Origin of the sequence: Peribacillus muralis (genome assembly GCF_001439925.1) — a bacterium.
Lineage (GTDB): Bacteria > Bacillota > Bacilli > Bacillales > DSM-1321 > Peribacillus > Peribacillus muralis.
Map to the genome: position 1 here is coordinate 57,672 of NZ_LMBV01000005.1, position 115,343 is coordinate 173,014.

111 protein-coding genes, 4 pseudogenes, 2 riboswitches and 1 other annotated feature (2 of these 118 cut by a window edge) are annotated in these 115,343 nt (G+C 42.4%); of the genes and pseudogenes, 83 read left to right on the forward strand and 32 right to left on the reverse strand.

Annotation, left to right across the window (positions count from 1 at the left end):
- The 9 genes and pseudogenes from ASU00_RS08755 to ASU00_RS26785 form a co-directional block, all read left to right on the forward strand.
- Positions 1-331, forward strand: the 3' portion of a protein-coding gene (locus ASU00_RS08755; RefSeq protein WP_057913080.1) for a GNAT family N-acetyltransferase. It extends 122 nt beyond the left edge of the window; the window shows 331 of its 453 coding nt (coding positions 123-453); its start codon lies off the left edge, out of view; the stop codon is at positions 329-331.
- 28 nt (positions 332-359) lie between these two features.
- Positions 360-818, forward strand: a complete 459-nt coding sequence (locus ASU00_RS08760; RefSeq protein WP_057913081.1) for a VOC family protein — start codon at positions 360-362, stop codon at positions 816-818.
- A gap of 32 nt (positions 819-850) precedes the next feature.
- The gene (locus ASU00_RS08765) at positions 851-1,300 is read left to right on the forward strand and encodes an ASCH domain-containing protein (protein ID WP_057913285.1); all 450 of its coding nucleotides are present in this window, start codon (positions 851-853) and stop codon (positions 1,298-1,300) included.
- A gap of 19 nt (positions 1,301-1,319) precedes the next feature.
- Positions 1,320-1,433: pseudogene (locus ASU00_RS26655) on the forward strand (polynucleotide kinase); the annotation flags it as partial.
- 502 nt (positions 1,434-1,935) lie between these two features.
- Positions 1,936-4,971, forward strand: a complete 3,036-nt coding sequence (locus ASU00_RS08775; protein WP_057913083.1) for an efflux RND transporter permease subunit — start codon at positions 1,936-1,938, stop codon at positions 4,969-4,971.
- Between the two features lie 408 nt (positions 4,972-5,379).
- A complete protein-coding gene (locus ASU00_RS08780; RefSeq protein ID WP_161809715.1) occupies positions 5,380-6,729 on the forward strand; it encodes a spore germination protein in 1,350 nt (449 codons plus the stop codon).
- 38 nt (positions 6,730-6,767) lie between these two features.
- Entirely contained in the window at positions 6,768-7,838 is a 1,071-nt protein-coding gene (locus tag ASU00_RS08785) for a GerAB/ArcD/ProY family transporter (RefSeq protein ID WP_161809716.1), read from the forward strand.
- Entirely contained in the window at positions 7,838-8,923 is a 1,086-nt protein-coding gene (locus tag ASU00_RS08790) for a Ger(x)C family spore germination protein (RefSeq protein WP_152983715.1), read from the forward strand. Before ASU00_RS08785 ends, ASU00_RS08790 begins: the two co-directional genes overlap by 1 nt.
- A gap of 235 nt (positions 8,924-9,158) precedes the next feature.
- Complete coding sequence (locus tag ASU00_RS26785) at positions 9,159-13,298, forward strand: S8 family serine peptidase (protein WP_057913087.1); 4,140 nt, start codon at positions 9,159-9,161, stop codon at positions 13,296-13,298.
- 513 nt (positions 13,299-13,811) lie between these two features.
- On the opposite strand, the gene ASU00_RS08800 is transcribed toward ASU00_RS26785, so the two are convergent.
- Positions 13,812-15,008, reverse strand: coding sequence for a hypothetical protein (locus tag ASU00_RS08800; protein ID WP_152983716.1), 1,197 nt, complete (start codon positions 15,006-15,008; stop codon positions 13,812-13,814).
- Positions 15,009-15,171: 163 nt separating this feature from the next.
- Positions 15,172-16,278 (reverse strand): cell adhesion domain-containing protein, encoded by a 1,107-nt coding sequence (locus tag ASU00_RS08805; RefSeq protein WP_152983717.1) that lies wholly within the window; start codon positions 16,276-16,278, stop codon positions 15,172-15,174.
- Positions 16,279-16,703: 425 nt separating this feature from the next.
- Between ASU00_RS08805 and ASU00_RS08810 the strand changes: the two genes are divergently transcribed.
- The 5 genes from ASU00_RS08810 (at position 16,704) to ASU00_RS08820 (ending at position 18,824) form a co-directional block, all read left to right on the forward strand.
- Complete coding sequence (locus ASU00_RS08810; protein ID WP_057913090.1) at positions 16,704-17,189, forward strand: flavodoxin domain-containing protein; 486 nt, start codon at positions 16,704-16,706, stop codon at positions 17,187-17,189.
- 64 nt (positions 17,190-17,253) lie between these two features.
- Positions 17,254-17,361, forward strand: a complete 108-nt coding sequence (gene fbpA / locus ASU00_RS24430) for a Fur-regulated basic protein FbpA (RefSeq protein ID WP_269085315.1) — start codon at positions 17,254-17,256, stop codon at positions 17,359-17,361.
- Positions 17,354-17,503 (forward strand): FbpB family small basic protein, encoded by a 150-nt coding sequence (locus ASU00_RS24995; protein WP_152983718.1) that lies wholly within the window; start codon positions 17,354-17,356, stop codon positions 17,501-17,503. The genes fbpA and ASU00_RS24995 overlap by 8 nt, the downstream gene beginning before the upstream one ends.
- A 129-nt stretch (positions 17,504-17,632) precedes the next feature.
- Positions 17,633-18,103 carry a hypothetical protein gene (locus ASU00_RS08815; RefSeq protein WP_057913091.1) on the forward strand — a complete coding sequence of 157 codons (471 nt, stop codon included), beginning with the start codon at positions 17,633-17,635 and terminating at the stop codon, positions 18,101-18,103.
- A gap of 160 nt (positions 18,104-18,263) precedes the next feature.
- Positions 18,264-18,824 carry a peptidoglycan-binding domain-containing protein gene (locus tag ASU00_RS08820; protein WP_236712672.1) on the forward strand — a complete coding sequence of 187 codons (561 nt, stop codon included), beginning with the start codon at positions 18,264-18,266 and terminating at the stop codon, positions 18,822-18,824.
- A 280-nt stretch (positions 18,825-19,104) separates the two neighbouring features.
- Here ASU00_RS08820 and ASU00_RS08825 read toward each other — a convergent pair whose 3' ends face one another.
- Positions 19,105-19,542, reverse strand: coding sequence for a hypothetical protein (locus ASU00_RS08825; protein ID WP_057913092.1), 438 nt, complete (start codon positions 19,540-19,542; stop codon positions 19,105-19,107).
- A gap of 193 nt (positions 19,543-19,735) precedes the next feature.
- On the opposite strand from ASU00_RS08825, the gene ASU00_RS08830 reads away from it, so the two are divergent.
- Both ASU00_RS08830 and ASU00_RS08835 read left to right on the forward strand, forming a co-directional pair.
- Positions 19,736-21,166, forward strand: coding sequence for a phospholipase D-like domain-containing protein (locus ASU00_RS08830; protein WP_057913093.1), 1,431 nt, complete (start codon positions 19,736-19,738; stop codon positions 21,164-21,166).
- Between the two features lie 69 nt (positions 21,167-21,235).
- Positions 21,236-22,093 carry an MBL fold metallo-hydrolase gene (locus ASU00_RS08835; protein ID WP_057913094.1) on the forward strand — a complete coding sequence of 286 codons (858 nt, stop codon included), beginning with the start codon at positions 21,236-21,238 and terminating at the stop codon, positions 22,091-22,093.
- 53 nt (positions 22,094-22,146) lie between these two features.
- Here ASU00_RS08835 and ASU00_RS08840 read toward each other — a convergent pair whose 3' ends face one another.
- The 6 genes from ASU00_RS08840 to kynU all read right to left on the reverse strand — a co-directional run bounded on the left by ASU00_RS08840 (position 22,147) and on the right by kynU (position 27,885).
- The gene (locus ASU00_RS08840; RefSeq protein WP_057913095.1) at positions 22,147-22,779 is read right to left on the reverse strand and encodes a LysE family translocator; all 633 of its coding nucleotides are present in this window, start codon (positions 22,777-22,779) and stop codon (positions 22,147-22,149) included.
- Positions 22,780-23,148: 369 nt separating this feature from the next.
- Positions 23,149-23,394, reverse strand: a complete 246-nt coding sequence (locus ASU00_RS08845) for a DUF2164 domain-containing protein (protein WP_057913096.1) — start codon at positions 23,392-23,394, stop codon at positions 23,149-23,151.
- Between the two features lie 163 nt (positions 23,395-23,557).
- On the reverse strand, positions 23,558-24,184 hold the full coding sequence (kynB, locus tag ASU00_RS08850; protein WP_057913097.1) for an arylformamidase: 627 nt from the start codon (positions 24,182-24,184) through the stop codon (positions 23,558-23,560).
- Positions 24,185-24,208: 24 nt separating this feature from the next.
- Positions 24,209-25,063, reverse strand: coding sequence for a tryptophan 2,3-dioxygenase (gene kynA / locus ASU00_RS08855; RefSeq protein WP_057913098.1), 855 nt, complete (start codon positions 25,061-25,063; stop codon positions 24,209-24,211).
- Positions 25,064-25,110: 47 nt separating this feature from the next.
- Positions 25,111-26,532: an amino acid permease gene (locus tag ASU00_RS08860; RefSeq protein ID WP_057913099.1), complete on the reverse strand. Its 1,422-nt coding sequence runs from the start codon at positions 26,530-26,532 to the stop codon at positions 25,111-25,113.
- Positions 26,533-26,607: 75 nt separating this feature from the next.
- Positions 26,608-27,885 (reverse strand): kynureninase, encoded by a 1,278-nt coding sequence (gene kynU, locus ASU00_RS08865; protein WP_201786286.1) that lies wholly within the window; start codon positions 27,883-27,885, stop codon positions 26,608-26,610.
- A 176-nt stretch (positions 27,886-28,061) separates the two neighbouring features.
- Between kynU and ASU00_RS08870 the strand changes: the two genes are divergently transcribed.
- The 6 genes from ASU00_RS08870 (at position 28,062) to ASU00_RS08895 (ending at position 32,495) form a co-directional block, all read left to right on the forward strand.
- Complete coding sequence (locus ASU00_RS08870) at positions 28,062-28,676, forward strand: TetR/AcrR family transcriptional regulator (protein WP_057913101.1); 615 nt, start codon at positions 28,062-28,064, stop codon at positions 28,674-28,676.
- 252 nt (positions 28,677-28,928) lie between these two features.
- Positions 28,929-29,267: a lmo0954 family membrane protein gene (locus tag ASU00_RS08875; protein WP_057913102.1), complete on the forward strand. Its 339-nt coding sequence runs from the start codon at positions 28,929-28,931 to the stop codon at positions 29,265-29,267.
- Positions 29,268-29,283: 16 nt separating this feature from the next.
- Positions 29,284-29,919 carry a PspA/IM30 family protein gene (locus ASU00_RS08880; RefSeq protein WP_057913103.1) on the forward strand — a complete coding sequence of 212 codons (636 nt, stop codon included), beginning with the start codon at positions 29,284-29,286 and terminating at the stop codon, positions 29,917-29,919.
- Between the two features lie 155 nt (positions 29,920-30,074).
- A complete protein-coding gene (gene liaF / locus ASU00_RS08885) occupies positions 30,075-30,821 on the forward strand; it encodes a cell wall-active antibiotics response protein LiaF (protein WP_057913104.1) in 747 nt (248 codons plus the stop codon).
- The gene (locus tag ASU00_RS08890; RefSeq protein WP_057913105.1) at positions 30,818-31,861 is read left to right on the forward strand and encodes a sensor histidine kinase; all 1,044 of its coding nucleotides are present in this window, start codon (positions 30,818-30,820) and stop codon (positions 31,859-31,861) included. Before liaF ends, ASU00_RS08890 begins: the two co-directional genes overlap by 4 nt.
- Positions 31,854-32,495 (forward strand): response regulator transcription factor, encoded by a 642-nt coding sequence (locus tag ASU00_RS08895; RefSeq protein WP_057913106.1) that lies wholly within the window; start codon positions 31,854-31,856, stop codon positions 32,493-32,495. The genes ASU00_RS08890 and ASU00_RS08895 overlap by 8 nt, the downstream gene beginning before the upstream one ends.
- Before the next feature lie 48 nt (positions 32,496-32,543).
- On the opposite strand, the gene ASU00_RS08900 is transcribed toward ASU00_RS08895, so the two are convergent.
- A complete protein-coding gene (locus tag ASU00_RS08900; protein ID WP_057913107.1) occupies positions 32,544-33,704 on the reverse strand; it encodes an MFS transporter in 1,161 nt (386 codons plus the stop codon).
- 203 nt (positions 33,705-33,907) lie between these two features.
- Here ASU00_RS08900 and ASU00_RS08905 point away from each other — a divergent pair, with 203 nt between their 5' ends.
- Together ASU00_RS08905 and ASU00_RS08910 are read left to right on the forward strand one after the other, a co-directional pair.
- A complete protein-coding gene (locus ASU00_RS08905; RefSeq protein WP_057913108.1) occupies positions 33,908-34,144 on the forward strand; it encodes a hypothetical protein in 237 nt (78 codons plus the stop codon).
- A 43-nt stretch (positions 34,145-34,187) separates the two neighbouring features.
- Positions 34,188-34,892 (forward strand): cytochrome c biogenesis CcdA family protein, encoded by a 705-nt coding sequence (locus ASU00_RS08910; RefSeq protein WP_057913109.1) that lies wholly within the window; start codon positions 34,188-34,190, stop codon positions 34,890-34,892.
- 75 nt (positions 34,893-34,967) lie between these two features.
- On the opposite strand, the gene ASU00_RS08915 is transcribed toward ASU00_RS08910, so the two are convergent.
- Complete coding sequence (locus ASU00_RS08915) at positions 34,968-35,378, reverse strand: HTH domain-containing protein (RefSeq protein WP_057913110.1); 411 nt, start codon at positions 35,376-35,378, stop codon at positions 34,968-34,970.
- 660 nt (positions 35,379-36,038) lie between these two features.
- Positions 36,039-36,276 (forward strand) — a binding site (T-box leader).
- A gap of 59 nt (positions 36,277-36,335) precedes the next feature.
- On the opposite strand from ASU00_RS08915, the gene ASU00_RS08920 reads away from it, so the two are divergent.
- From ASU00_RS08920 to ASU00_RS08940, 5 genes are all read left to right on the forward strand, one after another.
- Positions 36,336-37,685, forward strand: a complete 1,350-nt coding sequence (locus ASU00_RS08920; RefSeq protein ID WP_057913111.1) for an amino acid permease — start codon at positions 36,336-36,338, stop codon at positions 37,683-37,685.
- A gap of 188 nt (positions 37,686-37,873) precedes the next feature.
- Positions 37,874-38,530 (forward strand): phosphatase PAP2 family protein, encoded by a 657-nt coding sequence (locus ASU00_RS08925; protein WP_057913112.1) that lies wholly within the window; start codon positions 37,874-37,876, stop codon positions 38,528-38,530.
- Between the two features lie 123 nt (positions 38,531-38,653).
- Complete coding sequence (locus ASU00_RS08930; protein WP_057913113.1) at positions 38,654-39,856, forward strand: hypothetical protein; 1,203 nt, start codon at positions 38,654-38,656, stop codon at positions 39,854-39,856.
- 704 nt (positions 39,857-40,560) lie between these two features.
- Complete coding sequence (locus tag ASU00_RS08935) at positions 40,561-40,899, forward strand: PadR family transcriptional regulator (RefSeq protein WP_057913114.1); 339 nt, start codon at positions 40,561-40,563, stop codon at positions 40,897-40,899.
- A complete protein-coding gene (locus tag ASU00_RS08940) occupies positions 40,892-41,653 on the forward strand; it encodes an HAAS domain-containing protein (protein WP_057913115.1) in 762 nt (253 codons plus the stop codon). The genes ASU00_RS08935 and ASU00_RS08940 overlap by 8 nt, the downstream gene beginning before the upstream one ends.
- Positions 41,654-41,705: 52 nt before the next feature.
- Here the strand turns inward: ASU00_RS08940 and ASU00_RS08945 are convergent, their stop codons facing one another.
- A complete protein-coding gene (locus ASU00_RS08945; RefSeq protein WP_057913116.1) occupies positions 41,706-43,094 on the reverse strand; it encodes an L-cystine transporter in 1,389 nt (462 codons plus the stop codon).
- A 241-nt stretch (positions 43,095-43,335) separates the two neighbouring features.
- On the opposite strand from ASU00_RS08945, the gene ASU00_RS08950 reads away from it, so the two are divergent.
- From ASU00_RS08950 to ASU00_RS08985, 8 genes and pseudogenes are all read left to right on the forward strand, one after another.
- Positions 43,336-43,692, forward strand: a complete 357-nt coding sequence (locus ASU00_RS08950) for a GNAT family N-acetyltransferase (protein ID WP_057913117.1) — start codon at positions 43,336-43,338, stop codon at positions 43,690-43,692.
- A gap of 218 nt (positions 43,693-43,910) precedes the next feature.
- A pseudogene (locus ASU00_RS08955) lies at positions 43,911-44,746 on the forward strand (AAC(3) family N-acetyltransferase).
- Positions 44,746-45,204, forward strand: coding sequence for a VOC family protein (locus ASU00_RS08960; protein ID WP_057913118.1), 459 nt, complete (start codon positions 44,746-44,748; stop codon positions 45,202-45,204). Before ASU00_RS08955 ends, ASU00_RS08960 begins: the two are co-directional and overlap by 1 nt.
- A 397-nt stretch (positions 45,205-45,601) precedes the next feature.
- A complete protein-coding gene (locus ASU00_RS08965; RefSeq protein WP_057913119.1) occupies positions 45,602-46,030 on the forward strand; it encodes a MarR family winged helix-turn-helix transcriptional regulator in 429 nt (142 codons plus the stop codon).
- Positions 46,031-46,099: 69 nt separating this feature from the next.
- Positions 46,100-46,498 (forward strand): DoxX family protein, encoded by a 399-nt coding sequence (locus ASU00_RS08970; protein WP_057913120.1) that lies wholly within the window; start codon positions 46,100-46,102, stop codon positions 46,496-46,498.
- Positions 46,499-46,588: 90 nt separating this feature from the next.
- Complete coding sequence (locus ASU00_RS08975) at positions 46,589-46,822, forward strand: DUF2798 domain-containing protein (protein ID WP_057913121.1); 234 nt, start codon at positions 46,589-46,591, stop codon at positions 46,820-46,822.
- A 251-nt stretch (positions 46,823-47,073) separates the two neighbouring features.
- Entirely contained in the window at positions 47,074-47,898 is an 825-nt protein-coding gene (locus tag ASU00_RS08980; RefSeq protein WP_057913122.1) for a pentapeptide repeat-containing protein, read from the forward strand.
- A gap of 162 nt (positions 47,899-48,060) precedes the next feature.
- On the forward strand, positions 48,061-48,798 hold the full coding sequence (locus ASU00_RS08985) for a MerR family transcriptional regulator (protein WP_057913123.1): 738 nt from the start codon (positions 48,061-48,063) through the stop codon (positions 48,796-48,798).
- Between the two features lie 79 nt (positions 48,799-48,877).
- Here the strand turns inward: ASU00_RS08985 and ASU00_RS08990 are convergent, their stop codons facing one another.
- The 3 genes from ASU00_RS08990 to ASU00_RS09000 all read right to left on the reverse strand — a co-directional run bounded on the left by ASU00_RS08990 (position 48,878) and on the right by ASU00_RS09000 (position 51,494).
- A complete protein-coding gene (locus tag ASU00_RS08990) occupies positions 48,878-50,089 on the reverse strand; it encodes an NAD(P)/FAD-dependent oxidoreductase (protein ID WP_057913124.1) in 1,212 nt (403 codons plus the stop codon).
- A 108-nt stretch (positions 50,090-50,197) separates the two neighbouring features.
- On the reverse strand, positions 50,198-50,698 hold the full coding sequence (locus ASU00_RS08995; protein ID WP_057913125.1) for an RrF2 family transcriptional regulator: 501 nt from the start codon (positions 50,696-50,698) through the stop codon (positions 50,198-50,200).
- A gap of 112 nt (positions 50,699-50,810) precedes the next feature.
- A complete protein-coding gene (locus tag ASU00_RS09000) occupies positions 50,811-51,494 on the reverse strand; it encodes a copper homeostasis protein CutC (protein ID WP_057913126.1) in 684 nt (227 codons plus the stop codon).
- Between the two features lie 192 nt (positions 51,495-51,686).
- Here ASU00_RS09000 and ASU00_RS09005 point away from each other — a divergent pair, with 192 nt between their 5' ends.
- From ASU00_RS09005 to ASU00_RS09015, 3 genes are all read left to right on the forward strand, one after another.
- The gene (locus ASU00_RS09005) at positions 51,687-51,953 is read left to right on the forward strand and encodes a transporter suffix domain-containing protein (protein WP_330219529.1); all 267 of its coding nucleotides are present in this window, start codon (positions 51,687-51,689) and stop codon (positions 51,951-51,953) included.
- A gap of 358 nt (positions 51,954-52,311) precedes the next feature.
- A complete protein-coding gene (locus ASU00_RS09010; RefSeq protein WP_082630218.1) occupies positions 52,312-52,773 on the forward strand; it encodes a DUF2690 domain-containing protein in 462 nt (153 codons plus the stop codon).
- A 68-nt stretch (positions 52,774-52,841) separates the two neighbouring features.
- Entirely contained in the window at positions 52,842-53,282 is a 441-nt protein-coding gene (locus ASU00_RS09015; protein WP_236712693.1) for a DUF2690 domain-containing protein, read from the forward strand.
- Between the two features lie 45 nt (positions 53,283-53,327).
- Here ASU00_RS09015 and ASU00_RS09020 read toward each other — a convergent pair whose 3' ends face one another.
- Positions 53,328-53,855, reverse strand: coding sequence for a methylated-DNA--[protein]-cysteine S-methyltransferase (locus tag ASU00_RS09020; protein WP_057913128.1), 528 nt, complete (start codon positions 53,853-53,855; stop codon positions 53,328-53,330).
- 130 nt (positions 53,856-53,985) lie between these two features.
- Here ASU00_RS09020 and ASU00_RS09025 point away from each other — a divergent pair, with 130 nt between their 5' ends.
- Positions 53,986-54,903 carry a DNA-3-methyladenine glycosylase family protein gene (locus ASU00_RS09025; protein ID WP_057913129.1) on the forward strand — a complete coding sequence of 306 codons (918 nt, stop codon included), beginning with the start codon at positions 53,986-53,988 and terminating at the stop codon, positions 54,901-54,903.
- A 583-nt stretch (positions 54,904-55,486) separates the two neighbouring features.
- Positions 55,487-55,861 (forward strand): transporter, encoded by a 375-nt coding sequence (locus tag ASU00_RS24435; protein WP_082630219.1) that lies wholly within the window; start codon positions 55,487-55,489, stop codon positions 55,859-55,861.
- Here the strand turns inward: ASU00_RS24435 and ASU00_RS09030 are convergent.
- On the reverse strand, positions 55,848-56,228 hold the full coding sequence (locus tag ASU00_RS09030; protein ID WP_057913130.1) for a hypothetical protein: 381 nt from the start codon (positions 56,226-56,228) through the stop codon (positions 55,848-55,850). The two genes, ASU00_RS24435 and ASU00_RS09030, sit on opposite strands and share 14 nt — an antisense overlap.
- 130 nt (positions 56,229-56,358) lie before the next feature.
- Here ASU00_RS09030 and ASU00_RS09035 point away from each other — a divergent pair, with 130 nt between their 5' ends.
- On the forward strand, positions 56,359-57,954 hold the full coding sequence (locus tag ASU00_RS09035) for an ATP-binding protein (RefSeq protein ID WP_057913131.1): 1,596 nt from the start codon (positions 56,359-56,361) through the stop codon (positions 57,952-57,954).
- The gene (locus ASU00_RS09040; protein ID WP_057913132.1) at positions 57,948-58,637 is read left to right on the forward strand and encodes a response regulator; all 690 of its coding nucleotides are present in this window, start codon (positions 57,948-57,950) and stop codon (positions 58,635-58,637) included. Before ASU00_RS09035 ends, ASU00_RS09040 begins: the two co-directional genes overlap by 7 nt.
- A 56-nt stretch (positions 58,638-58,693) precedes the next feature.
- Here ASU00_RS09040 and ASU00_RS09045 read toward each other — a convergent pair whose 3' ends face one another.
- The gene (locus ASU00_RS09045) at positions 58,694-59,185 is read right to left on the reverse strand and encodes a hypothetical protein (protein ID WP_057913133.1); all 492 of its coding nucleotides are present in this window, start codon (positions 59,183-59,185) and stop codon (positions 58,694-58,696) included.
- A 189-nt stretch (positions 59,186-59,374) separates the two neighbouring features.
- Here ASU00_RS09045 and ASU00_RS09050 point away from each other — a divergent pair, with 189 nt between their 5' ends.
- From ASU00_RS09050 to ASU00_RS09105, 12 genes are all read left to right on the forward strand, one after another.
- Complete coding sequence (locus ASU00_RS09050) at positions 59,375-60,667, forward strand: CitMHS family transporter (protein WP_057913134.1); 1,293 nt, start codon at positions 59,375-59,377, stop codon at positions 60,665-60,667.
- 200 nt (positions 60,668-60,867) lie between these two features.
- The gene (locus ASU00_RS09055) at positions 60,868-62,811 is read left to right on the forward strand and encodes a PTS mannitol transporter subunit IICBA (protein WP_057913135.1); all 1,944 of its coding nucleotides are present in this window, start codon (positions 60,868-60,870) and stop codon (positions 62,809-62,811) included.
- 86 nt (positions 62,812-62,897) lie between these two features.
- Positions 62,898-64,988 carry a BglG family transcription antiterminator gene (locus ASU00_RS09060; protein WP_057913136.1) on the forward strand — a complete coding sequence of 697 codons (2,091 nt, stop codon included), beginning with the start codon at positions 62,898-62,900 and terminating at the stop codon, positions 64,986-64,988.
- Positions 64,989-64,993: 5 nt separating this feature from the next.
- Positions 64,994-66,139, forward strand: coding sequence for a mannitol-1-phosphate 5-dehydrogenase (locus ASU00_RS09065; RefSeq protein WP_057913137.1), 1,146 nt, complete (start codon positions 64,994-64,996; stop codon positions 66,137-66,139).
- Between the two features lie 309 nt (positions 66,140-66,448).
- Positions 66,449-67,978 (forward strand): nickel ABC transporter substrate-binding protein, encoded by a 1,530-nt coding sequence (nikA, locus tag ASU00_RS09070; RefSeq protein WP_057913138.1) that lies wholly within the window; start codon positions 66,449-66,451, stop codon positions 67,976-67,978.
- Positions 67,979-68,932 (forward strand): nickel ABC transporter permease, encoded by a 954-nt coding sequence (nikB, locus tag ASU00_RS09075; RefSeq protein WP_057913139.1) that lies wholly within the window; start codon positions 67,979-67,981, stop codon positions 68,930-68,932.
- Positions 68,923-69,750 carry a nickel transporter permease gene (gene nikC, locus ASU00_RS09080; protein ID WP_057913140.1) on the forward strand — a complete coding sequence of 276 codons (828 nt, stop codon included), beginning with the start codon at positions 68,923-68,925 and terminating at the stop codon, positions 69,748-69,750. The genes nikB and nikC overlap by 10 nt, the downstream gene beginning before the upstream one ends.
- A complete protein-coding gene (locus tag ASU00_RS09085) occupies positions 69,747-70,544 on the forward strand; it encodes an ABC transporter ATP-binding protein (protein WP_057913141.1) in 798 nt (265 codons plus the stop codon). Before nikC ends, ASU00_RS09085 begins: the two co-directional genes overlap by 4 nt.
- Complete coding sequence (locus tag ASU00_RS09090) at positions 70,541-71,305, forward strand: ABC transporter ATP-binding protein (RefSeq protein ID WP_057913142.1); 765 nt, start codon at positions 70,541-70,543, stop codon at positions 71,303-71,305. The genes ASU00_RS09085 and ASU00_RS09090 overlap by 4 nt, the downstream gene beginning before the upstream one ends.
- A gap of 72 nt (positions 71,306-71,377) precedes the next feature.
- On the forward strand, positions 71,378-72,715 hold the full coding sequence (locus tag ASU00_RS09095; RefSeq protein ID WP_057913143.1) for an MATE family efflux transporter: 1,338 nt from the start codon (positions 71,378-71,380) through the stop codon (positions 72,713-72,715).
- Positions 72,693-73,511, forward strand: a complete 819-nt coding sequence (locus tag ASU00_RS09100; protein WP_236712675.1) for a nicotianamine synthase family protein — start codon at positions 72,693-72,695, stop codon at positions 73,509-73,511. Before ASU00_RS09095 ends, ASU00_RS09100 begins: the two co-directional genes overlap by 23 nt.
- A gap of 277 nt (positions 73,512-73,788) precedes the next feature.
- Positions 73,789-74,634 (forward strand): VOC family protein, encoded by an 846-nt coding sequence (locus tag ASU00_RS09105; RefSeq protein WP_057913144.1) that lies wholly within the window; start codon positions 73,789-73,791, stop codon positions 74,632-74,634.
- 325 nt (positions 74,635-74,959) lie between these two features.
- On the opposite strand, the gene ASU00_RS09110 is transcribed toward ASU00_RS09105, so the two are convergent.
- Entirely contained in the window at positions 74,960-76,372 is a 1,413-nt protein-coding gene (locus ASU00_RS09110; protein ID WP_057913145.1) for a sigma-54 interaction domain-containing protein, read from the reverse strand.
- A 365-nt stretch (positions 76,373-76,737) separates the two neighbouring features.
- On the opposite strand from ASU00_RS09110, the gene pruA reads away from it, so the two are divergent.
- The 14 genes from pruA to ASU00_RS25380 all read left to right on the forward strand — a co-directional run bounded on the left by pruA (position 76,738) and on the right by ASU00_RS25380 (position 93,405).
- Positions 76,738-78,285, forward strand: a complete 1,548-nt coding sequence (pruA, locus tag ASU00_RS09115) for an L-glutamate gamma-semialdehyde dehydrogenase (protein WP_057913146.1) — start codon at positions 76,738-76,740, stop codon at positions 78,283-78,285.
- A gap of 18 nt (positions 78,286-78,303) precedes the next feature.
- Complete coding sequence (locus ASU00_RS09120; protein ID WP_057913147.1) at positions 78,304-79,497, forward strand: ornithine--oxo-acid transaminase; 1,194 nt, start codon at positions 78,304-78,306, stop codon at positions 79,495-79,497.
- Between the two features lie 31 nt (positions 79,498-79,528).
- Complete coding sequence (locus ASU00_RS09125; protein ID WP_057913290.1) at positions 79,529-80,785, forward strand: Glu/Leu/Phe/Val family dehydrogenase; 1,257 nt, start codon at positions 79,529-79,531, stop codon at positions 80,783-80,785.
- Positions 80,786-80,822: 37 nt separating this feature from the next.
- A complete protein-coding gene (locus tag ASU00_RS09130) occupies positions 80,823-81,077 on the forward strand; it encodes a biotin/lipoyl attachment domain-containing protein (RefSeq protein WP_057913148.1) in 255 nt (84 codons plus the stop codon).
- Positions 81,078-81,872: 795 nt separating this feature from the next.
- Entirely contained in the window at positions 81,873-82,544 is a 672-nt protein-coding gene (locus ASU00_RS09135; protein WP_057913149.1) for a DUF975 family protein, read from the forward strand.
- Positions 82,545-82,737: 193 nt separating this feature from the next.
- Complete coding sequence (locus tag ASU00_RS09140) at positions 82,738-82,917, forward strand: hypothetical protein (RefSeq protein ID WP_057913150.1); 180 nt, start codon at positions 82,738-82,740, stop codon at positions 82,915-82,917.
- A gap of 605 nt (positions 82,918-83,522) precedes the next feature.
- Positions 83,523-84,182: a phosphatase PAP2 family protein gene (locus ASU00_RS09145; RefSeq protein ID WP_057913151.1), complete on the forward strand. Its 660-nt coding sequence runs from the start codon at positions 83,523-83,525 to the stop codon at positions 84,180-84,182.
- 56 nt (positions 84,183-84,238) lie between these two features.
- Positions 84,239-84,853 (forward strand): DedA family protein, encoded by a 615-nt coding sequence (locus tag ASU00_RS09150; RefSeq protein WP_057913152.1) that lies wholly within the window; start codon positions 84,239-84,241, stop codon positions 84,851-84,853.
- A 750-nt stretch (positions 84,854-85,603) separates the two neighbouring features.
- On the forward strand, positions 85,604-87,235 hold the full coding sequence (locus ASU00_RS09155) for a spore germination protein (protein WP_057913153.1): 1,632 nt from the start codon (positions 85,604-85,606) through the stop codon (positions 87,233-87,235).
- A complete protein-coding gene (locus ASU00_RS09160; RefSeq protein ID WP_057913291.1) occupies positions 87,225-88,448 on the forward strand; it encodes a Ger(x)C family spore germination protein in 1,224 nt (407 codons plus the stop codon). Before ASU00_RS09155 ends, ASU00_RS09160 begins: the two co-directional genes overlap by 11 nt.
- 21 nt (positions 88,449-88,469) lie before the next feature.
- Positions 88,470-89,615, forward strand: coding sequence for a GerAB/ArcD/ProY family transporter (locus tag ASU00_RS09165; protein ID WP_057913154.1), 1,146 nt, complete (start codon positions 88,470-88,472; stop codon positions 89,613-89,615).
- Complete coding sequence (locus ASU00_RS09170) at positions 89,612-89,845, forward strand: hypothetical protein (protein WP_057913155.1); 234 nt, start codon at positions 89,612-89,614, stop codon at positions 89,843-89,845. The genes ASU00_RS09165 and ASU00_RS09170 overlap by 4 nt, the downstream gene beginning before the upstream one ends.
- A 153-nt stretch (positions 89,846-89,998) precedes the next feature.
- Positions 89,999-93,220: a DEAD/DEAH box helicase gene (locus ASU00_RS09175; protein WP_057913156.1), complete on the forward strand. Its 3,222-nt coding sequence runs from the start codon at positions 89,999-90,001 to the stop codon at positions 93,218-93,220.
- Positions 93,221-93,243: 23 nt separating this feature from the next.
- The gene (locus ASU00_RS25380) at positions 93,244-93,405 is read left to right on the forward strand and encodes a hypothetical protein (protein WP_161809717.1); all 162 of its coding nucleotides are present in this window, start codon (positions 93,244-93,246) and stop codon (positions 93,403-93,405) included.
- A gap of 85 nt (positions 93,406-93,490) precedes the next feature.
- Here ASU00_RS25380 and ASU00_RS09180 read toward each other — a convergent pair whose 3' ends face one another.
- Positions 93,491-93,811, reverse strand: coding sequence for a hypothetical protein (locus tag ASU00_RS09180; RefSeq protein WP_057913157.1), 321 nt, complete (start codon positions 93,809-93,811; stop codon positions 93,491-93,493).
- A 104-nt stretch (positions 93,812-93,915) separates the two neighbouring features.
- On the opposite strand from ASU00_RS09180, the gene ASU00_RS09185 reads away from it, so the two are divergent.
- Positions 93,916-94,431 (forward strand): hypothetical protein, encoded by a 516-nt coding sequence (locus ASU00_RS09185; protein ID WP_057913158.1) that lies wholly within the window; start codon positions 93,916-93,918, stop codon positions 94,429-94,431.
- 226 nt (positions 94,432-94,657) lie between these two features.
- On the opposite strand, the gene ASU00_RS09190 is transcribed toward ASU00_RS09185, so the two are convergent.
- From ASU00_RS09190 to ASU00_RS09200, 3 genes are all read right to left on the reverse strand, one after another.
- Complete coding sequence (locus ASU00_RS09190) at positions 94,658-94,972, reverse strand: DMT family transporter (protein WP_057913159.1); 315 nt, start codon at positions 94,970-94,972, stop codon at positions 94,658-94,660.
- Entirely contained in the window at positions 94,972-95,313 is a 342-nt protein-coding gene (locus ASU00_RS09195; RefSeq protein WP_057913160.1) for a DMT family transporter, read from the reverse strand. Before ASU00_RS09195 ends, ASU00_RS09190 begins: the two co-directional genes overlap by 1 nt.
- 71 nt (positions 95,314-95,384) lie before the next feature.
- A riboswitch (guanidine-I (ykkC/yxkD leader) is annotated at positions 95,385-95,485 on the reverse strand.
- A gap of 94 nt (positions 95,486-95,579) precedes the next feature.
- Entirely contained in the window at positions 95,580-96,551 is a 972-nt protein-coding gene (locus ASU00_RS09200; RefSeq protein ID WP_057913161.1) for a DMT family transporter, read from the reverse strand.
- A 405-nt stretch (positions 96,552-96,956) separates the two neighbouring features.
- On the opposite strand from ASU00_RS09200, the gene ASU00_RS09205 reads away from it, so the two are divergent.
- A complete protein-coding gene (locus ASU00_RS09205) occupies positions 96,957-97,241 on the forward strand; it encodes an AbrB/MazE/SpoVT family DNA-binding domain-containing protein (RefSeq protein ID WP_057913162.1) in 285 nt (94 codons plus the stop codon).
- Between the two features lie 52 nt (positions 97,242-97,293).
- On the opposite strand, the gene ASU00_RS09210 is transcribed toward ASU00_RS09205, so the two are convergent.
- Positions 97,294-97,734, reverse strand: a complete 441-nt coding sequence (locus ASU00_RS09210) for a GNAT family N-acetyltransferase (protein ID WP_057913163.1) — start codon at positions 97,732-97,734, stop codon at positions 97,294-97,296.
- A gap of 297 nt (positions 97,735-98,031) precedes the next feature.
- Between ASU00_RS09210 and ASU00_RS09215 the strand changes: the two genes are divergently transcribed.
- The 8 genes and pseudogenes from ASU00_RS09215 to ASU00_RS09240 all read left to right on the forward strand — a co-directional run bounded on the left by ASU00_RS09215 (position 98,032) and on the right by ASU00_RS09240 (position 104,943).
- Positions 98,032-98,550, forward strand: a complete 519-nt coding sequence (locus ASU00_RS09215; RefSeq protein WP_082630220.1) for a YfiT family bacillithiol transferase — start codon at positions 98,032-98,034, stop codon at positions 98,548-98,550.
- A 34-nt stretch (positions 98,551-98,584) separates the two neighbouring features.
- A pseudogene (locus ASU00_RS09220) lies at positions 98,585-99,104 on the forward strand (GNAT family N-acetyltransferase).
- Positions 99,105-99,602, forward strand: coding sequence for an SRPBCC family protein (locus ASU00_RS09225; protein WP_057913165.1), 498 nt, complete (start codon positions 99,105-99,107; stop codon positions 99,600-99,602).
- Positions 99,603-99,829: 227 nt separating this feature from the next.
- Positions 99,830-99,967, forward strand: a complete 138-nt coding sequence (locus ASU00_RS25385; RefSeq protein ID WP_161809718.1) for a hypothetical protein — start codon at positions 99,830-99,832, stop codon at positions 99,965-99,967.
- A gap of 225 nt (positions 99,968-100,192) precedes the next feature.
- Complete coding sequence (locus ASU00_RS09230) at positions 100,193-102,274, forward strand: methyl-accepting chemotaxis protein (protein WP_057913166.1); 2,082 nt, start codon at positions 100,193-100,195, stop codon at positions 102,272-102,274.
- A 326-nt stretch (positions 102,275-102,600) separates the two neighbouring features.
- A pseudogene (locus tag ASU00_RS24440) lies at positions 102,601-102,827 on the forward strand (ArsB/NhaD family transporter); the annotation flags it as partial.
- A gap of 24 nt (positions 102,828-102,851) precedes the next feature.
- A complete protein-coding gene (locus ASU00_RS09235; protein WP_057913167.1) occupies positions 102,852-103,517 on the forward strand; it encodes a hypothetical protein in 666 nt (221 codons plus the stop codon).
- A 223-nt stretch (positions 103,518-103,740) separates the two neighbouring features.
- Entirely contained in the window at positions 103,741-104,943 is a 1,203-nt protein-coding gene (locus ASU00_RS09240) for a C40 family peptidase (protein WP_057913168.1), read from the forward strand.
- Between the two features lie 12 nt (positions 104,944-104,955).
- Here the strand turns inward: ASU00_RS09240 and ASU00_RS09245 are convergent, their stop codons facing one another.
- The 8 genes from ASU00_RS09245 to ASU00_RS09275 form a co-directional block, all read right to left on the reverse strand.
- The gene (locus ASU00_RS09245; protein ID WP_057913169.1) at positions 104,956-105,588 is read right to left on the reverse strand and encodes a poly-gamma-glutamate hydrolase family protein; all 633 of its coding nucleotides are present in this window, start codon (positions 105,586-105,588) and stop codon (positions 104,956-104,958) included.
- Between the two features lie 51 nt (positions 105,589-105,639).
- Positions 105,640-105,789, reverse strand: coding sequence for a CapE family protein (locus tag ASU00_RS25750; protein WP_169792907.1), 150 nt, complete (start codon positions 105,787-105,789; stop codon positions 105,640-105,642).
- A gap of 37 nt (positions 105,790-105,826) precedes the next feature.
- Entirely contained in the window at positions 105,827-107,410 is a 1,584-nt protein-coding gene (locus ASU00_RS09250) for a gamma-glutamyltransferase family protein (RefSeq protein WP_057913170.1), read from the reverse strand.
- Between the two features lie 72 nt (positions 107,411-107,482).
- Entirely contained in the window at positions 107,483-108,745 is a 1,263-nt protein-coding gene (locus ASU00_RS09255; protein WP_057913171.1) for a CapA family protein, read from the reverse strand.
- A 10-nt stretch (positions 108,746-108,755) separates the two neighbouring features.
- On the reverse strand, positions 108,756-109,205 hold the full coding sequence (gene pgsC / locus ASU00_RS09260; protein ID WP_057913172.1) for a poly-gamma-glutamate biosynthesis protein PgsC: 450 nt from the start codon (positions 109,203-109,205) through the stop codon (positions 108,756-108,758).
- 15 nt (positions 109,206-109,220) lie between these two features.
- A complete protein-coding gene (gene pgsB / locus ASU00_RS09265) occupies positions 109,221-110,402 on the reverse strand; it encodes a poly-gamma-glutamate synthase PgsB (RefSeq protein ID WP_057913173.1) in 1,182 nt (393 codons plus the stop codon).
- 682 nt (positions 110,403-111,084) lie between these two features.
- Positions 111,085-111,297 (reverse strand): hypothetical protein, encoded by a 213-nt coding sequence (locus ASU00_RS09270; protein WP_057913174.1) that lies wholly within the window; start codon positions 111,295-111,297, stop codon positions 111,085-111,087.
- 336 nt (positions 111,298-111,633) lie between these two features.
- Complete coding sequence (locus ASU00_RS09275) at positions 111,634-113,313, reverse strand: methyl-accepting chemotaxis protein (RefSeq protein WP_057913175.1); 1,680 nt, start codon at positions 113,311-113,313, stop codon at positions 111,634-111,636.
- A gap of 185 nt (positions 113,314-113,498) precedes the next feature.
- A riboswitch (PreQ1 riboswitch) is annotated at positions 113,499-113,541 on the forward strand.
- A gap of 54 nt (positions 113,542-113,595) precedes the next feature.
- On the opposite strand from ASU00_RS09275, the gene queC reads away from it, so the two are divergent.
- The 3 genes in view from queC to queE are tightly spaced (each overlapping or abutting the next) and all read left to right on the forward strand, a layout consistent with a single transcriptional unit that may run on beyond the window.
- The gene (gene queC, locus ASU00_RS09280; RefSeq protein ID WP_057913176.1) at positions 113,596-114,261 is read left to right on the forward strand and encodes a 7-cyano-7-deazaguanine synthase QueC; all 666 of its coding nucleotides are present in this window, start codon (positions 113,596-113,598) and stop codon (positions 114,259-114,261) included.
- The gene (queD, locus tag ASU00_RS09285; RefSeq protein ID WP_082630235.1) at positions 114,261-114,731 is read left to right on the forward strand and encodes a 6-carboxytetrahydropterin synthase QueD; all 471 of its coding nucleotides are present in this window, start codon (positions 114,261-114,263) and stop codon (positions 114,729-114,731) included. The genes queC and queD overlap by 1 nt, the downstream gene beginning before the upstream one ends.
- Positions 114,724-115,343 carry the 5' portion of a 7-carboxy-7-deazaguanine synthase QueE gene (queE, locus tag ASU00_RS09290; RefSeq protein ID WP_057913178.1) on the forward strand. 109 nt of this gene lie beyond the right edge of the window, so 620 of the gene's 729 nt are visible here — the first part of the coding sequence; its start codon is at positions 114,724-114,726; its stop codon lies beyond the right edge, outside the window. The genes queD and queE overlap by 8 nt, the downstream gene beginning before the upstream one ends.

Genomic DNA, 115,343 nt, shown 5'->3' on the forward strand with positions numbered 1-115,343 from the left:
AGCCTTTGAATCTATTGATTCTGATCGAAACAATGAACTGATCGTTGCCTGCCTCGATGGGCAAATCGTTGGGGTGCAACAGATCACCTTCACACCTTATCTTACGCATCAAGGAGGTTGGCGAGCTACGATCGAGGGGGTTCGGACAGCAGCTTCACAACGGGGTAAGGGCATTGGAAGCAAGTTGATTCAATATGCGATCGAGCGTGCGAAAGAGCGTGGTTGTCATCTCATTCAGCTGACGACTGATAAAACTCGCGAGGAATCGCTGCGCTTTTATGAGCATCTAGGGTTCAAGGCAACTCATGAAGGATTGAAAATGAAGCTTTAAGGCAATCGAAAACTAAAGGGGAAGTTCGATGATAAAAGGGTTATATGAAGCACATTTACCGGTTCGTAATTTGGCTCGTTCGATAGCATTTTACGAAGCACTTGGCTTGCAGCTGGATCACAGGGTGGAAGACCATATAGCTTTTCTATGGATCGAAAAGGATAAAAGCTGGATCGGTCTATGGGAAACGGAGAAAGTCGAGGTTGAGTATCATCCTTCATTGCGCCACATCGCTTTTCAAGTATCATTGGAAGATTTAAAGAGCTCTGTCGCGTGGCTGGAAGAAAAGGGATATAAGCCAAGGGAGGCTTTTGGATTTGAGCCGGTCGAGCCTTTTGTAATGCCTCACGGGGATTATGCACATGCAAAAATCCACTTCAATGACCCGGACGGCAATAGCTTGGAGTTTATTTGCAAACTGGAAAATCGACAAAAAATCATGACCCGAATGTATCTAAGTGAATGGGAACGAATGCAGGAAGGATAACTTCCATGCGAATCAAGGAGGAAGCTCATAAAATGAATCAGAAAGCGGAAGTATATTGGAATGAATTTTGGCAAGGGAAAGAAGAAGAAAAGCCCCAGGCAGTCAGTGCGTGGCAATTCGGCGCTGATTCCGATCAGTTGGCTCAGTTGGTGATCGATGGGAGGAAAACGGCGACGTGCTCAGCACATGTTTTTTACGAAGAAGAAAATGAACCAATGCCATCCGTTGGTGATTACAGCATTATTTTAAGCAGCGGGGATAGTCCTTTAGCAATCATACGAACAGTGAATGTCGAAGTATTGCCGATGAATGAAGTGAGTGAAGAATTTGCGATTTCAGAAGGCGAAGGCGATGGAACATATACATACTGGTGGAATGCACATGAACATTTTTTTAAAAAAGAACTGCACAAACTTGGCCACACCTTTAAAGAAGATATGCTCCTCGTTTGTGAAAGCTTTGAACTGATACATGTGAAGTGAATGTAACGGGGAATTTTCCCTCGGAATCGAGGGCATTCAGCGATATGTAAAGGGTGAATCGATCGAGCGGGTGCACGAATGTGTTCTGGGAACCTTGGCCATGGAGTCAGACCCTGTTGATCCTAGATTGTAATAGAAGAAAAGGGGGGTGCTGCGGCAGCCCTTTTTTGTTTTATATACAGAATAGTACAAAACATCGGCTGCATATAGTTTATAAAGGGCGTCCATTTATATGTTTTTCCTACGTGTAAATAAAGCTATTAAAATGGGGCTGGTTACTTGTATCGGAATAAAAATACCGCTCTGATCATGATTTTATGTGTACTGTTATTCTTGTTTCTTGTGGTGCTCATGTTTCGCCATATCAAGGTGTATTTCGTGTTTAGCTCGGGCATTGGCCCGTTATTGCTTATCGGGGTTATGGTCATGGCTATCGTGTTGCTTTTTTTCAGAGGATTTAAATAACCGAATTCTTTTCTTTGAGGCTGCTGTGCAGTCTTTTTTACGTGGGGAAAATAAGATTCACAAAAAAATATGAAAATCAATAAAAATTTAACATTTAGACTTTAGTAATATATGGTAATATTTTAAATGGGATTATTTTCTTATAAATTTTATTCAGGGGTGATTAATGCGTGGAGTTTTTTACGAAGTGGTCGTTTAAGAATAAGGCTGCCGTTTCATTGGTAACCATATTTATTTTGTTGATAGGAGTTGTCAGTTATTTTAAACTGCCGATGGAATTCCTGCCATCTGCTGATAATCCACAAGTTACGATTATCACGATGGGGCAGGGCACCGATTCGAAAACGATGGAAGTGCAAGTTACAGATCCGATTGAAAGAGCGATTACCGGGGTTAAAGGAAAGAGTTCCATATACTCCACCACTGGCGATGGATTTTCGAAAGTAGATCTATTCTTTGAATCGGGATCGGATATGAAACAGGCGAAACTTGATGTTCAAGAGGCTTTAGGCAGTGTAGCGTTGCCAGAAAGCATGACAAAGCCTACCGTTACCCAGTTAAATACATCAATGATTCCCATTTCATTCATAGCTGTGACGTTCAAGGATGGCTTGACAGCTGAAAACGTGGATTTCACGAAGAAGGAACTGGAGCCTCTATATAAAGACATTAAAGGAGTCTCGGATGTCCAGACATTTGGAATCTCACAATCTGTTGTTTCTGTCAAAGTCGATAATGAGCAATTGGCGAAAAAGAAAGTCTCGATTCAAGATATCATGAGCGTCCTAAACGGCCAGAATGCGGCCCTAGCCGTCGGTGAAAAAGTGATCGATGGGAAGGCAAGTAACATCAAGGTCATCGGGGATGTAACGAGTATTGATAAATTAAAAGCGCTGAAGGTCGCTGCAAATGTCAAACTTGGAGAGATAGCAAAAGTTGAGGAAGCGAAGGATGGTAACCTCATCAGCCGCTTTAACGGAAATGAAAGCATAGATATCAGCATTATGAAGGACAGTCAATCAAATGCGGTCACAATCAGTAAAGAGGTTGAAAAAGTAACCAAAAAAATAAACGAAAAGTATGCTGGCCAGACATCAACCATCTATCTATCGACAGCTGATATGGTCGAGACTTCCGTTCAGACGATGGTTAAGGAAGTGCTGCTTGGTGCACTATTTGCGACCATTGTCATCATGGTCTTTTTACGAAATGTACGATCTACATTCATCACGATTGTATCGATCCCGTTATCACTTGGTTTTACGTTATTTTTGCTGTCATTATCGGGAGTGACGCTGAATATTTTGACGCTAGGTGGCGTCGCTGTTGCGATCGGACGCTTGGTGGACGATAGTATCGTCGTAATTGAAAATATTTTCCGGAAATTGCAGCAGGAGAAGATGTCGGTCCAATTGGTGATGGATGCGACAAAAGAGGTAGGTGTGGCCATCACGGCTTCCACGCTTACGACGGTAGCCGTTTTCTTGCCGGTCGCTTTATTGAATGGTGGGCTTCAAGAATTTCTGCTGCCCTTCGCTTTAACCGTCACTTATTCTTTGCTGGCATCCTTACTTGTCGCATTGACGGTCGTTCCATTAATGAGTGCAGGATTGCTGAAACGGGCGAAGTTGCCAAAACATCGGCCAGCCAAGCGTTTTACGAAGCTTGTTACATGGTCACTAAACCATAAATGGGTTGTCTTGATTGTTGCGTTGCTGTTGTTTGTCGGTTCCATTGGTACATATTTTTCCATGCCAAAAGGAGCAATTGATAATTCTTCAGCTGACTATGTCTCCGTGTCATTAACGTATCCGAATGATAAGCCCTTCGATGAAGTAAAAGAGAAGGCGATAGAGCTCGAGAAAACGATTCAAGATATGAGTGAAACGGATAATATGTTTATGCAATTGGGCAACTCAGCCGAAACGGCTCAATATGGCGCTGTCACATCACCTACAGAAGCAACTTTCGGCATATTGGTGAAGGATAAAGCAAATATAGATAAAATCCTGAAAAAATTCGAAAAGGAACAAGAAAACTATCCTGATGCAAAGCTTGCGGCCACCGCCTCTTCATTTATGATGGGGGCATCAAAGACGAACATTACGATAGATGTGATCGGCAGTAATGTGGGAGATTTGGAAGAGACGGCCAAGGCGGTCAAAGGAAGTATCCAGGATATTAAAGGAATTGAAGATGTTACAACGAACCAGGACGAAAAGAAAACCATTTATTCGTTCAAGGTAGATCCAGCTAAAGGCAACACCGAACAAATCGGCCAGCAGCTTGGCATCATGCTCAATAGAACCCCAATCGGCAATATCACGCTTGAGGATAAGCAGACGCCAGTAGTCCTTGAACCGATCTTAGATCCGAAAAAACCAAATGATTTAAAAACTATTCCGATTATGGCAATGGGCGGGTTAGTTCCTGTATCAAAAGTGGCTTCTTTAAAGAGCGAAGAAAGTGCAACGACGCAATTCCATAAAGATGGAGAAACGTATCTTCAATTAACGGCAACGGTAGATCCGGCGAAACTCTCTGATGTTGCCAGCAAAATAAATGTAGAGATATTTGGAGACAAGGAAACCAAGGGCCTTAAGATTCCAAAAGATGTAGAGATTTATGTAGGAGGAGCCAGTGCTCAGCAGACGGATGATTTTTCCGATTTGTTCATGACGATGATGATATCGATTGGCATTGTCTTTCTGATCATGGTGATAACCTTTAAATCGATCAAAGCACCGATCGCGATTCTGTTTTCACTGCCGTTCGCCGCGATTGGCGCGGTGTTAGGCTTGGTCATCAGCCGGATTTCAGTCGATGTCACAGCGCTGTTAGGTGCACTCATGCTGATTGGCATTGTCGTGACTAACGCAATTGTGCTTCTAGATCGCGTCAAGCAAAATGAAGAAAAAATGATCATCCGAGATGCGATCATTGAAGCGACGGCCACAAGATTCCGTCCGATCATCATGACGGCTGTCGCAACCATTTGCGCCATGCTGCCTCTTTTATATAAAAAGGCGGAAACGGGCAGCTTGGTTTCACAAAGCTTAGCAATTGTCGTCATTGGCGGGCTAGCTGTCTCCACACTGCTCACACTCATCGTCATTCCATGTATATACGAATTACTATACTTTAAAAAATCCAAAAAACAGAGAAAGAAAAAGAATGCACCGGTTACCGAAAACATCGAGATGTAAGAGAATGAATGAAAAAGTTTGTAGAGAATGCACGTTTCTTTACAAGCTTTTTTTCTTTGCCTATAAAGGCGTAATTCTAGCTGTAATTCCTACATCTTCGCAATTCAGCCGTTTCTCCACGAAAAATCGTCCGTTCGGCGCAAAACCCCGTCCAGTGACGCGAAAATCGACCGTGTGGCGCAATAATCCGTCCGTGTGGGTCGATAATCAGACCATCCGCCACAATAATCCGTCCGAAGGGAATTGGTGGTTAATCTTACATGCGATTTGGTGAACGAAAACATTAGTTTTTCCTTTTAACCCTTCTAAAAAACAACGGCTTATTTGGGAAATCTCCATGAGCATTTGATATAAAGTCGTATCAAACGGATGGCGCATGGTTATCCTTATATGGAGGTGGCGATTGTGGTGAATACGAATCTTTTAATGAAGGCTTTTCAAGGAAATGATGACATTGTCCGAAAAGAAATCCATCTGACTGATAAATCAATAAGCCTATTCTATATGAATTCCCTGACAGAACAAAAAACATTAGAGGAATTGGTGATCCGACCGCTTCAGTTACATAATGGTGAAGAATGGAAGGGACTGCAGAACGTTCTTATTTCTGGAGAGTCAACTGATACTGTCAGTGATGCCGTTCAAGCGGTATTAGAAGGATTCACACTTATCTCTGATGATAAAGAATTGATTAAACTCAAGACGTTCAGTGTTTCCCAGCGCGGTATTGAAACTTCTTCTATCGAATCCTCTATCATGGGCCCGCAGGATGCTTTTACTGAATCGTTACAGACGAGTTTATCTTTAGTTAAAAGAAAAGTGAAGAACATTTCCTTAAAAACGATTATTGGTAATATCGGAGAAGAAACGCAAACACAGTATGCTGTTTTATATATGGACAATAAAGTCTCCCGTGACAATCTTGATTTTTTGCTGCGTGCTTTGGACCAGCTGAACACTCAAGGTATAACGACCGCTTCCTCTTTGCAACAAATGCTGGAAGAGGCACCTTGGTCGCCTTTTCCACAACTGCTCAACACGGTAAGAGTGGACACATCGATGAGTTCATTACTGGAAGGGAAGGTTGTCTTGCTTTTGGATGGGGCACCACAGGCTCTGATTGGTCCCATCCATTTCATGGAACTGATGAACTCTGCTGATGATGAATACAATCGGTCATTGACCGCTACATTAATTCGCAACTTAACACTTTTTGGTTTCTTTCTTACGCTTTTCATCACTTCTTCTTACGTTTCATTTTTAACGTTCCATCCGGAAATGCTCCCGCCGCAGCTATTTAGCTTGATCGCCACTTCAAGGGCAAAGGTGCCTCTCCCACCTGTGCTGGAAGTGCTGACTCTGGAAATCATTATTGAAGTGTTAAGGGAAGCTGCCGCACGTATGTCCATTAAAGTGGGACAAACCATTGGCGTAGTCGGTGGGATTGTGATCGGAACAGCTGCTGTGGAAGCTGGTTTGGTTAGCAATATCATTATTATTCTAGTCGCTGTTTCAACGCTTCTATCTTACTTGCCATCCAACGTCTTACTGCGGAATGGCTTTCAAGTGATTAAATATGCATTCATTCTTTTAGCTGGATTCCTCGGTCTGTTTGGACAAATGATTGCTTTTGCTTATTTATTATCACATCTAGTCAAATTAAAATCGTTGGGATCGCCGCTTCTTTCCACCGGTTTTAATAATAGTAAAGGCTATACGAACAAGGGCATACTGAGAATGCCAAAGCGGAATCTTTAAAAATAAACGTTTTAGAGCAAATAGGTGGAAAAATGGGAATGCAAAATCAAAAAAAACTAAATTCAGTTCATGTTATTTTCTTGATGATAAATACGGTTACAGGAGTCGGATTGATTACATTTCCACACGACGTAAGCCAAGTAGGTTATGGGATGTGGGTCATGCCGCTTGTTTATGGAATCGTCATACAACTGTTTTTTTTCTTGTTTTTCAAGCTGCTCAAATACTATCCCAATCATACCTTATTTCAAATCAATACATTATTATTGGGAAAAGTGGCAGGTAACGTCATCAATTTCATGATCTTTATCTATGCCATCCTTGTTATCTTCCGAGTGATCAAAACGTATGTTCATATACTGAGCCTACTGTCCTTGCCATCCAATCCAACATTTTGGATCGTAACGGCCCTTCTCTTTGTTACCTTTACGATTGTCAGTAAAGGAAATATCATTTCACTGGCTCAATATCATATTTTGTCTTTCTATATATCCATATGGATCATTCTTTTTCTGATTACCGGTTTTAATAAAGGAGATATTACTCATTTGCTGCCGCTTTTTAACTTCACGGCCCCGGATCTCATTGCAGCATTCCCTAAAGGGTACTTTTCTTTTGTTGGATTTGAATTCATCCTTTTCTTTTATCCGTTTATTAACAATCAGGAAAAAGCATTTAAACATAGTAGTATAGCTTTATGGGTTATGGTTTTAATATATTGCTTTGTAACGATTGCCACTATCGTCCATTACACGGATTGGGAGTTACAGCATACTAAATTTCCTATAATCAACTTCATGCAAGAGGTTAAATTTTCTTTTATTGTCCGAATCGATAATCTATTTATCAATATATGGCTACTTTTGGTCTTAGGCACGACTGCTACTTATATTTGGATTGCTAAGAACGCCTTAGATCAAATAACGAGGAATCAAAAACATGAAAAAACGAAAATACTTTCGGGTTTAGGTGTGGTTTTTATCCTTCTTTTCCTGCCAGGAGGTTCGGGTGAAGCAGTAGGGAAAATTGCAGATGGGTTAATATATGCTAATGTTCTACTGGCTATTTTTCCATTATTTCTACTTGTAATAAGGAGGGTGAAGTCTTGATGAATTTCTTTAAAGTCACCTTCTTGGGTATATGTCTACTCCAATTATCCGGTTGCACCCAGTTTCAGCAACCGGCTATTGAAGATTATGCCTTAGTTCAAGTGGTTACGTTCGATTATGTGGAATCAACAAAAGAAACGAAAGTCTCCGTCATGATTCCACAGGTCATTACGAGAGATAAAGAATCAATCAAAGTTTATGAAGTCACGGATGCTACGATTGCCGGTGCTATCAATAAACTTTCGATGAAAATCGATAAGACGATGGTTCCTTCCCAGCTGCAGGTAGGACTGATCAGCCAAAAGTACGCAAAAGAAAAAGGATTGAAGGAACTCATAGAATTCTTCAGGTACCATCCTACTTTATCGATGAATATGATGATGGGCATTACAGAAGAGAATGCAGGAAATATCGTTAAAGGAAAATATAAGGACCAACCTAAAATTAACGACTATATCATCAGTTTAATGATACCAAGATTCAATAAATCATTTGCTACCTTCACAAATCTTCAAGAGGTGTATTATAGAACGTCCAGCGGAACATCGGATCCTACAATTCCCCTGCTTATAAAAGAAGACCAACAATTGTCCTTTGATGGGAATGTGTTATTTCGGGACTATAAAATGCAACATACCCTTGGGGTGAATAAAAGCAATATCCTTCAATTACTTAGGGAAAAGAGAGGGAAATTATATACTGTTGAAATGGACTTAAAAGGAGCAAAACGTAAACAAATCTTTACAAGAACGCTGAAAAGTAAAGTAAGGTACATAAGTAACGGAGATTTAAGTCATCCGCAGGTAACGGTAAAGCTGGATATCCAAGTGGGTGGTTTAACCATCGATTCGGGTGCACCTATTAGTGCAACGGAAAAACGAATTAACCAATATATTAAAACAGAAGTGAACCAGTTAATTGCCGAGCTTCAAAAAGAAGAAGTGGATGCCATCGGAATGGGTGAAGCATTCCGCCGTACACATAGAGGAAAATGGTCGGGGGAAAATTGGAGACAGACATTTCCAAAAGTAAGATACACTACAGAAGTTACTACGGATGTTACTGAAGGAGGACTGAGTGAATAGATCATAATACCAGAATACCATTGCTTAAACAACGGGCGCTTATCCAATATGGATAGGCGCCTTATTTTAGTCGGGTCCTTTGCACTATAACGATTTGTTAAGTTAAGTATAAATATTATTAAATTGTCGCACTTGATAACTGAATCTATAATTAATTTAGAATTTGTAATTTTTAGAAATATCTTATTTTTGGTGAAACCGAAAGTAAATCTAAGGAGGATAGTGGGATACATGTTTGGCGAAAGCAATGGAAGCAGGACTGATAAAAATAAAAAGTGAATGGATGATGAAGCAATTGAAGTCTAAAATTCTGAAACGAATGAAAAACCCCTTTTTAACGATACTATCGGTAGGGGTATTGTCTATAACCTTTCAAAGTAATCTTCAGACAGTTTCGGCGGTAAAGAATACTAGCGGCGAAAAAATTCTGGCATCTTTGACGCAAGAACAAAAAGAGGCGCTCAACGAATTGAAAGTTTACCAAAGTAATGGATTGGAAGGTTTCAGCAAAAAAGAATTAGAGAATGATAAAGAAATATCCGTCATTGTCGAATTCCGTTCAAAACCAGAAAAAGTGGCAATCTTGAATGAAGCTCTGATGGGTAAGAAGATATCAGAAAACCAGGCAAAGACGCAAGTTGATCAGGAGCATGAACAATTTAAACGTGATATTAAACAAATATTCCCTGCAACTTCTGCAAAAAAAGCAAAGCAAGATACATACAAGATTACGAGAAACTTCAAGACAACGTACAATGGGGTTTCAATGAACATTCCCGCAAATGAAGTAGAAAAGCTGTTAAAGTCAAAAGCTGTAAAGGCCGTACATAAAAGTGAGCAATTCACAATCGATCCACCTGCAGAAACAGATACCAAAAATGTACAAGGAACAGAGGTGACTCTTGACAGCGGAGCATTCTTAAATGTGGACAAGCTGCACAAAGAGGGCTATACAGGAAAAGGTGTAAAGGTGGCCGTCATTGATACGGGTTTAGATTATAACCACCCTGATTTGAAAGCGGTCTTCAAAGGCGGCCGTGACTTTGTCGATAATGATGAGGATCCGATGGAGACTACGTATGAAGATTGGAAGAAATCAGGAAGACCTCTGTACGATGGTGGGGGTAATTCCTATTATACGGATCACGGCACGCATGTCTCAGGTACGATAGCTGCGCAGGCACAAAACTCAACCGCTCCAAAAGTAAAAGGGATCGCCCCTGATGCCGACTTGTACGCCTATCGTGTACTTGGACCATATGGCAGCGGAGATGAAGAAGACATAATGGCCGGGATTGATCAAGCAGTCATCGACGGGATGGATGTCATGAACCTTTCCTTAGGAGGAAATAGTAATGATCCTGCGGCGCCGCTCAGTACGGCGATCAATTATGCGGTCTTAAATGGTGTGACCGCAGTTGTCACTGCCGGCAATAATGGGCCATCTGACTATACGATTGGCAACCCGGGAGCGGCAGCGTTTGGGTTGACTGTAGGAGCAAGCAGTTCGCCATTATCTGTCGTGAAGTATGCGGGAAGATTGACTGGGTTGAAAAAAGGATACAATTTAAGCAATTTGTATAAAGCCTTTAATAGCGACCTGAAAGCGTTAGAAGGTAAGAGCTTGGACATCGTCGACATGAATGATGGCATGGCAGCGGATTATGTCAATAAAGACGTAAAAGGGAAAGTCGTTTTTATAAAGCAAGGCATCATTGGAACACAAGACAAAGTCCTTATTGCCAAGAACAACGGAGCCAGTGTTGTTATTACCTATAACAACAGACCAAATGAAGGACCTTCCAATTTTGTCAGAGAAGATCAGCGTTTCGTCCCTACTTTTTCATTGAGTAATGATGAAGGACTGGATTTCAAAGCCCAACTGACTACGAATAAAAAACTGACCTTCGAAAATTATAAAGAAACGTTTACTGATGGCGATAAACTGGCCAGCTTCAGTTCCCGCGGTCCGACACGGAAAAATTATGACATGAAACCAGAGGTCACAGCACCTGGAGTGAGTGTATTATCCACTGTTCCCGCGTATTCCTTGAATCCAGATAAAGAGGATGACTATCAATATGCCTATGATCGCTTGTCAGGAACGTCGATGGCCGCCCCTCACGTAGCTGGGATTGCAGCACTGTTATTACAAGCAAATCCTGAACTTGGGCCGCAAGATATCAAGACGATTTTAATGAATACAGCTAAGCCTTTAAACGGAACATATAGCGTCTTTGACGTAGGTGCCGGCCGTGTAGATCCGTACCGCGCAGTCCATAACGTAGCAAAAATTGCCGTCCAAGATCAAACGGGTGTCGTGTTTGACAGGGAAGATGTTTCGTTAAAAGAACAGACTGGCGGTCTTGCATTCGGCAGCCATTATGCGCGTGAGGAAATCAATTTAGAAAGAACTGTAAAAATTGAAAATGAAGAAAATAAAAAGAAAACATTCATGATTACGACCTATTTCCAAAGGGGAGTAAGCGGCTCGTTAGACGCTAAGCAGAATGGAGTTAAATTGACTGCGCCACCGATCATTTCTGTTACTGCGTCAAAGTCGAAAAACATTCCGGTATCAATAAGGATCCCCGCAACGGCAAGACCGGGTGTATATGAAGGATATATTATGGTTACAAACCAAGAAAACAGTAAAGAAAGATATCGCGTACCATTCAGCATCCGTACGACTGAGGAAGGCTTTAACGCTACAGATTTATCAGAAATTGCGATATCACCGCCATATTTGCATGTAAAGAGAATTTACCAAAGTAATTCAAGTGCTTCCTTACTGTTCAATTTCAAGGCACCAATGAAACGTTTGGACCTTATTTTGGAAGATGGAAAAACAGGGAAGGAATTGGGCTTCTTAGGAACCGTCAATGTCGAATCCTTATACGATGGGATAAACTATTCTATCCAAGATGCATTCAACGGCACATACTATGCCTATACAGATGATACGCATCAAGCGGTTGCTTCTCAAGTCAGCTATGCCAAGCCGGGACAATACAGTATCAAGGTTATCGGTACGACCGAACGTGATAAAGTTTTCAGTACTTATGAAGAGATTTACATTGATCATATTGGACCGAAAATGACAACTTCTTTTGATACAAATGAAACACGTGTCATCGAATATCAGGAGGGACAAAATACAGTACCTCTTCACGTGCAGGTTACCGATAAAGAAGTGGAACAGATGACGGCTGCGGGTATCGAAGTCGATCAATCGATCAACGCTTTTAATTATTCCTTGGACGGAAACTATTCTACTGCAGTCCAAGTAGGATCTGACGGGATATTAGATTTTGATGTTCCGATGAATGAAGCTGTACCATTCTTGAAATTGAATGTATTCGGAACAGATGCTGCGAACAATCCAAGCGTGAAGGAAAATTATTATTTTGTGAAAGAAGGAACACCATATAGTTTCATGAAGGCAGATAAGACCGTTATGAAAATGGGCGATAGCACTTCCGCAAAACTTGCGTTACACAATGTGATAAACGTAAAATCTGCGGAATGGACAATCAATACTGGATCTAATCTAGAAATCAGTGATGTGAAGCTGGATGAAAGCCTAGCATCACATGCCAACGCCAAGGTGTCTGTTGAAAAAACCGGAAACACGGCGAAGGTGAAATTGGATTTAAACGGTTCAAAAGGAGTATCTGGTGACATCAACGCGGTGCGTATGCAAATAAAAGTAAACGATTCTTCGTTTGCAGCAAATGCGACATGGAAAATGACCGCTTCTTATACGGATGAAACGGATAACCAACATACCATCTCCGGGGCCAGCTCTGAACTGACCATTCAACCTGCATTTTCTGAAGTTTACGGTTCACTGAGATCAGAGGGACTTGGGTTTGGGACGGATTGGACAAAGGTAGGTGCCACTGTTCAGGTAATAGACTCTGATGGGAAGAAATATGATGGAACATCTACGTTAGATCGGATTGGAAGCTACCGCATAACGAAGCTCCCGCTGTCTGATAAACCGTTCACATGGAAGATGACGCTTCCTGGACATTTTTCTATCTCACAACAACTGCCTATCGGTGTTACGCGAGATAATGAAGTTTGGGGCCAGCTGTTGCAATACTTTAGCAAAAATATTGTGGCTGGAGATGTGAATCAAGATCAAGTCATCGATATCCTGGATGCAATGGCTGTACAAAAAGCTTGGAATACAAGTGATAGAGCCGCTGATATTAATTTTGATGGAATTGTCAATGCAAAAGATATGTCATATATCCAAAACAACTATCAAAAGCAGAATGCGGATGCAAACAACCCTCCTTCTCCTCTAGACGAAAAGGATGGAAAGACATTGAACGATATTTTAAACGAATTGGGAATAACTCAATAAGAACATAAGAGGGATAGTCCTTTCATAGGGCTATCCAAACTCGCTAATATTTGAAATTGCCTAAATCTCAGGAAAGTTTGTACTTTGCCCCTTGGCACATTTACTTCTGTCACAGGTGTATCTGGATCAGGAAAATCAACATTTCTGTACAGCTAGAAAATCATATAAGTAAAACCAAAGCCTCTCTAAACATGCTCGTTTCTTACATGGAGTGGAACAAATCATCAGAGTGATCACTGTTTCTAATGAAGCAGTGGGCAAGGTGATACGCTCTAATGTAGCTACTTATACTGACTTGTTTACGCAACTTCTATGCTAAATTGCCCCGCTCTAAGCCAAAAAAATTAACAGGTAAACACTTTCTTTTAATACACCTGGTGGCCGATGCGAGTAGTGTAAGGAATGAGGTATTTTAGCTATTGATATGCATTTTTTGCTAGATCTACAGATGACTTGCCGAGGGAAGCGATTAAAAAAAGAGGTGATACGAGGCTGCTTCGTATCACCTTCTTATTAATTATTAAGTGAAATTGATTGTACAATATTTCCGCCGCTTGGACCACCAATCACAAACTTAGCTTCATAGGAAACTGTTGTTTTCGCAGGAACAGAAAACGTATAATACTGAATGTTACTGCCTGGCTCCACTTGTGTATTTCTCCATGTGTTATCGGAACCTCGATATGCAATAAATGCATTTGAAGAAGGATTTCCTTTGTAGTTTGCTGATACTGTTCTTGTTCGCGTACCGTTGTTTGTAACGGTTCCTTTTACCGTGTAAACTACACCCCAGTTTGCCAGATTTCCATACTTTCCTTCTCCATCTGACGGGCGAAGAGCATCAATAATACCCCAACCTGGCATATCGAACGAAAGCATGTCATTCGTAATGGCATTTTGATTATTTACCGGGCTAATGCTGCTAACCCAACCGTCGGAGCGAACACTTGCACTTCCATATGTCCCTGTGCTGACGTTGAAATTTGGATATTGAACAGCTAGCACACCTTGGGAATCGGAATCGCTAATCGTAAAATTGACATTGGGTGCTGTCACTTCCGAATAAGGACTGATCCCTTTGTAAACGCGCGCTTCATGCGTTCCATCACTTTCTATCCGTTGAACGTAGCCCATATATGCTGTTGATCCGTCTAAGGCACTGAAATTTCGATATGCTGTGTTGTTCATAAGTACCTGTCCGCCTGAAATAGCGAAATCAATGACGCCGCTAAAGAAACTGCCGTTTGTAATCGAATTATCTTTACGCATAATCCACTGACTGCCTCCAGCTTGAATTGTATAGGAGGTGCCTGTTGGAGAATAAGTACTAAACATTTGTGAAAAAGGTCGCCCTCCGTACACGCTCGCTTCGTAACCACTACCGTTTACCGTTACCGTTACTGGATAAGAGTTAGGATTATAAAGCTGAATACCGAATCCGATTGTTGAGCCAGATCGATTGACATGTTCAAAAAAATTACGGTACTTCCCTGGAGCTAAAGTATCCCGGTAAATTGATTTGTCTCCTAGGTTGGCATCCCCTAAATCTCCATTGTAAATTTGTTCAGGGTTATTCACGAAAATGAACGACCGGTCTCCACTCTTTGTATAGTTAATCATCGGCACGGTAGCTGCCTTTCCTTCTAAAGCAAACCATCCTGAAAACAAAAGAACTCCTACTAAAAATACTGATATAGCAAACCTCTTCACTATCTTCACACCTCTCCAATAAAATAATCCAAAGCTACTTTTTTAATACCGCGATGCTGTATGGATCGTATTTGAGAAGCTTTCTTCGACCTTTAAGCCCGATAACATATGAATAACAATCGACTGATCCAGAGTCCTTACTCTGTTGTGTATACGATGTACCTCAACGCGAGATCACTTCGAACTTATCATCAGACGGATCTGCGGAGTTTTGTCCTGCATCCTGATACCACCTGTTGCTGGAGTTCATCATCGTTTGTATTCGAGTCGTGGCCGTGGCTGCGGAAGCACCGGTTAGGCCGGTGGCCGCGCCGTTTTGGATTTCGGCCGGTGCGCCGAAGCCCATGGAGTAGAAGTACCAATCTCGCGCCGCGCCGTGCTTGCCGCCTTGGTCAGTAGCGGAGATATACCAAGGTTTCAACTCGGCGAACGCCGTCAGCTGAATCATGCCGTTATTGCTGTCGCCGATTCCGACATCGGTGATGGCGCTCGATTTATACTGTTCGAATGCCACTCCTTTTGTTTTAAGATGGGTCACGTATTGACGGCACAGCTCTCCTGTCCATTTATTACCTAGGTAGCTTTTGGCATCTTTTGACCAAAACGGATCTAGAAGAGCCACTCGCTTCGGTCTTAGGTTAGTAGCAATCGTGCCGCCATCGACCTGGTCGCTAATCAATTTTGCACTGTTCGTGACCAGTTGGTTTCCGAGCGAATGTCCCGCGAAGCGGACTTCGCTGCCGGTAAAGCCCTGCATAGCTTGTTTGTATGTATTTACAAACAATTGCGCCGCTGACACTGTCGGTGCGCCTGCTGTGCTGTATGTACCGTCTTTCTTGCGCCAGCGCATGCCCTGCGGTCCGGAGGATGTCCAAATCTTAGCCTCTGCGTCTTTTACTTCGCCTTCATCAGCGAGCTGGTTCCAGTAGAAGATGCCGACGTTCCAACCTTTGGAAACCCAGTAGTTCACAGTGTTCACGTCCGGACCATTTGTTGCGTCGTTTCGCTTAGGATTGAATGTTTCTCGGAATAGAGACGCGGTGGTGTCTTTTTGCCAACCGTGTATATAGATGAGGGTGGGTTTGCTTGCGCCGAAGTAAGAATTCGATTGCCCGGCAATAAACTTTTGTGATACATTTCCTGAACCGAACCAGTAGATTCCGGTGTCCAGGGTTTGACCATCATATGCAGCGGCAGTGGAAGTAGGGTACCAAGGAGCAATAACAAACAGCAAAACCAAACTGATGAGAATATGGTGTACCTTCTTCAAATCATCAACCTCCAAATTCCAAATATAATTTTGTGGTTCATTTTTCAGTATAAGTTAATATTCTAAATATTCAATAAATTTTTTCTGAAGTATTAGAATTGCGACTAATGTAGGGCATTTTCATAAGAACAACTGGAAATATAAGTGGTGATGTATGGCATATTTGTAATCATCGAAGTAATGAAAAGGAGAATCTATCATGCATACCCTTGTAACGAACACGATTTCAGCTTGTAGGTAAAGTCTAAGAAATTGATCCTGTCTACAGGCTTTTTTGATTTACCTTTTTTATAGTCAACAAAACAGGTGAAGAAGATGGACCACCTTTCATATAATTAGTGGTCATATAAAATTGACAATGAGAATCATTTTCATTTATAGTTGAGGTATAGTGAAATTGATTCTCAATTAGGGGGTTGGTATAGATGAAGGTATTCATTGGTTACGTCAGTTTATCCGGTAATACCGAGAAAATGGCTATAAACATAAAAAATCGAATGATGGCTGTCGGCTGTGAAGTATATATGGAAAGATTGGATACGGTAGAAGTGGATACCTTGAAGGATTTTGATTTGGCTTTTATCGGTTTATATACATGGAATCAAGATGATTTGCCATATGAGGCACACGAATTTTATGAAGAACTTGATCAAGCTGATTTTCCAGGAGGGAAAGTCGCGTTTTTTGGGGCAGGCGATGCAATCCATATCCTCTCCGCTAAAATGAAGATATGTGGGTTTACTGTATATGATCGAGTATTGAAAATGGAACAGGAGACCACAGCACATGACCAATGTGAACACTTTGCAGATCAGGCTCTAAGTTGGGGAAGTAAAAGGATGAAATGGCGGTTTATCCTAACAGATTTGATGCAAAATAATCCTAAGTACCAAAGACCGCCTATTTGTTAAGGAGGCTCATGGTGATTACCCAATTAAATAAAAAGGGAGAAGCGAAGAAGGTATCCAGGAACTTCTGAAATTCGGCATATTCAAAAAATATAATAAACAGCTTTACGAACTCCCGATCGTAGTCCTACAGAAAGAATTCAATCACTTGCGAGGTGAATTAAAGAATGTCTAGGAGAAGGAAATCTTATAAAGAACTGCTAAATGAAAACCGCGAACATCTGTTGCATGACAAAACGGAGGTCGAGCGCATTTATACAAAAATCGATCAAAAGGCCGTCGTTGAAAACAAGAAACCGAAGCAAGTGAATCCATAAGTGTATGTAAAAGCCGAATCGAGCGTTGATTTCGGCTTTTTTCTATGAAGTGAAATATTATGGATAAGATGATGTCGAAGAAAGAAAAGAGGATTTACTTTTGAGCAGAAAAAAAAGGCTGGTGTATTTTTGTTACGTTTATTGTGTCTAAGTGGCTGTTCTCAAACCAAGGTTCAACAACCTCCAAACAATGCTACTCCCGGTTTTGTAACCGAAAAGGATGTAGAAGAGGTAGATTGGATAAAGAACGCTGCTGAGTTTAACACCGATGCAGGCAGCGATATGGTAGGCAATGAGCACAAAGTCGGCATAATTGGACCTGAATTGAAGCCAAACAAAATCGAAAAATGGCTGTGGCACTTTTGGGGGATCGATAAGGGGAAGCTGACACTTGTTGGATACCATAAAGAATCGAAAGGCATCAGTCCTGTTTTCAGTGAAGCAGTTTGGTCAAGGAAGGGGATCGGCGGTGGTCAGCTGAATGGAGCGGATGCAAGCCTGCCCACTAATGTTGTACTGACGAAAGCAGGTAAATGGGCGATATTGATTTATATCGATGGGCAATTATTCGATATCTTGGTAATCGAGGTCAACGCTTAAGTCAGAAGACCTTCAGCATCTCATGAACATTTTTTACCATTTTATTTAAAAAAAGTGATTAAAACGCAATTGGTGATTTCCATACGTTATAATGAATGAGCTCCATAGAAAGTTAATCAGACATGAGCAGAATGATTATATGAATGGAGGTTATATAACAGTGAAGAAAACATTATTGGTCATGATCCCAGCCGTTGCCCTGATGGTGGCGCCAGTTGGTACGGGAGCAAATTCGATTACCCACGCAGCTTCAAAGGATAGTCAAGTACAGAAAGTCGAAACGAAAGCGGAAACGCGTCCGACCCTCCGCAAAGGCTCGCGCTCAAGCTATGTAAGAGACCTGCAGCAAAGCCTAAAAGATGTTAAATATACGGTGGGCGTTGATGGCATTTTTGGCACCCAAACGCAAAATATCGTCAGGGAATTTCAAGTGGATCACAACCTGAGCTCGGATGGTATTGTCGGTCCGATGACATGGTATGCTTTAGATGAAAATAAAGTGGAAAGAAAACAGTTCACGGAGAAAGCCGCGATTGCCCTAGGCACAAAGAAGCTAGGAAGCAAGATCGTATTCAGCGGTGACGGCAGGCTGCTGAAAGACGGCAAAGGAAAAGCCTATTACATCTATAAAGCAGCCAACAAGGATTGGATCGATCAAGGCGGTACAGGTACGATCGGCTGGTTTCATATATATAAAGACGGACGTGTAGTGGAGCAATAAGAAGCGACAGCAAATTGGTATAACACGAAGCGGTCACTCCTTTAATGAAAGGGGTGACCGCTTCGCCTCTTAAAAAAAGTAACCCTTTTCCTCCATACCATCCGGCCAGATGTATGTAGGAAAAAGGTTACTATCTCAATCGAGTAGCTACTGACTTGCCACAGAAAGCCGCTGGTTTATCCAGTGTCTTTTTTTGATGTTCGTTAATTTGATTGTATCCTCATTTTACCCAAAAACATAGAGTGGATCGAAACAACGAACATAGTCTGAATGCAGGAAATTAGATATTCGTTACATTTTTTTCAGCTTCCAGTTTAGCTGATTTCATCCCTTTATAGGATGCAACCGCAGGAATCAAGCAGCACACTGCCATCGGTAAACAATAAAGCAGGTAGAAGTGGCCTCCGCTTTCCATTAGAGGAATATAAGCTAATGCGGCGAAAAGTAACGCGGAAAAAATGATCGCAAAAATCCCGAAGGACTGATGGTAAAAGGCATATACTTCGCTATTTCGTTCGTCATGATTAAGTATTGCCTTTGCTGCAGTATTCGTTCGAAGGAATAGGTACACGGAAATCAATAGAAACAAAGCGGAAAATGGTAAAGCGAAGGCAAATAAAGACACGTCTAGAATGGAAAGATAAAAGCTGGATAGAAAGAATACCTCTGACACACCTAATGGGAAGCAATAATTGAGGATGCTTATTTTGTTATTCATAAAATCCCTCCTTCAATATAATAGTATGCAACTGCTTACATGTTCACTACTTTGTCACAATTTAAAAGGAAAATAATTGTCCAAGTTCCTTCAACATTCCATGCAACCGTCAATGAGGGTTAAACATATAAGCTGAATAGCCGCCTTGCTTATTACGAATAGTAGTAACATATCGACATAGGGGGAATGGTCAGTGGCTGCCAAAACGGCATGGAAGGGATTATTATTCGTTACTTTCGTATATATTCTTTATGTAGTGGTGACGGCAGTGGTCATTTTCTGCTTGCCAAAGGAAAAGGAAGCGGGGAGGATGACGAATCACATAAGTGCCTATATGGGAGAAAAAGAAGCCACGGTGGATCGTGTACTGCTGCTTGAAGATGGGTATCAATCAGGATTGGCTCGTATGCAAATGATTCAGGAAGCGAACCAATCAATCGATATTGCCTACTACTCCATTGCAAAAGGTGAAACAAGCGAACTCCTTTTAGGAGCACTGATACAAGCAGCGGATCGCGGCGTAAAGGTCCGGATCCTTCTCGACGGAATCTGCCATGGCCTTAGGGGGGAACTGAGAAATGCCCGCTATGCACTGGCAGCACATGACAATATTGAATTAAGGTACTACGAAACCTTCAAGCCATTCAAGCCATGGACATGGCACAATCGGCTTCATGACAAAATCATGACCGTGGATGGCAAGCTAGCGATCATCGGGGGCAGGAATATTGCCGATAAGTATTTAGCAAGCAAGCCGCCTAAGAATTTTGTCTACGACCGCGATGTCCTGATTTTTAATGCAAAACAAGAAAAAGTTAGCGTCATCGTTGATATGAAGGGGTATTTGGATGCATTATGGAATCATCCGTATACGAGTGAGGTTTTTGCGGATCTTTCAAAGAAACAAAAGGAAAAAGGAAAAAGAATGAGGGCCACATTATCCAGTACATATCGTGATGCAAAGCATGAGAAAGCCGAATTTGTCGAGCCATCCATCGATTGGAGTACCTCAACAGCCACGACGAAAAAAGTTTCTTTTCTTCATAATCCAATCGAGCGCTTCTATAAATACCCGTTTGTGTGGAAATCACTGGTCGATATTGCAGCAGAAACCAAGCGATCGGTATTCATCCAGAGCCCTTATATCGTTCCGGCCAATATGTTGGAGGAGTATGTGCCAAATCGGCTGGATGCTAAAGCGGAGTGGACGATATTGACCAATTCGGTAACATCGACCCCGAATGTTATCGCATTTTCCAGTTATTTAGCACTAAGAGATCGAATCGTTGAAACAGGTGCAAGACTTTATGAATATTCGAAGCTGTATTCCTTGCATGGCAAGTCCGTTGTATATGATGAACGGTTAAGTGCAGTCGGTTCCTTCAATTTGGATTCACGATCTGCCTTTTTAAATACGGAATCCATGGTGATCATTGATAGTGAAGTATTCGCCTCACAGCTTATGGGGGCAATTGATTCGAAAATTGCGGATAGTACACTCGTTGCAGACGATAAAAAGTATATCGAACCGCCTGAAGACAAAAAAAAGGAAGAATCCTTTTTTAAAGCCACCTTTTTAAATGCCCTCTCGAAAATAACGGTATATTGTAACCGGTTCATATAAAGATAAACCGCGAAGCTAATTCGATTTGGTATACTTAAGCAACAATATCAATCCGAAGGAGAAAGAATCATGCAAACTTTACAGCACCTTTCGAAACATATCGTCTACCTGACACCAGTCCAAGAAACGGATCGGCCGATTCTTGCCGCTGTTAAAGGTAACAAAAAAACGCTCATCATCGATGCCGGTAACTCCGTCCAGCATGCACAGCTCTTTCAGGAGGAATTACTTAAACATGATATAAGCGGGGACTTCCTCGTTTTGACGCATTCCCACTGGGATCACGTATTCGGACTGGAGCATATCGAAATTCCAGTCATTTGCCACGAAAAAACCTATCAGCATATTAAGGAAATGCAGCCGCTTTCATGGGAAGACCAAGCTCTTGACCAGCGGGTTGAAGAAGGCACGGAGATCTTATTTTGTGCCGATGCAATCAAACTAGAACTTGGAAGAAATCGAGAGATCGCCCTGCCGCTGCCCGATATCACGTTTGAAAAAAAGCTGACAATCGATCTCGGCGATGTAACCTGCGTCATTGAACACATCGGCGGTGATCATGCAAAGGATTCCTGCATCGTTTATGTTCCAGAGGAAAAAACCTTATTTCTCGGAGACTGCTTTTACGCCAATCTTTATGCGGAAAAATGGAATTATACCGCTGAACAGGCCGCGCTGCTCGTCAAGAAAATTGAAGCCTATGAAGCCGATACATATATACTTTCCCATCATCATCAGCCTTGCACGAAGCAGGAAATGAAAGCTGAATTGGAATTAATGAAACAATGTGCCAGAGCTGTCGTCGAGCACCGTGGCAATCGAGCCCTAATTCAGCAGGACTTGGCCAAGAAAGCAAAAGGTGAATTAACGGAAGATGAACTCGAAACGATCGGCTTTTTTGTGAATGGGTATGAACTGGGGCAGTGAAGAATGGGAGTAATTAGTAAAGGCACCCCAACTCGAATGGGGTGCCGTGCAAATTAATTATGTGCTTTTTCCAGTGCGAGCTTGATTCCAAATCCAATCAGCACCATTCCAGTTACACCCTCGAAAATCGCCTGCGTTCTCGGCCTTTTCATAAAGGCGCTGATCTGGTTCAACAAATAAATATAAAAAATGAACCACAACGCCGTTAACACGGTATACGTGATCCCCATAATCAGAAACGGCAAAAACGTCGTATTGCCTGGATCCACGAACTGAGGCAGAAACGTCAAGAAGAAGACGGCCACTTTAGGGTTGAGTAAATTGGTAAGAAACCCCTGCTTGAAGCAAGACTGATTTTCATACTTGCTTTTGATTGGTGCCCCTTCGGCACTAGCAGCTTGATTATTCTTTAATCCCCATAACGTTTTGATACCTAGGTATACAAGATAAATGGCACCAACGTATTTGAAGACGGAAAATAACAAAGCTGACTTCACGATGATTGCTGAAAGCCCAAACACGGCTGCTGATGTATGGATAAGCAAGGCGCAGCAAGTCCCTAGCATCGTCTTAAATCCACCCTTCGTCCCATCGGTAACCGTATTCCTAGTGGCGATAGCCGTATCCGGACCAGGCAAAAGGATGAGAAGAATGCACATAAGCACGAAAAAATAAAAATTTTCCATATACGGACCTCCATTCTCGTTGTTGAATTCAGAAGATTATAACATAAACAAACGCAGTTGCGGGAGCTATGAAAGAAGATATTCATGATTTTGGGCGTTTACTCTCGAATGAGAGCTGTTTACTCGCGAGTTTGAGCCGTTTATTCGTGAGTTTGAGCCGTTTACACGCGAGTTTGAGCTGTTTATTCGTGAGTTTGAGCTGTTTATTCGCGAGTTTGAGCGGTTTATTCGCGAGTTTGAGCTGTTTATTCGTAAGTTTGAGCTGATTATTCGCAAGTTTGAGCGGTTTATTCGTGAGTTTGAGCTATTTATTCGCAAGTTTGAGCTGTTTATTCGTGAGTTTCGATCGGTCAATGCTTGTAAAATTGCTTATCTGTTAATCGGGCGTTCGAGCGTTAATATTTCATCTTCAAGGGAAGCGTATTGCTGTTCGACGACATGCTTGACATCATGTACGGCGGCGTTATAGAAATGGGGGGCGAGCGATTCCTTAACGAAGTCCAATACTCGTTCTGCGGCGAATTCCGTTATTTCCTCATCTCTTTCTTGTGAAAAAAAATATTGGATATCGGATATCATTAATTGTTGTTGCTCTTTAGTTAGCTTGATGAACATGCGGAACACTCCTCAAAATATGTTAGTAGTTTTAACTATACATGTGGAATCGAGATAATTACAGGCTGGATTTTCAAAAAAGTTTATGTACATACACAGTGTAAAACGAGAATGGCTCCCGTATAATTCGGGAGCCATTCTCACATTTTTAGGCTGACCCCATTCAGGGGATTTTTTTCAATACAGCTCTTACCGGACTTCCATCTGCTTCAACTATAGGAAGGGGAAGGGCAGCCAATTCATAATTCCCGGGATCTATATCGTCCAATACAAGACCCTCGAGAATATGAATTCCATGATCGGCAAGCTGATGATGGGCAGACAGTTCCTTACTATCCAATGGATCCACCGAAGGTAAATCAAGTCCTAGAAGCCGAATGCCAAGACCTGAAAGGTAAGCGGCTAATTCTGGTTGGATATGGGGGATGGTTTGCGGAAATACGTTCCTATCCTTCCAAGCATCTGTCCGAATTAACAACCGCGTCACGCCTTGTAGATCATGATTGGCCAATTCCTTGACGCCAATGCTCGTCTTGTTTGGCAAGTGGACGACGCGTGAACTGCCGATATATAAATTCAGATCCAGGTCAATCACTCGTTTTCCCTCATTATCAAAATGAAACGGTGCATCAATATGCGTACCAGTATGTACACTCATGTTGATTTGACCAACATTGACAGATCCACTTTGCTCCTTGCTCCAACTGACTTTGTATGAGAACGGTGCATCTCCTGGCCAAGTTGCGACATGTTCATCCAGTCGCTGTGAAATATCAATCCATGTACTCATGCATTACCTCCAGTACTTTTCTTCTTATAGCTTCGTTCGTAAGCTCCAGAGCTCTGGGAAAAAGTGTTGATCGAGTGCTCTTTTTAAATACGTTACACCTGATGAACCACCAGTTCCGGTTTTGTTGCCAATGATTCGTTCCACCGTACTCATATGGTTGAACCGCCATAACTGCTGCTGGTGGCCGATATCCACTAGCTTCTCTGCGAGCTCATATAAGTCCCAATATTGTTCGACATCACGATAAACGGTCAGCCATGCTTCTTCTACACTATCATTCGGTTCATATTTTTGCGACCAATCGCGACTGATGGCTTCTTGATCAACAGGTAATCCGCGCGCTACAAGAGCATTGATCGCCTCGTCATAGATGCTTGGCTCATGAAGGGCCTGCCGCATTTGCTCATATAGGTCGGCCTCGTGCTGATAGACTGATAGCGTATGGACATTTTTGTTTCCTAATGCAAATTCAATCAGTCGATTTTGATAGGATTGAAATCCTGACGATTGTCCGAGTTTATCCCTGAACTCCATATATTCAGCAGGGGTCAAGGTTGCAAGCACATTCCATGACTGGATGAGCTGCTGTTGGATTCTCGAAACACGCGACAGCATTTTAAACGAGGGCTCCAAATTGTTATCGTGTATGCACTTTGTTGCAGCCTTCAATTCATGTAAAATGAGCTTCATCCACAGCTCGCTCGCTTGATGGATAATGATAAATAGCATTTCGTCATGATGATCGGAACATCTATGTTGACTGGTTAATATTTGATCAAGGTGGAGATAATCTCCGTAGGACATCGATTTTTCGAAATCGGTTTGGATATTTTTTTCTAGTCCAGGCCCGTTTTGTTCCTTGTCATTCATATTCTTCATTCTGATATTCCCCTCACTTTTCATATACAAAGACGTGAAATGTCATTCTAATTTATCTTCTTATTGGGAGATTCCTGCCCTGGATGCTGAATCGGATTTCTTTTTTTCGAAACGAAATAAGCAACAGATAAAAATAACAGCCAAGGAACCCCGAATTGGAGCATGATTTTGAAATCCGTAAACCATGTCGTAATCATCAGGCAAAATAAAAGGCCTGCACCTAAAATGGTTAGATAGGGAAAGCCAATCATTCTTACCGGTAATTTGCGTCCGCCTGATTTCTCCCATTGCACCCTGAAGTACAAATGGGAAATGAAAATCATGAACCAAGTGAAAATGGCACCGAACATGGAAATGCCCATCATAAAGGCATAGGAGGAACCTGGAAGTAAAGCATGAACGCCTGCAGCAATGAAAATTCCCGTTGTCGAGATAGCCATTGCATTTGCCGGAACGTTCCTTTTGTTTAATTTCCCTAAAATGCTAGGTGCATTTTCCCGCCGCGCCAACGAAAACATCATGCGTGTCGAAGCATAGAGCTGAGCATTCATGGCCGATAAAGCGGCTGTTAAAATGATGAAATTCATGATTCCGGATGCACCTGGAATGTTCAAGATCTCCATTACCTTTACGAAGGGGCTTTCCTCGATCCCAGCCGTTTTCCACGGTACGATCATCAACATGATCCCAATTGTCAGAACATAGAAAGTGGATAAACGAAAAACCGTAGCTTTTAATGCTTTCGGAACAGCTACATCGGGATCTTTTGCTTCTCCTGATGTAATCGCTATCATTTCGGTTCCAAGAAAGCTGAATAATGAAATGAATACGGCTACCCACATTCCCCACCAGCCAAATGGGAAAAAACCGCCTTCATTCACGAAGTTCTCCGGTCCTATATTTGGCTGTTCGGATGTACCGAGCAGTACATAGGCTCCAAGAAGGATAAAACCAACGATGGCACTTATTTTAAGAAAGGAGAACCAATACTCAAATGTAGCGAAGGTATTTACGCTAGTGGCATTTACATAAATCAGGACACCTGCAAACAACAAAATCCATACGATTCCCGGTACGGCAGGGAACCAAAATTTCATATACACGCTGACTGCGCTAACTTCCACGCCAACAGCCAATACATTGCTTATCCAGTAAGAATAGCGAACAAGATAACCTGACATGGGATTCATGTACGTTTCAGCAATGGCTCCAAACGATCCGGAAGTGGGATGAGCCACTGTCATTTCTGCCAAACAGCCCATCAACAGCAGGACAATGAACGCCCCCAGTGCATAGCTGAGCAATACACTTGGACCTGCCGCTTGAATGGCAAGGCCGCTGCCAAGGAATAAACCCGTCCCGATGGCACAGCCCATGGCAATCATCGAAAGCTGATTGGTTTCTAATGATCGCTTCAATCCTTTTTCTGGATCATCTGTCCTGTTCAATTGTATATTGTTGTTCTCCATATTTCATCCCCTTTCTTTCTGTAAAGACTTCATTCAATCTAACCTTCGGGGGAGTGTGTCCCCCAGGTTGTATTGTCATGCCACGACTTCACGTTCATTTTTATACTTTTCATATTGTTTTTCTGTCATGATTTTTTTGAGGATTTGGACGACTTCCCAAACTTCAGCGTAGGAGGTATAAAGCGCAACCGGAGCTAGGCGAATGATGTTAGGCGCACGGAAATCCGGTATTACGCCGTTATCCTTCAATGCTTTGCAAATGCGTGCAGCTTCTTTATGTTCTAGGCTGACATGGCCGCCGCGCCGAGCATCTTCTCTAGGGGTCCCGATAAAAAACCCCATGTCCTTCAACTCATATTCGACCAAGTCGATTAAATATTGATTGATTTTAAGAGATTTTCCCCGGATGTTTTCAATTCCTGCCTCCATAAAAATTTCCAAGGACCCCATTAAAGGAGCACAGCTTAACACATTTGGTGTCCCAATTTGGTAGGCACCAGCGGAATCAGCTTGAGTTAACGTATGTTCCATATCGAATTGTTTTTCTTTACTTGACCCGAACCATCCAGCCAATCCAGGCATCGTCCCAAAGTGTTTACGGTTAACATACAAGCCGCCAACGGCGCCAGGACCGCCATTCAAATGTTTATAATTGCACCAATAAGCAAAATCAACATCCCATTCCCTGAACGAATGCGGGATCGCACCAATCGAATGGCATCCATCAAATCCGATCATGATTCCTCTTTCATGGGCTTCCTCGGTCAGACGTTTCATATCCAATATTTGGCCGCTGCGATAGAGGACCGTCGGAAGGATGATGAGAGCGATATCATCGGTCATGGCCTCGATGATATCATCCTCTTCAAGGAATCGGCCGTCCCGGCTCTTCACTCGGATGAGATGGGTTTCCGGATCGAGCCCATGAGTGCGCAGCTGGCTTTGGAGTGCATAAATATCTGTCGGAAAGGTTAGCTCATCCGCCAGGATTTTTGTGCGGAATCCTTCAGGCTTATAAAAGGTGGACACGAGCTGATGCAGATTCACCGTAGTCGAGCCGGTTAGGATGACCTCATCGGAGGAAGCACCGACCAAATGGGCCATTTTTGCCCCCAGTTCCTCAGCCATGAAAAACCATGGATGTTTTCCCTGTGTCCACCCGTCAATCCCATGTTCCTTCCAATCCGATAAAGATTCCAAAAGAGTGCGCTCAGCCCTTTTTGAAAGCAGCCCTAAGGAGTTCCCGTCCATATAGATGGAATCAGGCTTTAAATAAAACTCATTCCTAAATGCATGAAGAGCATCTTGTTCATCCAGCTGTTTCGCGTAATCCAACGTGTATGTTGTAACCATAATGACCTCCTATTTTCTATTTACTTATCGTTCTAGGAAAATCGTAGCAAAGAATATGACATCATGTCAATGAAATAAATCAGAAAATTTAAATAAATAACAGAAGATTGCAGATTCCTGCAAATGTTTTTTATTTTTATAGAAATCCTTTATGCTAGATATAAGGAGGGATGGGCATGATTGATGGCCAAGTAGGGGATAAACGGCATTTACGCTCGATGATGACACGGCAAAAGCTATTGGAAGCTGCAAAAGAAATTTTTCTTGAAGAAGGTTATCAAGCCGCAGTTATTTCCCAAATGATCAAAAGGGCGAATATCGGATATGGAACGGCCTATGTGCACTTTAAAGGAAAAGAGGAACTATTAATAGTATTAATGGAGAATGTGATGGAGCAATTTTATGAAATTGCCGAGACATCTTTCTTTCCGAACTCAAAAGAAGAAGCAAAACAAATTATAAACAACCAAGCCAAGGCTTTTCTGAAAATGGCAGAGGCTGAACGCAATATGATGCAAGTTTTCGAACAGGCTATAGGCATTTCGACCGCCATTTCAGATAAATGGAAAGCGATCCGCAAGCAGTTCATCCAACGAATATCAAAGGACGTCGCTTATGCACAGCAAAATGGACTGGCAAGAGCTGAACTGAACCATGAACTTGTGGCAAAAGGCTGGTTCTTCACAAACGAAATGTATCTGTGGGAAATTGTCCGGAACGAGCATCAAAGCACTGTCGACGAAATTGCTCAGACCATCACCTCAGTTTACGTAGAAGGCCTATATATGTAATTGACATCGCCTAAAACCTTCCAGGTTAATACAATTGGAAGGTTTTTTGGTTTAAACAGAACATAAACAGCTGGTAAAAGGAGAAGAGCACTCAATTCGCGGTAAACTACAAAATTCACAAGTAAACCTCCCAAACTTGATTAAGACTTATCTCGGCTACGCCTTAGGTCTTAGTTGAAAATATAGCTAAGGCTCATTATACGAACTTGTAAAAGTAGATAAGATATAAACAAGGAAAGGAGGACGAAAACAATGAAGAAATTTGGTTTATTGCTTGTAGGTCTGATTGCATTGTTCGTGCTGCTGGCGAATGTTGGTCCATTGATCAGTTTGGCAATTTGCTTGGCGATCCTGTACTTTGGGTTCAAGCAGTTCATGAAGTCCAATTCGACAGGAGCGAAGGTTGCTTGGGGAGCATTATGCGTTATTGTGCTGATCGTTGCTGTTTCCCATATCCCGGCGATATTAGGATTGGTGGCAGCTTATGTACTTTACCTTGTCTATAAAAAATGGAATGACAGTGCATCGACTGAAAATGATCCATTCTCCAATTTTGAGAGAGAGTGGAAAGATTTGAATAAAAACGAATAGAAGGGATGGAAACATTATGGGAAATTTATTTACTAGAATGAAACAAACGATTTCAGCTGATTTTCATGATTTGCTTGATAAAAAGGAGCAAAAGAATCCGATTGGCATGTTGAATCAATATTTGCGTCAGTGTGAGCAGGAGACAGAGAAGGTCGGTAAGCTGCTTGAACGTCAATATCTTTTGAAAGAAGAGTTTACGCGTGAATATAATCAAGCGCAAAATTTAGCTGAAAAACGCAAAAATCAAGCTGACGTTGCGAAGCAGTCCGGTGAAACGGATTTAATGGAGTTCGCCCTTAAGGAAAGTCTGCACTATGAAGAACGTGCGCAAAGCTTGAAGGAGGCGCACAAAAGTGCAGAGGTTCAGTTGGCTGAGCTGGAGCGTAAATATGAAGAAATGAAACATAAGCTTAAGGATATGCACCTAAAGCGGATGGAATTGATGGGCAGGGAGAATATTGCCCGGGCAAACCACCGGATCAATCGTGTGTTGGATGCCGGCCGCTCTGAGGCGAAACCGGTAGCGATGTTTGAAGAAATGGAGCATTATATCGATCGCATCGAGCATAAGGTCGATTCCGATTATAACCGACATACCATCGATGCGAGAATCGCCCAGCTTGAAAAGGAATTGGAACAGAAAGAATCGTAAACATTATTCATGCATGGCTGTGATCCCTTATCCTCCAAATGCGCGGATGAGGGAAAACGCTCTGTTAGAACCTAATCAATTCGTGGTATTCTTAAAAGGCGCTGGTGACTGCGCCTTTTAAGAATATCATGATCATATACAAAGGAGGCGGGCCGATGTTGAACAAAATGAAAACGGATTATATGGGTTGGATCTTCCTCATCGGAATCGTCCTGCTTTTTTTAGAGATTTCATTCAAGGGTGGAGGCTTGCTATTCGCCCTTGCTTTTTCGGTTGTATTAATCTATTTGGGCAGGAAATACACGAAACGGACAATCGGCAAGATTCTATTTTTTGTAGGACTAATCTCTCTTATCATAACTGTTTTGAATATGTTCGTGTTTAAGTTTTTTCTGATGGCGATTCTCATCTGTTTATTACTTTTATATTATCAGTCGAAAAAGAATCCTGATTGGATCAACCCGATTATAACCAATGAAGGGTTTGAAGAAGAACAGATCCATAAAGAGCCGTTATTGAATGCTGGGTATCTTTTTCAAAATAAGCTGTTCGGGCACCAACAAACGGGTGAGCATGTATACGAATGGAATTCCGTGAATGTTCAAATCGGTGTCGGGGATACGGTCATTGATTTGAGCCGGACGATACTGCCGAAGGGGGATGCCGTCATTTCTCTTAGGAATATCGTTGGAAATATTACGGTCCTCATCCCATACGGCATTGAAATAAGGGTCCATCATTCTGTCATGGCAGGAAGAACGCGGATTTTTGAAAATAAGCCTGAATCCAGGGTCTTTAATCAAATCCATTCTTTTCAAACAGAAGGCTTCGATGAAGCGGACCATAAAGTTCATATCATCACGTCCATCCTGGTCGGGGATTTAGAGGTGAAGCGGGTATGAGCATCGTGACACGGCAGATCTTGACTGCCCTAGGTGTTTCCTTCGTTCTTTCGCTTCTTTTGCCGGCGGTGGTTTTCTTTATCTTTCCACTATCCGACTGGAGCTTGTTATGGGAGAAAGTGGTCATGGGCCTGCCCTTCGTCATTTTTCTGCCAAGCCTGGTCATAACCGCAGGGCTGATATATGGAGCCGTTTCGGGGATGTTTTTCAAAAGACAGCTGCAAAGAGTGGATGAAGGTCTTTACCTACTGGAACAAGGCCGCTTACCTTCACGACCGGAAACCTATCAGATTTCGGAGCTGGCTACCATGGTTGAACGGATGAATCAAATTCATAAGCAAATCAATGAACAGACTAAATTATCGCAAAAAATGGCCAATGAAAAGGCCGTCGATCAGGAGAAACAGATTCAGGAAATCGTTTCCCAAGAGCGAAACCGCCTGGCGCGGGAACTGCATGATTCAGTGAGCCAGCAATTGTTTGCCGCTTCGATGTTCATGTCGGCAATTACAGAGTCACCCACCGTCGATAAAGCGGTAATGAAACAATTCAAAATCGTGGAAGAGATGATTCATCAATCACAGCTCGAGATGAGGGCGCTATTGCTCCACCTGAGACCCGTTGCATTGAAAGGAAAATCATTACAAGCGGGAATGCAGGAGCTCCTCGAGGAATTGGCCCAAAAAGTGACGATGGATATACATTGGAAGATGGAGCCCGTTACCCTGGATAAGGGGATTGAAGACCATCTGTTCCGGATATTACAAGAATCGATTTCCAATACTTTGAGACATGCGAAAGCGAGCTCGCTTGAAGTGCTAATGATCGTTCGTGATGGGCTGATCATTTTACGGATCACCGATGATGGCGTCGGTTTTAACGCCGAGAATTCAAAAACCGGATCATACGGACTGCAAAACATGCATGAACGGGCTGTTGAATTAGGCGGAACGATGCAGCTTGTAAGCGTCCCGAATAAAGGAACGAAGCTCGAGGTGAAAATCCCATTGATACATACAGGAGGTGATCATGATGATTAAAGTATTATTTGTCGATGACCATGAAATGGTAAGGATCGGGGTATCGGCCTATTTAACGGCACAAGCGGATATCGAAGTGATCGGGGAAGCGGATAATGGTTTGAAAGCAGTCGAACTGGCCTTGGAATTGCGTCCGGATATCATTTTGATGGATTTGGTGATGCCAGAAATGGATGGCATAGAAGCGACGAAGCGAATTATCGAAAAATGGCCTGAAGCCAAGATCATTATCGTGACAAGCTTCCTGGATGATGAAAAAGTGTACCCGGCATTGGAAGCCGGGGCGACGAGCTATATGTTGAAAACATCAAAGGCCAGTGAAATTGCCAGAGCCGTCCGGTCCACCTTCCAGGGACAAAGCATACTGGAGCCTGAGGTGACGGGGAAAATGATGGAAAAGCTGCGTCGTCCAAAGGTAACACAGCTTCACGATCAATTGACAAACCGTGAAATGGAAATTTTGCTTTTGATGACACAAGGGAAAACGAATCAGGAAATAGCCGATGAGCTATACATTGCCCTGAAAACGGCCAAAGTGCATGTAAGCAATATATTAAGTAAGCTTGAAGTGCAGGACCGGACCCAAGCGGTGATTTACGCGTTTAAACATTCACTCGTCCACGATGAACAATGATGCAAAAAGAGCATGTTTTTAAAACATGCTCTTTTTTATATAGTTCAATCAAGCTTCCTCTGCCGTATCAAGCCTTGTGCCGTATATGCGATAAAGCACCAGGGCGAAAATCATGCCGATAAAGGATATCGAGGAGATGAACAAGTATAGCGTCTTGCCCCCAAAGGCCTCATAGATGGATCCGCCTACATAAGAAGCGATGATTCCCGAAACCCCGAAGAATAATAGCGCCAGTACAGTCTGGCCTGTGGCGCGCCACTCCACTGGTACGATGCGGTACAGGTATTGAATTGCCGCAGAATAGAAAATCGGGAAAGTCAATATTTGCAAGACCTGCAAATAAGCCAACAGATGCGGATCGGTAATCCATGCAGAGACGAAATAGCGGATAAAGAAAAACGCCGCTGCAAACGAAATGATGATGATTTCCTTGCCTTTGCGCAGCCACCAAAAGCTTAGGGCGAATACGACGATTTCACTTCCTGCTGCCAGGAACCAGGTCAAGCCGACAAGCTTGGCGCTTCCTCCAAGCTCGCGGATATACACACCAAGGAACGTATCATTCATTCTTGCTGGAACAGCACAGATAAACACCAATAATAGAAAAAGCAGCGTTTCCTTATTGCTGAAAAAGTGCTTAAGGCTCTTCAAGGTGACAGGTTTCCCCGACACCGGTGCATCAGGCATCATCCAGCTAATGATGAAGCTGATCAGCCCGATTCCGGCAAAAAGAAAGGCAAGGCTGTTTGCTCCGAAATAAGACATCACATAGCCAGTGATCAGCGATATGACCGCATAACCCAATGCACCATATGTCCGGATCGAGCCATAACTGATCCCGGATTTTTCCGCTATCGTAAAGTTGAGACTTTCCGTCAGGGGATCGATCGGCATCAAAAAGAAATAAAGCAGCATGGCAAACAGGATCAGTTGAAGATAGCTACTTGAATCATATAGAAAATAACCAATTACACTTGAGCAAAAAATGAGCATTAACAGGACTTTGCGGATCGTCCGCGTTTTGTCGCTGATCATTCCCCATAATGGCTGGGTAATCAGGGTGACAAAACCTCCTGTACCAATGATGAATCCGATTTGGGCTGGCCGCAAACCTTGATCAGCCAGATAAACTGGAAGAAACGGAATGAAAATGGCAAGCAGTCCAAAATATAAAAAGTTAAAACTTTTTAATAATCGTAAAGCTTTCATAAAAAAAATGATACCTCGCCTGTTCTATAGATTGGATGAGTTCAACCCTCGCTATTGTAACATTGATGGCAGATTTTGAAAAAAGTTTTTATGGTCATAAATAGCTGGTATACGATTTGGCTCTGGGAAATCGTTACTTTACCTTTTTATAAATGGTTGAAGATGATAAAATTAACACTAAATGTTAACGGTGAGGTGGAGAGGTGGATCAGGACACAAAAGTGGTTCAAGAGTTGCAGGAGCTGAAGCAAAAAGTCGGCCATCTTGAAGACTTATTGACGGCTCAGTCGAATAAAATGGAAAAGCCAGGAGTCGTAAGAACCTTCTTGGACGCAGTGGTCTCCTTGCTATTTGGTTTATTTATTGTGGGACCGGTTGCTGTAATCGTCATCGGCTTGCTGATGGTTGTGGGATCGTGGTTAGGACTCTTTAAAGGTTGACGAGAGTTTCGGAAAATAGAGAAGTTGAGGGGGAGAATGATAGGTGGATGTAAATATCTTTTTAGCATTTAGTGCAGGAATATTATCCTTTATATCTCCATGTTGTTTACCGTTATATCCTGCTTTTTTATCTTATATTACAGGTTTATCGGTTAGTGAGTTAAAAGAAGGAAGCAATACATTCAATCGAAAGGCGCTGCTTCATACCTTTTTCTTTTTGGTCGGGTTTTCCATCATATTTGTTGCACTTGGGCTTTCGACCACAATTTTTTATGAGCTTTTTTATCAATATATTGATTTGATCAGGCAAACAGGGGCTATATTGATCGTTTTGTTCGGACTGATCCTCGTCGGATTTTTCCAACCGAAATTCTTAATGAAGGACAGGAAAATCACCTTTAAAAACCGGCCATCCGGATATATCGGATCGGTTTTGATCGGCATTGGCTACGCAGCTGGCTGGACTCCATGTGTTGGTCCGATTTTAGGGGCTGTCATGGCTCTCGGATTATATACGGGACAAGGATTACTCTATATGATTGCCTATATTCTTGGATTTTCCATTCCTTTCTTCATCATGTCATTTTTTATCGGCAAATCAGGCTGGATCAGGAAGTATAGTCATAAATTAACTAAAATCGGCGGGTATCTCACGATCGTTATGGGGATTTTCTTGTTTTTTGATTGGATGACGAACATAACGACTTTCCTGACTAACCGTGTATTCGGCGGATTCACGGGTTTTTGAGAACATGGACGCTACATAAACAACGAAAAGAGGATAGCCGCTCACGCTTTGCGGTATATCCTCTTTTTTGATGTATTATTTGATTATGTAATGCAAAAATAGGGCGGTTACTGCAAGGTTGTATCTTTTCTCGATCGAAAGAGATTCATTTTCTGCCATGAATTTCTCGATATCTTCACTTTCAAGGTTAGAGAATAAGGAAATCGTCTCCAAGGGTATACCAAATTCATTGTTCAGTGCCTGAGTTATGGCGAATACCCTCTCATTTGAATCGGTTGAATTCATCCCGATGACTAAAAGGCCGACTAAGTCTATGAGGTCCATCATTTCTGTTTGAGAGATCAAAGATTGAACATTTTCGCCGTTTGCAAAATCTAAAATAATTTGTTCAGATATACCGGTAATTTTACTTAATGATGCTGCAGGCATTTTATAATCATTTAGTAGATTCTTTAATAATTCTTTAGGCTCATGATTAATCATCATTGATAACCCTCTTTCATTTTTAACTATATTATACATTTTTATGTTTTAAATTTGTCCGTTTCGATCCACTGAGCGTGAAAACGACAAATTCGATGGATATGGACTTAGAACGTTCCATTGCACTGCAGGCACTCGCTTTCCGCGGGCGGTCCGTGAGCCTCTTCGGCTTTCAGCCTGCGGGGTCTCACGTAGACGCGCATTTCCTAAGCGGCAGTCTCGCCGCCTTCCGTTTCATTCCACTCTTCGTAAGAAAAAAGATAGAAACTCCATTGCCTATAGTTTTGACGATTTGTACAATGCATGTTGCATTCCACTTAGCGTGAGAACGAAGATAGAATTCCGATTGTCCCCAATTTTTTTTGTAGGATTTGGACAATGAACGTTCCATTGCACTGCAGGCACTCGTTTCCCTCGGCGTTTACGATTGCGGTGTCTTCTGTGCGATTTGTTCTGCTGTACTTTGCATGGCAATTTAAGTGTTTTCTTGTAATCAGGCGATAAATTTTATTTCGAATAATTTTTTACTGGTGCCATATGGCAATCCTGCACAATTTCTTTTTATTTGTTTCTCTTAAAATATTATCCTAAAAAAGTTATTGACAAAGGTTCTTTGAGTCCGTATAGTAATGGTTATTATAAAAATATTCAGTTATTATTTTCGGAAACGCAATGATCAGGAGTAGTAAAAGCTCATTATTCGGTATAGAGAGCTGCGGGGTGGTGCAACGCAGTCCAATGATACTTTGAACTTGCCTGGGAGTGGTAAAACGGAAGATGGGAATGATTCCATTCTTTTGTTTTAACGGTTGACCTTCGTTACAAGGTTTTAAAGCAGGGTTCTGATAAAAGAGCCAAAAAGAGTGGTACCGCGGTAAGCATAAGGCATATCGTCTCTTTCTTCATTTGATTATGAAGGAAGAGACGATATGCTTTTTTTATTTTTTGGGAGGTAAGGATATGGAAACGGACAATCGGAATTTACAGAGGACAATGACTTCACGGCATATTACGATGATGGCATTAGGCGGTGCCATCGGGGCCGGTTTATTTAAGGGAAGCAGTTCAGCCATTGATATGGCGGGCCCTTCCGTCATTCTGGCGTACTTGATAGGAGGGATCATCCTTTTATTCATCATGCAAGGTTTAGCTGAAATGGCGGTCGCCAATAGCGGGGCACGAACATTCCGGGATCTGGTTCAGTCTATTTTAGGAAAGTATCCAGCTTACTTCCTCGACTGGATTTATTGGAAAATGTGGGTGTTGAACATTGCGGCGGAATCTGTGGTTGCGGCGATTTTCCTTCAATATTGGCTGCCAGGATATCCAATCTGGATATTGGCGTTAGCTGTATCCGTGTTAGTCACAGCGGTTAACTTGCTGTCGGTGAAGGTTTTCGCGGAAACCGAGTATTGGCTTGCACTAATTAAAATTACCGTCATCATTGTCTTCATCCTGGCCGGTTTATTGTTATTGCTTGTAACGTTTGGTGATCATGCTGCAGTCGGTTTTTCCAACTTGACTGACAACGGCGGTTTCTTTCCGAATGGATCGAAAGGATTAATCACCGCGATGCTTGTGGTCATCTATTCATATGGTGGTACGGAAATCATCGGGGTCACATTGGCTGAAACGAAAAATCCTGAAAAGGTGGTTCCAAAAGCCGTTCGCAGTACATTGATACGAATCATTTCCTTCTATATCATCCCTTTTTTCATCATCGTCAGCTTGATTCCTTGGAACGAGGTGAACGGTGTGCCGGAAAGTCCGTTTGTGATGGTCTTTCAAATGATCGGAATTCCAGGTGCTGACCATATTATGAACGCCGTCGTTTTACTGGCGATCATTTCGTCGATGAACTCAGGGTTATATGGTTCATCCCGCGTCCTATATACACAAGCGGTGGATGGTCGCATTCCGAAAATCTTCTCGCATTTATCCAAGAAGAAGGTTCCTGTTTATGCCATATTAATGTGTACCTCCGCTTTATATCTTGGTGTTCTTATTTCTTTATTTGCTGGCAGCAAGACGTTCGAATTCTTGATGGGATCGCTAGGATACACTGTCTTATTCATCTGGTTGATCATTGCCTTTGCCCATTTGAAATCACGTAAGCAGCATTCCGGAAAACCAAGTGCCTATGTGGTCAAATGGTTCCCTTATACGACTTGGGCTGCAATCATCGCTTTATTGATGATTCTGATTGGCATCATTTTCACGACATCGGTGATCGTGACGACGATTACACTGTGCATCTACATTTTTATAACCTTAACGTATATATGGAAAAAACGACTTCATCAAATTTAGCAGTTAAGCCGTGGCAGTCGACCATGGCTTTTTCTTGTCATCCGGGTGAATAAGAAATCTAACGCAGGATGATATATTATAATAGTTCCTGGGAATCATTAGATAAGCAAATAAAGAGTTCATTCAATGAAAAATGTAGTATAATTAGCTTTGGAAAATAACCATTATATTGAAAGTCGGAGCAAACTATGAAAAACAAATCTATCCTACCTTTACACCCGCTATGGTATTTATTGCTGCTGGTGGTTACTAGTTCCATTTATTCAATCATCAATCAATCTTCAGGTCACGCTGTCGATGTTACGACTATAATAGATGGAGAGATTCCCTTTATTAAAGAATTCGTCGTTCCTTATTTACTGTGGTATCCGTATATTTATGGATTGCTGATTTACTATTGTTTCGTTGACCGGAAAAACTATTTTGTGGCATTGGGCAGTTTAGTATCGGGGAAGTTGATCTGTTTTCTTGTATATTGCCTTTGGCAGTCGACAGTCCCCCGTCCAGAAGTGGTGGGGAATGATATCTTCGCCCATTTAATGAGAGTCGTTTATAGTCATGATCAACCCGTCAACTGCCTTCCGAGTATCCATGTACTGACAACATTCATCATGATGATCATTGTCCATAAACGGAAAGAGCAGCATAAATGGGAGTATGTTGGTGTAACGGCAATGGGCACACTGATTATCTTTTCTACCCTATTCACGAAACAGCATGCCGTATTGGATGTACTCTCAGGAATACTCCTTGCATGTGGCGTGTATGCCGCCATACAATATATGTTTCAAGCGCTATCTGCTCATCAGGCCAATCATTATCCAGCGAGGCAAATGAAAAAATGATGAAGAAAAAAGCCACTGTAAAATATTCGCTCCCGTGAGCTGATGTGCTACAGTGGCTTTTTGTGTAAAATATATTTGGGAATTTGTGTTAAAATGTATGGAAACAGTGGAGGAGGGAAGAGCGTGCCTCAATATCTTAATCGAATTGCGGAAGACTTGGTTCAGGCGAAGCTGGAGAATTATTGGTCAGGTTTTGAACTTGTTGCATACGCCTTATATGATAAGAGAAATGTTTATCTATTCAATCATCCTAAATTCAGTAACAATCCACAATACACCTATCATATCTTAAACTGGGATGTACAGTTTACTGGGGATACAATGATTCTGTATGAAGAATATCCCACTGCAATTGTTAATTTGGATTCTTATAAAGATTATGAGGATTTATATTCCGTATTAATTCACGAATTATTTCACGGCTATCAGTATATAAAAGATGAAAAACGGTTTCCTGATGAAATGATGGGAATCACATATCCGCTGTCACAAGAAAATGTGGAATTACGAAATCAGGAACGAACAAATCTTTATCGTGCGTTGTTGGAGCATAACACAATAAAGAAGAAACATCATCTTCATACTTTCATTGCCTTAAGGGAAAAAAGAACTGCCATGTTTGAAAAGTACCTACCCTATGAGAAATTGATCGAAACGATTGAGGGTCCCGCGTGGTATGTTGAATTAAGAGCGTACGCGGAAAAAACATTGAAAGATTACGATTTCGTACTAAAAAAGTATGCACAACAGCTAATAAACAAATATGAATCTACATCCAGTATTAGAAGGAGTTGTTATAGTTCCGGTTTGTTTATTTGTTTGTTACTGAACGAGCTTTCACCAGGATGGATGGAAAGTTTTTTTGATAGAGAAGAAACATTATATGAGCTATTAATACAGCACGCCGGTGACTATATGAAAAATACAATAACTGATGTGAAAATAAGTCCTGAAACAGTGGAAGTCGTTAATTTTGCTATAGAAAAAAGGGGGAAAGCATTTGAAGAGTTTAATAAACAAACAGGAATCCATCTATATATTGAAGGGGAAATAACGGCTGTATCCTTTGACCCGATGAATATCACTCCTTTGGAAGGTAGGCATTTACATAAAAGCTTTATAAAAGTAAGAATGAACAATGAAGATTTTCTTATTCAACAACCAGTTATTGCCCATGTTGATGATGGTATTCATAATATAAATAAATTACATCTGATAGTAGACAAGAAACCAATCGAAAACATTGATTCGATTATCATTGATGGTGTTGGAGAAATAAAAGGAAGATATAAGAAACAAGAAAATACATTGCATGTACTTGTTTAAATGGAATTTTATCTTCGATGATAAAACAGTTTGTTTCGTAGATAACTCTCCAATTCGTAGATAAAACAGTACATTCCGTAGATAAATCCCAAAATTCGTAGATAAACCAGTCCATTTCGCAGATAAATCTCGAATTTCGTAGATAAACCAGTCCACTTCGTAGATAAATCTCGAATTTCGAAGATAAAACAGTACAATTCGTAGATAAATCCCAAAATTCGAAGATGAAACAGTCAACTTCGTAGATAAATCTCGAATTTCGAAGATAAAACAGTCCATTCCGTAGATAAATCCCAAAATTCGAAGATAAAACAGTCCATTTCGCAGATAAATCTCGAATTTCGTAGATAAAACAGTCCATTCCGTTGATAAATCCCAAAATTCGTAGATAAACCAGTCCAAATCGTAGATAAATCCCAAAATTCATAGATAAACCAGTCCAAATCGTAGATAAATCCCCAAATTCGAAGATAAAACAGTCCATTTCGTAGATAAATCTCTGAACTCGCAGATAAAGCAGTCCATTTCGTAGATAACTCTCCAAATTCGTAGATAAAACAGTAAGTTCAGTGGAAAGGTCTCTAAAATTCGTACATAATAGATAGTAAATATTGTGAAATTAAGTATATCTTGTATATCAGGGTATATATTTTTCATATCTATACCTTGTTATACAAGATAAAGGAAGAAGTGAATCGATTTCCATGTCATCAACTCAAATGCTTAAAGGGATTTTGGAGGGTTGTTTGTTAGCGATCATTAAGGAAGGGGCAGTTTACGGATACGAGCTAGCCGAGAAGCTTGGGGAATATGGGTTTGATTCGTTAAGTGAAGGAACCATTTATCCATTACTGATACGCATGCAGAAAGAAAAATTAGTCAGTACGACTTTGAAGAAGTCAACAGCGGGTCCTAGTCGGAAATATTACTACTTATCTGAAAAAGGTGAAAGCGAGCTAGAAGTCTTCATTGACCGCTGGAACAAGCTTAGTTCAAATGTAAATAAAATAGTGAAAAACAAGGGGGAATGTGACGGTGCTTGATGCTAACAAAACGTTATCGAAGGAAAGTCAGCTTTTTTTAGAAAACCTAAGATTGTATCTTTTTTCGAGTGGAAAGAAAACCGAAGAAGTGGAGGATATCATGGAAGAGTTAGCCGCCCATCTTTTTGAAGCGGAGAGAAATGATAAAAGTGTAGAACATATCATAGGCAGGAGTCCTAAAGAATACATGAAACTTCTTTCTGATGAAATGTCTTTTGATTATACGGGATCACTTAAATATATATTAATTATTTTATTCGGTGCGTCTTCTTATTTGATCATTGATAAAGCTCTAAATGGAGGGATTGAATTTTCAGTTTTGGAGCTGATTGGTTATCCTTTGGCCGGCCTTCTTTCAATAGTAGTTTATATGATATCTTTTAGGTATATGGCAAGTCATAAATTATCGATGGTAAAGCAAAGTGTACTCCTATCCGCCTTAGGATTGATCTCGATAGCGTTGTTTGCAGGTGTAATCATTATTAGTGGAATGTATAGCACATCTTTTATGAAATTTGACAATACTGGTAACGTTATCGCTGTGATAGTGGCTATTTCGATATTCATCAGTTTATCCATATGGAGTAAAACTTGGGTTTTAATCATCATCCCCATCCTCCTTTTTGGTCCCGCCCTTATATTGGACAGTACCGATTTTCAGGAAAATGTAAAGCAGGTTCTGAGCACTGTGATAACGATGCTCGGCATAATGCTTTATTGCGGAATTACGCTCAAGAAAATAAAAAACGTGTAATAAATAAAAAAGGCACCAACCTCCTCTAGGGAAGGTTTGGTGCCTTTTCGCTTTACATTTCAGCTTCAACTTGCAAAGATGATTCTTCGCTGAATTGCTGCTTATCCAGGTCTCCGGTTATTTTACTTGTCAGGATACCTGAAGTCATGCTGCCGCTGACATTCACGGCCGTTCTTCCCATGTCGATCAATGGCTCGACGGAAATTAACAGTCCTGCCAAGGCGATTGGCAGGTTCATCGCCGATAATACTAGAATGGCAGCGAATGTTGCTCCACCGCCTACGCCTGCGACCCCGAATGAGCTAATCGCTACAATGGCGATCAACATGGCAATGAAGGATGGGGTCAGCGGGTTGATGCCCACAGTTGGTGCAATCATGACCGCTAACATGGCCGGATAAATGCCGGCACAGCCATTTTGTCCGATCGACAAGCCGAATGATCCGGCAAAGTTGGCAATTCCCTCTGATACTCCAAGTTGCTTCTGTGTTTGGATGTTCAATGGCAGAGCACCTGCACTCGTTCTTGACGTGAAGGCAAATGATAATACCGGGAAAGCTTTTTTCAAATAAACGATTGGATTTAAACCAGCAAGCGCCAGCAATAGCAAATGGATGAGGAACATGACAATCAGGGCCACATAAGAGGCTCCGACGAATTTCCCTAATTTCAGGATTGCGTCCAAATCACTCGTCGCTACCGTCTTCGTCATGATCGCCAAGATGCCGTATGGTGTTAAACGCAGGATCAGCGTTACGACGCGCATGGTGATGCTATGAAATGTATCTACTATTTTTGCGAAAAATTCTGCATGCTCCGGCTGCTTTCTCTTAACCCCTAAATAGGCCATACCAAGAAATGCAGCAAAAATCACGACGGAAATGGTTGATGTCGGACGCGCTCCGGTTAAATCAAGGAACGGATTTGCCGGAATTAATTCAAGGATTTGCTGCGGCATCGTTTTGTCCTGGATCGTACCATATGTTTCCGATATTTGATCTCCGCGGCTTAACTCTGCTTCGCCTTGCTCGATCTGTACCGCTTCCAGGTTGAAGACAGTTGCAGAAGTGATGCCGATGGCTGCGGCAATCGCAGTCGTTCCAAGCAGAATTCCAATAATTAAAACACTGATTTTACCGATATTGCTCGTTAGCTTCAATCTTGTAAATGCGGACAAGATCGAGATGAAAACAAGCGGCATAACGATCATTTGCAGGAACTTTACATAGCCGGAGCCTACGATGTTAAACCAATCGACTGATTTTATGATCGCGTCTGACTGTGGCTCATAGAAATACTGTAAAAGAAGTCCGAACACAATCCCTAATCCAAGCCCGGTAAAAACCCTTTTTGTAAACGAGATGTGTTTCTTATTCATGTAAAATAAAACGCCTAAAAGAATGAGCATAATGGCAAGATTTAAAAACACGTAACCTATCATCTTTATTCCCCCTAATTCCGATTAACCTAATACGAATAATGAATACTTGAAGATTATGATACATCATCGATTGCTTTTTTACCAGCAGAAAATAATTTATTTTTGACTTTTCACATAACTATTCAGGAACCGGATTAGAAAGAACAATAAAGGGACGCTGGACAAGCTATTATCAGGAAGGAAAAGCCATTGGTTTTCTCGAATAATATATAAGGCGTTTTATTGAAAGGATGAAGAAATGATGGGTATATACATTGACAGGATTAATGAACAGGATGCAAAAGAGTTATTTGCATTTGAATGTAAGAATAGACGGTTTTTCGAGCAAACGATCCAGAGCCGGGGTGATGATTATTATAACTTTGGATCGTTTGAAATCAGGCATAGGGAATTATTAAAAGAACAAGATGATGCTATGTCCTCTTTTTATTTAATTAAGGAAGACTCAGGAAGAATCGTCGGCAGGATTAATCTGGTGGATATCGACTCAATTAAAAGTACGGCTCATGTCGGGTATCGAATCGGTGAAGCTTTTACGAAAAAGGGGATAGCAAACAAGGCTTTACAGCTTTTGATTAAGCTGGCACCGGGGAAATGAATGTAACTCAAATACATGCAAAAACGACAACCGTCAATATTGCCTCCCAAAAGGTATTGGTGAAGAATGGCTTTGAACGAATATCGGTTAGTGAGGATCCCAGTGAAAAGCTACCACTCTACCATTATAGAAAGAACCTTTAGTGGACAGCACACCCTGGCAGCGCCTGTTACACAAAGTAGCTATATGGAGACAAAGAAATTTTAGGAGACGAAATAATGAAACAAGTGATAGAAGGTACAAAATACCCGAGAACGAAGCAGTCGATCGTAGCGGATTTACGAAAAATGGGAGTCGAGCGAGGAATGACAATACTCGTCCATTCCTCCTTATCCAGAATAGGATGGGTGAATGGGGGAGCGACTGCGGTAATTCAAGCCTTAATGGAAGTTGTTACGGAAGAAGGAACCATCGTTATGCCTTCTCAATCCGTTGAACTATCCGACCCTGCAAGATGGGAAATCCCCCTGTACCAGAATCCTGGTGGAAGGTTATTAAAGAAAGCATGCCGGCATATGACCCTCGATATACACCTGTTACTAGTGCACTGGGGCAAATAGCAGAATTGTTCAGGTCTTTCCCAGGAGTTGTAAGAAGTAATCACCCCAACTATTCCTTTACAGCGTGGGGAAAGGATAAAAATAAGATCCTTGAGCCACATTCTTTGGCGTTTGGGCTTGGTGAACAATCTCCTTTAGGTAACCTGTATAACCGTGAATCGTATGTCCTGCAATTAGGCGCTACATTCGACAGTACTACGTGCTTCCACCTTGCTGAATATAAGATAAATTATAAAAAAGTGATACGTCTGGGCGCTCCCCTGCTAGTAGAAGGGGAACGGGTTTGGAAGGAATATCAAGAGCTTGAATTCAGGGAAGAGCTTTTTGCGGAGATTGGCGAATCTTACAAAACAGAGCATGTATTGAAAGAGGGACATGTAGGTTCAGCTTCTTGCCGACTTTTTTCTATTAAAGAGGCGGTGGATTTTGCTGAGAAATGGTTAAATCAGTTTGATTCCAATCAGAACGCAAAAGGGAGAAAGGATGGTTTATAATGATAGAAGGTTTATATGAAGCCCATTTACCGGTCAAGAACTTGGCCATCTCAAAGGATTTTTATAAGAAAATAGGCTTGAAACTAGCTTGGAGCGATGAAGATACAGCCTTCTTTTGGATCGAGGAAAACAAAAGCTGGGTCGGCTTATGGGAAGGGACGGAATATCAAATTCCCTACCATCCTTCACTACGCCATATCGCGTTTCGGGTAACTTATGAAAATATGAAACATGCATTAGCTTGGCTCCAATCCTTGCAAATTGAAGTGGTCCCTTTTGGAAAAAGGACATCCATCGAACCTTTTGTTCGTCCGCAGCAAGGAAATGCCTCCGTCTACTTTCAAGATCCGGATGGCAATAGCTTGGAATTGATGTGTTCAATCGAAGTGCCTGAAGCGTATAAGCAGATGACCGACAAGCTTTCACTGGAAGAATGGGAGAAGCTGTTGACTAGGTGAACTTTGTAGACGAAAGGGTTCACGTTCCTGTAAACTGTAGCTGTTTAGACCCGCAAATTCGGCTTGGAACATGCTAATATTTCGCCTTTAGGGCTCAACATCAAAACATTTCGATGGAAGAGGACGTTTGTAAAATTGCGGTTTGACCGAACAACAAGCCGGCATGGAAATGAAGCGTAGCGAAGACGAAGTCCCCGCATTTTTTACCGTTAAAAGCGCGGGGACGTTTCTTTTGAATTGCTGTCGTTATTTTCTTATGAACAAATAAAAAAATGGTTGACTAATTACAAAAGAATACATATAATGTTGCTATAGCAACTATAGTTGACTTTTTACAAACATGCATATAATGTTGCTGTAGCAACTATTGCGTTAACGACCAGTGGAGGTGAGAAAAATGTCCTTTTCTTTTGATGATTATATAAGTATTTCCATTCATAAGACCGATTTAGCTTTTACCCAATATGTAAAGAATAAACTTGCCGCTTTCAATATTGCACCTGAGCAAAATTTAATTATTATGCTACTCTTGAAAAATGATGGACTAACACAAATTGAATTGGCTGAGAAACTAAACAAGGATAAAACCAATATAGCCCGGATGGTTTACAACCTTGAACAGAAGGGTTTTATCAAACGATCTCCTGATGTGAATGACCGTCGTTCATTGAAGGTTTTTCTTACCGATAAAGGAAAAGAATTAAGTAATATTGTCATACCGATTGCAGAGGAATTCAACCATGTGGTAACGAAGGGCATTACAGATGAAGAATTGGAAAACTTAAAAGTATTATTAAATAAAATGCGTGAAAATTTACGTAGTTAGTATTTTTTGCAAAATAGTTGCTATAGCAACAAAATATGAAATGTTACTAAATTTACTGGAGGTAATAACATGTTAGATACAGGATTATTGATAATTCGATTGGTGATTGGTTTGACTTTCGTTGGGCATGGAGCTCAAAAATTATTCGGTTGGTTCGGCGGTTATGGCCTTAAAGGAACAGGCGGTTGGATGGAGTCAATCGGTATTAAACCGGGGGTATTCGCGGCTGGGATGGCTGGATTGGTAGAGTTATTAGGCGGAATCGCTTTTGCAGTAGGTTTGTTTACTCCGATAGCGGCAATCTTGCTTTCCCTAACTATGGTAATGGCTATCGTTAAAGTACACGGTCAAAATGGTTTTTGGAGTACTTCTAATGGTTATGAATTCAATCTTATTCTCATCGCTGTGTTCGTCGGAGTTGCATTGATTGGTGCCGGACAATATTCAATTGATGCGCTTCTACAATAATTAAAATGTCGCTTCTTAACGAGAAAAGATATTTCAAAACGAAGACTGAAAGAACAAAGTGATTAAAATGAAGGAAGGAGATGAACATCTATGAAATGGTTGGAAACAATCTTGTTTTCTTTCGTGACATCCATTATTGTTACAATCCCGTTAGCGTTTGTACTGACAGCCTACAATCTTGGCTTCACAGATATATTTCTTAAAGCTTATCTGACCAATTCGTTAATTGCGGTAATTGTATCTACCCCAGCCTCATTGATTGCCGCGCCGTTAACAGTAAAGATTATGCGTGGAATCTTTCCTAAGAAGAAGCAAACCCAATGAACTGCACATCCACTCAAAAAAACGAACAGCGCTTCCCGTTAAGGGGGGCGTTTTTTTTTTGCTTTAATATTGACCTAGCGCGCTAGTATGTAATTTGTCGAAGCGACGATCTGCAAAACTACACTCGCCGTACAAGTGGATTATGAATTTTTTTGTTAATATATAGATTAATTGGAATTTTTGATAGAATAGTAGATAGCAAAAAACCTACTAGAATGAAACGATTGGTTTTATAAAAGGAAGTGTAAGTAGTGATTAATCAACATTTACGTGCAGACTGTGAGAATTGTTTCGGTTTGTGCTGTGTAGCTTTACCTTATGCAAAGTCTGCTGATTTTGCATTCGATAAAGAAGGAGGTACTCCATGTTCAAACCTGCAATCAGATTATCGTTGCGGCATCCATAAAAATCTCAGAGAGAAAGGATTTCGAGGCTGCACGGTATATGAATGCTTCGGTGCCGGGCAAAAGGTATCTCAACTCACTTATGATGGAAACGATTGGAGGAACAATCCAGCGTCAGCAAAGGAAATGTTCGATGTATTTCCTATCATGCAACAACTGCATGAAATGCTTTGCTACTTACATGAAGCACTGAATTTAGCTGATGCGAAACCTCTTCATCGAGACTTGCAGGCTGCTTTTGAAGATACGGAAAATCTCACCAAGCAAAGCCCAAAGTCTATCCTGGACCTTAATGTAACAGCTCATCGAGCGATCGTTAACGATTTACTTCTGCGCACAAGTGAACTGGTACGTGCAAAGGTTTCATTCAAGAAAAACCCAAAAAAACAAAACAAGATCGGTAGGGGTAGTGACCTTATCGGTGCAAAATTGCGTGGTGCTGACCTTAGGGGAGCTAACCTTAGAGGAGCTTTGTTGATCGCATCCGACCTCAGTGAAGCGGACATGAGAATGACCGATCTTATCGGAGCAGATTTCAGGGACGCTGATTTAAGCGGTGCCGATCTTACTGGAAGTTTCTTTATCACACAAGCACAAGTCAACTCGGCCAAAGGAGATATGAAAACCAAATTACCGCCACCACTAAGCATACCCGATCATTGGAGGCAGTAATAAAACTTGAACCAAATAATTGAATAACTAGCGAGTAAACGGGCGATTCTTCATTAGGAAGGATCGTCTTTTCAAATTGGGCGGAGAATTTTCATTTTTCCATTTGACTCTGACGCTGCGTAATATTTTAAAGTAATGGATAGCGAAAGGAGGTAGGAGGCAGTGGCGATGAGAGTGAAAGAGCTAGCCGATTTAGTGGGCATTAGTGTGCGGACCCTGCATTATTATGACGAGATCGGGTTATTATCGCCAGAGGAAATAACCGATGCAGGTTATCGCCTCTACTCGAATGATAATCTTGAGATGTTGCAGCAAATCCTGTTTTTCAGGGAACTTGGCATGCCTTTAAAGGAAATAAAACAAATGATAAGCAGCTCTTCGTTTGATAAACAAGAGGCGTTAAAGCAACATAAAAAAATGTTACTGGAGAAACGAAGTCAGCTCGATAAATTAATTAAGACGGTCGAAAAATCGATTAAGCATATGAAAGGGGAAATTCAAATGACGAATAAGGAAAAATTCGAGGGATTTGACTTCAGTCAGAATCCATATGAAGAAGAAGCTCGCAAGCTTTGGGGAGATAAAGCTGTCGATGAGTCGAATGCCAAAGTGGCGGGCTTATCGAAAGACGCACAAAAAGCAGTTTCGGAAATTTATACAAAACTTGCATCGATTCGAACGGCTTCTCCTCGATCGGAGGAGGCACAGACAGCCATTAAAGAATGGTATGATTGTTTGAACAATAACTTCGGAACCTACTCACTGGATGCTTTCAAAGGATTAGGGCAGATGTACGTGGATGATCAACGCTTCACCAAGAATATCGATCAATATGGTGATGGCTTAGCTGCATTCATGTGTGAGGCGATGAAGCATTTTGCTGATGATAACCAAAAGTAGGGATTCCTTGACCAGAAGGCGAAAAAGTGGCGGAAGTCTACAAACTTCCGCCACTTTTTTTAAAGCCTTCATTAATCCTTTATATTCTTGTATCTGGAATGATTTGTGTCGACGCTTCGAATAGGTCTTCACGTTTACCTGTTAAAGGTGGATAAATGACCGCTTGATTAATATTCATTTTAATTTTTTTCGCTTCGGCACCTTGATATTGGGGAATTCGGTCCCAGCCATTCGTAAATAAAGCGCCCCATGGACCTAAATCAAGGCAAGTGACATATTGTTCTTGCTTGTAAGGAATACCCTCAATTCCAAGTAAGTCGCACACAACGTTATGGCCAGCGACTTTTCCTTGAGGCATGGCATGTTGGCAGGTCATCAATGCTACATGATTTTCATCTGTCATGGCAAGAGCTGTATCTCCAGCAGTGAAGACGGACGATAATCCTTTTACTTTCAAATTTTCATCGACTGGTATACGTCCCAATTCATCCTTCTCTACAGGGAATTGTGCCGTCAATGGGCTTGCCTTCACACCTGCAGACCAAATGGTTGTTAATGCAGAGATACGGCTTCCAGATTGTAAGGTCACTCCTTCTGAATCTATCGAACTCACTGTTTCATTTACATAGGTTTCAATATTCATCTCACGAAGAGCTTTTTCGACGATTGGGAGTGATTGTTCTCCCATGTCAGGAGCTACGGTAGCTGTTCTTTGCACGAGTATAACTCTTACTTCCGCTTCTTTATTTTCTTTTTTAGCCACTTCTCTGAGGCGGCTGGTCATTTCCGAGGCAATCTCAATTCCAGTAAACCCGGCACCTACAACTACCGCGGTATACTTCCCTTCAACATTATCCAGGTCAACCAACCCATTGATATGATTATCAAGTTTGATGGCCTCCTGATATGTATCCGTAGAAAAACCATATTCTTGTAATCCAGTGAGGTTAGGAAGCACCAATTGACTGCCAGCAGCGAAGACTAAGCGGTCATACGCAAGCTCCATTTGCTGCTCTTTTTGATGGACCATCACTTTTTTTCCTTCTGTATCAATTGTTCCTACTTCCCCTTCAATGAAGCGAACGCCAACCGGATCCAAAACTTCGCTTAACGAGATTCTTAAATTTTGTGGATTTTGTTCGTAAAAGCGTGGACGGACGCCAAAATAAGGATCTCTGTTTATTAAAACCACTTCCACTTGTTCTCTTTGTAGTTCGTGCAATTGTCGTGCTGCACTTATTGCACTCCACACACCTGCAAAGCCTCCACCAATAATCACGATTCTTTTCATCATAAATTCCTCCTTATAATTATATATATAATAGACAACTGTTATCTGCAATTAGGAGTAAAAAAATGTCAGGAGTGTAGCATTGGAACGAAGGTTCCGTTGCTACAATTATCGACGATTTAATGCTTCCCGAAACCAGTTGACTCCTTCTTCATGTTGGTCCTTCTGTTTGGATAGTATCGTTTCATTCAACCAGGCAATGGTTTTACTCTTAAGATGTTCACGCATCAATTCCTCAGCTTCGAGCATGACTACATTGATTGTACAAGGTGCACAGCTCTTAGGATCGTTTTCTTTTCCTTCAAGCAAGATGCATTTTTGCCTTATTTCTGCACATTGAAAAAAAGGCTGAGTTCCTTCGATTGCTGCGATAACATCCCAAAAATTAATTTTGCTCGGTTGTTTAGCTAATTCATAGCCGCCTTTAACACCAGGCATGGAACGTACGATACCTGCCTTTTTTAATTTTGTGAATATCTTGGAAAGGTATGTTTCGGAAACGCCTTGAAATGTTGCCAATTCCTTAACTCCAATAGTTGTCCCGGAAGGAGAATCAACAAAGTAAGTCAAACAATGAAGCGCATATTCCACTCCTATACTGAATTGCAAGAAAATTACCTCCTATTACAGATACGCTTTATCTATAATTAAAGGTACCTTATTATGTGATTTCTGTCAAATGAAAAAAGAGATCATAGAAATGATCTCTTCTAGCTGAATGTCATCCATTTTTGAGCAAGTTTACGATTTCTTTCGCTTTCTCTACTTGAACACCCTCAATGAGACTGTTATTTTTCCGCACGGCCGTGCCGAAATGATAGTGACCGGTTTTCAGTTCGGAATCGATAGAAAGGATGTTATCCTTATTTAAGCCGCTTCCAACCAGTATCGCGATGTGGCCGCACGCTGCTTTCATTTGTTGAATCGTTTTCATGCGGCTTGGTAGATCCCCATGTCCTCCTGAAGTCAAAATCGTTGTAATTTCTGGATAAGGTGACAGCATTTCAGCTGATTGGATTGGGTCGGGCGTATCGTCGATGGCTCGGTGGAACGTAATCTCCAAGCCGGAGCATTCCGCCAAGAGTTCTTTTAAATAAGATCGATTGATTTCATTTTTGTCATTTAGAGCACCTAGTACGACCCCGTTCGCTCCAAGCGTCCGTATGATCCGGATATCGTTTTTCATGATGTCGAGGTCTCTTTCTGAATAACAAAACGATTGGCTATGCGGCCTTACCATCACGTTGACTGGTATCTTTACTGAATGGACGACAGCTTCTATCAGGGCGTGGCTCGGAGTTAATCCCCCCTCGGCCAAAGAACTGACAAGCTCGATTCTGTCTGCGCCCGATTGTTCGATTACAATCGCATCTTCTATCGTTGTGGCAATGAATTCAATGTACATTGGATTGTCCTTTCCTGGATGCAAGAGTTATAAGATTATTAAATCCAATAGCACCAGTAAAGTCAACCTGATCGGAAATCGGCAAGCGGACTATTTCTTTATTAATTATGAAACGAAATGAACATTCAAACGTATAAAAACTAGAACATAAGAAAGGTAAAGAGGACTATCATCATGACGGAGGTTATTTAATTGGATAAAGAAGCTAAGGAAGTAACGAAATCTAGGTTTTACAAAATAGGAATGGCTTTCTTGATCATTTCCCTTCTCACCTGGATCATTCCGGTAATCGCTCCGTTTATGCCCTTTTCGGCTGCGGGCAAGGCGGGGGTAATAACGGGCGCTATCGTATTCGCGGAGGTCATGTTTTGGGTGGGGGCGCTTTTGGTCGGCAAAGAAGTCGCTGCTAAATACAAAAGCTATCTAAACCCGAAAAACTGGCGAAAAGAAAAAGGGTGACATGAGGGAAGTGATCGACCGCTGATCAGGGAAAAATTCAGGTGCGGAACGCTTATTGCGTTTAGATACATTGGCCTGACCGTTACGACTTGAAATGGTAGTCCAAGGGCTTGTTTTATCCCAAAGAGACAGAGATATTTCCTTATTTGTTCGGATTGTTGCACTGGGGATATATACTTTGTCTTTCATGTGAAATCGAGGAAAAACCGATACATACCGGATCATAACGGTGGCTGCAGGGCAAAGGGGAAATCACCCTTTGCCTTTTTCCTTAATTAGGGAATTTATCACTTGTAAGAAAATTACAAAACTGTAATATGAATAGTGTATAAATTTTGTTAAGGGGATGAGTGAAACAATGAAGAAAATCGTTTTATGTTTTTCATTATTAGCCGCTTTTTTAGTCGCTTTTGGCTCACTGGATTCATTAACGAGCAGAGCGTCAGCAGAAACCCACAGCTATGATGGGAAAAGTCCATACTATAACAATTGTGCGGATAGTGCCGTGACCAAGAAGTCCGTTAAGATTAATGCCAACGGAGCTACAGCTAATTTGGAGCTGAAATTCAGCACCACATGCAAAACGGCCTGGGCGAAGATCACGCTCAGCAGACCGGCTAAAGCGGATGGTGAAGCAACTGCATTGGTTGTTCGCAGCACAGATAATAAACAATATCACTGTGCTTCTCCCGGAGGAAATGGTGAAATCAATAAAGGTCAAACGACATGCTATACCCCGATGGTGTATGATTTAGATCCGCGAAAAGCAAAAGCGGTCGGATATTGGCCTTACACAGCAGGTGAAACAGACTGGTATTAATGATTTTTGAGTATGAGAGGATGAATGAATTGAAAAATACATGTAAAATGATCGGTTTATCCATATTGATGACATTTTCGCTATTTATTCTCGAATTCATGGTCATCGGTAAGCATCAAGCATTGGCTGAAACTCATAGCTATGATGGAAAAAGCCCCACCTATAATAATTGTGCAGGCACAGCTGTAACGAAGGATAAAAAATGGATCGATTCCAATTCATACGTTGAATTGAAATTCAGCACTACTTGTAAAACCGCCTGGGCGAAAGTCACTGTCACCCGTCCCGCCGTATATAATCATGAAGCGGATGCGAGGATCGTCCGCAGTACAGATGGGAAAGCCTATACGTGCGAAAGCTCCGGAGGCAATGGCGTTGTGAATAAGGGACAGACCTCATGTTATACTCCGATGGTATATGATTTGGATCCGCGCACAGCGCAAGCCCAGGGAATACATGCGATCCCTAATAGTGATGCGTATAATAAAGCGGTGACCATCTGGTTTTAAAAACAGCAAGCAGCAAGAAAGCATCCGAATGATCGGATGCTTTTTTTAGTCATTTCCTCGATTTGCTGCTTCCAACTGAAGTAAATAATGCTTCATCTCCGTACCGCCGCGGTAACCGGTAATGGCGCCGTTCTTTCCGATTACCCGATGGCAGGGCACTGTAATCAAGACAGGATTGGCGCCAATCGCCGTGCCGACCGCCCTAACGGCTGTAGGTCTTTCGATGATTTGAGCGATATCCGAGTATGAACAAGTCGTTCCATAGGGGATATGCTTCAGTGCGGCCCAAATTTCCTCTTGAAAGGGAGTTCCTTTTACATCTGCTGGAAATGAGAAAGTTTGCCGGGTTCCTTTGAGATAGTCTTGCAGTTCTTGTATATAAGGCCTTAATGCTTCTTCGTTTTCTGCAAGCTTGGCCTTTGGGAAGCGCTTTTGTATCCATGTGCTCAACTCCTGATACGTTTGTCCCGGTGAACCTACATAGCAAAGTCCTTTCTCCGTCTTGGCGATATATAATGGACCTTCCTCATACGGCAGGACTGACCAGTCAACGGTTTGCTCTTTACCACTCATCTTATTCACATCCCTTCGCGTACCTCACCTTTAGTATACAAGAAAGAGTAGATATGCAAACTAGACTATTTTATTGTTAAAATAAGGAGAGGCGATATTCAGCTTAAAGTTGATTAGAGGAGGAGTATGAATGAAAGAAGCGTTTTATGAAACTAGCGAATGGACGATCGATGTACCCAATGAGTTTCGCTTTACGGAAAACCTTAAATACTTGTCACGTTCCTCCAATGAATGTTTGTTCCATATTGTCGATCAGAAGATATATCGTGCCTTAGCTTTCGGAAACGAGACGCTTTTAGTGGAAATCAGTGCGGTAAATGAAAAAGAGCTGAACGTTCGAATTCCTGGCCGGACTGCACCAATCGAAAATCATGTGGTAGATGCCGTTTCCGAGTACATTCGCAACTGGTTCGATCTTGACACAAATCTGCTGCCTTTTTATGAGCTTGCAAAAAAAGACCCTCTATTGCAAAGGCCGGTCGATCAATTCTTCGGTTTAAGGAACATGGGCATTCCAGATTTATTTGAAGCTATTGTCTGGGGAATTCTTGGACAGCAGATTAATTTGACTTATGCTTATACCTTGAAGCGGAGGCTTGTTGAAGAATTTGGCCAATATGTTCAATACGAAGGAAAGCAATATTGGCTGTTTCCAACGCCTGAGTCAATATCCGAATTAACGGTGGAAGACCTAGCCGTCCTAAGAATGACTGTGAAGAAGTGCGAGTATTTAATTGGTGTAGCACAACTAATGGCGAAAGGGGAACTAACGAAAGAAAAGCTGCTGCAAGCAAACGATGTAAAGACGGCTGAAAAAATGCTTACGACAATACGCGGAATTGGACCATGGACAGCGAACTATGTACTGATGAGATGCTTGCGTTTTCCAGCCGCATTCCCAATCGATGACGTCGGTCTGCACAATGCCATCAAGCTTGTCCTCGAAATGGAAGGAAAACCTACAAAAGGCGAAATCCTAAACTGGTCGAAAGCTTGGTCAAACTGGGAATCGTACGCAACCTTTTATTTATGGAGATTGCTTTATTGATATTTCGTAGATAAATCCCAAAATTCGTCGATAAACCAGTACAATTCGTAGATAAATCCCAAAATTCGTCGATAAACCAGTACAATTCGTAGATAAATCCCAAAATTCGCAGATAAACCAGTACAATTCGTAGATAAATCTCAAAATTCGTCGAAAAATCAGTACAATTTGTAGATAAATCTCAAAATTCGTAGAAAAACCAGTACATTTTATAGATAAATCTCAAAATTCGTCGATAAACCAGTACAATTCGTTGATAAATCTCGAAATTCGTAGATAAATCAGTATGTTTCGTAGATAAATCCCAAAATTCGTCGATAAACCAGTACAATTCGCTGATAAATCCCAAAATTCGCAGATAAACCAGTACAATTCGTAGATAAATCCCAAAATTCGTAGATAAAGCAGTACATATCGTAGATAAATCTCGAAATTGGTACATAAGTCAGTACAATTCTATCGGTATTTCTCCAATTCGGGAGATAAAATGCGGTTTGACTCGCAGGTCCTTCGTTACGAGCCCAACCAACTTACGTCCACATATCATATCTTATATCATTCAATCATATAGGGGTGAATGACCATGTATGTGTACCCAACGTATTATTATGAAGATCAACCGTATCAAGATCGAGTGTTTCCTGAACTACCAGGATTTCCAGGCGGGCCGCAATTCCCGGGTCAATCGGGATCATCGCCGTATTCGCAAGCACCAACAGCTCCGCCGCCATCGTTTATCCCGCAGCAGCAACAAGCGTCAACATTTGCTGTAGATCCGGGGGCGATTTCGTTTTGCTTATTCAGGAATACGTACATTTGGTTAAATAATGGCGGGAGTTTCTGGTATTACCCGATTTTCGTCGGTCCGCGATCTGTAGCAGGCTTCAGATGGAATGGGAGATTCTGGACGTTTTTTGGGATCGATACAAGACAAATTAGATCTTTTACCTGTTTTTGAAAAAAGGCTTAAAGGGGTTGCCGTCATGGGAGCTCTTTTTTGTCTTTCCCCAATTCGAATAAATCGGGAAGATCGATAAAAGCAGGACAACCCATAGGAAAGCGTTATTGAAGGAAAGACCTACCGACGATTTTCCACCTAGAGCGGTCAGCATGCCGATCAGGAAAAGAAGGTACAAGATGGAAAGTATTTGCTCTTTGAACTTCGCTCTATGATTGGCATGGCGATCCCTTTTCAAGAGGAGACTGAGATAAAAACCGATCAAAAGGCCAAGAATTATTTCCGGTAAAATGATAGTAGGAAGAATGTTTGGGAAAAAGTCGTAAACAAGCAAAAAGGTAATGACGATTAAATACATTGGATTCAAGAAATCACCTTCTTTTTTTGTTATAGTATACCATCAGATGCTTGTATCACAATGTTCAATACTTAATAGAAATGGTAAAATCATTATGCTCCAATACTTGTAGAAAATGAATATTGAGGACTGTTGAAAAATGAGGAAAATACCGCTGGAAACCAAGATTCTCGGACTAGTCTTAACGCTGAGCCTTTTTTTGATTCTGTTATTGACGACGACTTTTTCCTATATGGAAGGAAGGCAAATCGCGAAGGATAAAGGCCAATTAGCTTTGGAGCTTTCAAAAACGATTAGCTTCATGCCAACTATTACAGCCGCTTTTGAAACGGAGGATCCGGCCGGCACCATTCAGCCGGTTATCGAAAAGATCCGCCGTGAAACAGGGGCGGAGTTCATTGTTGTAGGGAATGAAAAAGGGATTCGCTATTCCCATCCTTCGTCATCCGAGATAGGGAAGCGGATGAAGGGCGGCGATAATAGCAGGGCACTACGCGATGGCGAATATTATGTTAGCGAGGCAGCAGGCTCACTTGGTCTTTCGATTCGGGGGAAATCGCCGATCTTCAATAAGGATGGGAAGATTATTGGGATCGTTTCGGTCGGTTTTTTGGTCGAAGATGTCCGGGCCCAGATTTTCAAGGATCTTTCGAAGGAAATGCTTATATCTTTATTGGCGATCATGATTTCAATCATTGGCAGTTACATGCTGGCAAGAAGCATACGTAAAGATACGTTAGGACTTGAGCCATTTGAAATAGCCAATTTATATAAAGAAAAAAATGCGGTGCTTCAGTCGGTCAAAGAAGGAATTCTCGCCATTGACCAAAATGGGTTGATCACCTCGATGAATCAGCCAGCGAAAAAATTGCTCGATATTAAGGAGTCGGTTCGCCATTTGAATGTTGATGGACTTTTTCCGTCGAAATATTTATTGGAAGTGCTAAGGTCTGGTGAGCCGCAGGTGGATAAAGAGATTTCGTGGAAAGATAAATCGATTATCGTGAATTGTACGCCAATTTTCGATAGTGAAGGGGTAAGCGGTGTTGTCGCTTCGTTCCGCGATCGAACCGAACTTGAGGAAATGGTCAACACGTTATCGGAAGTGAAGATGCATTCAGAGGATTTAAGGGCCCAAACCCATGAATTCACCAATAAGCTATACGTCCTTTCAGGATTGATACAGTTAGGGGAATATGATGAGGCGATAGATATGATACAAAGCGAAACGTCCGAATTGCATTCCTTGAACCGTGTCGTGTTTGAACAGATAAAGGATACTAAGGTACAAGCGCTGTTACTTGGCAAGATCGGCAAAGCATCGGAGAAGAAGATCAGCTTCGAAATAGATCCGCAAAGTTATTTGGAAAAGCTGCCTGATCATATAAAATTGTCACAGCTCACATTGATAGTAGGCAATCTTCTCGATAATGCGCTTGAAGCGGTTTCCGGCTTGGACGAGCCGCTCGTGAAGTTCTTCGCAACTGATATTGGGAATGATCTAGTATTTGAAGTGAGTGACAACGGAAAAGGAATACATGAGAATGATATTTCTTGTATTTTCGAACGGGGATTCACTTCGAAAAACAATGCAAGTCCGAGTGGTTATGGACTTTCAAACGCTGATCAAGTCGTAAAAGAACTAGAAGGCATCATCGAAGTGCAAAGCGAGGATGGAAACACCATATTCACCGTGTATCTTCCTAAACAACGGAAAGGAGGGGAAACATGCTAAAGATAAAAGCTGTCATCGCCGAAGATGATTTTCGGGTAGCGGATATACATGAAAAGTTCTTGAAAGCTTTTGATGAAATAGAAGTGGTCGGAAAAGCCGTAAATGCCAAAAAAACACTGCGGATATTGGAGCAAAAAAAACCGGATTTGCTTTTGCTTGATGTGTATATGCCGGATCAACTTGGTACAGAGCTCCTTCCCGAAATTCGGCAAAAATCTCCGAATGTCGATATCATCATGATTACGGCAGCGACAGAAAAAGAGCAACTGGAAAAAGCGCTCCACTACGGGGTAGAGAATTATTTAATCAAACCAGTGGAGATGAAGCGCTTCAACCAAGTTATCAGGGAATATCTGAAAAAAGTTCAGCTGCTGAAATCCAAACAAGAAATAGATCAAGATTTTGTTGATCTCATTTTGAAAAAAGGAGACGTCCTGCCGGAAACGAACGAAGTGCCCGCCCTGCCGAAGGGAGTCGATGAAATCACGTTGACGAAAGTGATCGAGGTTCTCCATGCAAGCGATATCAGCTTGTCGGCCGAGCAGGTGAGCGGTCAGATTGGCGCCTCCAGAACAACCGCACGACGCTATTTGGAATACTTGATTTCCGTAAAGAGATGCAAGGCGGAAGTCGTATACGGGGTCGTGGGCAGACCGGAGCGAAGATATTATAAAATTGAATAGTTTGTAGACAAAAATGGTCAGTAATAGATACGCTCTGTTACTGGCCATTTTTATGCTTAATTGAAAGTGATCGTAGAAATATATTGAACAGTTCCTTGTTCAGCTACTAAATTTATCTCTAAAATAATTGTTCCCTTTCTACTTGGCAGATGTAGTGTGTTATCTTCAATTGAAATCGATTCTTTCTTATTATTATTCCAAAGCTGTGCTGTAATCTCCTTTTCTAAAACTGTACCATTTGCTAAATATGAAAATCCTATATCCTCTCCAGAAGGTATATCGATTTTTTCTTTTTGTGCAAAGGCAAAGGCCTTTATATCCTCCACCCGTTTTTTAAAAAATTCACCATCTTTCACTTCCCAGTTTACATTTCCTTGTTCCATGATTATTTCGGAACCATTAACGTGTAACTGGCCTGTGGGAGGGCTTGTATCATAATCTTCACCTATAAAAGTAAAGACACCAAATTGTTCAGCAATCAGAATAATAATAAAAATCGTGATAGCAGCAAATGGGATAAACAGTAAAAGCTGCAGGGTTTTTTTCATGATCTTCCTCCCCACGTTAATCAACTAATTTCACCATTAATATAAAACCTTAAATGCTGCGCTTCATTCACCCGTGAACACAATGAACAAAATTAACATAATAGTTTTAAAACACAATAAATTGAAAACGCTTACAGATAAAGCGATTTCATATACAATTTACTTAATTAGAAATTGAGGAGTGATCATATGCTCGCTTTATTAGGATATTTGATGATCGTAGTGTTTATGATATTAATTATGACTGGGCGGCTTTCCGCCATGATAGCATTGATTGTAGTACCAAGTGTGTTTGCGCTTATTGGTGGATTTGGCGGTAAAATGGGCGAGATGGCCTTGGAGGGAATCAAGGATGTCGCGCCAACGGGAATCATGATTTTATTTGCGATCCTTTTCTTTGGCATTTTGATCGATGCAGGGGTTTTTGATCCCATCATAAATACAATCCTTAAGCTTGTGAAAGGAGATCCAGTCAAAATTGCCATCGGTACGGCAGTCCTGGCTTTGCTCATTTCCTTGGATGGTGATGGTACGACTACATATATGATAACGATTTCAGCAATGCTTCCGCTCTATAAGCGGATTGGTATGAAGCCGCTTATTTTAGCTGGTATTGCTGTTTCGTCATCTGGTGTCATGAATCTTCTTCCTTGGGGAGGTCCGACAGCACGGGTGATGACCGCTTTGAAACTTGAGATGTCCGATGTTTTCACGCCGGTCATTCCAGCGATGATTGGCGGAATTGTATTCGTCCTGTTCATGGCTTATTGCCTTGGGAAAAAAGAAAGAAAAAGAATTGGGATCATAGAAATCGATTACCCTGGTGGGGCCCAGCATGCGGCTGCCACGGAAGATGCTCATCTTAAGCGCCCAAAATGGATTATATTCAATTACGCATTGACGCTTACACTGCTGGTGGCGCTTATTATGGAAGTAATGCCTTCAGCGGTTCTGTTCATGATAGGCTTTGCCATTGCCATTACGGTTAATTATCCAAATGTCAGTGATCAGAAAGAACGTGTGGCGAACTACGCGGATAATGCTTTATCGGTCGTTTCAATGATTTTTGCAGCAGGTGTCTTCACTGGAATCCTCTCAGGTACGGAAATGGTCGATGCGATGGCAAACTCTTTGATTCAGCACATCCCGGCGCAAATGGGTGCACATTTTGCCGTGATCACAGCCGTCATCTCAGCACCTTTTACGTTCTTCATGTCCAATGACGCATTTTATTATGGTGTGCTTCCATTACTTGCTAAAGCGGGAGCTGCATATGGAATTGATCCTGCCTTGATAGGGAGAGCCTCTCTGCTAGGGTTACCGGTTCATTTATTAAGCCCACTTGTTCCATCTACCTATCTATTGGTTGGAATGGTAGGGGAAGATTTCGGAGCATTGCAGCGCACTTTCTTGAAGTGGGCATGCGGATCGACGCTTGTCATGATAGTCGTATCTGTCCTATTGGGAATTATCCCGTTATAAAGCTTGAAAGAGTCCCGTTCGTCAAGATGCGAACGGGGCTCTTTTCGTTAAGGATCCAGCGCTGAATAAATCGGGAAAAGTGAGATACATTATGTTTGTCTGCTCTTTCGCGACAAAGTTAGCTTTTTCTTTCGTTGAATGAGGAAGGTGCGTATCTTAAGATAAAGGAAACTATATTAATATGAAGGGAAGAGAGCAAAATGGCTCAATTTAATATAAAGGTCGCCGTTCAAAAGTTCGGTAACTTTCTAAGTTCAATGGTCATGCCGAACATATCTGCTTTCATCGCCTGGGGGTTAATCACGGCCTTATTCATTCCAACGGGTTTCCTGCCAAATGAAAGCCTTGCCAAAATGGTTTCACCGATGGTTACATTTTTACTGCCGCTTTTAATTGGGTATACGGGTGGTAAGCTAATTCATGACCACCGGGGCGGCGTAGTCGGTGCCATTGCGACAATGGGCGTCATCGTCGGATCTGACATCCCGATGTTCCTTGGTGCAATGATCATGGGACCACTCGGCGGGTATGTCATCAAGAAATTCGATCAGCTGATCGAAGGTAAAATAAAAGCCGGTTTTGAAATGCTTGTTAATAATTTCTCAGCGGGGATAATTGGCGGCTTAATGTCGATTCTATCCTTCCTGGCCATTGGGCCGGCCGTAGTCGTATTTACAGGATGGCTTGTAGCAGGAGTCGATTGGCTTGTCGGTACAGGCTTACTGCCATTGACGAGTATCTTGATCGAACCTGCGAAAGTATTGTTCTTGAACAATGCGATCAATCACGGTGTATTATCACCAATCGCTCTGGAGCAAGCTAAACAAACAGGATCTTCCATCCTGTTCCTGCTTGAATCAAATCCAGGACCAGGTCTTGGCGTTCTGCTTGCATATTGCTTCTTTGGAAAAGGAACGGCGAAGAGATCGGCGCCAGGAGCTGCCATCATTCATTTCTTCGGCGGAATCCATGAGATTTATTTCCCTTATATCCTAATGAAGCCGATGTTATTTATAGCGGTCATCCTTGGAGGCATGAGCGGAGTTTTCACATTGGTTCTTTTAGGGGGCGGACTATTCGCACCTGCTTCACCAGGCAGCATTCTTGCCATTACAGCTGTAACTCCGCATCATGCAAGCGCATATATCGCCAACTTTGCCGGTGTACTGGTAGCTACAATCGTATCATTCGTCGTCGGTGCATTCATCTTGAAAACAGGAAAGCAATCGGATGAAAATATTGAAGATGCTGCGAAGAAAATGCAAGAAATGAAAGGCAAGAAAAGCTCTGTTGCCAATGTGTTCGCTTCAGAACCAGGAACGATGCCAACAAACGTCAGCAAAATCATCTTTGCCTGCGATGCGGGGATGGGATCTAGTGCGATGGGTGCATCGCTGCTTCGCAAGAAGGTCAAGGAAGCCGGGTTGAATATAACGGTTACCAATACGGCAATTTCAAACATTCCTGCAGATGCACAAATCGTCATAACACAGGAAGAGTTAACGCCAAGGGCGCAAAATAAAGTGCCGAATGCGTATCACGTATCCGTCGATAACTTCCTATCAAGCCCTGAGTATGATTCATTGCTTGCGCGGCTTCAGGATGACGGTACAGATGAACTGCATGAAATCGTCGAAGAAGCAGAAGAAAACGTTCCTGGTGTCCGTGAAGATTCAATTCAACCTGGCATCAACGAGGATGAGCACGATGATAATGAATTGCTTCGCGAAGAAAACGTCTTCCTTAATCAACAATTCGCCAATAAGGAAGAAGCGATCCGTTTTGCGGGAAGGGCCTTGGTCGATGCAGGTTACGTGCGTGAAAGCTATATTGAAGCTATGATTGCCCGCGATGAATTGACTTCAACTTATATGGGTAACGATGTAGCGATTCCACACGGAACAGAGGAAGCGAAGAAGGACGTCCTTAAATCTGGATTCACCGTTTTACAGATTCCAGATGGTGTGGATTTTGACGGCCAAAAGGCACGATTGATATTCGGTATTGCCGGGAAGGATGGCACGCATCTTGAAATCCTTTCTGGTATTGCAGTCACATGCTCTGAGATGGAGAATATTGAAAAAATGGTGAAAGCCACTTCAGCCAGGGAATTGATGGATATTATCAAGGTAGAAAAAAATTAAATACTCCTAACCAAGAATAGAAAAGCGTTTTACGCTTTTCTATTCAGTATATTCTCGTGTTACTCCACCTGAAATGAGTTGGTAGCATGTATATTACTTCAAGGGAAAAATCAATCCTGGAACTGATCATAAAAACGTCAGGAAAACATACGGCCATTTCCATTGCCGCACAATTGAATGTGAGTGTCCGCACGGTTCAACGTGATATGAAGTCAATCGAAAAAATCCTGCAATCCTTTGACTTGCACCTGACACGCAATACACATGAAGGGCTGTCGATCGACGGCAAGAATGAACAAATCTTTCGGCTTGTGCAGCATTTGATGGGCAATCATCCGATCGATCAGACGCCGCAAGAAAGAAAGCTGCATCTTCTTTTAACTTTACTTCAGGAAGAATCCTACAAAACGCAAGGACTTGCTGGTGATCTAGGTATAAGCATTACGACTCTTACAACCTATTTAGACGAATTGACTGAGTGGTTAAAGAATTTTAATATCGTGATTACGAGAAAAAGGGGAGTCGGGATAGAGCTTACCGGCACGGAAGAAAATAAACGGAAAGCCCAGGCTGCCTATTTTTTGCACTTCTTTAATGAAGAGCTGATCGAAAGCTTATTTTTGCTTCAAGAAGGGAAAATCCGGGATGGGAAAATCCTCGATTATTTTGATCCCGATTATCTTTTGGCCATAGATGGGGTGCTGAATTCGACCTTTAATAGTGTCCATTCGCGTTTAGCCGATAGCGGGTATATCGGGTTGATCGTACATATCCATGTCACCCTGCAAAGAAATGAAAGTCAATTCCATTTGGAGAAAGACTTCAAGAGGCTAAGCGACCTCTCGGATGAGAATAACCTTATGGATAAAATCTGTAAGGAACTCAAGCCCATGCTGAACGTTTCTTTTACAATCGATGATATAAGTTACTTGGCGGCCATCCTCAAAGGTTCCAAACTTCATACAGCCGATGCCGTTCCGTATGACAGTGTGCTGCTGGGTCAGCTGATAAGAAACTTGATCAAGGATGTATCCGCTCAATTGCAAATCGACTTGACCAAGGATTTCCCATTATATCAAGGGCTTCTTGCCCATATGGAGCCTTCGCTGTTCCGCATCAAACAGGAAATGGGATTGTACAACCCCTTAACGGAAGAAATTAAACGAAAGTATCCTGTTCTCTTTTTAGCCGTTAAGACAGGTTTGGAAAGGGAATTCAAGGAAATTAAAGAATTCCCTGAAGATGAAATAGCCTTCATCGTTCTTCATTTCGGATCTGCGTTGGTGCTGCGGGAAGAGGAAATATCAATAAAGGCGCTCATCGTTTGTCCGACAGGGATAGGGACGTCAAAGATGCTTGCCAGCCGCATTAAAAAAGAAATCATCGAAATCGAGACGGTTGAAATTAAAACGATCAAGGATATCCAGAAGCAGAGCAGCCTGCAAAATTATGATGTCATCCTTTCGACCGTTCGTCTTCCTTATATCAATCGTGATTATATTCTCGTATCTCCTCTTTTGAGTGAAGAGAATATCGAAAATATCAGGAATTATCTCAGGAAGAATATTGAAAGATTCACGAAGAATAAGCGTTATCGCGGTCAGGCAGTCAACAAGGATTTCCACCCGGAAAAAGTGGAAGGCGAATTAAAGGAAGTGCTGCAGGAATTGAAAAATGCCCAGGAAAGCATTCAGTCGATCATCGATAATTTCCGGTTATATCGTCTTCCGCATTTGAAGGGCCATCCGGAAATCTTGGAAGAAATGGTTTTGATCGCTGAAAAGGAACAACTGATCGTGGGTGCCGATGATGTAATTGCAGCGCTGAACGAGCGGGAAAAAAAAGGCGGTTTAGGCATACCTGGCACTGTAATGGGCCTTTTCCATACAAGACATAAGAACGTGAAAGAGCTGCTATTCCAAATCGCCCATTTGGAGGAAGCTTGTTCTGTCAAAGGGATGGACGGAAAAGAAGTCCATATGAAAAACTTGCTGCTGATGCTGGCTCCTGAACACTTGAGTGTGAAGCAGCAGGAAATCGTCAGCTTGATCAGTTCAAGCTTGATCGAAAGCAATGAATCGATCATGATTTTTTCATCTTCGGACGAAGAACTGATAGGCAAAAGATTGGAAGCCATATTTTTGGACTATTTATATACTAACTTGATAAAGGGATGATTGTAATGAAACAAGCCGTGCATTTTGGTGCAGGAAACATTGGAAGAGGATTTATCGGAGCACTTTTTTCACAATCTGGATATCATGTGACATTTGTAGATATAGCGGAAAAAATTATCGATCAATTAAATGAAAAAAAGCAATATCAAGTTAAATTGGCAACAGATCAACAAGAATCGGTTCTAGTAGAAAATGTTTCAGGTTTAAATAGCTTAAAGCAGGAAGGGGAGGTCATCAAGGCCATCACGGAAGCAACCTATCTGACCACGGCCATCGGTCCGAATATCCTGCCTCATATCGCTCCTTTAATTGCAAAAGGATTAGTCGCAAGAGTGAAGCAGACTGATGAAAAACTATATGTGATCGCTTGTGAAAACCAAATCTCGGCAACAGACCTTTTAGAAGGTTATATTCTAGAACACTTGGATCAAGATACAAAAGAAAAACTAGCCGATAAAGTATTCTTCTTCAACTCAGCAGTCGATCGCATCGTTCCTATCCAAAATAACGCAGGATCACTGGACGTATTGGTTGAACCTTATTATGAATGGGTCGTTGAAACGAATGAAAGCATTCCTGAGGTTGAAGGGATGACGATTGTAAAAGAACTCGCTCCATTCATTGAGAGAAAACTGTTTACCGTTAATACAGGACATGCATCGATTGCGTACCTCGGTTACCTTAAAGACCGTACTTTGACGATTGACCAATCCTTGGAGGACGAAGCCATAGTCGAGCAAGTCAAGAAAATACTAGGCGAAACCGGCGACTATTTAATTGGACAATACGGATTGGATGCAGACGAGCATCAGCAGTATATTGAAAAAATCATTAGTCGTTTTAAAAACGCCTACTTGAACGACTCGGTGAATAGAGTCGGACGTTCACCGCTGCGCAAGCTCGGGCCGAACGACCGTCTCGTACGCCCCGCCGTAGAAGCGAAGAAGGCCGGACTATCTTACACGAATTTAGCCAAGGCGATAGCCGCCGCCATGCTGTTTGATTTCAACGAAGATGAAGAAGCAATCAAGCTGCAAACGATGATTAAAGAAAATGGTGTACCAGCCGTCCTCAAGGAAGTAAGCGGCCTGGGAGAAAACAGTGAAATAACCATTGAAGTCGTCAGTCATTACAATGAGTTGAAAAAATAAATACTTTAAGATTTGAGGCTCCTGAATGTTCAGGAGCTTTTGCTTATTTCAAAGGAAAAACAGCATTAGCTTAATAGTTGCAAGTGAGAAGGGAGAACCAAAGCAATAAAAAAACCTTGTAAATAGTAATCGTTACGTTTTATAATGAAGCAGTCATGAATTACGAGGAGCCGATTTAGGTATTAAATCGTAATCGTTTTGATTTGAAGGGAGGCGGTTACATAAGGCAGACAGTGTTCATCAATAAGTTTTAAATCGTAATATTTTCGATTTACGTGATGATTCTTGTAATTATGGAGGTAATGGAGGATGTCGAGAAAATATCAATCATTTATTATTGTATGTTTATCATTCTTTCTTTTGGCTGCTTGTTCCACTGAGTCTGCGAAAGAAAGAGGAGGAGCGGAGAAGGAAGTGAACTTACTTTTTAACTTTGCGACGAGCTCGCTCGATCCGAATGTGGATACTAGTTATGTGTCAATGCGGGCTGGCATTACGGAGACATTGGTGCATCTCAATGATGAGGATTTGACCATCGAGCCGTGGCTGGCAAAAAGCTGGAGCAGCAAGAATGGCCAGTTATGGGAGTTCAAGCTGAGGGAGGGTGTGACGTTTCAGAATGGAAAGCCGATGGATGGCAAAGCGGTGAAGGCATCGTTAGAGAGGGCGATGAAGGATAGTCCGGCGATCAAGAATGCCTTGCGCATTGAATCGATTGAAGCGGATGGGAATGCGCTGACCATTAAGACGGAGGTTCCCTTTCCTGAGTTTCCTTCTGAATTGGTCCATCCAAATACATCGATCATTGACGTGAAGGAAAGTGACTATATGAACAAGCCGATAGGAACAGGACCATTTGCCGTTTCGAAATTCATACCAGGTACGGCCGTTGATTTAATCCGCTATGAGTCTTACTGGGATGGAGCCGCAAAGCTAGAGAAAGCCAGGTTTTCGTTTAATGAGGATGCCAATGCCCGGTCTCTTGCCCTTGAATCGGGAGACGCCGATATTGTTTTCCGTCCGGAAGTGGAAAGCCTGGAAAATTTAGAAGCGATAGATGGAGTGAAGGTAGAATCGACTTCCACGTTCCGCGTCCATCAAATGACGATGAATTTGGAACGAAAAGCATTGCAGGACATACACGTCCGAAAGGCGATCGATGCCTTGATCGACCGTTCATCCATAGCGGATACGATTTTACATGGTCATGCAGAAGTGGCAACAGGGCCTTTTCCATCCACTTTCTCTTTTGCTCCGGACTATCCGGAAAAAGAGAAGGGAATGAAAGCGGCAAGAACGTTTCTTGATCAGGCGGGATATAAGAAAGTGAATGGTGTCATGCAAAAAGATGGCAAACCGTTAACGTTAACACTGCTTACATACAGTTCACGTGCCGACCTGCCGTTAATTGCCCAAGTTTTTCAATCGGATGCCGGCCAATTGGGGATTGATGTGAAAATCAAGCAAATAGAAATCCCAGAAGAGTATATGGCTGCCAATCGCGATTGGGATTTAACGACCTACAGTAATTTAACGGCTCCGCGCGGGGATGCCGGCTATTATTTAAATGCTACGTATCATCCTAAGGGTGCCTTGAACTTCAGTGGGGCCGATGATGATCATCTGACGTCACTGATCGATAAGCTGAACGTAACGGTCGGACAGGAGAAGCGCTCGGATTTAGCTGAGGAGATTGCGCTGTATGTGGATGAACAGGTGTATAATGCATTCATTTTACATCCGAATACACTTGTTGCTTTTAATGCCGAAAAAGTTGAAAACTGGATCACTTCGAAAAGTGAATACTACATGCTGACGAATGAACTGGATGTGAAGTGAATGCTTCGCATCTTATTCCGGCGATTCATTGAGGTCGTGATTTTTGTCCTTGTGATTACTTTCATCTCATTCCTTTTTGTTCGGCTTGCTCCAGGGGACCCGGTTCTCTCGATCCTTCAAGTGGATGAGGTATCGATCACAAGCGAGCAAGTCCGAGAGCTTCGAGAAGAATTGGGGTTCAATGATCGGCTGTTCGTGCAGTACGGTCATTGGTTCATCGACTTCATTCAATTGGATTTCGGGCATTCCTATCTGACGAATCAACCTGTGATGGAGATGATCATGAGCGGGCTGCCTGCAACACTTGAGCTGGCGGTTGGCGCATTGCTTGTTATGCTTTGTATTGCCATTCCTTTAGGTTCGCTTGCTGCTTTGTACAGGGGAAGCTGGATTGATCAGATAAGCCGTGCCGTTTCTTTAGTAGGTGCAGCCATCCCTAGCTTTTGGCTGGGTCTGCTTTTGATAGATTTATTCGCGGTACGATGGGGAGCGTTTCCAACAATGGGCAGGGACGGATTTCGTTCTCTCATTCTGCCGTCGGTCACGTTAGGGCTGGCCATCACAAGTGTGTACGTCCGTTTGCTGCGTTCGAGTTTGATAGATTCCCTCAGTCATGATTTCATTACGGCTGCCCGCTCAAGGGGGATTTCAGAAATGCGGATATTCTTTGTTCATGCATTTCGTTATAGCCTGCCACCGGTCATTACCGTATTCGGGGTGAGCCTTGGGAGCCTGATCGGAGGTGTCGTGGTGATCGAAGTGATTTTTGCCTATCCAGGCATAGGGAAGCTGGTCGTGGACTCGATTCGGTCGCGGGATTATCCAGTCATTCAAGGGTATCTGTTGGTCATGGCCATCATCGTATTCATCGTCAATAGTGTCGTTGATTTATCTTATCGTTATTTAAATCCTGAGCTAAGACTGAAGGAAAGGAAGCATGGAAAATGGAGTTAGTGATCAAAAAAAAAACCAAAAGGCGTTGGCTTTTCATGGTGATGGCTACAGTCCTTGCTGTTGCGGCTTACGCCTTTCTTATTTTGAAACATGATCCGGCACTGGTCAATTTGGGAGAAAGACTATGGCCGGCAAGCTTGGAACACCCGTTAGGGACGGATCATCTAGGTCGTGATGTATTGACACGTCTTCTGCTTGGTGCACAGCTGACGGTTGGCTACGGACTTTTATCTTTGTTTGCCGCGGTGATCATCGGCGTACCGTTCGGGGTGATTGCCGGTTTTAAAGGAGGGCTGATCGATCGGATCTTTATGCGCATTGCAGACGCGTTTCTCGCATTTCCTGATACGATCGTTGCCATTGTGCTAAGTGGTTTATTAGGTCCAGGAATCGAAAATCTCCTGTTGGCAATCGTTTTAGTGAAATGGGTGAATTATGCCCGGCTTGTCCGAAGCACGGTGATCACCGAACGTGGGAAGGATTATGTCACAGCTGCTAAAATCAATGGATTACGTTCATTTGCGATCATGCGGAAGCATTTATTTCCGCACCTTATCGGGAATGTGCTTGTATTGGCTAGCCTCGATTTAGGTAAAATCATTTTGCTCATATCTTCCTTATCATATATCGGACTCGGGGCGCAGCCGCCGGCACCAGAGTGGGGAGCGATGCTGAATGATGCCCGGCCATACTTTCAATCTCATATGATGCTGATGATTTACCCGGGGCTCGCCATCGTATTTGTCGTCCTTTTATCCAACATACTCGGTGATTATTTGCGCGATGCATTCGATGTGAAAAAGGAGGTGGAATCATGAGCATTTTATCCGTAAGGCAGCTTCATATCATGGGAAAGCAAAATCATATCGTCAAGAATCTTTCATTCGATGTGCATGAAGGTGAGTGGTTCGCACTTGTCGGACAAAGTGGAAGCGGCAAAAGCATGACGGCCATGGCAATAGGTCAGCTGCTTGCACCTAATCTCCAAGCGAAGGGCGAAATATGGTACGGGGAAAGAAACCTATTGGCGCTATCACCCTCTGAAATAAGGAAGATTCGCGGAAAGCGCCTAGCTTATATTTTTCAAGATTACCAGGGTTCATTCACACCTTTCCTTACCATCGGTCAGCATTTCGACGAATATCAGAAAACACATTTGAGCCTTTCCAAAAAGGCAAGGCGGCAGCAAGCGGTCAAGGCGCTCATATCGGTGGGCCTGAAGGAAGATATCTACAGCAGATACCCATTTCAATTAAGCGGTGGTCAGCTTCAACGCGTATCCATTTCAATGGCCCTGCTGCTTGAACCGGATATTTTGATAGCGGATGAACCGACGACAGCCTTGGACAGTGTATCTTCCTTTAAGGTTTTAGAGCTGTTATCAAGGCTCCAAAAAGAAACCGGATGTGCAGTCTTGTTCATTACCCATGATTTGCGTCATGTTAAGAAATATGCGGATCGCATTGCGGTCATGAAAGACGGAGCCATCATGGAGATTGGTGACAAAGATCAAGTATTGAATCATCCCAAGCATGCTTATACGAATGAACTGATTCAATCATCGCCATCATTGCGCAGAATGCCATTCAAGCTTGAAGGAGTGTCAGGATGAGTTTATTAGACGTACGAAATGTCCATAAAAGCTATGAAACCGGAGTGGAAATACTAAGGAATGTAAATTTAAGCATCGAAAGGAAGGAATGCCTCGGGTTAGTGGGAGAGAGCGGCTGCGGAAAAAGCACACTGGCAAGAATCATCCTTCAGATTGAATCCTTTGACCAAGGCTGCATCTTATTTGAAGGAACCGCACTGCAAAACAAAAATGAAAGAAGTCTAAACCCATATCGGAAGAACATCCAGGCTGTTTTGCAAAATCCTGCCGCTGCTTTGAATCCAAAACTAAAGATAAAGAATTCATTAATGGATCCTTATCAGCAATTTGGCAGCGAGATTACCCTAAAACATTTTACGTATACAAGTGAAGCGAACTTTATCGGACAGCTGCTGGAAACCGTGGAGCTCCCAAAAAGCTTTGCCGAACGTTACCCGCATGAGTTAAGCGGCGGACAAAAGCAGCGGGTGACGATTGCACGCGCAATCAGCATTGAACCGGCCCTGATTATTTTGGATGAACCAGCTTCAAGCCTGGACGTGCTGTCTCAAGCGGCGGTGCTTAAATTGTTAGGCGGGCTGAGGAAGACATTGGACATTTCCTACCTATTTATTTCTCATGATCTGTCGGCAGTACAGCAGATGAGCCAGAGGATTCTGGTGATGAAAGAAGGGGAAATCGTGGACTCCTTTGAAAAGGAGCTGCTCTTTGGTGAGGACCGTCATCCTTATACGAAAGAATTGATTTCACTGTTTGAGTGAATAGGTAGGACGAGTCCAGTTTGTAAATCGGAATGATTTCGTTTTTGATTTTAAATATAGGGAGGAAGTAAGGTGAACCACCGATCATATTTGGCCTTGGCCATTCCTCTGACCATATCGACGATAACGACACCGTTGATAGGTGCGGTGGACACCGCTGTTGTAGGTCAGTTACCAAACCCCGCTTATTTGGGCGGCGTAGCTATAGGTACGGTCATTTTCAATACCTTGTATTGGCTATTTGGCTTTTTGCGTGTGAGCACTTCGGGATTTGCTGCCCAAGCACTTGGGGCAAACGACGAAAAGCAGAGCATGTTAGCTTTTTTAAGGCCCTTTATACTGGCGATTGTTGCAGGGATAGGTTTCATCCTGCTTCAGGGACCAATTGAACATGTTTCTTTAACACTGATGAATCCGGAAGCTGACGTACGAAGATATGCAGCTGAATACTTCAGCATTCGAATCTGGGGTATTCCTTTCACTTTGATGAATTACGTCATATTGGGATGGCTGATGGGGATGTCCAAGATCAAGGTTTCGCTAGTTTTACAGGTGTTCATGAACTTGATGAACATCGCCCTGGATGTGCTGTTTGTCCATGTTTTCGAATGGGGGGTGGCAGGAGTAGCGATAGCGACCCTCCTTTCGGAAGTGACGGCCTTTTTCATCGGACTGATCGTAATTGTAAAAGCGTCGCCGCATCGAATGGAACTGCCTCCATTGAATGAGATGTTCAATCTTTCATCACTTAAGAAAATGATGTCGGTGAATCGGGATTTATTCATCCGAACGCTTTGCTTGTTGGCCGTTTTCAATATCTTCACGGCAAAGGGTGCCTCATATGGAACGGAGATATTGGCGGCGAATGCCGTTCTCATCCAGATCCACTATATGATGGCTTACTTCTTTGACGGGTTCGCTAATGCTTCAAGCATACTTGTCGGAAAAGCGATTGGTGCTAGAGATAGACACTTATATAAGAAAACCCTAAGTCTATCGTTGCAGTGGGGTATCCTTTCCTCCCTGATGATGGCTGTCAGCTATTATCTATTCGGTGAAAGCATCCTGCCGCTTTTCACACGAATACGAAGTGTCATTGAGCTGGCAAACATGTATGGAATTTGGCTTATTTTGTTTCCTCTATCGGCCAGTGTAGGTATCGTTTTCTACGGTGTCTTTACCGGGGCAACAGAAGCTGCCCCGATTCGTAACTCGATGATCTATTCCTTGATTGCCTTTGTCATAACACTTTATATTTTTGTGCCGACCTATCAAAACCATGCATTATGGCTCGCTTTTACTGTATTCAGCCTAGGGCGATCGGTATTTTTGGCAATGTATATACCACGATTAAGTAAAAAATTATTTCCTAATAGGAGTGTGTGCCTTGAAAACGATCAAATGGTCTAGGAACCAGGAAAAAATCATTCATACATATATGGATACGTATAAGATTTTACTGGAAGAAAAAGATTTATCACCAAAAAATCCAATCATCAATCGCGTTTTAACCGAACTGGTTTCGCTGATTTCGAAACCGTTGGACCAGCATATGGCAGAAGAAATTCTCAACCATGATCAAATCCGCTCGATTCGGGGTGATATGCTGGATAAGCTGACGATCGCCGAAACATCGATGGAGAATCATTATGCAAACTTATTTGTTGGCAGTGTGAACACCCTTGAGGATTTTCGTTCCTTCCTTTATTGGGGGAACTACAAAGAACTAATCAAAACGGAGATCAATGAATTGAAAAAGGTGAAAAATGATAGTCAATCATTCGCATTTGTAGGTACGGGCCCTTTGCCTTTAAGTCCATTGTTGCTTCAACAGGAGCTTGGAGCAAATATGACTTGTCTTGATATAGATGAACAAGCCTATTCGCTAGGCAAACGGATCATCAAGCAACTGAAGGGAGAAGCGACCTCGAATTATATCTTAAATGATGGCGCCCTTCATGATTATGGGGAGTTTGATTTGGTCTGGATTGCCAGCCTAGTTCCTAATAAAGAAGAAATACTGGAAAGAATATATGAGACGAACCCACACGCAACCGTGGCAATAAGGTCGGTGGACGGCATTCATCAATTATTATATGAACCCGTTGATGCGACAAAATTCAGTAAAGTGATATGTCAGGAAGTCGGGAGAACCATAGCCGACTCTTTCATCATCAATTCAACCGTTTTTTACACATTTAGATAATGACACGATGAAATGAGTTGCTTCGGCAATTCGTTTTTTTAAAGGAAAAAAGAAATCCAACAAACCTTACTTGACAGTACAAACTTATAAAAATATAATTACTTACATAAAGTAAGTGCGTTAGGCGTTTGAAACACGTCGGCATTCCTGGGTTCTAGGCGCATATCGAATTGGTGGGAGGACTTGCGGTTATACTGGGTTTGTCTATCTAGCGTGTGCAAACCACGGTTTTTTTCTTTGGATCATATGATTTTTAATAAAAAAGGGAAGTGACATAATGGAAAAATTTCATCAGAAACCAGTGACTTTTGTTGGCGAAGTCAGTATCAATGTTTTGGATTTAAATAATGCCATCACGTTTTACCAAGATATCATCGGTCTTCAAGTATTGAGAAAGACGGATAGACAGGCTGTGTTAACGGCAGACGGAAAAAATTCATTGCTGACCCTAGAACAGCCAGTCGGTGTGACTCCAAAGGAAGGGCGGACTTCGGGCTTATATCACTTTGCCTTGTTGCTGCCGACCCGTGCAGACTTAGCGGTTTTCTTACGCCATTTACTTGAAACGAACTATCCGTTAGGTGCGGCAGACCATGTTGTAAGTGAAGCGCTATATATTACCGATCCGGATGGAAATGGCATTGAAATTTACTCTGACCGCCCATCTGCCGGTTGGAAATGGGCCGACGGGCAGGTCGCCATGGGCACAGAGCAGTTGGATGGAAACGACCTTCTCAAAGAAAGTGATCGGGAGTGGAGCCAATTGCCTGCAGGTACGCTAATGGGGCACATCCATCTGCATGTATCCGAACTATCGAAGACGGAGGAGTTTTACATGCAAGGTCTAGGATTTAGCGTTGTAACCCGAATGGGAGGGGCGCTTTTCATCTCCACCGGCGGGTATCATCATCACATCGGCTTGAACACCTGGAATGGCGTCGGCGCTCCTGCTGCTAAGGAAAATAGTGTCGGGCTAAACTGGTATACCCTCGTTTTTGCAGATGAAGAAGCGAGAAACAAAATAATCGAACAACTGAAAGGAATCGGAGCTGTCGTCACGGAACAAGAAGCGTTTTACGTTGTAGCCGATCCATCAGGAAATGAGATTCATTTAGTCGTCTAAAACGGAAAGATTCGTCCGTTCGGGCTCATAATTCGACCGTTCGAGCGCATAATTCGACCGTCAACGCCAATAATTCGTCCGTTCGGGCTCATAATTCGACCGTCAACGCCAATAATTCGTCCGTCATAGCGAATAAACCGTCCGTTCGGGCTCATTGTCCGTCGGTGCGGACTGTGGTGCATGTATTTAGCAGTCCATGCAATAAGTTAGCTTGCTTTCTGGTCTTGCTCTGGGTTTCTTAAGGCAGTATAAAATATTACATTGGAAATGTGACCATTCCAAACATAAGAAGGCCCTCCATATCATTGGGGGGCCTTCTTCATGTTTATTTGACTCGATATTTTTTCAAGCGGTATTGAAGACTTTGGCGGCTAATATTCAAGGCTTTTGCTGCTTGGGAGATATTCATCCCATGTTCCTTTAATATTTTCTCCAAGTATAGCTTTTCCGTATTAGCGATATACTCATCAAGGGATAAGGTGGTCTCCTGTAATCCTCCACTTGGAGGGTTAGGTTTTTTCCCCGAATGAGTCTCTCCAATGTGAGCCTTCTTTTTAGATAGAGCTGGAAGGTGGTTGGGCGAGATTTTTGTATCGCCAGGTTCCAGTAAATTCATGGCACCCTCGATGATATGCTCAAGCTCCCTGACGTTCCCTGGCCAGTCGTACTCATAAAAAAGGGCGTAGACCTCTTCGCTTATTCCTTCGATATTCAATTCGAACAACGCATTGAATTTCTCGATGAAGGATTGTGCCAGCAAAGGGATATCCTCTTTCCGCTCACGGAGAGGCGGGATGAATAAGGAAACGACGCTTAGGCGGTAATATAGATCCTTTCGTAAGTGATCATTTGCAATGGCATCTATCGGATCTTCATTGATCGTCGCGATGACGCGTACATCGATTTTTTTATCTTTTGTATCGCCAACACGGCGAATCGTCCTTTCCTGTAAAGCCCGCAACAGCTTCGCCTGTAAATTCGGATTTAATGAGTTGATTTCATCAAGCAGGATGGTACCGCCCTGTGCCTGTTCGAATAATCCAGGTCTTTCAATCGATCCGGTAAAGGCCCCTTTCTTCGTGCCGAAAAGTATTCCTTCAATGAGACTATCTGGCAGGGCAGCGCAGTTTTGGCTGATGAAAGGGTGTGTCGAACGGCTGCTGCCATTATGGATGCTTTGGGCGAAGAGCTCCTTTCCGGTTCCGGTTTCCCCAACGATGAGAATCGAGGATGTGGTCCTGGTCGAGCGCTTGCTTTTTTCGATGACCTCCAAGAAAATTTCACTCGTTCCGATAATGCTGTCGAACGTATATTTCGTATCGCCTTTATTTAAAATATTGTCTTTAATAAGTCTTTCTAGGTTTGTTATATCCTTTGCCACCTCAATGGCCCCGATGATCTGTTGGTCCTGGTCCAATATCGGGAACGTATTATTGATGGTGGTGATTTCCTGTCCGAGATTGTTGAAGTAGGTTTGCTTCGAGTTTTCCGTCGTTTTGCCAAAATGTAATGCGCGATTTAAAGTACTCTCCGCTTCCTCTTTGAAACTAAAGATCTCGTGAATCTTTTTCCCCAATACCTCATCCGATTCCATGCCTTCTATTTCAGCCATTTTCTTGTTATAGACAATGGTTCGACCTTTTGGATCAATGATATGTATCCCGATATCAATTACATCCACCAGTGAATGGAGAATGGTATGGAAACCTTCTATTTTAATAATTTGGTCTAGAAACATGAATGCCTCCCAGTTTTTTCATTTGTTAGAGCCTATTGTAGAGGAATGAAAGAGAAGGTGCAATGAAAATTTGCGCTGCAACGATATTTTGCGGGTAGATGCAAAGAAATTTTGCGTAAAAAAAGTGAAAGAGCTGTTTTTTTATGATAAAAACAGATTGGCATGAATTTTGCATCTATTAAAAGAGAAGATAAAGGGCAAAAAAAATGCTTGCTATGTACACTTTGCCCGCGCAGTGCTGAATTTCATTATATATTTTATAAAAAAACGATATTTTTTTCGTGAAAATGAAAAGTTGGCACGGAACTTGCTTATTAAATAAGCGAGAAGTAAATATATAAAAAACTTTAGGGAGATGAGAGATAATGGTCCAACCATATAAACACGAACCATTTACGAATTTTAAACTTGAAGAAAACAATAAAGCTTTTCAAGCGGCATTGAATGAAGTAGCGAATGATCTAGGGAAGAAATACCCGCTAGTCATTAATGGTGAAAAAGTGTTTACGGAAGAAGTCATTACCTCTGTAAACCCGGCAAATAAAGAAGAAGTTATCGGAACCGTATCGAAAGCGAATCAAGATCTTGCTGAGCAAGCGATGCAAGCGGCCGATCAAACATTCCAAACTTGGAGAAAAACGAAAGCGGAAGTGCGTGCCAATATTTTATTCAGGGCTGCTGCCATCGTTCGCAGAAGAAAACATTATTTCTCGGCGCTATTGGTTAAAGAAGCAGGAAAGCCTTGGAATGAAGCGGACGCAGATACAGCGGAGGCGATCGACTTCATGGAATACTATGCACGTCAAATGCTGAAGCTTAAAGACGGCATGCCGGTGGAAAGCCGTCCGATTGAACACAATGCGTTCAGTTATGTTCCACTAGGTGTCGGTGTCATCATCTCACCTTGGAATTTCCCGTTTGCGATCATGGCAGGGATGACGACGGCGGCTCTTGTTTCAGGTAATACGGTTCTATTGAAACCAGCCAGTACAACTCCGGTCATTGCAGCTAAATTCATCGAAGTATTGGAAGAAGCGGGCTTGCCTGCAGGAGTGGTGAACTTCATTCCAGGAAGCGGTGCCGAGGTGGGCGATTATTTAGTAGACCATCACCGTACACGTTTCATTAGCTTTACCGGATCTCGTGATGTCGGAATCCGTATTTATGAGCGTGCGGCAAAAGTTCATGAAAACCAAATCTGGTTAAAACGTGTCATCGCTGAAATGGGCGGTAAAGATACGATCGTCGTTGATAAAGAGGCTGATCTTGAATTGGCGGCACAATCAATCGTCGCTTCTGCATTCGGATTCTCCGGTCAAAAATGTTCAGCTTGCTCACGTACCGTCGTTGTGGAAGATGTATATGACCAAGTTTTGAATCGTGTCATTGAATTAACGAAAGAAAAAACAGTCGGGGAGCCATCTGATCTAAACAACTTCATGGGTCCGGTCATCGATCAAGCTGCTTTTGATAAAGTCATGAGCTATGTGGAAATCGGTAAAAAAGAAGGGAAACTTGTTGCAGGTGGAGAAGGAGACAATTCAAAAGGCTTCTTCATTCAGCCAACGATCATTGCCGATGTGGATGAAAACGCACGCGTCATGAAAGAGGAAATTTTCGGACCAGTGGTTGCGTTCTGTAAGGCAAAAGATTTCAATCATGCAATCGAGATCGCCAATAACACGGATTATGGCTTAACGGGCGCGGTCATCACGAACAATATTGAACATATCGAACAGGCGCGTGAGGATTTCCACGTAGGTAACTTGTACTTCAATCGCGGCTGTACGGGTGCCATCGTTGGATACCAGCCATTTGGCGGCTTCAATATGTCAGGAACGGATTCCAAAGCAGGCGGACCTGATTATTTAGTTCTTCATCTTCAAGGAAAAACAACATCTGAAACGCTATAAATTTTAGGGGGAATCAACATGACAACAATTACTGAAAAATTAATCGAGCAAACGGAACAATATGGTGCAAACAATTATAATCCACTTCCAATCGTCATTTCGAAGGCAGAAGGAGTTTGGGTGGAAGATCCTGAAGGCAACAAATACATGGATATGCTTAGTGCCTATTCAGCAGTGAACCAAGGCCACAGGCATCCGAAGATCATCGACGAATTAAAAAAACAAGCGGATCGCGTAACATTGACGTCCCGTGCATTCCATAGTGATAAATTGGGACCGTGGTATGAAATGGTTTCACGCCTTACGCAAAAAGACATGGCACTGCCGATGAATACGGGTGCTGAAGCCGTTGAAACAGCCATCAAAGCGGTTAGACGCTGGGGCTATGATGTTAAGGGAATCGCAGAAAACCAAGCTGAAATCATTGCGTGCATCGGGAACTTCCATGGCCGGACGATGGCTGCCGTGTCCTTGTCATCCGATGAGGAATATAGAAGGGGCTTTGGACCGATGCTTCCAGGGGTCAAGCTTATCCCTTACGGCGATCTTGATGCATTGAAAGAAGCGATTACACCGCAAACGGCTGGATTTTTAATCGAACCGATTCAAGGTGAAGCCGGAATCATCATCCCGCCACAAGGTTTCCTAAAAGAAGCTTACGAACTTTGTAAAGAAAACAATGTCTTATTCGTTTCTGATGAAATTCAATCAGGACTTGGACGTTCAGGAAAAATGTTCGCCTCTGATTGGGATGGGGTCGTTCCGGATATGTACATTTTAGGCAAGGCGCTTGGAGGCGGGGTTTTCCCGATCTCTTGCGTAGCTGCCAACCGTGAAATCCTTGGCGTATTCAATCCAGGTTCCCATGGGTCTACATTCGGCGGCAATCCATTGGCATGTGCAGTTTCCATCGCATCATTGGAAGTCCTTGAAGAAGAGAAACTTGCAGAACGGTCATTGGAGCTTGGACAATATTTCATGGATCGCTTAAAAGAAATCAAAAATCCGATGATCAAAGAAATCCGCGGCAGAGGGTTATTCATTGGAGTTGAATTAACAGAAGCAGCAAGACCTTATTGTGAGCAGCTCAAAGAAGAAAAACTGCTATGTAAAGAAACGCACGATACCGTCATCCGTTTTGCACCGCCGCTTGTGATCACGAAAGAAGATTTGGACTGGGCGATCGAACGCATTAATAAAGTTTTATCCTAATATCCCTATGAGGTGAATTCCATTGAGTACAATGATCAAAGGTGAAAAAGAAACCGCCAGCTTACTAGAATCAACACAGGTTGTAATTAAGGAGGCGCTCGGGAAGCTTGGCTACTCCGAAGAAGTGTTTGAGCTTTTGAAGGAACCACTACGTATGCTGACCGTTCGAATTCCAATTAAAATGGATGACAATACGACCAAGATATTCACTGGATATCGTGCTCAACACAACGATGCCGTCGGTCCTACGAAAGGTGGAATCCGTTTTCATCCTGAAGTTGATGAAGAAGAAGTAAAGGCACTATCCATGTGGATGAGTTTAAAATGCGGGATTGTCAATCTGCCATATGGCGGTGGAAAAGGCGGCATCATCTGCGATCCGCGCCAAATGTCGATAGGGGAACTGGAAAGGCTTAGCCGCGGGTATGTCCGGGCAATCAGTCAAATAGTCGGGCCGACAAAAGATATTCCGGCCCCGGATGTTTATACGAATTCACAAATCATGGCATGGATGATGGATGAATACAGTAGAATAAGAGAACACGATTCTCCTGGGTTCATTACCGGTAAGCCACTGGTTCTTGGTGGTTCACATGGCAGGGAAAAGGCAACGGCTCAAGGTGTCACGATCTGTATCGAGGAAGCCGCTAAACGGAAGGGCATTGAATTGAAGGGGGCCCGCATCATCGTCCAAGGATTTGGGAATGCCGGAAGCTTTCTAGCCAAATTCATGCATGATGCAGGTGCGAAAGTGATTGGCATTTCAGACGCATACGGTGCGCTATATGACCCGGATGGTCTCGATATCAATTACTTACTTGATAACAGGGATAGCTTTGGTACGGTAACAACACTATTCGAAAATAAAATCACCAATCAACAGCTTCTCGAACAAGATTGTGATATTTTAGTGCCTGCTGCCATTTCCAACCAGATCACCAAGGAAAACGCCCATCTTATTAAAGCCCAAATAGTCGTGGAGGCAGCGAATGGACCAACCACTTTGGAGGCTACCAAAATCTTGACGGAACGCAATGTGCTTCTTGTACCGGATGTATTGGCAAGTTCAGGCGGCGTGACGGTTTCTTACTTTGAATGGGTACAAAATAATCAGGGGTACTATTGGGAAGATGCAGAAGTCCAAAGAAAATTAAAAGACCTATTGGTCAGCTCATTCAACCAAGTATATGAGATGGCCGAGACAAGAAAAGTCAATATGAGGCTGGCCGCATACATGGTGGGAGTCAGGAAAATGGCAGAAGCCTCAATATTCCGCGGCTGGGTATAAGCTTTAGCCAAATAATGAAGAGTGGAGGAGTGATTCCGTGCTAAAACCGATCCATGCAATCGAATGTGCTCAAAGTGGGACCGTCGAGCAAGTTTATGTTCAAAAGAATTCCTATGTTTATGAATGGGAGAGGCTCTTTCTAGTGAAGACGGAAGACGGAAAGCTGATTGATGTTTCTATAGGTGCGAGTGGACACATTACTGAAATTAATGTCACGGCAGGGGATCCAATAAATAGAAAGCTACCTTTAGCTTTGCTCCAAGACGATTTTATTATAACTGGCTCTGATTAAACATGAAAACGAGGGTATTCCAAAGGCAATCTGCCTTGGGATGCCCTTTTTTTGACCTTATTCTAGGTTGAAAAATGCCGCTCTAGGACGAATAACTCGCGTGTAGGTTGAAAAACCCTCGCTCTGGGACGAATAATTCGCGTGTAGGTTGAAAAATCCCCGCTTTAGGACGAATAATTCGCGTGTAGGTCGAAAAACCCTCACTTTAGGACGAATAATTCGCGTGTAGATTGAAAAATCCCCGCTTTAGGTTGAATTATTATCAGACGAAGCTAGATAGTTTCTGCAAATGCACTGATTTATCAAAAAGTTGTTGGGTCTTTAATGAATATTTCTGTCAACCGTAAAGATTTAAAAGGAACTAGCGTGAGCCCGGTTCATGTTGGGAAAGGAAAAAAGGACTATAATAAATAAGAAGATTTTACTAGAATGGATGATAGAACTTTCATACCATATGCTTTTAACGAGGTATGATTTTGCGAAAGTTTTTTCTTTTGGAGGGAATGAAAAGGTATGCGGCTCTTGAAACGATTAAGGCATATTGCCATATTCACACTCATACACTGTTAGGGGATGCAAACAAGCTAAGGACCGGATCGGAGGTGATCAGTGGCCGATTATGAAAAAAAGCCTAGGTTTTATAGGTAATTTAGCCCGATGCTGGTAATTGTATGTTAAAATACAACTTGAGATTTAAATATCAAATATATAGTGGTTTTTCAAAATACAACCATGTTTAGAATCATGATGGATATATTTTGAGTTCTGCCATTTAAAAAGGGGAGTTATTAAAATATGAGAATCTCAGAATTAAAATCAAAAGCTCTTTTTTCTTTAAGAGGTAAATGGGGAGTAGCCGTTTCGCTTATTTTACTTCTGTTCTTGATTACTGTCATTTTACCTTTTATCGTCGAGGTGATCGGAAGCGGCGGATTTACAAAGTGGTTCGCGCAAGAAGGAACGCCTATATGGTCGGATATATTCGGAATGGTACTGTCTATCGCCCTAATACCGCTGACTATAGCGACCAGTTGGTTTTACCTGGATCTAGTCAGGGATGGAAACCCTGATATTCCAGAGGTATTTGCTATCTATAAAGATGGAAAAACTTCTTTTAAGATGATCGGTGCTTCAATTTTACAAGCTATATTCATATTTTTATGGTCATTATTATTACTCATTCCAGGTATAATAAAAGGCATGTCCTATTCGCAGCTGTTTTTATTATTGAAGGATCATCCAGAATATACAGTGCTTGAAGCAATTGCTGAAAGCAAAAAAAGGATGAATGGTCTTAAATGGAAATACTTCCTTATGAATCTAAGCTTTATCGGGTGGGGAATTCTTTGTATGTTCACGCTGGGGATCGGATTACTATGGTTGATTCCTTATATCGGAACAACACTTGCAGCATTTTATAATGAATTAATTGTCCCCCAAGAAGACGAGCAACAAATAGAAGGATGAAGCCTGTGACCGATAGCAAAATGGCTATCGGTTTTTTATTTGTGCCTTTTGCCAGCTACCATCATGCATGCGTTGACCTGTTATTAAACGGAAGGTTATATGTTTCCTCCGTCATCTCCCTAAAAAAGGATAAATGGTAATTTCAACTGATGTATAATGGAATGGTGAGTTTGCAATTTAGGGGGATTACATAGTGAGTAGTTTTAATTTGGCAGATATGATTTATCAATTGTTTTTGCTTGCATTTTTAATCTTGATCATTGCTGGTGCGATATCCTTCTTCCGATCCATCAAGCACCGGAAAACGAGACTGGATATCATGGAAAAGAAGCTGGATGCTTTACATGAACAGCTAAAACGGGGTACAGATTGAGCATGTTACGGCGGTCAGGATATAGACAAACTCCATCATGGTCGAGTTTGTCTATATTTTTTAGGTTTCAGGCACTTGCTTTTGAACGGGCGATCAGCAGGCGGAAGGCGACGGGCCAGTCATTTATAATGACGATACAATTCCTGCAAGCGGTTGAAGATGCTTCGCTTCCGTTTCAATTTAACTAAATTGGATGGAACGGTCAGTGGGTGCGACCGGGAAAACGCTGACATTCATGTCGCTTAAGGTGTACAGATTGTACCCTATCCCAATTCTACTTCTTTTCCGATTGTCAAAACATCTATGTCCTATTCGCTTTCTCAATTATTTTCCAGTTACGTGAATGATTTAAAGTCAATTAGGTGAAAAGGTGCCTTATATGCATCGAATCCTATAATCTAAAGTAACCTTAAGTTGAGGTGTCTAGGTTGGATAGAGTAGTATGAAAAAGTAGAACGTTTTGTACCTCGGCATGCTTATGCTCATAAGGGACATGCTAGCGTCATTTTTTGGTCTGATGGGCTAGGAACAGTAGCCTTGCAAGCTGAAAAAGTGATGAATTTCTTTATGAAGAAGTGAGCCTCGAAAAGTGAAAGGATGTTATTATGAATTTAAAGCTGCAATTAACGATGGCCTTTATAGTGAGTGTGCTTGCCTTAATCGGATTCAGTTTCATGGCATTTGCCATAAGTGCCAATGATTACTTGAATTTCGACAGTAAGGTGATGGCCCTTATACAGGGATGGGAGTCACCGCTTTTGACAGGCATCATGAAGTTCTTTACTTACATAGGTTCAACCGGTTCGATAATTGTCCTCTCCTTGTTCATTTTGTTTTTTCTATATAAGGTATTGAAGCATCGTTTGGAGTTAGTTCTGTTCATTGTCGTCATGGCTGGGTCTCCGCTCCTTAATGTACTGGTTAAGCTTTGCTTTCAACGGACAAGACCCGATTTACATCGTCTCATTGAAATAGGAGGCTACAGTTTCCCAAGCGGACATGCAATGAATGCCATGTCATTATACGGGATTCTCACATTTTTGTTGTGGCGGCACATCAAGGCTAGGTGGGGAAGGATTGTCTTGATTGTGATAGGCACAATGATGATCCTAGCAATAGGAATAAGTCGCATCTACTTGGGAGTCCATTATCCTAGTGATATAATAGCTGGCTATTTGGCTGGCGGTTTTTGGATTGCGATATCGATTTGGTTCTTCCAAAGGCATCAAGACCGCCGGAAGGATAAAAGAAATGAAAAAAATTAAATGGCTGGCTAAGTAACTGGCGGCATAAAGTTTCATTACAGTAAGGGGCGTTTGAAATGGTAAACTGGATTACGGAATTCATGAATGATTTTGGTTATATAGGTATCTTTCTTTTAATAGCATTGGAAAATATTTTTCCTCCCATCCCATCGGAGGTCATCCTGACTTTTGGCGGTTTCATGACAACGACAGCCAATATGACGATTTTTGGCGTAGTGATTGCTGCAACCTTTGGTTCAGTGGCGGGAGCGGTCATCCTTTATTGGATTGGTTCGATTCTTGATGTGAAAGTCATCGAAAGGTTCGTTGAAAGGTGGGGGCACATTTTTCGGTTAACGGTATCTGACGTCCATAAAGCGAACGCATGGTTTGAAAGGTACGGGGCATGGACCGTGTTCTTTTGCAGGCTCGTTCCATTGATCAGGAGCTTAATCTCACTGCCAGCAGGGATGTCGCATATGAACTTTTGGCTATTCCTGCTATATACAACATCCGGAACGTTAATTTGGAACATCATTTTAGTGAATATCGGGGCGGCTGTTGGATCTTCGTGGGAAGATATCGTGCAGTATATGGACATTTATTCAAACATCGTTTATGCCATATTAGCCTTGCTAGTGATCTCTTTCGTTGTCTGGATATTCAGAAGAAATAAAGGCAAGGTGGAATGATCCAAGCGTATAAATGATTGTTTTTAAAAAAAATAGCAATTTGAAGGAGATGCCGTCTGTATTTTTGCAGGCGGCATTTTTTATTATGCCCTGTCCTCGATCCTTTTTACTTCGCGTTTCACACCTTTTCATGCCTCGTGAGTATAACTAATTCCTATCCAATTCCTACAGTGCATGACGATTTATACAATGAACGTTACATTGCACTGCAGGCGCTCCCTTATCCAGAGGCGGTCCGTGAGCCTCCTTGGCTTTCAGCCTGCGGTGTCTCACGTAGACACGCATTTCCCGCAGGAGTCTCGCACCTTCCGTTCCATTCCACTGTGCGTGAAGACAAAGAAAGGATTTACAATGCCAATAGTTTTGGGAATTGCACTTTAACCGTTCCATTCCACATTGCTTTATAAAGAGATAAGATCTCTATTGCCTATAGTTTAGATGATTTGTACCTCGACCGTTACATTGCACTGCAGGCACTCGCTTCATTCCACTCTACATTGAAACGCTAATACAATTCTGTTAACCAACCGAAATGTTAGTCTGAAGGAAATGGTGATTCCATCTTTTTTCTCACGCACAGTGGAAAGCGACATTCAATATCCAAATTCTCTAAAAGGCCATCCAGTATACTGACTCGTTTTCACCCATTTGATCTGATTGATAGGAGCTGAGGAAGAAGGGAAACACAGAATAAAGGGTATCTCCTTTGGACAAAATGAGTGAAACGAAAAAGGAATGAGGTTCGGTGCGATGGTTTCTTTTTTCAAACAAAAAAGACAAATGAAGCAGCGCGATGCGAAAAAGGAAGATCAAGGACAATCCAAAACTGTGGATTATATTGAAAGTTCCCTTTCCGCCAATATGGAAATCGTAAAGCAAAAAACGGGAGACAGCCCGGACATCATTATCAGAACGTTGAAAATCAGTCAAGATCCTGAAATAAAAACGACCATTGTGTATGTCCAGGGATTAATTGATAATCCTAGCGTTACAGACTTTCTAATCGAATCTATCATGAAGAACCCTCATCTATCGGAGAAAATACTTCCGCAAAAAGCGTTAGAGGTAATAACTGAAGACGTCGTTTCCCTCGGTGGTGTAGCGACCGTCAACGATTGGGAGAAATTGTTTTTGTCTTTATTATCAGGCGATAGCATCATTTTTGTTGATGGGATAAACACGGCGCTAGTGGCCAGTACAAAAGGGGGAGAAAGGCGCTCGATTCAAGAACCGAGCACTCATTTGACTGTCAGGGGATCGAGAGAAGGCTTTACGGAATCGAATGTAACGAACATTGCCATGTTGCGCCGCATCATCAACAGTCCGGATTTATGGATCGAGTCGATGAAGATTGGAACGGTGACAAAAACGGATGTTTCGATCATGTATATAAATGGAATTGTGAAAAAAGAGATCGTTGAGGAGGTCAAGAAACGCTTAAAACGAATAAACATTGATAGCATTCTTGAATCGGGATATATTGAACAATTGATAGAAGATCAGGTTATGACCCCTTTTCCTACCCTTAATCATACGGAAAGGCCTGATATGGTCGCAGGAAATCTCCTCGAAGGCAGAGTCGCGATATTCGTTAACGGGACGCCATTTGTCCTCGTGGCACCTGCGTTATTCGTCCAATTTTTCCAGTCCGTCGAAGACTACTATAATCGGTTTGACATTGCAACAGCCACACGTTTTTTACGGATTATCGTTTTTATCATTTCGGTCGTCGGACCGGCTTTATATGTTGCAGCAACGACTTTTCATCAGGAAATGATACCGACGAAATTGCTGGTCATCGTCGCGGCGCAAAGGGAAACGGTTCCTTTGCCGGCCGTCATTGAAGCACTTCTCATGGAAATTACCTTTGAAATCCTGAGGGAGGCGAGCCTTCGGATGCCAAAGGCGGTTGGTTCGACCATGTCGATCGTCGGTGCACTTGTAATCGGGCAGGCGGCAGTCCAGGCGGGGATCGTATCCCCGGCAATGGTCATCATCGTTTCGATCACGGCGATTGCCAGCTTTGCAACCCCATCCTACTCGATTGCCATATCGGCCCGGTTAGTACGTTTCGCCTTTATCCTTTGTGCCGGCATAATAGGGTTCTATGGGATGATTCTAGCCTTCATCATTCTCATCGTACATTTATGCAGCCTGCGCTCATTCGGGGTCCCGTATATGTCACCGCTTGCACCGCTGAACACGCAAGGATTAGGTGACACATTCTTCAGAAGACCGATGTGGGCGTTCAAGGAAAGGCCCAAACTAATAAGCTCCAAAAATAACCTGAAACGGGAAGGCGAAAATCAAAGACCACTGCCTCCTGAATCTCGTGGAATGAAAACATCAACCGAGAGAAAAGGTGATGGAAATGAATCGTAAAAGACTCGTTCTGCTCTTGATGCTGATGGGCACCACATTCACCTCCGGCTGCTGGGATAAGACGGAGTTGAACGAAATGGCGATCGTTTCGGCAGTTGGAATCGACAAAAATGAAGCGGGAAGGTTGGTGGGAACGTTTCAAATCATTAATCCCGTCAATGTAGCGGGTTCACTCCAGGGCGGAGGGGGAACCAATCCCTCCATCTCGATTTACAGGGCCACTGGCGATAATGTGCTTGAACTGGATAGTAACGCCTCAACCAAAATATCGCGTGATATGTATTTTGCGCATGCTAACCTTGTCGTCATAGGTGAGGATGTTGCAAAGGAAATGGGGATTAACTCCATTTTTGATGCCTTTGAGCGCTCCCCGGAATTCAGGGCGACTACGAGGATCGTAATTGCCCGTGGCGTAAAAGCAAAGGATCTCGTTGAAACGTTGACGGCAATCGATAAGGTATCAGCTGAAAAAGTGATTAAAACGATTGAATCGACGGAAAAGCAACAAGGTGGAAGTATCACGATCAACCTTCAAGAAGTGATCAAGAATCTCGTCAGCTCCGGAAAAGAACCGTTAATCAGTGGTTTTACAGTGAGGGGTAATACCAATAAAGAGAGTAAAATAGAAAATACCCAAACCTCCAATATGGCAGCAAACCCAAATGCTGTTGGCATAGGTGTATTTAAAGACGGCAAATTGATTGACTGGCTGGATGGTAACCAGGCAAAAGGAACGATGTGGGTGTTGGATAGGATTGTGAATACGAATGTTAACATCGATTGGGAAGGTAAAAAAGACGCAGTCACCTATCAGGTGCTTCGTCAAAAAACAAACGTCAAGCCAAAGATGAAAAACGGTAAACCGAAAATGTATATTACGGTCCGCGCCGAAGGAGATATCCGCGAAGTGAATGCTCCTATTGATCTTGCCAGTCCACATGGTTCGATAGACATCGAAAAGAAGCTAGCAAAGGATATAAAGAAGGATATGGAGGATGCGATCAAACTGGCCCAAAAAAACAAATCGGACATTTTTGGCTTTGGTGAACTCATCCATGAGACTCATCCAGCGTACTGGAAAAAGCATGAAAAGGATTGGGATGATGTGACTTTCCCTAAGCTGGAAGCAGAGGTGCAGGTCGAGGTCTTCATCCGCCGCACGGGAATACGCAATAAGCCGTATCTTTTGGATATTAAGAAGGGTGATCAATAATGGAAAGGAAGTGACATCCACATGGAAAAGGCAAAAATCAGCGGCTACCAGCTGTTTGTCCTTATTTTCTTGTTTGAAATGGGCAGTGCACTTTTGGTTCCTCTTGCAGGTGAAGGGAAACAAGGTGCCTGGCTAGTCATTCTCATTGCGATGATCGGCGGCATCTTATTGTTTTTCGTTTATTATGCCCTTTTTCAATATTACCCAAATCAGATTTTGACTGAATTTGTAAGGAGTATATTGGGCAACTTTTTAGGAAGGATCGTCGCTTTTTTATACATCCTTTATTTCATGTATCTTGCGGCACGGGTATTGAGGGATTTCGGAGAAACGCTGCTTACCGTTGCCTACCCACACGTTCCGTTATTCTTTGCCAACGCAGCATTCATTTTAGTCGTGATCTATACGGTTCGTAAAGGGATAGAGGTATTGGCAAGGACGAGCGAACTATTCTTTGTCCTCGAGAATGTGCTTTTCCTGACATTCATTCTGCTGACCATCGTTTCAGGGATGATCCATTTGAACAACCTGAAGCCCGTGCTAGAAATCAATGGTGTCGAGATGGTGAAAATGGCCTTCTCCAAAACGATTTTCTTTCCTTTTGGCGAACTCATTGTCTTTTTAATGATATTCCCTTATTTGAACGAACCACAGCGACTGAAAAAAATTGGTGTCGGCGGATTGGCTTTAAGTGGGATTTTCCTCTCTTTCACAATGGCAGTGAATATTGCGGTGCTTGGAGTGGACCTTACGTTACGGTCACAATATCCGTTGCTGACCCTCATTCAATCAATTGAGGTCGCTGGATTTTTGGAACGGCTCGATGTTTATTTTTTGTTGAAGCTAATGATTGGCGGGTTCATTAAAATAACTGTTTTCACCTATGTAGCGGTAACCGGAACGGCCAATGTGTTCAATGTGAAACAACCATCGCGGCTTGCCTATCCGGTCGGCTTCGTCATATTGCTCGTATCGATCGTGATAGCCAGCAGCTATAGTGAGCATATACAAGAAGGGCTAAGTGCCGTGCCGGTGTATATCCACCTACCATTCCAGGTGATCATTCCTCTCCTTCTCCTGATCATTGCTTATTTCAAGAATCGAAAAAAAAGCAACAAGCACCAGCAGCATAAAACGGAACTAAAAGGTGGAGTTGAAGGAAAATGAAATTCTTCGGTATTACGATATTATTGCTCGTTCCTTTAGTGCTCTTTTCTTTAGGCATGGATATTCTTTTAGGATTTGATTTGGATAATTCGGTTAAACATGCCTTTAACCCGTTTTTGGTAAAGGACCGTGCCGAACTAATACTGTTCTTGATCCTTCTTGTCATCCTCGTGTTTAGTTTCATTTATCGAAAAAAAAAGAAAGACAACAAACCGAAGGGCCAACAATGAAAGCTTACATAGCCATATCCGCATGATAGATGAACTCCATTTCAAATCTTGGTTTGAATTAGGGTTTGTCTTTTTTCTTTTTTACCACCCTGTTCATCACTTTCATAGTATGATGATGGTTACATAGAAAACCTCAGGAGGGAGGTCTGCCATTTGGACATCAAGTTGAATCAAAAAATCATTAAAGACATGTGCGGGACCGTTTCCTTCAAAAGAGGAGAAGCCTTTCAGCGCACGAATAAAGTGACCCTCGAAAGCTACCGGCCTGATGGCTGTGAAGCAATTGTCGCTGGAAAAGAAACCTTTCATGTATCCATTGCAGTGGATGCTGACGGCGGTTTTAAATCGACTTGCTCCTGCCCTACGCTCGCGTCCTTTCAAAAGGAGTGTCAGCATATTGCAGCCGTACTGCTGTCTGTTTACGATCATCAGCGCCATGGGACAATCCCTGTTGGGGCAGGCACAGCTCAGGCTGATGCGTCAGCGAATAAAAGGTTGTCCGAAGGATTGCTGACGCTTTTCAATAATCAGCTTGTGCGAAAAAGCGGGCATCAGCTTCATTTTGAAAACCGGCAGATGCTTGAAGCTGAGTTTACGCTAAAGCCAATTTCGATGGGCAAAAGGCAATATATGCTCGGTGTGGAGCTGAAAATCGGCTCTGTTCATGTAGCGGATGTTCGGGATTTCCTTAAGCGAGTACAAGAACGGAAACCAATTTTGCTGTCACAGTCATGTCAGTATGACCCGGAGCTCCATTGCTTTGAACGTGAAACGGACGCAGTGCTTCAGCAGCTCATGACCGTGATAGCGGATGAAAAAATCTATATGGACGCCATTGCCGACAAAGCTGAATACAAAATGGATAATCACTTATTACTTTTGCCTCCTTCGTCCTTTACAAGACTGATTCCTATTCTGGTCAGTGCGCCATTGGTGAAGCTTGCTTATCGCGGCAATACGTTTCATCGTCTGCTAGTTTCCGGCGAGTCGCTTCCTTTACGGTTTGATTTTAACCAAAGCGTGGACAAAGGTTATCGACTGGATATTAAAGGGCTGAATGAGATGATTGTCATGAATGCTTATACGATGGTTCTTTTTGGTGGGAGCCTCGTCCAGCTTGAATCCGAGGATTGCCAACGCCTCTCGGAATTGAAGCAAATGCTTGAAGATTCAGGGATGGATCAAATCCCCATCCATCATGACCAACTGGAATTATTCCTCGACAAGGTCGTGCCAGGCTTGAAAAGGCTTGGAGAAGTCCATATAGCAAGGTCCATCAGTGAAAGATTTTTGGTGACACCGCTTGTGGCCAAGCTATTTTTGGATCGAGTAAAAAACAGGCTGCTTGCCGGATTGGAATTCCATTATGAACATATCGTGATCAACCCTTTAGAAAATCAGCAAGCAGGTGCAGCTTCGTTGCTCATAAGAGATGTGGAGAAGGAAGCGGAAATACTACAGCTTATGGAAGATGGACAATTCGCCAAGACGGACGGTGGCTATTTCTTGCATAATGAAGAGTTGGAGTATGAGTTTTTGTATCATATCGTCCCGAAACTCCAAAAGTTGGTCCAAATCTATGCCACGACAGCTATAAGAAACCGGATTTCCCGAGGAAATGCTGCACCGCGCATCAAGGTGAAAATCAAGAAGGAACGGACGGATTGGCTCGAATTCAAATTTGAAATGGACGCGATTCCTGATAAACAGATACGTGAGGTTTTGGCAGCGCTTGAAGAAAAGCGGAAGTATTATCGTTTAAGGAATGGGTCGCTCCTTTCCCTCGAAACGAGGGAGTTCGAGGAAATACAACGTTTTCTGAAGGCACTTCCCGTTCAGGATCAAGACCTGGAAAGCAGCTTGAACATGCCAATCGTAAAAGGGCTTCAGCTTCTCGATTCCGTGAACGACAGCGGGACATTCACGATGGAGGAATCATTCCATACGTTCCTCGAAAACATCAAGAATCCGAGTGGATTGGAATTCGCAGTGCCAAAGAGCCTGGAGCCGATATTGCGCGATTATCAAAAAAGCGGCTACAAATGGATGAAAATACTTGCCGAATACGGGTTCGGAGGAATTCTTGCAGATGATATGGGGCTAGGAAAAACATTGCAAAGCATCACGTTCATCGTATCGGAGCTGCCCGACATTCGTAAGAAAAAGCTCCCTGTCCTCATTGTCTGCCCCTCGTCACTATCTTATAATTGGTTGGCGGAATTCACTAAATTCGCGCCTGATATACAAGCAGTCATCGTTGACGGCCACAAAACGGAGCGAGCAAAGCTCTTGAAGGAAGCGCTGGACATGGATGTCGTGATCACCACTTATCCGCTGCTGCGCAAGGATATCCTGTGGTTTGAGAAACAAGACTTTCATACGGTGTTCTTTGATGAAGCTCAGTCGTTCAAGAACCCCGGGACACAAACGGCACGAGCGGCGAAAAAGATAAAGGCGAGACATCGCTTCGCGTTAACGGGCACGCCGATCGAGAATTCACTGGAAGAGCTCTGGTCACTTTTCCATGTCGTTTTCCCAGAGCTGTTCCTTGGGTTAAAGGAGTATAGCAACCTCTCGAGGCAGAAGATTTCCCGGAGAATCAAGCCCTTTATGCTGCGGAGGATGAAAGAGGACGTACTTGGCGAACTTCCGGGGAAAATCGAGTCGCTCGAATCGATGGAGCTGCTTCCTGATCAAAAGAAATTATACGGTGCCTATCTGGCGAAGCTTAAAGCTGATACGCTTAAGCATCTTGATAAGGATACCTTCCGCAAAAACCGGATCAGGATTCTCGCTGGCTTGACCAGGCTGCGGCAAATTTGCTGTCATCCCGCCTTATTCGTGGACGGGTATACAGGCAGCTCAGCGAAGTATGAGCAGCTGATGCAAATTATCGAGGAATCGAAGCTTTCGGGAAGACGGGTACTGATTTTCTCGCAATTTACAAAGATGCTTCAAATCATCGGCCGGGATTTAGCGAGTAGGGGACAAGACTATTTTTATTTGGATGGGCAAACACCATCAAAGGAACGAGTGGATGTCTGCAATCGATTTAACTCAGGAGAACGGGATATATTCCTCATTTCACTGAAAGCTGGAGGTACGGGGCTCAATTTAACCGGTGCCGACACGGTCATTCTTTATGACCTTTGGTGGAATCCGGCCGTTGAGGAGCAGGCTGCCGACCGAGCCCACCGAATGGGGCAGAAAAATGTGGTACAGGTCATCAAACTAGTTGCCAGGGGCACGATTGAAGAAAAAATGAATGAGCTTCAAGAGAAGAAAAAACAGCTGATCGGGGAAATCATCGACCCTGGGGAGGTGTCATCATCCGCACTTACAGAAGAGGACATTAAGGAAATTCTGATGATATAGGAAGGAGGGAGCAAGAAGCTGGCATGGCAGCTTCAGCTTCCGTCATAGCCCTTTCCTTGAAGGCCGCCCTAAGAGTGGGTGGCCTTTTTTGCATCGTTGTTTTTAGAGGGCGATGCGCAATCATAGAACAGCGGCTCGCTGAAGCTACGCCTTTTAGAGGCTGCCGCGCGAAGGCTGATGTTTGAATCAAACTTTCACGACTTTTATAAAGATTTCTATACCCCTTTTATTTAAATAAACTATTAAGTAGGTATTTGCAATATTAATTATTTACACCTCTCCTTTTTCTAGTTTTTTGTTTAAAAGTACATAATCACTTTTATTAAAGGTTATCGCTACTCGATCTAATCTATCTCCATTTGGGTACAAATATAATTGTTGATTGAATTTTATACCTAAAGGTACAATTGTCCGCTGGATAAGATCTAAAATTTTGAAACATTCTAAATCTACTCCTTCTTTTAAATGATTTTTAACATGAATTATTACAAAGTCATCAATATATTCAAATCTAGGTTTTCGTGGTGAAATATTTTGAGCTTTACATAGTCTTTTTAATAAATCATGATAATAGTCATGTTTTTGTGCCATTTGAACCACCTCATACTTCAATTTCTGTTATTAGTATAGTGTAAATACAATATATAGTAAAATAGGTTTATTTTATGAGGTGTTTTTTATTATCAGCACTTTTCATGCTATTTTCGTTAGTTTTAGTTACTCCAGCATTTGCAAGTGATGAAACAGCTAATCAAAAATCTCAAACAGGTGAAATTATCTATGAAGATGATGAAATTAAAGTTGTAGACTTTGGAAATGACCCAGAAATTTCTGAGGCTATTTTTGATCATCCCGATAGTGAAGTAAATGGAGCAAAGATAGATATAGTCCCGTTTTCATCAGTTAATGGACCTGGAGGGAGATCGAGTATCGTGGCAAGTAATACAGGGAGAAGTGTATATTGGTCTGTTAAACCTGCCACTTTATGGCCGTATCATTTTTCAGGTGTTGTAAAATTAAGATATCATTCTGGTTTTAAGAGAGATGCACCTGTAGGAAGTATGGGAGCCTTGGGTCAAACTGTTAGTGGTGGTGTAACAATGAAGAAGAATAATGGTGGAGTTGCTTATCTTTCAGGTACAGCATATGCATTAAGTCGTGATAAATATAGAGTATTACCAGGAGTTAACACTTCATTTAGACCGAATTAATATTCAAACAGAAAGTAAAAAATCGATTGCTAAGAATCGATTTTTTACTTTCACATTTCTATTCAAGGAGGAGGAGATCAATATGGTTCAAATTGAAATAACAAGGAATGGAAAGTTACAATCAATCATTGATCAAAAAGAAGAAAACTTCTATTTAAAATGAGACTATTTCGCAGAAAGAAGATATCGCTGAAAATAATGATTTTTAAAGAAAGATATTGAATATCTAGGAAACGAGTTTCAAGCCGACAGCTGAACAGAGCACCATCGCTATAAAAACGACCCTCCGCCAATCTTTGGATTCGCCATATAGGAGCATCCCGATTATCGCTCCGCCAGAAGCGCCAATTCCAGTCCATATCGCATAGGCCGTTCCCATCGGCAAAGTTTGCATCGCATAAGCAAGAAATAGGAAGCTTGCACCGAATCCGATGAATAACAGCGTTAAGGATTGCCAATTCCGGTCTTTATGCAGTTTATTGATCATCGCAACGCCAAACATTTCACATAGACCCGCTAAGATTAAAGAAATCCAAGCCATTAAGATTCATCCCCTTTTGCAGCTTTATCATCGGTCACTACCTTTAAACCGATTACCCCTCCTAATAATAGGAGGATCAATAGCGTTTTACTTAACTTGAATGATTCTCCAAAGAAGATAATTTCAGATAAAACGGTTCCAGCTGTCCCCATCCCTACAAAAACGGCATAAACCGTTCCGACGGGAAGCTTTCGTCCAGCCATGATCATTAAATAAAAACTGATGATGATGGAAATGATCGTTCCGCTCCAAGTCCAAAAGCCATCAGCATGTTTTAAGCCAATCACCCAAAAAACTTCAAAAAAAGCTGCAATGAATACTTTAATCCAGTTGATATTCATGAAATACACACCTCCGCTATTATTCTTTACCAAAAAAACAAAAAAAGCCTAAGAGATTACTGTTAAACAGTTTCTCCCAGGCTTTTATCCTTCCGTGACACAGCAAGCTGTGAGTTTTCTCTCGGACCAGGCCAGCACTTACACGTGCTGCGGAACCCTAGAAAACATTTGACGTATGCAATTACCTTACATTATACATACTTTTTGAACTTACTCAAGAGAAAAATAATCAAATCAAGTAACCGCTTCATGATAAAAAGCACCAATCAGGCACTAACTGTCCGTTTTCGGGATGAACCTTCTTTTTTATGTGATACATAGCTATGCAGGATCATTCCAATGATAACGATGAAGATGCCGAACCACGATAAAAGCGAAGGAATTGGTAAAGCAAGAAACAGTAATTCGCCAGCTAAGGCAAAAAGCACTTCCATCGATTGAGTGGCTTCAACGGAAGCTAATTTCTGCATATTTCCACGGACCATATCGGTCGCCTTGAAAAAAAGGACGGTCGCAAAAACGCCGGAAAACAGGGCTACCAAAAGGGATTGAAAGCTCTGCATCTTCGTTGGGGCGCCTACTGTCATGAAACCGTAAATGGAAAGCAGGAACCAAAATGGCAGACTTGCCAAAGTCATGCCTAATACCCGTTGATAGGCATCGAGCCGCCCTTCTGAAACCTCCATCATTTTACGATTGCCCAAAGGATACGCGAAAGAGGCGATGATGATTGGGAGCACGCCTAACCAAAGGTTAGCCATCGAAATATGCTTCGTATGCTCCAGCTGCATAAGGATGATACCGAGCAGGATGATCATTGACATGAAGAGCCCTTTTACGGAAATCTTCCCTCTTTGTTTTTCAAGCCCATTTTTCTTTTGGACATTTTTAAAAAAAAGCGGCGCAAGTAAAGCACCCGAAATGATCGTGATTTGCCAAGTGCCGGCGACCAGCCAACCTGGTGAGTAGGCGGATGCAAAGCAAAGGGGAGCATAAAATAACCCGAAGCCTACAAAGCTCCATAGCAACCAAGGTCCCGGCCGTTCTCTCATCACACGCAAAAGGGGAAGCAAGTTTTTTCTGCTTAAAACGATACACAATAGAAATGGCACCATGAAGAAATACCGCAGCGAAGCACTCCAAATCCAACTTCCACCGGACAATTCCATCGCCTGATTCAATACGAACGTGAACGCAAAGAAGAAAGCTGAACAAATACCTAATATAATCGGTCGCAATGGACTCACCTCAATCTGTTTTACGAGCCAGTAATTAGCCAAGACTCTGGGATAAAATAGTTGCAATCTACCTAAATTTTGCTTTATAAGTGAAAGAAAATCAACAGGATTCTAATCCAAGCGACATGCTTGTTTTGTTGGTGCAAAAAGGAAGCGTTCTCATATTTATATTTAATTTTCCAATAAATTCTATAAGAAAGGAGTATGAATGCTGCCATGACGGAGTTTACGAATATATGAATGTCATATATTCAAAAAAATCATCTAGAGGTAGATAATATCCGAAGATACGAGAATTGACGAATATGGCAGGGAGTGGTATCTTATTAGAGGTGCAAATAATGTCGAATGCTGACGAAATATTTAGATGCAACATTCGCAAGAAAATGAGTGGGGTAAAATAAAATGAAATCTACAGGTATTGTACGTAAAGTTGACGAACTAGGACGGGTAGTCATTCCGATTGAATTACGCCGGACATTAGGAATTAAAGAAAAAGACGCTTTGGAGATTTATGTCGAACAAGACCGTATAATCCTTCAAAAATATAAACCAAACATGACTTGTCAGGTAACAGGCGAAACATCCGATGACAATATGAAACTTGCTGACGGAAAACTAATCCTTAGCTCTGAAGGTGCTGAACTTCTAATCAAGGAAATTCAAGCTAGCCTGGAAACCGCTAAATAATAAAGATAAAAGCAATCCAAGTGTAGGGAAATCACATTTCCCTACACTTTTTTCAGATGGTGGAGAAATGGTAAAAATAATTCGATTCACGGGCAAAGCCTAATTTTTCATATAGGCGCTGTGCCTGAACATTTTCTTTACCTGTCTCAAGTGAAACTCCTTTCGCGCCTGTTTCCTTTGCGAAAGTGATCGCCGCCTTCAATAACGCCTCGCCAAACCCCTTTTTACGAACAGACTCCTTCACGAATAAATCATTCAATATCCACGAACGCCGCAGGCTCACGGATGAAAAGGAAGGATACAATTGAACAAATCCAACAGCAGCTTCCTCTTCAAAGGCCATGAATACGACAGACTCCCCATTCACCAGCCTTTCACTCAAAAACCCTCTCGCAGAAACCGGATCGGACGCCTGCTCATAAAACACCCTGTACGAATCAAAAAGACCTGTTAGAGATTCTAGCTCATCCAATGTAGCTCTCTTAATATTCATATAAGACACCTCAAATTCTTAGAATACTCCCAATTTACCATTTGTTAGCACATAAAGACATACTTCATACTCATTTGGGCAATTTACTCGTGAATTGGTTGCATGCCTCGTTATTTTAGAATTTATTTATTGAGAATGTTAGGCTTACATGAAAGTATAGCTCAATCCTTTTTAAGAAGGATTTTCATTAGTTAAATTTAGTGGGGAAAGTATCACGATCCTAGTAAAGGATTTGTCAGCACCGATAAAGAATATATACTGAATGCTATTTTTATCTAAAATCAAGGGGGAATGAAGATGGACGTAAGATACCCGATTGGTACGTTTCAATACGACGGGGAAGTTACGAATGGTGTGGCCGAGGGATGGATCAGGGAGATTGAAGCTTTGCCTGGGTTGCTGCGGGAGGCCGTATGTAACATGGAAGATGAACAGCTTGGTACCGCTTATCGGCCGGGAGGATGGACGGTGCGCCAAGTGGTGCATCATGTTGCCGATAGTCATATGAATGCGTTTATTCGCTTTAAATTGGCCCTTACGGAAGAAAGCCCGGTCATTAAACCGTACGAAGAGGGGCGATGGGCAGAGCTGCCTGATTATGATTTGCCAATTGAAGTTTCTCTATCATTAATCGAAAGTGTACATAAGCGAATGTGCAAACTCTTATCTGGTCTTCATGCAGACGATCTGAAACGGACATTCATCCATCCTGATTCAGGAGAGGTTACTATCCGGGAGAATATCGGCATTTATGCATGGCACGGCCGCCATCATCTTGCTCATATCACTTCTTTATCAAAGCGCCAGGGATGGTGAGTATATCCATTTTTGCTGAAAGGTTGTGAGCACGTTGAATGCTGTGGTGGAAGTCGAACAAGTAACATCAATTGAATCCCATCTTAATCAGCTTTCCGACCTGTTGGTGCAAGTTGTGAATGATGGGGCGTCCATAGTTTTTTTACCTCCGATGAAACAATCTGAGGCTACTGATTAATTGGGTTGGTGTCCTAAATCCTGATGTGATTTTGTTTGTCGCAAAATTACAGGGTAAGATAGTCGGGAGTGTGCAGCTACATTTATGTTCAAAGCAAAACGGCCGCCATCGTGCCGAAATCGCCAAATTATTGACGCATATGGGTTATAGACGAAAAGGCATAGGGCGTGCACTCATGCTAGTGGCTGAGAAGAGAGCCAAGCAGGAGGGGCGGACATTATTGGTTCTGGACACAAGGGAAGGGGACCCTGCCAGCTCCCGGTACACTTCATTGGAATATATTCAGGCTGGCAGGATTCCTGATTATGCGCAATCGGCAAATGGTGATTTTCATCCGACCATTTATTATTATAAAAAATTGAATGGGGGGACCTAAGTGCAAGCTGTAATCAAAAAAGAAGGCAACGGAATTATCGCAAAATTAGATCGTCTGTTCAATCATTCAGTGGAAGAAGTTTGGGGTGCCTTAACGGAAAATGATAAGCTGGAGAATTGGATGTCCAATCTGGAAATAAAGGACCTTCGAAAAGATGGGATTATAACATTCAATTTTAATGACGGGTCAGGAAAATCCTTTGATTTGAAGATAAGGGACTTCGAGGAATATACCGTTTTAGAATATGATTGGGGCGATGGCTGGGTTCGATTCGAGCTATCTCCAGAAAAGGATGGATGCTCGCTCGTATTGACAGAATCCAGCAGTAAGCTCAATGATCATACAGCAAAGGATTTGGCAGGCTGGCATGTGTGCCTCGACATGCTAGGGGACGTATTGGATGGTCGCCACAAGGACTTTCCGATGGATGACTGGGCAAAATGGCATGAGGAATATATCATCGCCGTCAAAATGATTGGAGAACAGAAGAATATGTGAAAGAGATAGTGGTTGAAATAGGTGAAGGGTCAAAAATAGACGATTAGATTTTCACTTTTACTCGCGAGATTGAGCGTTTTACTCGCGAATTCGAGTTTTACTCCTGAGTTTGGGCAGTTTATTCGTGAGTTTGGACGTTTTATTCGCGAATTCGAGTTTTACTCCTGAGTTTGGGCAGTTTATTCGTGAGTTCAGGCAGTTTATTCGTGAGTTTCGGAGGTTTATTCGTGAGTTTGGACGTTTTATTCGTGAGATTGAGCGGTTTATTCGTGAGTTTCGGAGGTTTATTCGTGAGTTTGGACGTTTTATTCGTAAAACGATTTGAAGGGATTGCCGAAGAATGTATGAATATCGTTCGTTGTTAACACCATTTAGCTTGTCTAAATGGTGTTTTTGTTATGGTTGGGAACTTTGGACCCATCAAATTGATTAAATATGATAATTGACAGAAGTTAATTAGGTATATAGTATGTTTATGTGGAAAAATAAAGTAAGTGTTAGTGATTAAGGGATGACCCATTTTGATCACGTATCGATTCTTTGTTTTTACACGAAGTATGGTTCAGGTAAGTATAAGGGGGAAGATGTTAATGAGAGGTTCAGCGGCTGACAAGAAGGAAAAAGTGAAAAGAAGGATATCGATCCGGGTAAAATGGCTAGTATTCATTTGTTTATCCGTTTTTCTTGCAATAATCGTAGCCGTTTCGATAATGGGGGTTAAAGTAACTTCCATTTTTAAAGAAGATAGTATATCCCTTAACAAAAGCTCGGCACAAAATGCTGCGACACAAATCAATTTGAGCATGGCTACATATGAAAATTCGCTAGAGCAATTATCTCAGTTAATTGCCAATCAGGTTAGTAGTGGTGATTCAATCAAGGATATCCGCAAGACAATAGAAGCATTCCAGAAGAATAATGGGGAATTAATCTCTGTTTATTATATGAACGGGAAGAATGGTACGTTGCATGCTTCACCGGAAATGGAGTTCAATCAGGACGCTCGGGAGACGAAGACCTATACGGAGCTAACGGAAAGGCCTGAAACGAAATGGATGGACGTGTATAAGGATACGACTTCAGGAACGGTCATGACTTCCGTGGTCACACCAGTTTTAGTGGATGGAAAAATGGCAGGAGCACTTGGGTATGATATTGACCTTTCGACGATTGGTAAAATGAGGTCCAACATTGAGAAAGATTCCACAAGCAGTCTGGTGATTTTGGATTCACAAGGGTTTATCGTAAGTTCCTTCATGAAGGATATGGACGGGAAGAATATGAATCCAGAAAAAAGCGGAATGGAAGAAGGCGTGGAGGATTTGATTGCGGACACCGACCGCTTCGATTCGGAGTTCAAGTGGGTGGCCGACTTGTATAATGGAGAAACGAAGGCCAATCAATCCTTGACCCTGGGAGATGAGGATTTTACAGGTGAAGTGAGTGCGGTTCCTGAGGTTAACTGGAAAGTGGTGGCGCTCACGCCAGACAAAATCCTTCAATCCAAGCTTGATGATATGATAAAAATCGTATTGATATCCAGTATTTTAGGTCTCTTATTCGGTACGATTTGTGCCCTTTATCTTGCCGGAAGGTTAACGAAGATCATGGGCGACTTTAAAAAGGTAATCGAAAAGACGGCGAATGGGGATTTAGTAACCGAATTGGCGATTAATTCAAATGATGAGATTGGTGATTTGAGCAAAAGCTATAACTCGATGCTGGGGAAATTAAGGGGATTGGTTGCCAAGGTAAACGGCAATGCCGAATCGGTCACGAATGCCAATGCCGGACTAAGTCAAATCGCGGCAGAAAATAGTTCGGCGATTACGGATGTTTCACGTGCGATAGACGAGATTGCTTCAGGCGCATCCAATCAATCTGAGCAAGTGGAGCATGGAGCGAGCACCATCCAGGTATTAAGCAATGAAATCGACGGATTGTCAAAACAATCGCGCGAGACCCAATCCGTATTGGAGCTTGCCTCAGAAAAAATCGAATCAGGGAAACAACAGGTAAGCGGCCTGGAAACGTCGTATCAGAAGTTGGAGCTGGCATTTACGGCAGTCACCGACATGAGCTTAAGACTTGTGGAAAAATCGAAAACCATTTCCGATGTAACGAATGCCATATCAAAAATATCGGAACAAACCAATTTGTTATCCTTGAATGCATCGATAGAGGCGGCACGGGCAGGTGAGTCAGGTAAAGGCTTTGCTGTCGTGGCCAATGAAGTACGGAGTTTGGCGGATGATTCAAAGGAAGCTACCAAAAATATTCAGGTGATCATCCAGAGCATTTTGTCCGATACGGAGGAACTGCTAAAAACGACGAATGAAACGAACCAAATTAGCAAGGATCAGAAAAATGCCGTAATCACGGTAAGTGAGGCGATGAAAGAGCTGGAGGATTCAGTTGGGAAAATCTCCAATTCAATTCAGGAAGAAACACGATCGATTGAAAGCATCAATCAACAAAAAGAAACCGTCGTACAAGTGATAGAAGAAATCACCGCTGTTTCCCAGCAAACAACGGCTTCATCAGAAGAAATTGCATCATCGATGGAGGAACAAGCTGCTTCATCCAATGAACTTGCCCAATATACGAAGCAACTTACACAATTAATCAATGATTTGGAGACTACGCTTGGGGAGTTCCAGATAAACAAGTAGAGACACGGAATGATGCAAGGCAAAAGGGGAGACCGCTAAAGTGGTTTCCCTTTTTTTGCATGTGCATGTTGGCAAGTCGTTCATTCCTCAGGCAACCATCCTTTCTCTTAAGTGGACATGTTCGCTAGAAGTACAAAAGTACAATTTAACGTGACTGGTCAAGCAACACGTGCTTTTTCCATCAAGAGGAATATACATATAGGGATTGGACAAGTAGGGTCCAATGGCTCAAGGCCCAAAGGAGAGAACAACATGCATTTCAAATCGTCATGACAATGATCATTATATTATGGAGGCCGGGAGGTATAAATGAATCATGGCCAGCTATCACCTTAAAAACCATCTATCTGGCAAATATAATCGGCAGTGACATGGGATAAGTTGCTATTGCCCATTGGTACTTTTGCCTCGCTTATCTGGATGCATATCCTGAAGCAACATAAAGTGAAAATAACGTGGAAAGATTATTTAAGCATATCCTTGGTAGTCACCACCGACTACTGTCGTAACACTGCTATTATTATATGTTTGGGTCCCAATGATATTTAGCTAAATGACCCTCTAGGAGGAGATAGTAATGAGTAATGCAGGTGCATTACTGGGTAAGCAAATCGATGTCCAGCTTTCGGGAGAAAAATCGTTCAAAGGAATTTTAACTGATCTGGGTATGGATATTCTCGTGCTGTACAATGGAGAGCAGTTTCTATATTTTCCAATGCTGCAGGTCCATAGATTTAATCTGAGTGAAGAAAAAGATAATGAGATTGAATATCCGCTATATTCTCCGATGATGGAGGACATGGGATCGATTTCCTATCGAAAAACGTTAATGAATGCAAAAGGGATGTTTTCTGAAATCCACGTTGCGGGCCACATTCCGCTGCACGGTTATATCACCAATGTTTTCAATGATTACTTTGCGTTTTACTCGCCTGTATACAAAACGATGTATATATCACTGCATCACCTTAAATGGCTTTCCCCCTATCATCAAGGTAACATCCCTTACGGCCTCAGCAAAGAATGCTTTCCCGTCAATCCATCAGCCGTGCCAATGGTGCGCTCCTTGGGAGAGCAATTAAAGAAATATGCAGGAAAGCTTGTGGTCCTTGATGGGGGAGAAGACCCTATGAAGATCGGGGTTCTGAAAACGGCAGCAAATAACTTGGTCGAGTTAACGACAGCAAGCGGCAATCAAGTGTTTTTCAAGCTTGCCCATATTAAAAGTGTGTACATGCCATGAATTCATGACTTTCCCTCTATTAATCCTCTGCTGGGTAATCCTGGCGCACCCCTGACATCAATGCCGTATCTTATCGTATTAATTTGTTGTTTTTCATGATTACTAGGCTAAAAGATTCATTATCTTTGCCGATATTAGGGATATTGATAAGTGTTTAGTTGGGTTAATTTATTCCGTGCAGGCAATAAGGTTGATGATAATTGATCAAGAAGGAAGGGGTAATATGTTTAAAGCAAAACTAAGCGCCAAGGTTCTGATAGGAGTATTCATCGTTAGTTTCATTTTCTATCCGAGCTTCATTGCGGAGGCAGCAGATCGTGTTCATACTGTAGCTGCTAATGATACGGTAGAATCGGTTGCCAGGACCTATCGTATATCCACGGGGCAGTTAATGAAAACGAATGGGTTACCAGATCAAAAGCTATATGCTGGCCAGAGGTTAACGATCATTCAAACCCTATACACTCCTGCCGTCTACCAGTGGTCGGAGAGGGGAAAATGGATTGCGAATTATGCGAAAACCTTTGTGGGGTTTAAAAAAAGGGCAGGAGAAGAGAATCCTGCAAACGGCTTTGACTCCAGCGGATTGATCCATTGGGTGCTTTCTGGGCAAAACGTTCCGATTGATCGTTTGACAGTGGACGGTTTTTATGAGCAAGGGATGGATACAACGAGTCCGAAAGCCGGAGATCTAATCTTCTTTCTTGAAAAAGAAAGTGCAAAGGTCGTGAGCGGCGGTATCTATCTTGGCAACAACCAATTTGTTCATTCCGGATATGGGAGTGAAACGGTTCAGGTGAGATCGAGTACGGAAAAGTACTTTGAAAAATATAAACTGGCCTATAAAACTTACACACCTAAGGGTGAGCATATCGTCCAAAACGGCGAAACACTAAAAGGCATTTCAGAAAAATACGACGTTTCCATGAATACGATCAAACATCGAAATGCCCTTCCATCGGAGCGGCTGTTACCAGGGCAGTATTTGCAAATATACAGCAGTCCTTTGTTTCCGTTTTATGTAAACCATGAGTCTGCTTATGATAAGGCTGAGGATGTCATTAAGTATGCCTACACGTTACGTGGATTCACTTATGCGTTTGGGGAAGATGATCCCGTGAAAGGAATGGACTGCAGTGGATTCATCTACTGGGTCATGAAGGAGCAGGGCCTGTCGGTAAAGCGTGGTTCGGCGAAGGAATACTTCTCTTTAATGCCGAAAATCAAAAATCCAAAAGCAGGGGATTTAGTTTTTTTTAAGGATACCGGTACAAGGCTTGGTGTGACGCACGTGGGCATTTATCTGGGGGCAGGACGTTTCCTCCATACAACCGAAATCCCTGGTGTCCATATTTCGAACCTGTCGTCCGCGTATTTTGCCGAAAAGTTCGAAGGCTTCGGACAAGTCGAAAGCGTTATCAACTAAACTCTTTCCTTATCACTCACTGAACCGTTTATAAGTGAACGCACCTTTTTCGAGGGCGTGAACGAAGTGGTGAAACAAATCCGAGCGATTGATTCGGTTGTTGCTGCTAAAGTCATCGCCTTTGAACAAGCTTTTCCTAAGCTTAGTGGACAGTTCCAGCTGAACGCCGGCACCGATTTTGCATCGGTTGGTGATGTTGCTTGCACTCATGCCCAAAAGATGCCGAGGCGCGTCATATGTTTGAAATCCAGCAGCATTCAGGGAATGCTTGATATAGTACGTAAAGGCTTCGTTCCGCCCGCCGATGTAAACGAACGAATCCGTTTCGTTGCGATGTCCGTGGATCGTAAGGGTTGTCTGTGCGTTCGCTGCCATAAGAACCCCGCTCGGTTCATTGAATAAGCTGGACTTTATATGAAGGATCTGGTTGCCCCGAGGCTTCAGCCCTTCGAATGAATAGGTGCTGGAACCGATTCTACCACCAAGGGCGTCAGCAATTTCACTGGTGCCTGGTTCGATATTTCCGCCATGAATGGCAAGGATGGCCATATCCGGGTTCCTGTGATAACAGCTAATCCGGTAGTCAACGGATTCTTGTTCATGTTTGGTAAGCTCGGCGAAATTCGTGTAGCTGGTTAAAGTCATGGTTATCCTCCAATTAGGGGGAAAATAAAAAAGCGGGTAAGACCCGCTTTTTTATTTTTCCACTGCCGTATATCGTTCAATTTTCTTTTGCTCGTCAGGTGTTAAAGTTTCCGTCCGTTTGAACGTATTCATCGTCACAAGCAGGGCTGCAATGAGAACAACAGGCATAACCCAGCTTGCTATTTTTTTTACGGTATTCATAGTCTCGTCCCCTCATACTCACTAAATTAATAAATAGTTATTGCTGCGCTTTCCAGCTTCCGCCTCTTCTCTTATCCCCAGCTCCGGATATTAGTCCGTTGTTCTCGTTTCTTACGAGTACTTGAACTCCGCCGTAATACATGGGATTCGGATCATGAATGACTTCATATCCTGAATCTTCTAAATCTGATATGGTTTCATTTGATAATCTTGCTTCTGTGTGAATGTTTCTGCCATCAAAAGCAATCCGCTTACGGTCGATGATATCCTGGAAAGAGCCTTCTTTCTCCGTATATGAGTAAAGAACCTGCATCAATACTTGAGGAATTCTATTACCGCCGGGTAAACCGATCCCAATCGATTCCTTCCCTTGTTTTTTGAGAATGGTCGGTGACGTGAACGTTCTAGAGCGTTTATAATCCTCCTGGGCATTCAAGTCGGAACCGAAATTCTTCAATTGATCATTTAGGAAAAATCCATTCGTATAGTCACCCGATCCGAAAAAGTTACTTAATGTATTTGTTGCAGAAACGGTCGTGCCATACTTATCCATGATGACAAAATGCGTGGTACTTTCATGCTCTTCGGACTCATGATCTTCTTTATCTTTCCAGTTGTCATTGTTGATTTTATTCTTAAGATTAGTTAAGTGAATGGGGGAGAGCAGCTGTTCAGCTTTAGCTGGACTGATTCCATCTCCTATATGCTTGATTCGATCTTCGTAAGCGTTATTGGTGATGCCCCCAAGCACCTTTATATAATCTGATTTGCTTTGCATATTACCTAAGTTCGCTTTCTCGGCCAGCTTTAACATCTCAAGAACTGTAATACCGGAAAAGGGAGGAGGGGCGGTCCAAACGTCATAGCCGGCAAATGTTCCTTGAACCGGTTTTCGTTCTTTCACTTCATAGTGCTTTAAATCCATCATGTCGACGTCTGTTTCTTTTTTTATATCGCGTGCAATTTCCCCTTTATAAAAACCATCAGGACCATCTTTTTGAATCTTCTTCAATGTTTCAGCAAGTTTTTCCTGTTTGAGGGTTTTGCCTGGTTCAATAGCATCGCCATCCGGGTAAAACAGTGAAGTATCATCGGATGAAACCCTTGCTTCGGAATTGGCTAAGCGTTCGGATAACATTTCGTTCACTTTAAAACCGTCTTGTGCCAAATCAACTGCTGGCTGGATGAGGTCTTCCATCGGTACGGTTCCGTACTTGTCGTGGATAACCTGCATGCCTGCCACTAAGCCTGGAATCCCCGTTTCGTGTCTTGAACTTGGGTCTTCCGGAGAAGATTCCCGATAATCGATGAAATTGGGTTTGCCGGACTTAGGGGTGATCAGCATACCGCCGCCGCCACCTATACCAGATCCATATGGTTCGGTTACTCCTAAAGCATAAGATACAGCAATGGCGGCATCTGCCGCCGTGCCGCCGTTTTTCAATATCTCCATTCCCACATCTATTGCTATTGGGCTAGATGAGCTGACTCCATAAGCTTGTGCTGGTTTACTATCTTTCGGTTCATTCGTGTCAGAAATAGGGGGTGTCTTCGAGCATCCTGCTATATATATGAGCATGCAAAGGGTAAGGAGCACTTTTCTCGTCATAGTGTTAATCATCAGTGAATCCCCCTTTTTCGATGAGTATCTAAGTTGTGTGTTTCTCTATTTCAAATCGTAGCCAACCGATCCTTACTGAACGGGTTGTATATGCTCTTTAGCATTTTCTGGCTTTTTCGCTTGTGCAGCTTTCTTTTCTTTTGCAGCTTTTTCTTCTTGCTCACGCTCTGTTTTATGATCGATTACCTTTTTGTGGTTGATCGTGATTTCGATATGATCCTCTTTTTTTGACCATTGGACGTTCTCACCCGTTTCCTTCGTCAGCTGGCGGTAAACACGGGCTTGATCCGTTTTCGAGGTGGCAGGTCTCGGTGTCGCCGCCTCAATTTGCAGTGGGACGACATCGATTGAAGCTTTTCCGTCTGCGGCCAAATGGTATTGGACCATCGCTGAGTCCTTTGTACGAGTCCAGCCTTGATCGAATATGAAGTTACCTAAACTATAGAAAATGATTCCGCCTTTATAAACGTCAAACGATTGAAGGACGTGGGGGTGATGGCCGATGATGATGTCAGCTCCCGCGTCAATGACCGCTTTGGCCAAGTCTTTTTGACGAGAGGTGGCAGATGATGAATACTCTTGACCCCAATGCATATTCACCACAATCAAGTCGGCATTGCCTTGTTTGGCATCCTTTGCTTTTCCAATCATTTCAAATAATAAATCAGGATTCGAATTCAATAGTCCAGCTTTCTTATCGGTTGGCACGGCATTCGTACCATAAACATCCGTGAAGCCAAGTGTTGCCACCCGCACGCCATTAACATCACTGTAGTCGATGCTAGCCTTGGCGTCGTCACTGTTCTTTCCAACACCGACATAGTTCATATCCGCATGTTTGAATTCATCAATCGTGTCAACGAGTCCTTGCTCTTCAAAATCCATCATATGGTTGTTGGCAAGGTTCATGACTGAAAACCCTGCATCCTTGACCGCTTTGACCCCATTTTCATTGGAGTTCAACCGGATGGCTGTATCAGCTTTCTTGTAGCTGGCTGCCTCGTCTTTCAAAGCGGGGTGCTCATAGTTGCCGCTAACATAGTCCGAATTGACAAAATAGGGCTTCATGTAACGGAACAAGTAATCATACCCGTGTTTTTCCGTCACTTCCTCCACATAACGCCCCATCATCACATCTCCGACCATTGTCATCGTCAATGGCTGATCAGATTTGGAAGCGACTGTTTTCACTTCCTCAGCCCGTCCCATCCACGTGGTGATGGCTAACCCGATCAGTAAAAGTGGTAGGATGATTGCAGCGTATTTAAGATTGTTTTTCTTCGTGCGTTTAATGAAGATAAGTGTTTTTTCTTTAGCGTTTAAAGTCCGTTTCATCTTGTGCACCTCAGAATAGGGAATACACGTTCATTAATCCGAAAGTTAAGCCGGATAATAAAAGCGTGCTGCCAAGTGTTAATGGCATCCCTTGTCTTTGAATGGTATTCGCGATCAAGCCAGGAACGATTATCCCAATTCCCCGAAACTCGAATATTTCAAACGGCATGACGGGGTAGACGAAGTCCAATAGAAGCTTCAAGCAAATCCCGGTCACCATCATCGCTGCGAATTTTCTTCTTCCATATAATATCACCCATCTTGAAAGGCCGTGGGTGACGATTAAATACGTTACGATACTAATGATCATGATGATCAGCATGATTTGCCATTGATCAAACACGAGTGCCAAATAACCAGGCACGATAAGTCCAGCGGGCACGACACCCGTTTTTTCTGAAAAGATGAGGCTAAGCGTCACTCCCAATACTAGGGCTACATATAAATCCGATCCAAACATTTTGTTTCCTCCTACTTAACTCGCTTTTTGCTTTGCTTTAGATTTCATGAATGCTTCAATTAAAGGTTCCGCTGCACCATGTATATTGCCGACACCGTATACGATACGGTTTTTCATGACTGGACGGAGACGGGCAACGATTTCTTCTGTCGTCCAGTTTTCTAGATCCCAATACTCGTTTGTATCTAATGTACCTTGCTCGAATGCCCGCGTAATCGGTGAAGTGGTTTCACCAATGGCGATGACGATGGAAGATTTTATGTAAGGCAACACATCTCTTGCAAACTGCTCAGTCCGATCTACACGGTCAGGACGGCAGTTCATGATGACGATAGGAGATTCCGTGCTGTATCCGAACGTATTGACACGGTCCCATATATTCAAGGTCGATGATGCATCATTAGCAGCAAAGCCGTTTACGAAGTAAGTTGGCAGAATTGGATCTCCGAACTTGGTAATTCGCATCGCACCTGGATCGGGATGTGCATGTAACATGCCGCGAAAGGCTGTTTTTTCATCAATGCCCAAAGCTTCGGCAACGGCCAAAGCTAGTGAGGCGTTATCCGGAAATACCATATAGTCGAATTCGCGTAAAAATTCTTCCGATATTCTTGAGTTATCTGCGACAATCACCTTTGTGTTGCGTTCCTTGGCAACTTGCTTGAAAAAGTCCAAATACTCACTTTCAATCGTTATTAAGTGACCATTATGGGGGATGGTAGCGGTGAAGGCCTCGGCAACCTCATCCAAAGTAGGACCCATGACATCCATATGGTCTTCGAGTACATTCACGATGACCCCGATGTTCGCTTGAATCATTTTATTTTGGAAGATTAGTTGATAGTCAGGCTGTACGGCCATGCATTCACAAACTAGTGCTTCCGTGCCCAAATCAGCCACTTCTTTGACGACACGACGTTGTTCGCCAATGTTCGGTCCCTCTGGGCGGCGTTTGATCGGCTTTTCTTTGTCCGTAAACCAATAAATCATCCTTGCTGAGGTTCCGGTCGTTTTTCCTACTGTTTTGTATTTGGCTTCCTGGATTACACCTGTAATAAGACGTGTTACAGTCGATTTCCCGCGGATGCCATTCACATTCACCCGTACCGGAATGGAGTCGAGCCGCTTCTGATGGCGTTTTTGTTCGACTATGCCATAGCCAAGCAAAAAGATCGCACATATAAATATTAGTGCCATTTTTTACCCTCTCTTTTTCACATATTTGATTTACTGAATACACACTACATGATTTTAAACTTAATAGGCAAGGGTCAATTATTCTATCGTAATATAGTTATTCTCATTTTTTGCAAATAAATGTATATACGAGTGTAATACTATCTAATGCTAGAAATGGATCAGTGAGTACAAAGATATGTGTGAAAATGAAGTGAAACTACGAATTATTTACACTAAATTATGGAAGTTGTAATGTGAGCACGTTATAAAGAGAGGGAATGTCAATTTATAAGCAATTAAACCCGATTCATAATGACTATATTTATATAATGATTTGTTTTTCAAAGCGGGTATTATTACAGGATGATAATTGTTTATACCCACATGTCCGGACTGGATGTAACAATATTGATGCATTTGTCATGTAACGCAAGAGTTTGTACCTAACGACCCAATTAGTTTGACTCTTTTGAAAAGGGACAAAGATGAGTAAAAGCACACATCTCTTTTTATGTGGATGTTTTGTCGCGATCATACTAAAAGGGCAATAATATGCTTCTTTACCTAAATCATGAAATAAACGAAAGTTAACTCAATTTTTAAAAAAATACCTAGTTTCTTCTATTATATTGATAATGGGAAATGAAATAAAAAAAGCTCAGAAGGATCTCTGAGCTTTCGGATTATAAATTTGTATGAATTAACTTGATTTCTTTCTGTTTGAAATTTCAAGGTTTGCGCCTTTTTTACCACCATCAATCACATAAAGTTTAGGAGTCAGTCTCCTTTTTGCTCCTGTGTCGGAATTCATTTTCATGTAGTTTTCGTATTCTTTGCGAAAGAATTCGTCGGTTTCCCTTTCTAGGGCTTTCCTCTCGTTAAACTCTGCTATGAATTTGAAAAAACGTTTCATCTGAATTCCTCCTTGTAGGGTTAAAAGGTCTTGGTTTAATGGTAACATACTAGCACGGAAAATTAACCTTTTTTTACATTTTTGGAGAGAAAGATAGAGTTTCATGGTAATAAAGACTTGTAATTAAAAGATCGTTGTATCTGCGAATGTGCAATGTCCTTTCCATAATCGTTTCAAAGCCCTTAATACATTCATTATTCTAATAATAAGGGGTTATCATATGGCTACTAAATATGTGTGTATAGTCAGTTATTCCCCGAAACGACTAAAGTGAAACAACCCCATCGTAGAGACAAAAACAAATTCCCGCCTGTAAATGGCAGGAATTCACTAACATCAAATACGGAATTTCTTCACCTGTTCAATTAGTTGCGCAGCGGACGATTCGAGCTCGCCGGCATGATTGGTGATTTCATCCATAGAAGAACTGGATTGTTGTGCGGAGGCGGAAACTTGCTCAATTCCTGCGGCTGACTCCTCGGAAACGGCTGCGATGTCTTCAATGGCCACATTGATGTTTCTACTATTAGTAGAGATATAGTTCAATTCATCTGTAATATGTTGGATTTTCGTGCTCATATCATCGACAGAATGATTGATCGTTTCAAAGGTTTGACCTGTAAGGGTAATTTGTTTTGTACCCTCATCAACCTGGGAATAACCATTCTCCAGGGATCGGACGACGCTTTTTGAACCAGTCTGTATCGTACCTACAATTTCGGTGATGTCCCCTACGGAAGCTGTGACCTCTTCAGCGAGTTTACGCACTTCATCCGCCACGACGGCAAAGCCTTTGCCATGTTCGCCAGCTCGTGCAGCTTCTATGGCAGCATTCAGGGCCAAGAGGTTGGTTTGATTGGAAATGTCCTTGATGACCTGAACGAGCTGCGAGATTTCCTGTGATCGAGAATCGAGCCCCTTCACTTGCTCGACGGCATGTTTGACGATGTTATCGATTGTTTTCATTTGCTGAACTGAACTGCGCATTAAAATGGTTCCTTCTTTTGTCAGGTTAAGGATTTCGCTGGAACTCCTGAATACCCCGACCCCATCCTGATGCGCCTGTTCAATTTTACCGGTAAATTCCTCCATCATCCGGACCATTTCCGTTGCCCGGTCGGCTTGTGACTCCGAACCTTCCGAAAGTTCATACATCGTGGTCGCTATTTGCTTGCTTCCTTGCTGCCCTTCAAATGCCGATTGAGTCAGGTTTTGGCTTTGGTTGGAAACGGATAATGATACAGCCAGTGTCTTTTCGATCGTATCACGGAGGTTTTTCTGCATTTGATTGGCAGAAACCGTTAAATCTCCAATCTCATCATTCGCTTTATGCTCCAGTGGCTCATGATTTAGCTCTCCAGCAGCCACCGATTTCATTCTATCCCTTATCTTAAGCAGGGGGGCGGTAATGAATTGGGCAGTGACAATCGCAAGCACAATGCCAATGATGACGGCGGCACTGGATATGATAATACTTGTCATCCTGACCGACTTTCCACTAGCCATGACGGTTTCGCCTGATGCTTTAATCAATTCCTCTTGTTCTGTAGCAAGCCCCTGAAAGCCTGCTATTATATCGTTACCGATGGGCGACAGTTCGTTTTTGAGAATCTCTTTAGCTCTTTCTTCATTTCCTTTTTCATATTGTGTGAATACCCGTTCGACAATCATCGTTCTCCAATCCACACTTTTCTCGATCAAGTCCTTCGTTTTTTCCGAATTGCTTGAGGACAAGAGGTCCTCCTGGATGTCTTTACTATCTTCGGTATATTGTAGGAACTTATCTTTATAACTTTCGTCGCCGTATAGAATATAGGCTCTTGCGAACGCCGTTCTTTGGGCAAGATTATACAACAGCTTTTCGTTCTTGATCAGAAGCGGCAGCTCCTTTTCCATAATATCTTGCGAATTTTCGAGTGACTTGTTACTGCTATAAATATTGAATGCTCCTAAAATGATACATAAAGATATGATCAGTGAAAAAGCCAACAATATCTTTCCTTTAATGCTTTTCAAATGAATGGACCCCTTTATCAATAAGTTTGCTCACTTATTTATCGGAAGAATAAAGGAATATGTTAATCTTATTGTAAGAAATACCAAGCTTCCCATTGGGGCTAGTCGCTACTTCTATAAACAACTTGATTTCTTGTGGTTTTCAAGTTACGATTGACTTGGAAAATGGTATATTCCGCGTTAAGGCGGAAGAGGTTCTAGCTACCCTCTCAAAAAAACTAAGGAGAAACAGTACTCTATTCTTAGGGTGCTGTTTTTTTCCGTAAAAAGGAGTTTTATAGAATGAAGAAGAAAGAAAAAGCAGTGGTAGTGTTTAGCGGAGGTCAGGACAGTACGACCTGTTTGTTTTGGGCAATGGAAAGGTTCGAGGAGGTCGAGGCGGTGACGTTCGATTATAATCAGCGGCACAGCTTGGAAATCGAATGCGCTCAACAGATAGCTAAAGAGCTAGGCATTAATCATCATATCCTTGACATGTCGCTTCTGAACCAGCTGGCACCCAATGCGCTGACGAGAAGTGACATCGAAGTGAAGGACGGCGAAGACGGCGAATTGCCATCAACATTCGTGCCAGGGAGGAATTTGCTTTTCCTTTCGTTTGCCGGAGTGCTGGCCAGCCAGATTGGCGCTAAACATATTGTCACAGGCGTCTGCGAAACCGATTTCAGCGGATATCCGGACTGTCGCGATGTTTTCATTAAATCGTTGAATGTGACCTTGAATATGTCGATGGACCAGTCATTCGTGATTGATACGCCGCTTATGTGGTTGAATAAAGAAGAAACATGGGAGCTTGCAGATCAGCTTGGCGCGTTCGATTTTGTCCGCGAAAAGACCTTGACCTGCTATAATGGCGTCATATCTGACGGCTGTGGGGAATGTCCTGCGTGTAAGCTGCGCAAGAAAGGGCTGGATGACTATGTAAGCAGACGGAGGATCCTCTCATGATGTATGGTTTTACAATCGTCGATAAGCTCCAAAAAATAGATGAAGATATACAACGCAGTCAACTAAACTATACAAAAAAGAGAGTACTGGTCAGCAAGGAATTCACCTTTGACGCAGCACACCATCTGCACGATTATGAGGGGAAATGCAAGAATCTCCATGGTCACACATACAAGGTCATCTTTGGCTTGAGCGGGTATACCGATTCACGCGGCCTGATGATAGATTTCGGCGACATGAAGGATATATGGAAAAATGAAATCGAAGTCCACCTCGATCATCGTTATTTGAATGAAACGCTCCCGCTCATGAACACAACAGCTGAAAATATCGTTGTCTGGATTTATGAAAAAATGGCCGAAGCCCTCTCATTAAAAGATTATCAGGGTGCCAGAGTAGAATTTGTCCGTCTCTACGAAACCCCGACAAGCTATGCTGAGGCAAGACGGGAGTGGATGGAAAGTGAGTAAACTTCCGGTTATGGAAATATTCGGCCCGACCATCCAAGGTGAGGGAATGGTCATTGGCCAAAAGACGATGTTCGTAAGGACTGCTGGCTGCGATTATTCCTGTTCGTGGTGTGATTCCGCTTTTACCTGGGATGGATCAGGGAAGGAAGATACCGTCCAAATGACCGCTGAAGAAATTTGGACTGAGCTGAAGCGAATTGGAGGTTCCGGTTTTTCCTTCGTGACGATATCTGGAGGGAATCCGGCACTGCTGAAAAATCTAAACGGCTTAATAGCCTTGCTGCATGAACATGAAATGAAAATCGGTGTCGAAACACAAGGAAGCCGCTGGCAGGATTGGTTTCTCGAAATTGATGAATTGACTTTATCACCTAAGCCGCCGAGCTCGGGAATGAACACGGACTTTACGGTGCTCGATCTCATCATGGCGAACCTAGCCGACCGAAACCCGAAAAACCATGTCTCATTGAAGATTGTCGTTTTCAATGAAGAAGATTATCAGTATGCCAAACATATACATCGGCGATATCCCGGCATTCCTTTTTATCTGCAGGTTGGCAATGACGATAGCAGGACGGCGGATGATCAGCAATTAATCAGTGGATTGTTGAA

Excerpts from the sequence above, each read along its gene's own strand:
- ASU00_RS08760 (WP_057913081.1), top strand. The coding sequence starts at position 360 with ATGATAAAAGGGTTATATGAAGCACATTTACCGGTTCGTAATTTGGCT.
- ASU00_RS08765 (WP_057913285.1), top strand. The coding sequence starts at position 851 with ATGAATCAGAAAGCGGAAGTATATTGGAATGAATTTTGGCAAGGGAAA.
- ASU00_RS08785 (WP_161809716.1), top strand. The coding sequence starts at position 6,768 with ATGCAAAATCAAAAAAAACTAAATTCAGTTCATGTTATTTTCTTGATG.
- ASU00_RS08790 (WP_152983715.1), top strand. The coding sequence starts at position 7,838 with ATGAATTTCTTTAAAGTCACCTTCTTGGGTATATGTCTACTCCAATTA.
- ASU00_RS08810 (WP_057913090.1), top strand. The coding sequence starts at position 16,704 with ATGAAGGTATTCATTGGTTACGTCAGTTTATCCGGTAATACCGAGAAA.
- ASU00_RS24995 (WP_152983718.1), top strand. The coding sequence starts at position 17,354 with ATGTCTAGGAGAAGGAAATCTTATAAAGAACTGCTAAATGAAAACCGC.
- ASU00_RS08825 (WP_057913092.1), bottom strand. The coding sequence starts at position 19,542 with ATGAATAACAAAATAAGCATCCTCAATTATTGCTTCCCATTAGGTGTG.
- ASU00_RS08835 (WP_057913094.1), top strand. The coding sequence starts at position 21,236 with ATGCAAACTTTACAGCACCTTTCGAAACATATCGTCTACCTGACACCA.
- ASU00_RS08840 (WP_057913095.1), bottom strand. The coding sequence starts at position 22,779 with ATGGAAAATTTTTATTTTTTCGTGCTTATGTGCATTCTTCTCATCCTT.
- ASU00_RS08845 (WP_057913096.1), bottom strand. The coding sequence starts at position 23,394 with ATGTTCATCAAGCTAACTAAAGAGCAACAACAATTAATGATATCCGAT.
- kynB (WP_057913097.1), bottom strand. The coding sequence starts at position 24,184 with ATGAGTACATGGATTGATATTTCACAGCGACTGGATGAACATGTCGCA.
- kynA (WP_057913098.1), bottom strand. The coding sequence starts at position 25,063 with ATGAAGAATATGAATGACAAGGAACAAAACGGGCCTGGACTAGAAAAA.
- ASU00_RS08860 (WP_057913099.1), bottom strand. The coding sequence starts at position 26,532 with ATGGAGAACAACAATATACAATTGAACAGGACAGATGATCCAGAAAAA.
- kynU (WP_201786286.1), bottom strand. The coding sequence starts at position 27,885 with ATGGTTACAACATACACGTTGGATTACGCGAAACAGCTGGATGAACAA.
- ASU00_RS08870 (WP_057913101.1), top strand. The coding sequence starts at position 28,062 with ATGATTGATGGCCAAGTAGGGGATAAACGGCATTTACGCTCGATGATG.
- ASU00_RS08875 (WP_057913102.1), top strand. The coding sequence starts at position 28,929 with ATGAAGAAATTTGGTTTATTGCTTGTAGGTCTGATTGCATTGTTCGTG.
- ASU00_RS08880 (WP_057913103.1), top strand. The coding sequence starts at position 29,284 with ATGGGAAATTTATTTACTAGAATGAAACAAACGATTTCAGCTGATTTT.
- liaF (WP_057913104.1), top strand. The coding sequence starts at position 30,075 with ATGTTGAACAAAATGAAAACGGATTATATGGGTTGGATCTTCCTCATC.
- ASU00_RS08890 (WP_057913105.1), top strand. The coding sequence starts at position 30,818 with ATGAGCATCGTGACACGGCAGATCTTGACTGCCCTAGGTGTTTCCTTC.
- ASU00_RS08895 (WP_057913106.1), top strand. The coding sequence starts at position 31,854 with ATGATTAAAGTATTATTTGTCGATGACCATGAAATGGTAAGGATCGGG.
- ASU00_RS08900 (WP_057913107.1), bottom strand. The coding sequence starts at position 33,704 with ATGAAAGCTTTACGATTATTAAAAAGTTTTAACTTTTTATATTTTGGA.
- ASU00_RS08915 (WP_057913110.1), bottom strand. The coding sequence starts at position 35,378 with ATGATGATTAATCATGAGCCTAAAGAATTATTAAAGAATCTACTAAAT.
- ASU00_RS08920 (WP_057913111.1), top strand. The coding sequence starts at position 36,336 with ATGGAAACGGACAATCGGAATTTACAGAGGACAATGACTTCACGGCAT.
- ASU00_RS08925 (WP_057913112.1), top strand. The coding sequence starts at position 37,874 with ATGAAAAACAAATCTATCCTACCTTTACACCCGCTATGGTATTTATTG.
- ASU00_RS08935 (WP_057913114.1), top strand. The coding sequence starts at position 40,561 with ATGTCATCAACTCAAATGCTTAAAGGGATTTTGGAGGGTTGTTTGTTA.
- ASU00_RS08945 (WP_057913116.1), bottom strand. The coding sequence starts at position 43,094 with ATGATAGGTTACGTGTTTTTAAATCTTGCCATTATGCTCATTCTTTTA.
- ASU00_RS08950 (WP_057913117.1), top strand. The coding sequence starts at position 43,336 with ATGGGTATATACATTGACAGGATTAATGAACAGGATGCAAAAGAGTTA.
- ASU00_RS08960 (WP_057913118.1), top strand. The coding sequence starts at position 44,746 with ATGATAGAAGGTTTATATGAAGCCCATTTACCGGTCAAGAACTTGGCC.
- ASU00_RS08965 (WP_057913119.1), top strand. The coding sequence starts at position 45,602 with ATGTCCTTTTCTTTTGATGATTATATAAGTATTTCCATTCATAAGACC.
- ASU00_RS08970 (WP_057913120.1), top strand. The coding sequence starts at position 46,100 with ATGTTAGATACAGGATTATTGATAATTCGATTGGTGATTGGTTTGACT.
- ASU00_RS08975 (WP_057913121.1), top strand. The coding sequence starts at position 46,589 with ATGAAATGGTTGGAAACAATCTTGTTTTCTTTCGTGACATCCATTATT.
- ASU00_RS08990 (WP_057913124.1), bottom strand. The coding sequence starts at position 50,089 with ATGAAAAGAATCGTGATTATTGGTGGAGGCTTTGCAGGTGTGTGGAGT.
- ASU00_RS09000 (WP_057913126.1), bottom strand. The coding sequence starts at position 51,494 with ATGTACATTGAATTCATTGCCACAACGATAGAAGATGCGATTGTAATC.
- ASU00_RS09010 (WP_082630218.1), top strand. The coding sequence starts at position 52,312 with ATGAAGAAAATCGTTTTATGTTTTTCATTATTAGCCGCTTTTTTAGTC.
- ASU00_RS09015 (WP_236712693.1), top strand. The coding sequence starts at position 52,842 with ATGACATTTTCGCTATTTATTCTCGAATTCATGGTCATCGGTAAGCAT.
- ASU00_RS09020 (WP_057913128.1), bottom strand. The coding sequence starts at position 53,855 with ATGAGTGGTAAAGAGCAAACCGTTGACTGGTCAGTCCTGCCGTATGAG.
- ASU00_RS09025 (WP_057913129.1), top strand. The coding sequence starts at position 53,986 with ATGAAAGAAGCGTTTTATGAAACTAGCGAATGGACGATCGATGTACCC.
- ASU00_RS24435 (WP_082630219.1), top strand. The coding sequence starts at position 55,487 with ATGTATGTGTACCCAACGTATTATTATGAAGATCAACCGTATCAAGAT.
- ASU00_RS09035 (WP_057913131.1), top strand. The coding sequence starts at position 56,359 with ATGAGGAAAATACCGCTGGAAACCAAGATTCTCGGACTAGTCTTAACG.
- ASU00_RS09040 (WP_057913132.1), top strand. The coding sequence starts at position 57,948 with ATGCTAAAGATAAAAGCTGTCATCGCCGAAGATGATTTTCGGGTAGCG.
- ASU00_RS09045 (WP_057913133.1), bottom strand. The coding sequence starts at position 59,185 with ATGAAAAAAACCCTGCAGCTTTTACTGTTTATCCCATTTGCTGCTATC.
- ASU00_RS09050 (WP_057913134.1), top strand. The coding sequence starts at position 59,375 with ATGCTCGCTTTATTAGGATATTTGATGATCGTAGTGTTTATGATATTA.
- ASU00_RS09055 (WP_057913135.1), top strand. The coding sequence starts at position 60,868 with ATGGCTCAATTTAATATAAAGGTCGCCGTTCAAAAGTTCGGTAACTTT.
- ASU00_RS09060 (WP_057913136.1), top strand. The coding sequence starts at position 62,898 with ATGTATATTACTTCAAGGGAAAAATCAATCCTGGAACTGATCATAAAA.
- ASU00_RS09065 (WP_057913137.1), top strand. The coding sequence starts at position 64,994 with ATGAAACAAGCCGTGCATTTTGGTGCAGGAAACATTGGAAGAGGATTT.
- nikA (WP_057913138.1), top strand. The coding sequence starts at position 66,449 with ATGTCGAGAAAATATCAATCATTTATTATTGTATGTTTATCATTCTTT.
- nikB (WP_057913139.1), top strand. The coding sequence starts at position 67,979 with ATGCTTCGCATCTTATTCCGGCGATTCATTGAGGTCGTGATTTTTGTC.
- nikC (WP_057913140.1), top strand. The coding sequence starts at position 68,923 with ATGGAGTTAGTGATCAAAAAAAAAACCAAAAGGCGTTGGCTTTTCATG.
- ASU00_RS09085 (WP_057913141.1), top strand. The coding sequence starts at position 69,747 with ATGAGCATTTTATCCGTAAGGCAGCTTCATATCATGGGAAAGCAAAAT.
- ASU00_RS09090 (WP_057913142.1), top strand. The coding sequence starts at position 70,541 with ATGAGTTTATTAGACGTACGAAATGTCCATAAAAGCTATGAAACCGGA.
- ASU00_RS09105 (WP_057913144.1), top strand. The coding sequence starts at position 73,789 with ATGGAAAAATTTCATCAGAAACCAGTGACTTTTGTTGGCGAAGTCAGT.
- ASU00_RS09110 (WP_057913145.1), bottom strand. The coding sequence starts at position 76,372 with ATGTTTCTAGACCAAATTATTAAAATAGAAGGTTTCCATACCATTCTC.
- pruA (WP_057913146.1), top strand. The coding sequence starts at position 76,738 with ATGGTCCAACCATATAAACACGAACCATTTACGAATTTTAAACTTGAA.
- ASU00_RS09120 (WP_057913147.1), top strand. The coding sequence starts at position 78,304 with ATGACAACAATTACTGAAAAATTAATCGAGCAAACGGAACAATATGGT.
- ASU00_RS09125 (WP_057913290.1), top strand. The coding sequence starts at position 79,529 with ATGATCAAAGGTGAAAAAGAAACCGCCAGCTTACTAGAATCAACACAG.
- ASU00_RS09135 (WP_057913149.1), top strand. The coding sequence starts at position 81,873 with ATGAGAATCTCAGAATTAAAATCAAAAGCTCTTTTTTCTTTAAGAGGT.
- ASU00_RS09145 (WP_057913151.1), top strand. The coding sequence starts at position 83,523 with ATGAATTTAAAGCTGCAATTAACGATGGCCTTTATAGTGAGTGTGCTT.
- ASU00_RS09150 (WP_057913152.1), top strand. The coding sequence starts at position 84,239 with ATGGTAAACTGGATTACGGAATTCATGAATGATTTTGGTTATATAGGT.
- ASU00_RS09155 (WP_057913153.1), top strand. The coding sequence starts at position 85,604 with ATGGTTTCTTTTTTCAAACAAAAAAGACAAATGAAGCAGCGCGATGCG.
- ASU00_RS09160 (WP_057913291.1), top strand. The coding sequence starts at position 87,225 with ATGAATCGTAAAAGACTCGTTCTGCTCTTGATGCTGATGGGCACCACA.
- ASU00_RS09165 (WP_057913154.1), top strand. The coding sequence starts at position 88,470 with ATGGAAAAGGCAAAAATCAGCGGCTACCAGCTGTTTGTCCTTATTTTC.
- ASU00_RS09170 (WP_057913155.1), top strand. The coding sequence starts at position 89,612 with ATGAAATTCTTCGGTATTACGATATTATTGCTCGTTCCTTTAGTGCTC.
- ASU00_RS25380 (WP_161809717.1), top strand. The coding sequence starts at position 93,244 with ATGGCAGCTTCAGCTTCCGTCATAGCCCTTTCCTTGAAGGCCGCCCTA.
- ASU00_RS09180 (WP_057913157.1), bottom strand. The coding sequence starts at position 93,811 with ATGGCACAAAAACATGACTATTATCATGATTTATTAAAAAGACTATGT.
- ASU00_RS09185 (WP_057913158.1), top strand. The coding sequence starts at position 93,916 with ATGCTATTTTCGTTAGTTTTAGTTACTCCAGCATTTGCAAGTGATGAA.
- ASU00_RS09190 (WP_057913159.1), bottom strand. The coding sequence starts at position 94,972 with ATGGCTTGGATTTCTTTAATCTTAGCGGGTCTATGTGAAATGTTTGGC.
- ASU00_RS09195 (WP_057913160.1), bottom strand. The coding sequence starts at position 95,313 with ATGAATATCAACTGGATTAAAGTATTCATTGCAGCTTTTTTTGAAGTT.
- ASU00_RS09205 (WP_057913162.1), top strand. The coding sequence starts at position 96,957 with ATGAAATCTACAGGTATTGTACGTAAAGTTGACGAACTAGGACGGGTA.
- ASU00_RS09210 (WP_057913163.1), bottom strand. The coding sequence starts at position 97,734 with ATGAATATTAAGAGAGCTACATTGGATGAGCTAGAATCTCTAACAGGT.
- ASU00_RS09215 (WP_082630220.1), top strand. The coding sequence starts at position 98,032 with ATGGACGTAAGATACCCGATTGGTACGTTTCAATACGACGGGGAAGTT.
- ASU00_RS09230 (WP_057913166.1), top strand. The coding sequence starts at position 100,193 with ATGAGAGGTTCAGCGGCTGACAAGAAGGAAAAAGTGAAAAGAAGGATA.
- ASU00_RS09235 (WP_057913167.1), top strand. The coding sequence starts at position 102,852 with ATGAGTAATGCAGGTGCATTACTGGGTAAGCAAATCGATGTCCAGCTT.
- ASU00_RS09240 (WP_057913168.1), top strand. The coding sequence starts at position 103,741 with ATGTTTAAAGCAAAACTAAGCGCCAAGGTTCTGATAGGAGTATTCATC.
- ASU00_RS09245 (WP_057913169.1), bottom strand. The coding sequence starts at position 105,588 with ATGACTTTAACCAGCTACACGAATTTCGCCGAGCTTACCAAACATGAA.
- ASU00_RS25750 (WP_169792907.1), bottom strand. The coding sequence starts at position 105,789 with ATGAATACCGTAAAAAAAATAGCAAGCTGGGTTATGCCTGTTGTTCTC.
- ASU00_RS09250 (WP_057913170.1), bottom strand. The coding sequence starts at position 107,410 with ATGATTAACACTATGACGAGAAAAGTGCTCCTTACCCTTTGCATGCTC.
- ASU00_RS09255 (WP_057913171.1), bottom strand. The coding sequence starts at position 108,745 with ATGAAACGGACTTTAAACGCTAAAGAAAAAACACTTATCTTCATTAAA.
- pgsC (WP_057913172.1), bottom strand. The coding sequence starts at position 109,205 with ATGTTTGGATCGGATTTATATGTAGCCCTAGTATTGGGAGTGACGCTT.
- pgsB (WP_057913173.1), bottom strand. The coding sequence starts at position 110,402 with ATGGCACTAATATTTATATGTGCGATCTTTTTGCTTGGCTATGGCATA.
- ASU00_RS09270 (WP_057913174.1), bottom strand. The coding sequence starts at position 111,297 with ATGAAACGTTTTTTCAAATTCATAGCAGAGTTTAACGAGAGGAAAGCC.
- queC (WP_057913176.1), top strand. The coding sequence starts at position 113,596 with ATGAAGAAGAAAGAAAAAGCAGTGGTAGTGTTTAGCGGAGGTCAGGAC.
- queD (WP_082630235.1), top strand. The coding sequence starts at position 114,261 with ATGTATGGTTTTACAATCGTCGATAAGCTCCAAAAAATAGATGAAGAT.